At 58.0% G+C, this 115,343-nt stretch carries 106 protein-coding genes and 1 riboswitch (1 of these 107 running past the window's edge); of the genes, 59 read left to right on the forward strand and 47 right to left on the reverse strand.

The features are described 5' to 3' along the window. Nucleotides 1-235 precede the first annotated feature (235 nt). The gene (locus FJU08_RS00005; protein WP_210245167.1) at nt 236-1,996 is read left to right on the forward strand and encodes a sulfatase-like hydrolase/transferase; all 1,761 of its coding nucleotides are present in this window, start codon (nt 236-238) and stop codon (nt 1,994-1,996) included. 332 nt (nt 1,997-2,328) lie between these two features. On the opposite strand, the gene FJU08_RS00010 is transcribed toward FJU08_RS00005, so the two are convergent. Continuing rightward, the gene (locus tag FJU08_RS00010) at nt 2,329-2,490 is read right to left on the reverse strand and encodes a hypothetical protein (RefSeq protein ID WP_328592391.1); all 162 of its coding nucleotides are present in this window, start codon (nt 2,488-2,490) and stop codon (nt 2,329-2,331) included. Between the two features lie 367 nt (nt 2,491-2,857). On the opposite strand from FJU08_RS00010, the gene mscL reads away from it, so the two are divergent. The 5 genes from mscL to FJU08_RS00035 all read left to right on the forward strand — a co-directional run bounded on the left by mscL (nt 2,858) and on the right by FJU08_RS00035 (nt 9,516). Next, complete coding sequence (gene mscL, locus FJU08_RS00015) at nt 2,858-3,304, forward strand: large conductance mechanosensitive channel protein MscL (protein ID WP_141146925.1); 447 nt, start codon at nt 2,858-2,860, stop codon at nt 3,302-3,304. 174 nt (nt 3,305-3,478) lie between these two features. Beyond that, nucleotides 3,479-4,546 (forward strand): lysine-2,3-aminomutase-like protein, encoded by a 1,068-nt coding sequence (locus FJU08_RS00020; protein ID WP_141146926.1) that lies wholly within the window; start codon nt 3,479-3,481, stop codon nt 4,544-4,546. A 167-nt stretch (nt 4,547-4,713) separates the two neighbouring features. Beyond that, entirely contained in the window at nt 4,714-5,385 is a 672-nt protein-coding gene (locus FJU08_RS00025; protein WP_141146927.1) for a protein-L-isoaspartate O-methyltransferase family protein, read from the forward strand. Nucleotides 5,386-5,622: 237 nt separating this feature from the next. Then, nucleotides 5,623-6,378, forward strand: coding sequence for a PopZ family protein (locus FJU08_RS00030; RefSeq protein WP_141146928.1), 756 nt, complete (start codon nt 5,623-5,625; stop codon nt 6,376-6,378). A gap of 219 nt (nt 6,379-6,597) precedes the next feature. After that, nucleotides 6,598-9,516, forward strand: a complete 2,919-nt coding sequence (locus FJU08_RS00035) for a valine--tRNA ligase (RefSeq protein ID WP_141146929.1) — start codon at nt 6,598-6,600, stop codon at nt 9,514-9,516. Nucleotides 9,517-9,820: 304 nt separating this feature from the next. Here the strand turns inward: FJU08_RS00035 and FJU08_RS00040 are convergent, their stop codons facing one another. From FJU08_RS00040 to rplM, 5 genes are all read right to left on the reverse strand, one after another. Then, complete coding sequence (locus FJU08_RS00040) at nt 9,821-10,150, reverse strand: antibiotic biosynthesis monooxygenase family protein (protein ID WP_141146930.1); 330 nt, start codon at nt 10,148-10,150, stop codon at nt 9,821-9,823. Nucleotides 10,151-10,173: 23 nt separating this feature from the next. Continuing rightward, nucleotides 10,174-10,449: a hypothetical protein gene (locus FJU08_RS00045; RefSeq protein WP_141146931.1), complete on the reverse strand. Its 276-nt coding sequence runs from the start codon at nt 10,447-10,449 to the stop codon at nt 10,174-10,176. Between the two features lie 87 nt (nt 10,450-10,536). After that, nucleotides 10,537-11,307 carry an SDR family oxidoreductase gene (locus FJU08_RS00050; protein ID WP_141146932.1) on the reverse strand — a complete coding sequence of 257 codons (771 nt, stop codon included), beginning with the start codon at nt 11,305-11,307 and terminating at the stop codon, nt 10,537-10,539. Nucleotides 11,308-11,522: 215 nt separating this feature from the next. Continuing rightward, nucleotides 11,523-12,002 (reverse strand): 30S ribosomal protein S9, encoded by a 480-nt coding sequence (gene rpsI / locus FJU08_RS00055; protein WP_141146933.1) that lies wholly within the window; start codon nt 12,000-12,002, stop codon nt 11,523-11,525. After that, complete coding sequence (gene rplM / locus FJU08_RS00060) at nt 12,002-12,466, reverse strand: 50S ribosomal protein L13 (RefSeq protein ID WP_141146934.1); 465 nt, start codon at nt 12,464-12,466, stop codon at nt 12,002-12,004. Before rplM ends, rpsI begins: the two co-directional genes overlap by 1 nt. A 404-nt stretch (nt 12,467-12,870) precedes the next feature. Between rplM and FJU08_RS00065 the strand changes: the two genes are divergently transcribed. Beyond that, entirely contained in the window at nt 12,871-13,308 is a 438-nt protein-coding gene (locus FJU08_RS00065; RefSeq protein WP_141146935.1) for a VOC family protein, read from the forward strand. Between the two features lie 9 nt (nt 13,309-13,317). Here FJU08_RS00065 and FJU08_RS00070 read toward each other — a convergent pair whose 3' ends face one another. Beyond that, nucleotides 13,318-13,659, reverse strand: a complete 342-nt coding sequence (locus FJU08_RS00070; protein ID WP_141146936.1) for a hypothetical protein — start codon at nt 13,657-13,659, stop codon at nt 13,318-13,320. Nucleotides 13,660-13,721: 62 nt separating this feature from the next. On the opposite strand from FJU08_RS00070, the gene FJU08_RS00075 reads away from it, so the two are divergent. Further along, nucleotides 13,722-14,150, forward strand: a complete 429-nt coding sequence (locus FJU08_RS00075; RefSeq protein WP_141146937.1) for a CoA-binding protein — start codon at nt 13,722-13,724, stop codon at nt 14,148-14,150. Nucleotides 14,151-14,171: 21 nt separating this feature from the next. Here the strand turns inward: FJU08_RS00075 and FJU08_RS00080 are convergent, their stop codons facing one another. Further along, nucleotides 14,172-14,555: a hypothetical protein gene (locus tag FJU08_RS00080; protein ID WP_141146938.1), complete on the reverse strand. Its 384-nt coding sequence runs from the start codon at nt 14,553-14,555 to the stop codon at nt 14,172-14,174. 144 nt (nt 14,556-14,699) lie between these two features. On the opposite strand from FJU08_RS00080, the gene FJU08_RS00085 reads away from it, so the two are divergent. Then, entirely contained in the window at nt 14,700-15,983 is a 1,284-nt protein-coding gene (locus FJU08_RS00085; RefSeq protein WP_141146939.1) for an O-acetylhomoserine aminocarboxypropyltransferase, read from the forward strand. Nucleotides 15,984-16,183: 200 nt separating this feature from the next. Continuing rightward, nucleotides 16,184-16,453 (forward strand): hypothetical protein, encoded by a 270-nt coding sequence (locus FJU08_RS00090; RefSeq protein ID WP_141146940.1) that lies wholly within the window; start codon nt 16,184-16,186, stop codon nt 16,451-16,453. A gap of 50 nt (nt 16,454-16,503) precedes the next feature. Here the strand turns inward: FJU08_RS00090 and FJU08_RS00095 are convergent, their stop codons facing one another. Together FJU08_RS00095 and FJU08_RS00100 are read right to left on the reverse strand one after the other, a co-directional pair. After that, entirely contained in the window at nt 16,504-17,205 is a 702-nt protein-coding gene (locus FJU08_RS00095; protein ID WP_141146941.1) for an LrgB family protein, read from the reverse strand. Further along, nucleotides 17,192-17,587, reverse strand: coding sequence for a CidA/LrgA family protein (locus FJU08_RS00100; protein WP_141146942.1), 396 nt, complete (start codon nt 17,585-17,587; stop codon nt 17,192-17,194). The genes FJU08_RS00095 and FJU08_RS00100 overlap by 14 nt, the downstream gene beginning before the upstream one ends. A gap of 148 nt (nt 17,588-17,735) precedes the next feature. Here FJU08_RS00100 and FJU08_RS00105 point away from each other — a divergent pair, with 148 nt between their 5' ends. Next, nucleotides 17,736-18,647 (forward strand): LysR family transcriptional regulator, encoded by a 912-nt coding sequence (locus tag FJU08_RS00105; RefSeq protein WP_141146943.1) that lies wholly within the window; start codon nt 17,736-17,738, stop codon nt 18,645-18,647. A 117-nt stretch (nt 18,648-18,764) separates the two neighbouring features. Here the strand turns inward: FJU08_RS00105 and FJU08_RS00110 are convergent, their stop codons facing one another. After that, the gene (locus tag FJU08_RS00110; protein ID WP_141146944.1) at nt 18,765-19,949 is read right to left on the reverse strand and encodes a GGDEF domain-containing protein; all 1,185 of its coding nucleotides are present in this window, start codon (nt 19,947-19,949) and stop codon (nt 18,765-18,767) included. A gap of 337 nt (nt 19,950-20,286) precedes the next feature. Between FJU08_RS00110 and clpP the strand changes: the two genes are divergently transcribed. From clpP to FJU08_RS00135, 5 genes are all read left to right on the forward strand, one after another. Continuing rightward, the gene (gene clpP, locus FJU08_RS00115) at nt 20,287-20,916 is read left to right on the forward strand and encodes an ATP-dependent Clp endopeptidase proteolytic subunit ClpP (protein WP_141146945.1); all 630 of its coding nucleotides are present in this window, start codon (nt 20,287-20,289) and stop codon (nt 20,914-20,916) included. Between the two features lie 329 nt (nt 20,917-21,245). Then, nucleotides 21,246-22,523 carry an ATP-dependent Clp protease ATP-binding subunit ClpX gene (gene clpX, locus FJU08_RS00120; protein ID WP_141146946.1) on the forward strand — a complete coding sequence of 426 codons (1,278 nt, stop codon included), beginning with the start codon at nt 21,246-21,248 and terminating at the stop codon, nt 22,521-22,523. Between the two features lie 242 nt (nt 22,524-22,765). After that, nucleotides 22,766-25,183, forward strand: a complete 2,418-nt coding sequence (gene lon, locus FJU08_RS00125; protein ID WP_141146947.1) for an endopeptidase La — start codon at nt 22,766-22,768, stop codon at nt 25,181-25,183. Nucleotides 25,184-25,387: 204 nt separating this feature from the next. Continuing rightward, a complete protein-coding gene (locus FJU08_RS00130) occupies nt 25,388-25,663 on the forward strand; it encodes an HU family DNA-binding protein (protein WP_141146948.1) in 276 nt (91 codons plus the stop codon). Nucleotides 25,664-25,812: 149 nt separating this feature from the next. Continuing rightward, nucleotides 25,813-25,960, forward strand: a riboswitch (FMN riboswitch). Between the two features lie 93 nt (nt 25,961-26,053). Further along, the gene (locus FJU08_RS00135; protein ID WP_141146949.1) at nt 26,054-26,941 is read left to right on the forward strand and encodes a DMT family transporter; all 888 of its coding nucleotides are present in this window, start codon (nt 26,054-26,056) and stop codon (nt 26,939-26,941) included. A gap of 304 nt (nt 26,942-27,245) precedes the next feature. Here the strand turns inward: FJU08_RS00135 and FJU08_RS00140 are convergent, their stop codons facing one another. Further along, nucleotides 27,246-28,232, reverse strand: a complete 987-nt coding sequence (locus FJU08_RS00140; RefSeq protein WP_141146950.1) for an aldo/keto reductase — start codon at nt 28,230-28,232, stop codon at nt 27,246-27,248. A gap of 137 nt (nt 28,233-28,369) precedes the next feature. On the opposite strand from FJU08_RS00140, the gene FJU08_RS00145 reads away from it, so the two are divergent. Together FJU08_RS00145 and FJU08_RS00150 are read left to right on the forward strand one after the other, a co-directional pair. Next, complete coding sequence (locus FJU08_RS00145; RefSeq protein ID WP_141146951.1) at nt 28,370-29,620, forward strand: metallophosphoesterase family protein; 1,251 nt, start codon at nt 28,370-28,372, stop codon at nt 29,618-29,620. Further along, entirely contained in the window at nt 29,620-33,060 is a 3,441-nt protein-coding gene (locus tag FJU08_RS00150) for an ATP-binding protein (RefSeq protein WP_141146952.1), read from the forward strand. Before FJU08_RS00145 ends, FJU08_RS00150 begins: the two co-directional genes overlap by 1 nt. Before the next feature lie 61 nt (nt 33,061-33,121). Here the strand turns inward: FJU08_RS00150 and FJU08_RS00155 are convergent, their stop codons facing one another. The 4 genes from FJU08_RS00155 to FJU08_RS00170 all read right to left on the reverse strand — a co-directional run bounded on the left by FJU08_RS00155 (nt 33,122) and on the right by FJU08_RS00170 (nt 36,005). Next, nucleotides 33,122-33,547, reverse strand: coding sequence for an HIT family protein (locus FJU08_RS00155; RefSeq protein ID WP_141146953.1), 426 nt, complete (start codon nt 33,545-33,547; stop codon nt 33,122-33,124). A 20-nt stretch (nt 33,548-33,567) separates the two neighbouring features. Next, nucleotides 33,568-34,746: a GNAT family N-acetyltransferase gene (locus FJU08_RS00160; RefSeq protein ID WP_141146954.1), complete on the reverse strand. Its 1,179-nt coding sequence runs from the start codon at nt 34,744-34,746 to the stop codon at nt 33,568-33,570. Nucleotides 34,747-34,821: 75 nt separating this feature from the next. Next, nucleotides 34,822-35,535: a glycerophosphodiester phosphodiesterase family protein gene (locus FJU08_RS00165; protein WP_141146955.1), complete on the reverse strand. Its 714-nt coding sequence runs from the start codon at nt 35,533-35,535 to the stop codon at nt 34,822-34,824. Continuing rightward, a complete protein-coding gene (locus FJU08_RS00170) occupies nt 35,532-36,005 on the reverse strand; it encodes a RidA family protein (protein WP_141146956.1) in 474 nt (157 codons plus the stop codon). Before FJU08_RS00170 ends, FJU08_RS00165 begins: the two co-directional genes overlap by 4 nt. A 96-nt stretch (nt 36,006-36,101) precedes the next feature. Here FJU08_RS00170 and FJU08_RS00175 point away from each other — a divergent pair, with 96 nt between their 5' ends. The 14 genes from FJU08_RS00175 to lpxB all read left to right on the forward strand — a co-directional run bounded on the left by FJU08_RS00175 (nt 36,102) and on the right by lpxB (nt 50,507). Next, entirely contained in the window at nt 36,102-36,926 is an 825-nt protein-coding gene (locus FJU08_RS00175) for an EipB family protein (protein ID WP_181409692.1), read from the forward strand. Between the two features lie 216 nt (nt 36,927-37,142). Continuing rightward, on the forward strand, nt 37,143-37,931 hold the full coding sequence (rpsB, locus tag FJU08_RS00180) for a 30S ribosomal protein S2 (protein ID WP_141146958.1): 789 nt from the start codon (nt 37,143-37,145) through the stop codon (nt 37,929-37,931). Between the two features lie 280 nt (nt 37,932-38,211). After that, complete coding sequence (tsf, locus tag FJU08_RS00185) at nt 38,212-39,138, forward strand: translation elongation factor Ts (RefSeq protein ID WP_141146959.1); 927 nt, start codon at nt 38,212-38,214, stop codon at nt 39,136-39,138. Between the two features lie 41 nt (nt 39,139-39,179). Beyond that, nucleotides 39,180-39,950, forward strand: a complete 771-nt coding sequence (gene pyrH, locus FJU08_RS00190) for a UMP kinase (RefSeq protein WP_141146960.1) — start codon at nt 39,180-39,182, stop codon at nt 39,948-39,950. 68 nt (nt 39,951-40,018) lie between these two features. After that, the gene (frr, locus tag FJU08_RS00195) at nt 40,019-40,579 is read left to right on the forward strand and encodes a ribosome recycling factor (protein ID WP_141146961.1); all 561 of its coding nucleotides are present in this window, start codon (nt 40,019-40,021) and stop codon (nt 40,577-40,579) included. Between the two features lie 32 nt (nt 40,580-40,611). Next, a complete protein-coding gene (locus tag FJU08_RS00200) occupies nt 40,612-41,355 on the forward strand; it encodes an isoprenyl transferase (RefSeq protein WP_141146962.1) in 744 nt (247 codons plus the stop codon). Continuing rightward, nucleotides 41,355-42,227 (forward strand): phosphatidate cytidylyltransferase, encoded by an 873-nt coding sequence (locus FJU08_RS00205; protein ID WP_141146963.1) that lies wholly within the window; start codon nt 41,355-41,357, stop codon nt 42,225-42,227. Before FJU08_RS00200 ends, FJU08_RS00205 begins: the two co-directional genes overlap by 1 nt. Continuing rightward, nucleotides 42,227-43,354 (forward strand): RIP metalloprotease RseP, encoded by a 1,128-nt coding sequence (rseP, locus tag FJU08_RS00210; protein WP_141146964.1) that lies wholly within the window; start codon nt 42,227-42,229, stop codon nt 43,352-43,354. Before FJU08_RS00205 ends, rseP begins: the two co-directional genes overlap by 1 nt. A 370-nt stretch (nt 43,355-43,724) precedes the next feature. Then, nucleotides 43,725-46,061 (forward strand): outer membrane protein assembly factor BamA, encoded by a 2,337-nt coding sequence (gene bamA / locus FJU08_RS00215; protein ID WP_141146965.1) that lies wholly within the window; start codon nt 43,725-43,727, stop codon nt 46,059-46,061. A gap of 45 nt (nt 46,062-46,106) precedes the next feature. Continuing rightward, complete coding sequence (gene lpxD, locus FJU08_RS00220; RefSeq protein WP_141146966.1) at nt 46,107-47,165, forward strand: UDP-3-O-(3-hydroxymyristoyl)glucosamine N-acyltransferase; 1,059 nt, start codon at nt 46,107-46,109, stop codon at nt 47,163-47,165. 34 nt (nt 47,166-47,199) lie between these two features. Beyond that, entirely contained in the window at nt 47,200-47,634 is a 435-nt protein-coding gene (fabZ, locus tag FJU08_RS00225; RefSeq protein ID WP_141147573.1) for a 3-hydroxyacyl-ACP dehydratase FabZ, read from the forward strand. After that, nucleotides 47,631-48,455, forward strand: coding sequence for an acyl-ACP--UDP-N-acetylglucosamine O-acyltransferase (lpxA, locus tag FJU08_RS00230; protein WP_141146967.1), 825 nt, complete (start codon nt 47,631-47,633; stop codon nt 48,453-48,455). The genes fabZ and lpxA overlap by 4 nt, the downstream gene beginning before the upstream one ends. An 11-nt stretch (nt 48,456-48,466) precedes the next feature. Next, nucleotides 48,467-49,321, forward strand: a complete 855-nt coding sequence (locus FJU08_RS00235) for an LpxI family protein (RefSeq protein WP_141147574.1) — start codon at nt 48,467-48,469, stop codon at nt 49,319-49,321. Nucleotides 49,322-49,355: 34 nt separating this feature from the next. Beyond that, nucleotides 49,356-50,507, forward strand: a complete 1,152-nt coding sequence (gene lpxB, locus FJU08_RS00240) for a lipid-A-disaccharide synthase (protein WP_141146968.1) — start codon at nt 49,356-49,358, stop codon at nt 50,505-50,507. A gap of 242 nt (nt 50,508-50,749) precedes the next feature. On the opposite strand, the gene hspQ is transcribed toward lpxB, so the two are convergent. The 3 genes from hspQ to FJU08_RS00255 form a co-directional block, all read right to left on the reverse strand. Continuing rightward, nucleotides 50,750-51,079, reverse strand: a complete 330-nt coding sequence (gene hspQ / locus FJU08_RS00245) for a heat shock protein HspQ (RefSeq protein ID WP_141146969.1) — start codon at nt 51,077-51,079, stop codon at nt 50,750-50,752. A 157-nt stretch (nt 51,080-51,236) separates the two neighbouring features. Then, nucleotides 51,237-52,646 (reverse strand): type I glutamate--ammonia ligase, encoded by a 1,410-nt coding sequence (glnA, locus tag FJU08_RS00250; protein ID WP_141146970.1) that lies wholly within the window; start codon nt 52,644-52,646, stop codon nt 51,237-51,239. 69 nt (nt 52,647-52,715) lie between these two features. Next, nucleotides 52,716-53,054, reverse strand: coding sequence for a P-II family nitrogen regulator (locus FJU08_RS00255; RefSeq protein ID WP_141146971.1), 339 nt, complete (start codon nt 53,052-53,054; stop codon nt 52,716-52,718). A gap of 345 nt (nt 53,055-53,399) precedes the next feature. Here FJU08_RS00255 and FJU08_RS00260 point away from each other — a divergent pair, with 345 nt between their 5' ends. Both FJU08_RS00260 and FJU08_RS00265 read left to right on the forward strand, forming a co-directional pair. Beyond that, nucleotides 53,400-54,863 (forward strand): NAD(P)H-hydrate dehydratase, encoded by a 1,464-nt coding sequence (locus tag FJU08_RS00260; RefSeq protein ID WP_141146972.1) that lies wholly within the window; start codon nt 53,400-53,402, stop codon nt 54,861-54,863. Nucleotides 54,864-55,018: 155 nt separating this feature from the next. Beyond that, entirely contained in the window at nt 55,019-55,465 is a 447-nt protein-coding gene (locus tag FJU08_RS00265) for a type II toxin-antitoxin system RatA family toxin (RefSeq protein ID WP_141146973.1), read from the forward strand. On the opposite strand, the gene FJU08_RS00270 is transcribed toward FJU08_RS00265, so the two are convergent. Then, nucleotides 55,456-55,956 carry a CinA family protein gene (locus FJU08_RS00270; protein ID WP_141146974.1) on the reverse strand — a complete coding sequence of 167 codons (501 nt, stop codon included), beginning with the start codon at nt 55,954-55,956 and terminating at the stop codon, nt 55,456-55,458. The two genes, FJU08_RS00265 and FJU08_RS00270, sit on opposite strands and share 10 nt — an antisense overlap. After that, nucleotides 55,953-57,164, reverse strand: a complete 1,212-nt coding sequence (locus FJU08_RS00275; RefSeq protein WP_141146975.1) for a bifunctional 2-C-methyl-D-erythritol 4-phosphate cytidylyltransferase/2-C-methyl-D-erythritol 2,4-cyclodiphosphate synthase — start codon at nt 57,162-57,164, stop codon at nt 55,953-55,955. Before FJU08_RS00275 ends, FJU08_RS00270 begins: the two co-directional genes overlap by 4 nt. A gap of 147 nt (nt 57,165-57,311) precedes the next feature. Between FJU08_RS00275 and dusB the strand changes: the two genes are divergently transcribed. The 8 genes from dusB to hflX all read left to right on the forward strand — a co-directional run bounded on the left by dusB (nt 57,312) and on the right by hflX (nt 68,041). Beyond that, nucleotides 57,312-58,334 carry a tRNA dihydrouridine synthase DusB gene (gene dusB, locus FJU08_RS00280; protein WP_141146976.1) on the forward strand — a complete coding sequence of 341 codons (1,023 nt, stop codon included), beginning with the start codon at nt 57,312-57,314 and terminating at the stop codon, nt 58,332-58,334. 2 nt (nt 58,335-58,336) lie between these two features. Further along, complete coding sequence (locus FJU08_RS00285) at nt 58,337-59,464, forward strand: two-component system sensor histidine kinase NtrB (protein WP_407943670.1); 1,128 nt, start codon at nt 58,337-58,339, stop codon at nt 59,462-59,464. Between the two features lie 21 nt (nt 59,465-59,485). Beyond that, nucleotides 59,486-60,943, forward strand: a complete 1,458-nt coding sequence (gene ntrC, locus FJU08_RS00290) for a nitrogen regulation protein NR(I) (protein ID WP_141146978.1) — start codon at nt 59,486-59,488, stop codon at nt 60,941-60,943. Nucleotides 60,944-61,241: 298 nt separating this feature from the next. Next, complete coding sequence (locus tag FJU08_RS00295; protein ID WP_328592396.1) at nt 61,242-63,437, forward strand: sensor histidine kinase NtrY-like; 2,196 nt, start codon at nt 61,242-61,244, stop codon at nt 63,435-63,437. Further along, on the forward strand, nt 63,427-64,791 hold the full coding sequence (ntrX, locus tag FJU08_RS00300) for a nitrogen assimilation response regulator NtrX (protein WP_141146980.1): 1,365 nt from the start codon (nt 63,427-63,429) through the stop codon (nt 64,789-64,791). Before FJU08_RS00295 ends, ntrX begins: the two co-directional genes overlap by 11 nt. Before the next feature lie 89 nt (nt 64,792-64,880). Further along, nucleotides 64,881-66,257, forward strand: a complete 1,377-nt coding sequence (trkA, locus tag FJU08_RS00305; protein WP_141146981.1) for a Trk system potassium transporter TrkA — start codon at nt 64,881-64,883, stop codon at nt 66,255-66,257. Between the two features lie 177 nt (nt 66,258-66,434). Beyond that, nucleotides 66,435-66,677: an RNA chaperone Hfq gene (gene hfq / locus FJU08_RS00310; protein WP_141146982.1), complete on the forward strand. Its 243-nt coding sequence runs from the start codon at nt 66,435-66,437 to the stop codon at nt 66,675-66,677. A gap of 14 nt (nt 66,678-66,691) precedes the next feature. After that, nucleotides 66,692-68,041, forward strand: a complete 1,350-nt coding sequence (gene hflX / locus FJU08_RS00315) for a GTPase HflX (protein WP_141146983.1) — start codon at nt 66,692-66,694, stop codon at nt 68,039-68,041. Nucleotides 68,042-68,080: 39 nt separating this feature from the next. On the opposite strand, the gene mazG is transcribed toward hflX, so the two are convergent. Both mazG and FJU08_RS00325 read right to left on the reverse strand, forming a co-directional pair. Continuing rightward, complete coding sequence (mazG, locus tag FJU08_RS00320; RefSeq protein ID WP_141146984.1) at nt 68,081-68,914, reverse strand: nucleoside triphosphate pyrophosphohydrolase; 834 nt, start codon at nt 68,912-68,914, stop codon at nt 68,081-68,083. A 29-nt stretch (nt 68,915-68,943) separates the two neighbouring features. Then, a complete protein-coding gene (locus FJU08_RS00325; RefSeq protein WP_141146985.1) occupies nt 68,944-69,531 on the reverse strand; it encodes a tRNA-specific adenosine deaminase in 588 nt (195 codons plus the stop codon). Between the two features lie 198 nt (nt 69,532-69,729). Here FJU08_RS00325 and cysG point away from each other — a divergent pair, with 198 nt between their 5' ends. From cysG to FJU08_RS00350, 5 genes are all read left to right on the forward strand, one after another. Then, a complete protein-coding gene (cysG, locus tag FJU08_RS00330; protein ID WP_141146986.1) occupies nt 69,730-71,181 on the forward strand; it encodes a siroheme synthase CysG in 1,452 nt (483 codons plus the stop codon). Then, on the forward strand, nt 71,171-71,488 hold the full coding sequence (locus FJU08_RS00335; protein WP_141146987.1) for a DUF2849 domain-containing protein: 318 nt from the start codon (nt 71,171-71,173) through the stop codon (nt 71,486-71,488). The genes cysG and FJU08_RS00335 overlap by 11 nt, the downstream gene beginning before the upstream one ends. 3 nt (nt 71,489-71,491) lie before the next feature. Then, nucleotides 71,492-73,147 (forward strand): nitrite/sulfite reductase, encoded by a 1,656-nt coding sequence (locus FJU08_RS00340; RefSeq protein WP_141146988.1) that lies wholly within the window; start codon nt 71,492-71,494, stop codon nt 73,145-73,147. Between the two features lie 10 nt (nt 73,148-73,157). Next, nucleotides 73,158-73,655 carry a DUF934 domain-containing protein gene (locus FJU08_RS00345; protein ID WP_141146989.1) on the forward strand — a complete coding sequence of 166 codons (498 nt, stop codon included), beginning with the start codon at nt 73,158-73,160 and terminating at the stop codon, nt 73,653-73,655. A 168-nt stretch (nt 73,656-73,823) separates the two neighbouring features. Further along, complete coding sequence (locus tag FJU08_RS00350; protein ID WP_141146990.1) at nt 73,824-74,636, forward strand: ferredoxin--NADP reductase; 813 nt, start codon at nt 73,824-73,826, stop codon at nt 74,634-74,636. An 80-nt stretch (nt 74,637-74,716) separates the two neighbouring features. Here FJU08_RS00350 and FJU08_RS00355 read toward each other — a convergent pair whose 3' ends face one another. Genes FJU08_RS00355 through FJU08_RS00365 form a run of 3 tightly spaced genes read right to left on the reverse strand, consistent with a single transcriptional unit; the run spans nt 74,717 to nt 78,006 of the window. Beyond that, entirely contained in the window at nt 74,717-75,922 is a 1,206-nt protein-coding gene (locus FJU08_RS00355) for an ABC transporter permease (RefSeq protein ID WP_141146991.1), read from the reverse strand. Next, entirely contained in the window at nt 75,912-76,631 is a 720-nt protein-coding gene (locus FJU08_RS00360) for an ABC transporter ATP-binding protein (protein ID WP_141146992.1), read from the reverse strand. The genes FJU08_RS00355 and FJU08_RS00360 overlap by 11 nt, the downstream gene beginning before the upstream one ends. A gap of 19 nt (nt 76,632-76,650) precedes the next feature. Continuing rightward, nucleotides 76,651-78,006 (reverse strand): efflux RND transporter periplasmic adaptor subunit, encoded by a 1,356-nt coding sequence (locus tag FJU08_RS00365; RefSeq protein WP_141146993.1) that lies wholly within the window; start codon nt 78,004-78,006, stop codon nt 76,651-76,653. On the opposite strand from FJU08_RS00365, the gene FJU08_RS22640 reads away from it, so the two are divergent. From FJU08_RS22640 to FJU08_RS00375, 3 genes are all read left to right on the forward strand, one after another. Then, the gene (locus FJU08_RS22640; RefSeq protein WP_181409693.1) at nt 78,005-78,166 is read left to right on the forward strand and encodes a hypothetical protein; all 162 of its coding nucleotides are present in this window, start codon (nt 78,005-78,007) and stop codon (nt 78,164-78,166) included. The genes FJU08_RS00365 and FJU08_RS22640 overlap by 2 nt on opposite strands. Before the next feature lie 109 nt (nt 78,167-78,275). Then, on the forward strand, nt 78,276-78,809 hold the full coding sequence (locus tag FJU08_RS00370; RefSeq protein ID WP_181409694.1) for an invasion associated locus B family protein: 534 nt from the start codon (nt 78,276-78,278) through the stop codon (nt 78,807-78,809). A 391-nt stretch (nt 78,810-79,200) separates the two neighbouring features. Continuing rightward, on the forward strand, nt 79,201-79,752 hold the full coding sequence (locus tag FJU08_RS00375; RefSeq protein WP_141146995.1) for a P-loop NTPase family protein: 552 nt from the start codon (nt 79,201-79,203) through the stop codon (nt 79,750-79,752). Between the two features lie 15 nt (nt 79,753-79,767). Here the strand turns inward: FJU08_RS00375 and tgt are convergent, their stop codons facing one another. From tgt to coaD, 5 genes are all read right to left on the reverse strand, one after another. Next, nucleotides 79,768-80,901 carry a tRNA guanosine(34) transglycosylase Tgt gene (tgt, locus tag FJU08_RS00380; RefSeq protein ID WP_141146996.1) on the reverse strand — a complete coding sequence of 378 codons (1,134 nt, stop codon included), beginning with the start codon at nt 80,899-80,901 and terminating at the stop codon, nt 79,768-79,770. Then, complete coding sequence (gene queA, locus FJU08_RS00385; protein WP_141146997.1) at nt 80,898-81,968, reverse strand: tRNA preQ1(34) S-adenosylmethionine ribosyltransferase-isomerase QueA; 1,071 nt, start codon at nt 81,966-81,968, stop codon at nt 80,898-80,900. The genes tgt and queA overlap by 4 nt, the downstream gene beginning before the upstream one ends. An 81-nt stretch (nt 81,969-82,049) precedes the next feature. Next, nucleotides 82,050-82,559 (reverse strand): peptidylprolyl isomerase, encoded by a 510-nt coding sequence (locus tag FJU08_RS00390; protein WP_141146998.1) that lies wholly within the window; start codon nt 82,557-82,559, stop codon nt 82,050-82,052. Between the two features lie 40 nt (nt 82,560-82,599). Further along, nucleotides 82,600-83,172: a peptidylprolyl isomerase gene (locus FJU08_RS00395; RefSeq protein WP_141146999.1), complete on the reverse strand. Its 573-nt coding sequence runs from the start codon at nt 83,170-83,172 to the stop codon at nt 82,600-82,602. Nucleotides 83,173-83,215: 43 nt separating this feature from the next. After that, nucleotides 83,216-83,710, reverse strand: a complete 495-nt coding sequence (coaD, locus tag FJU08_RS00400) for a pantetheine-phosphate adenylyltransferase (RefSeq protein ID WP_141147000.1) — start codon at nt 83,708-83,710, stop codon at nt 83,216-83,218. A gap of 312 nt (nt 83,711-84,022) precedes the next feature. On the opposite strand from coaD, the gene FJU08_RS00405 reads away from it, so the two are divergent. Next, on the forward strand, nt 84,023-84,847 hold the full coding sequence (locus FJU08_RS00405) for a sulfurtransferase (protein ID WP_181409695.1): 825 nt from the start codon (nt 84,023-84,025) through the stop codon (nt 84,845-84,847). A gap of 134 nt (nt 84,848-84,981) precedes the next feature. On the opposite strand, the gene gyrA is transcribed toward FJU08_RS00405, so the two are convergent. Further along, a complete protein-coding gene (gene gyrA, locus FJU08_RS00410; protein WP_141147002.1) occupies nt 84,982-87,771 on the reverse strand; it encodes a DNA gyrase subunit A in 2,790 nt (929 codons plus the stop codon). Between the two features lie 219 nt (nt 87,772-87,990). On the opposite strand from gyrA, the gene FJU08_RS00415 reads away from it, so the two are divergent. Further along, nucleotides 87,991-88,635, forward strand: a complete 645-nt coding sequence (locus FJU08_RS00415) for a MarC family protein (RefSeq protein WP_141147003.1) — start codon at nt 87,991-87,993, stop codon at nt 88,633-88,635. A gap of 274 nt (nt 88,636-88,909) precedes the next feature. Here the strand turns inward: FJU08_RS00415 and FJU08_RS00420 are convergent, their stop codons facing one another. Continuing rightward, entirely contained in the window at nt 88,910-89,443 is a 534-nt protein-coding gene (locus FJU08_RS00420) for a single-stranded DNA-binding protein (RefSeq protein WP_141147004.1), read from the reverse strand. A gap of 242 nt (nt 89,444-89,685) precedes the next feature. Between FJU08_RS00420 and uvrA the strand changes: the two genes are divergently transcribed. Beyond that, entirely contained in the window at nt 89,686-92,607 is a 2,922-nt protein-coding gene (gene uvrA, locus FJU08_RS00425) for an excinuclease ABC subunit UvrA (RefSeq protein ID WP_141147005.1), read from the forward strand. A gap of 10 nt (nt 92,608-92,617) precedes the next feature. After that, nucleotides 92,618-93,415: a DUF72 domain-containing protein gene (locus FJU08_RS00430; protein WP_141147006.1), complete on the forward strand. Its 798-nt coding sequence runs from the start codon at nt 92,618-92,620 to the stop codon at nt 93,413-93,415. A gap of 288 nt (nt 93,416-93,703) precedes the next feature. Here FJU08_RS00430 and lipA read toward each other — a convergent pair whose 3' ends face one another. The 13 genes from lipA to FJU08_RS00495 all read right to left on the reverse strand — a co-directional run bounded on the left by lipA (nt 93,704) and on the right by FJU08_RS00495 (nt 109,353). Continuing rightward, nucleotides 93,704-94,678, reverse strand: coding sequence for a lipoyl synthase (gene lipA / locus FJU08_RS00435; protein WP_141147007.1), 975 nt, complete (start codon nt 94,676-94,678; stop codon nt 93,704-93,706). Nucleotides 94,679-94,742: 64 nt separating this feature from the next. Then, nucleotides 94,743-94,988 (reverse strand): GlsB/YeaQ/YmgE family stress response membrane protein, encoded by a 246-nt coding sequence (locus tag FJU08_RS00440; protein WP_141147008.1) that lies wholly within the window; start codon nt 94,986-94,988, stop codon nt 94,743-94,745. Between the two features lie 61 nt (nt 94,989-95,049). After that, nucleotides 95,050-96,492, reverse strand: a complete 1,443-nt coding sequence (gene lpdA, locus FJU08_RS00445; protein ID WP_141147009.1) for a dihydrolipoyl dehydrogenase — start codon at nt 96,490-96,492, stop codon at nt 95,050-95,052. Nucleotides 96,493-96,569: 77 nt separating this feature from the next. Then, on the reverse strand, nt 96,570-96,806 hold the full coding sequence (locus FJU08_RS00450) for an HP1242/YdcH family protein (protein ID WP_141147010.1): 237 nt from the start codon (nt 96,804-96,806) through the stop codon (nt 96,570-96,572). An 89-nt stretch (nt 96,807-96,895) separates the two neighbouring features. Then, complete coding sequence (locus FJU08_RS00455) at nt 96,896-97,534, reverse strand: SGNH/GDSL hydrolase family protein (RefSeq protein ID WP_141147011.1); 639 nt, start codon at nt 97,532-97,534, stop codon at nt 96,896-96,898. An 18-nt stretch (nt 97,535-97,552) separates the two neighbouring features. Then, entirely contained in the window at nt 97,553-98,881 is a 1,329-nt protein-coding gene (locus FJU08_RS00460; protein WP_141147012.1) for a pyruvate dehydrogenase complex dihydrolipoamide acetyltransferase, read from the reverse strand. A 12-nt stretch (nt 98,882-98,893) separates the two neighbouring features. Further along, entirely contained in the window at nt 98,894-100,270 is a 1,377-nt protein-coding gene (locus tag FJU08_RS00465; protein WP_141147013.1) for a pyruvate dehydrogenase complex E1 component subunit beta, read from the reverse strand. A 20-nt stretch (nt 100,271-100,290) separates the two neighbouring features. Then, a complete protein-coding gene (gene pdhA, locus FJU08_RS00470; RefSeq protein WP_141147014.1) occupies nt 100,291-101,322 on the reverse strand; it encodes a pyruvate dehydrogenase (acetyl-transferring) E1 component subunit alpha in 1,032 nt (343 codons plus the stop codon). Between the two features lie 152 nt (nt 101,323-101,474). After that, complete coding sequence (locus tag FJU08_RS00475; protein ID WP_141147015.1) at nt 101,475-101,792, reverse strand: FtsB family cell division protein; 318 nt, start codon at nt 101,790-101,792, stop codon at nt 101,475-101,477. Nucleotides 101,793-101,947: 155 nt separating this feature from the next. Beyond that, entirely contained in the window at nt 101,948-103,222 is a 1,275-nt protein-coding gene (gene eno / locus FJU08_RS00480; protein ID WP_141147016.1) for a phosphopyruvate hydratase, read from the reverse strand. A gap of 207 nt (nt 103,223-103,429) precedes the next feature. After that, nucleotides 103,430-104,269: a 3-deoxy-8-phosphooctulonate synthase gene (kdsA, locus tag FJU08_RS00485; protein WP_141147017.1), complete on the reverse strand. Its 840-nt coding sequence runs from the start codon at nt 104,267-104,269 to the stop codon at nt 103,430-103,432. 1 nt (nt 104,270) lies between these two features. Continuing rightward, nucleotides 104,271-105,152: a VOC family protein gene (locus FJU08_RS00490; RefSeq protein WP_141147018.1), complete on the reverse strand. Its 882-nt coding sequence runs from the start codon at nt 105,150-105,152 to the stop codon at nt 104,271-104,273. A gap of 355 nt (nt 105,153-105,507) precedes the next feature. Then, a complete protein-coding gene (locus FJU08_RS00495; protein ID WP_141147019.1) occupies nt 105,508-109,353 on the reverse strand; it encodes a beta strand repeat-containing protein in 3,846 nt (1,281 codons plus the stop codon). 317 nt (nt 109,354-109,670) lie between these two features. Between FJU08_RS00495 and FJU08_RS00500 the strand changes: the two genes are divergently transcribed. Genes FJU08_RS00500 through FJU08_RS00520 form a run of 5 tightly spaced genes read left to right on the forward strand, consistent with a single transcriptional unit; the run spans nt 109,671 to nt 115,137 of the window. Continuing rightward, on the forward strand, nt 109,671-111,563 hold the full coding sequence (locus FJU08_RS00500; protein ID WP_141147020.1) for a SurA N-terminal domain-containing protein: 1,893 nt from the start codon (nt 109,671-109,673) through the stop codon (nt 111,561-111,563). Nucleotides 111,564-111,578: 15 nt separating this feature from the next. Next, complete coding sequence (trpD, locus tag FJU08_RS00505) at nt 111,579-112,604, forward strand: anthranilate phosphoribosyltransferase (protein ID WP_141147021.1); 1,026 nt, start codon at nt 111,579-111,581, stop codon at nt 112,602-112,604. A gap of 2 nt (nt 112,605-112,606) precedes the next feature. Beyond that, a complete protein-coding gene (trpC, locus tag FJU08_RS00510) occupies nt 112,607-113,422 on the forward strand; it encodes an indole-3-glycerol phosphate synthase TrpC (protein WP_141147022.1) in 816 nt (271 codons plus the stop codon). Further along, nucleotides 113,419-113,913 carry a cyclic pyranopterin monophosphate synthase MoaC gene (moaC, locus tag FJU08_RS00515; protein ID WP_141147023.1) on the forward strand — a complete coding sequence of 165 codons (495 nt, stop codon included), beginning with the start codon at nt 113,419-113,421 and terminating at the stop codon, nt 113,911-113,913. Before trpC ends, moaC begins: the two co-directional genes overlap by 4 nt. A 3-nt stretch (nt 113,914-113,916) precedes the next feature. Continuing rightward, entirely contained in the window at nt 113,917-115,137 is a 1,221-nt protein-coding gene (locus FJU08_RS00520; protein WP_141147024.1) for a molybdopterin molybdotransferase MoeA, read from the forward strand. A gap of 56 nt (nt 115,138-115,193) precedes the next feature. Here FJU08_RS00520 and FJU08_RS00525 read toward each other — a convergent pair whose 3' ends face one another. After that, a protein-coding gene (locus FJU08_RS00525; protein WP_141147025.1) for a DUF1476 domain-containing protein crosses the window boundary here: on the reverse strand, nt 115,194-115,343 show its final stretch. It continues 168 nt past the right edge of the window; the window shows 150 of its 318 coding nt (coding positions 169-318); its start codon lies beyond the right edge, outside the window; it ends in the stop codon at nt 115,194-115,196.

A 115,343-nucleotide genomic window follows, 5' to 3' on the forward strand; every position in this document is an offset into this window, starting at 1 on the left:
ACAATAAAAATTAATTTTTATTATTTATATATAATTATAAATTTGTAACAATTTAATACATTAAATTTCTGGCTATGAAAATTTTGTCATAATTTAATTTATGACAAATGATATTATGTTACGAGAATTTTGGATTATCTTTGATTGTACTGTATGTATTCGGAGAATTTAGATGGATGTGCTGAATATTCGAGCGGATCGAAAGAGGGGGTTACTCTCATCGGTCGGGAGAAGCGTGAATCTGGGTGGGGCGCTTGTCGGGCTTTCGCTGGTGCTCGTTGCTGCTGGTGGCGCTTTTGCGCAGGATGCCGGCAATGCCCGTGGCTCGACCACGGGGCCAACCACTGCGAAGGGCTATGACTATCCCGGATTTTCCCTGCATATGTCGGATGTCAAACCTGCGCCGAACATGTATCCGGCGCTGGTGCGTCCGCAACAGGATAAAGAGGCGCTGGAAAAACTCGCGGCACTGAAGCAGAAGACCGGAAAAAAGCCCAATATTCTGATTTTCCTGATGGATGATGTCGGCTGGTCCGATCCCGGATTCAATGGTGGCGGTGTTGCTGTCGGCAATGCGACCCCCAATATGGATGCATTTGCCGAAAATGGTCTGCTGCTCACCTCTGCCTATTCGACGCCATCCTCATCACCAAGCCGGGCGACGCTTCTCACGGGTCAGAACCCGCTTCATCACGGCATTCTGCGGCCGCCCATGTATGGTGAAGCCGGTGGTCTTGATGGTGCCCTGACGCTGGCGAAGCTCTTGAAGGATCAGGGTTACGTCACCCAGGGCGTTGGCAAGTGGCATGTCGGGGAGAATAAAGGGTCTTTGCCGCAGAATGTCGGTTTTGATGACTATGTCGGTTTTCTCGGTGTTTCTGACATGTATACCGAGTGGCGCGACATCTATATGAATCCCGAGATTGCGCTGTCGCCATCGCGTTACAAGATGATGATGGATGATGATTTCGATCATACGGAAGTACACTGCACGAGCGCCGACACGAGCAAATGCGAGTCCGGCCGCGAGATTGATCTGGATTATATTAAGGATCTTGATCAGCACTGGAAGGATGTGACGCTGAACTTTCTGGACAGTCAGAAGGGCAGTGACAAACCATTTTTCCTTTATCACGCCACGCGCGGCTGCCATTTCGACAACTATCCCAACGATAACTATGCCGGCAAATCGGCAGCGCATACCGTCTTCAGTGACTGTATGGTCGAGTTGGACGATATTTTCGGCGAGATCACTGAAAAGCTCAAGGAAACTGGTGAACTTGACAATTCGCTGATCATTTTTTCGTCCGACAACGGTCCTGAATGCGAGGTCCCGCCCCATGGCCGCACTCTGTTTCGCGGCTGTAAGGGTTCTGACTGGGAAGGTGGTGTCCGGGTGCCGACATTCGCATACTGGAACGGGATGATTGAGCCAAGACGTTCCGACGGGTTGTTTGATTTTGCTGACATTCTGCCAACCGCCATGTCCCTTGCCGGAGTTCACGGCGGCGATATCGGCAAGCTGTTCGATGAGAAGACTTATATTGACGGCGTGGATCAGGCGTCCTTCCTGCTCGCTGACAATGGCGTTTCCAACCGGCGCAGCCGTCCTTATACGATCAACCAGTATTTTGGCGGCATGCGGATTGATGAGTACAAATATCTGTTCACCGGCGAGGTGGAGAATTCGATCGTCCAGAAGGGTGATTGGGGTGGTTTCTCCGGCAGCCTGTTCCATGACACCGGTGGCGCCCTGATGTTCAATCTTTATGAAAGCCCCAAGGAAGACGTCAATGTCGGCATCCGCCATATTCCGGCAACCGTTCCCCTGATGGGCGCGACAAGCTTTTACATGAAGGAGCTGATGAAGTTTCCGCCTCAGTTCAAGATTGGTTTTGTCAGCAACAATCCGGCAGTCTACAACCTCGCTCCGGAAGTGCGTGATGGCATCGGCAAGATGGTCGAGGAATATGGCCTCGGACGGCCATCCCCGTAATTCCGGCGGCGCTAGCGGGGTGGGGCGGTTTCATGATCTGTCCATGTTCGCTATCTGGCCATTGGTTTACAGCGTGACCGCCTCTCCCGATGAGGTCATGGAAACGATGATCGCCGCCTTGCGGGCGGCGATCTCTCCGGCATGGTAACGGTGATTCGGTGCTGGGAAGACAGCCAGTCCCGGAAAGCGGCCATGCCGAAGCACAGGGTGCGCAACGCCAAAGCGATGGCGGCGGGCGCGAAGCTTGGTCCAAATGAGTCAGGCAGCCGTTCTATCGCTTTTTGTTTGAATCATAATTCTGTCGGTCCCGTTACATCCGGCCGGGTTAGGCTTCAATCCCAGGCACCTTCATGGGCTTTGACGGCCTCGTCCTTCAGCATCGGGCCGATACCGTCCACCTTGCGCTGGTCAGCCTCGAATACCCTGCGACAGGGCAGGTCAAGGGTCGGGTTTTCCGGGTGGTTGGTGGTGATCGTCTTCAGGCGGCGTTTCACAACAGCATTTCGGTGAAATCACGCGTCTGGAATTTTCCAGGCCAGGACTGGTTCTGTCGATCAGATTGGATGCTGAACATGTTATTTAACAACGTGTGCCAATAAAAACTATTATAATATTACATTTCCGGTTCCGACAGGTGCTGACATGACAACAGATCGATTGGTCTGTGCTGCCTGCTTCGGCATTGCGTGCTGCGCGGGTCTGTCTTTCTAGATTTAGCCGTTAGTGTATGCTTTCATTTTTTAGTGGTTTGCATGACGAAACAGTTGATCTATCCGTGATGTCGTCCATCCTGATCCGCGTCTGAGGAAGGAATCGTGAAGGGGGTCAACTTCACGACCTGCATGAAGGGACGAAAACAGGATGTTGAAAGAATTCAGAGATTTTATTTCACGTGGCAACGTTGTCGATCTTGCGGTTGGTATCATTGTCGGTGCGGCCTTTACCGCGATCGTGCGTTCGCTGGTGTCCGATATTATCGATCCGATTATCGGCCTCATCATCGGCGGCGTCGATTTTTCGGACATGTATGTGGTGATGTCAGGCGAGGTTCCGCCTGATACGGGCCTTTCGGCCGCACGTGAAAGCGGCGCTGCAATTTTCGCCTATGGCGCGTTTATCACCTCGGTGATCAACTTTGTCATCATCGCTTTCGTCGTCTTCCTGCTGGTCAAGGCGGTTAATCGGATTCGGGACGCGGCGGATCGGAAAAAGAAGATCGAAGAGGCGGCACCTGCGGCGCCAGCGGGGCCAACGGAGCTTGAAGTCCTGCTGGATATCCGCGAGGAACTGCGCCGTCGCGACGCCTGATTGTCAAAGCTCATCGTCACCGTTGCGGGCAAGGATGATGCACGGGGCGATCAAAACTTGGATTGGGAACTGTCAAATCGCGGGCGGATCGGCTAGAGCGTCACCACTTGTTTCCCGACGGTTGATTGTCGCTTTCGCGTCGGGTTTGGATGATGACGCGGATTGGGTGGCATAATGCATGGAGATGACTGGCCGGCTTTCAAGAAGGCCGTCACGACAACGCAGGGCCTGGAGGCGACCGGCCTGGTCGGGGCTGACGAGGCCGAGGGGCTGCGTGCTGTGGGCGAACAGTTTTCCATCAGGCTGACGCCGGCCGTCCTGGACAGTATCGCCACTGCTGAGCGCGATGATCCGGTCTATGCGCAATATGTGCCGGACCGTCTGGAGCTTGTTGCCCATGCGCAAGAACTCAGCGATCCGATCGGCGACGATGTCTTCGAGAAAGTGAAGGGCATCACGCATCGCTACCCTGACCGGCTGTTGCTGAAGCCGACCCACACCTGCCAGGTCTATTGCCGTTTTTGCTTCCGGCGTGAAAAGGTCGGTAAAGCGGAAGAAACGCTTTCCGGTGATGAGCTTGATGCAGCGCTCGGCTATATTCGCGATCACAAAGAGATTTTTGAGGTCATCCTGTCGGGTGGGGATCCGCTGATTCTGTCTGACCGGCGGATCGCGGTGTTGATGAGGGGGCTCGGTGCGATTGCCCATGTCGGCAGCATACGGATCCATACCCGTGTACCGCTCGTCGATCCTGCCCGCATCGGTGATGACCTGATCGCGGCGCTGCGGTCATCGGGCAAGGCGGTCAGTCTTGTCATTCATGTCAACCATGAACGGGAACTGCAGGCGCCGGTTCTGGCCGCCATTTCACGGCTTGTCGATGCCGGGGTGCCGCTGTTCTCGCAATCCGTTCTGCTCAGAGGCATCAATGATGATGCCGCAGTGCTGGCCGATCTGTTTCGCGCTCTGGTGCGCAATCGGGTCAAGCCCTATTACCTGCACCATCTCGACAAGGCGCGCGGCGTCAATCATTTCCGCGTGTCGCTGGAGCGTGGCCAGGCCTTGATGCGGGCGTTGCGCGGGCATGTTTCCGGCCTTTGTCTGCCGACCTATGTTCTGGATATTCCCGGCGGCTACGGCAAGGTGCCGATCGGTCCGTCCTATGTCGCGCGCCGTCAAGACGGGTCTTATGTGGTCACCGACTATCTCGGTAATATGCATGACTATGCGGAGCTTGGTTGACCGCCGGGCTGGGTCTTTCCGACCTTTTGAGCAAGGCAAATGCCGGTTGGCGAATGACAAAATTAAGCGCGCGCCATTCTCACGCCTTGCCACATCAGATCAGCGCATTTAATAAAAATGCAGCGGAACGGACAGTTCCGCACGGTCGAGCGAGGCGAGGTGCAGCAATGGTGAATTTCGAAACGGCGCGGGTCAAAATGGTCGAAAGCCAGATCCGGGCGACGGACGTAACGTCTCATCCGGTGATTTCGGCTTTTCTGTCTGTCCCGCGGGAGGCCTTTGTGGCGGCGGAAAACGCGGCATTGGCCTATATCGACGAGGATATTCAGATCACTGCCGCTGCTGCCGATGCACCGGCGCGCTATCTGATGGAACCGTCGCCGCTTGCCAAATTGCTTCAGCTTCTCGAAGTGACGAAAAGCGACGTCGTCATGGTGGTTGGCAGCTGCGAAGGCTATGCGACCGCTATTTTGTCGCTGCTGGCCAATTCTGTCGTTGCGGTTGAAAGCGATGAGGCATTGGCAGCCTCGTCGTCTGAAAAGCTCACTGAACTCGGCTATGACAATGCGGCTGTTGTCTGTGCACCGCTGGAAGATGGCTACGCGCCGGAAGCACCCTATGATGCGATTTTCGTCAACGGTGCGGTGGAGTTCGTTCCAGATGCCATTCTATCGCAGCTGCGCGACGGCGGTCGCCTTGTCTCGGTGGTTGGCTACGGTCATGCCGCCCGCGCCAGGCTCTACCGGCGCGATGGCGAGAATTTTTCGGAACTTGCTTCTTTCAATGCGGCGGTAAAGCCGCTGCCTGGCTTTCGCAAGGCGCGCGCCTTCGAATTTTGAGTGTGGCCGCGCCGAATTCAACGCCGGCGCGACATGTCATTGAAAAAACTGTGAATACGTTATTACAGCGAACTTTGGCATACTCTCGTCTCGGCGCTGTCTGTCATATGATGCGATTCGTTTCAGAAGTTTCGTCGGCTGGGCGCGCCGGGCAATCCGTTTGATTGCGAGTGTCGTCGACGAGGGACATGACATTCTGCGTATGTTTCCATGTCGCAGAGCACGGAAAGGTGAGTAATGGCGCAGCCAAAGATGCAGCAAGAACCGTCCATGGAAGAGATCCTCGCATCAATCCGCAGGATTATCGACAGCGGTGATGAGGCCGGGCGCGAGCTTGAGCGCCAGCGCCACCTTCCCCAGGATGATGAACCCCAGGCCTATTCGCCTGAACCGCAACACAGCGCTGAAAACGGGCAGTCTCGGGTTCAGGATGAGCAGGAAGACAGATTGACCGCCGTGCCGCGCGCCGCTGAACCCGCGGCGGAGGGTTACGGGGATGCCGGGCCGCGGGATTGGGCACGTCCGGCGCCGGTTGTCGTCAATCGTGGTGATGACATGGCCTGGCGTGGAACGCGCTCCGAACCGGCAATTCACCCGGCATCGATTGGTGAAGTTGCAGCGGAAGTACGGGCCGCGACCGAGCGGGAAATGTCTGAGGAAACCAATAATCCTGAACCGGTTATTGTTGCCAATGAGACTGTTGCAGAGCCTGCTGCAGCACCCGAACCGGTTGAAATGGCCATCGAGAGGCCTGCGGAAACGCCCTCCGTCTCTGAACATCTGGTTTCGCTTGATGCCGAAAAGCGCGTTGGCGATGCTCTCAGGGAGTTGAGCCGGGCGTTGAAGCGGGAAGGTTCGCGAACCGTGGACGAGATTGTCACGGCAGAGTTGCGTCCGCTGCTCAGCGATTGGCTGGATCGCAACATGCCGCCGCTTGTCGAGCGCCTGGTTGCTGAGGAGATCCGGCGCATGCGTGAAGGCCTTGAAGACTGAAAAGACCCGGTTTTACGCCTGTTCTTCACTGAAGCCGCCCCATTCCGGGCGGCTTTGTTATTGACAGTGTTTGTAGCAACCGCTTAACAACGGCTATTCTGAAAGCGGGTCGGATTTCGCCTTGGGCGGACCGCTCGTGACCTATTATTCTGAGCGGAACCTGGCGCGAGGATAAGCGTCGTCGCCTGAGGTTCCGGCAAACGCAGGAACTGGCTCGAAATGCTTGAAAAGACTTATGATGCCGCGCGCGTTGAACCCGATATCGCCAAGCGCTGGGAAGAGGCCGAAGCCTTCCGTGCGGGCGCCAATGCCAAGCCGGGTGCGGAGTCCTTCAGCATTGTGATACCGCCGCCGAACGTGACGGGCTCACTGCATATGGGCCACGCGCTCAATAATACGCTGCAGGATATTCTGATCCGTTTTGAGCGCATGCGCGGCAAGGATGTTCTCTGGCAGCCTGGTATGGACCATGCCGGCATCGCCACGCAGATGGTTGTCGAGCGCAAGCTGATGGAAAATCAGCTGCCCGGACGCCGAGAGATGGGCCGTGAAGCTTTCGTCGATAAGGTCTGGGAATGGAAAGAGGAATCCGGCGGGCAGATCTTCAATCAGTTGCGCCGGCTCGGCGCTTCCTGTGATTGGTCGCGTGAGCGCTTCACCATGGATGAAGGCCTTTCGAAGGCTGTTTTGGAAGTGTTCGTAACACTTTACAAAGAAGGTCTGATCTATCGCGGCAAGCGCCTGGTCAACTGGGACCCGAAATTTGAAACTGCCATTTCGGATATGGAAGTCGAGAACAAGGAAGTCGACGGCCATATGTGGCATTTCAAATATCCGCTGGCCGGGGGAGAAACCTACACCTATGTCGAGAAGGATGAAGACGGGAATATCCTCCTCCAGGAAGAGCGCGACTATATCTCCATCGCCACCACCCGTCCGGAAACCATGCTGGGTGATGGTGCCGTCGCTGTCCATCCCTCCGATGAGCGCTACAAGGCGATTGTCGGCAAGCTCTGCGAGATCCCCGTCGGGCCGAAGGAGCATCGCCGCCTGATTCCGATCATCACTGACGAATATCCTGACCCGACCTTTGGTTCCGGTGCAGTCAAGATCACCGGTGCGCATGATTTCAACGACTATCAGGTTGCCACACGCAATAAGATTCCGCTTTACCGGCTGATGAACGAGAAAGCCGAGATGCGAGATGATGGCGAACCCTATGCCGTATGCGCGGCGCAGGCCATGGCGATCGGCAAGGGCGCAGCGCTGCCGGGCGAGGCGGAGGTCGACGACATCAACCTCGTTCCCGACGATTACCGGGGCCTTGATCGCTATGTGGCACGCAAGCGGATTGTCGCGGCAATCAATGAGGAGGGCCTTGCTGTTACGGTGAAGAACGCCGAGGGCGAAGAGGTTCCGCTGGTCGAGAACAAGAAGATCATGCAGCCATTCGGTGACCGTTCCAACGTCGTTATCGAACCGATGCTGACGGACCAGTGGTTTGTTGACAACAAGGCGCTTGCCGGCCCGCCGCTTGATTCCGTGCGCGAAGGACGGACCAACTTCATTCCGAAGAACTGGGAAAAGACCTATTTCAACTGGCTGGAAAATATCGAGCCATGGTGCATTTCGCGCCAGCTGTGGTGGGGGCACCAGATCCCGGCCTGGTATGGCCCGGATGGTCAGGTTTTCGTTGAGAAGTCTGAGGAAGAAGCGCTTGATGCAGCGGTTCAGCACTATATTTCGCATGAAGGCCCGTGGAAGGCCTGGGTCGAAGAGCGGCTGGAAAATTTTGAGCCGGACCAGATCCTGACGCGTGATGAGGACGTTCTCGACACCTGGTTCTCTTCCGCACTCTGGCCGTTCTCGACGCTCGGCTGGCCGGATGAGACCGCAGAACTGGCCCGCTACTACCCGACCAGCGTTCTGGTGACCGGTTTTGATATTATCCCGTTCTGGGTCGTTCGCATGATGCAGATGGGGCTGCATTTCATGAAGAATGATGATGGAGACGGTATCGAGCCGTTCCACACCATCTATATTCACGCTCTGGTGCGCGATAAGCACGGGCAGAAGATGTCGAAGTCGAAGGGCAACGTCATCGATCCGCTTGAGTTGATCGACGAATATGGTGCCGATGCGCTACGCTTTACGCTGGCGATCATGGCGGCGCAGGGGCGCGACGTGAAGCTGGATGAAAGCCGCATCGCCGGCTACCGCAACTTTGGCACCAAGCTGTGGAATGCCACGCGCTTTGCCGAGATGAACGGCATGAAGCTGGACCCGGATTTCGAACCGGAAAAGGCGACCCAGACGATCAACCGCTGGATCCTGACCGAATTGTCCAAGGCTGCGGAAGAAACAACGCAGGCAATCGAGGCCTATCGCTTCAACGATGCCGCAGGCGCGCTTTATCGCTTTGTCTGGAATCAGCTTTGCGACTGGTATCTGGAGCTTCTGAAGCCGGTCTTCAGCGGCGAGGATGAAAAGGCCAAGGCCGAAGCCCAGTCCTGCATCGCCTACGTGCTTTCGCAAACCTACAAACTCCTGCATCCCTTCATGCCTTTCATGACCGAAGAGCTGTGGGCCTATATTACGGACGGCAAGCAGGGCCTGGCATGCCATGCAGACTGGCGCGTTCCGATCTTCCGCGATGACAAGGCGGCCGCTGAACTCAACTGGCTGGTCGATCTTATCACTGGCATTCGTTCCGTTCGGGCTGAAATGAACGTGCCGGCCGGTGCCATGGCGCCGCTCGTCATGATCGGGGCCAATTCCGAAACCCGCGAACGTCTCGGCCGTCACTTCCCGGCTGTCGAACGTCTGGCGCGCGTGTCGTCACTTGATTTCGAGAAGGTCGCCCCAAAGGGCTCGGCCCAGGTGATCATTGCCGAGGCGACGGCCTGCATTCCGCTTGGTGATTTGATCGACATTGCTGCCGAAACTGCACGTCTGACCAAGGCGATCGGCAAGGTCGAGGCCGATATTCAGCGTTCGGAGAAGAAGCTTGGCAACGAGAAGTTCGTCGCAAATGCTGATCCGGCGGTGGTCGAGACCGAGCGTGAACGGCTGGAAGAGCACCGGCAGCAGCGAGAAATCCTCGCCGTAGCACTGGCTCGGGTCAACGAGGCTGGCTGACAAGGGCCGGGCGAACCTGAAATGAATGGAGAAGGCGGCCTGATCGGGCCGCCTTCAGGGGGGCTGACAAAACTCACCCCCTTCTGCTGATGTCATGCCTGTGCTTGTCACAGGCATCCAGCCGACGCGCGTCCGCGCGGCGAAAGGACTTGTCTATTCAAAGTCTTATGAAACTGGATCCCCGTGACAAGCACGGGGATGACGACGGAGGGGGCGGCCATTCCACCCAGAACAGGCAATCTGAACGACTTTGTCAGCAGCCTGAAGGCGACCCGATCAGACTGCCTTTTTCGTTCGTGCCAGCCTATTTCCGGCCAAAACCATAGGCGCGATCGATCCTGCCGATTCGGACATCGTATGCCTCATACCAGTTTTCGCGCCCCAGGTGCTGGGCGGCGAGGTGATCGACATTGCGCTTCCAGGCGCGGATTGCTTCTTCGTTTTCCCAGTAGGAATTGGTGATGCCGAAGCCGTCATTGCCGCGGGCGCTGTCAAATCCGATAAAGCCTGGCTGCTCCTGCGCCAATTCAACCATTTTATCCGACATCGCGTCATAGGCCAGATGATCGGCCTCGCGACGCTGTGATGAAAAAGCGACGATATAATAGGGTGGTGCAGGAAATGCATTGGGCATAGCTGTTGAATCCGTTGTTTCTTTCAGATCCGGCGGGCCGCATCCAGTATCTTCAGGCCAAAAAGCAGCATGAAGCCAGGGGCGAGCCGGCTTTCAAAATCGCTCCGGTCATATGGGTCATAATCACTGACTCTTGGTATAAGCCAGATGAAGGAGGCCGCGGCAACGCCAGCTGCGGCGCGAAAACCTGCCGAACGTGACCGCGCTGCCGTGAAATAGCTGACGGCAACCGTGTTCGGCCCCGGCCGCATCGCCATCAGAAGATGAATGAGTGCGAAATGCAGGAATGCACTAGGCATGGCCGTCGATCCGTTTGTCAAAGGCTTGGCATGGGCATTTCGGCGGCTCGGGTCGGTTCTGTCAAGCCGTGGTGCTTGCCACCACGCCTACATCTTCACCGAATGACCGCCGTCAACGGTGATCGTGGCACCATTGATGAAAGACCCCGCATCGCTGGCGAGCAGCAGCGCCGCACCGGCAATTTCCTCAGGCCGGCCCCAGCGCTGTACCGGAACGCGGGATTGGGCGAAGGCCAGCATATCTGGATCATCGGCCAGGTGGGCATTGGTTTGCGTTGCGAACATGCCGGGCGCGATGATGTTGCTGGTAATACCGACCGGGCCATATTCTACTGCCAGTGCACGGGCAAGGCCTTCCAGCCCGGCCTTGGCCGCCGGATAGAGATTGTCGCCGGGCAGCGCATTATGGGCGGTGATCGAGCTGATGAAGATCAGCCGACCATGCCCCTTCGCTTTCATCACTGTGGCAGCGTCGCGGGAAAGGGCGATGGCTCCAATCAGATCGGTGGCCATGAAAGCGGTAATCTCGTCGTCGCTGAAGGCGCCAATGCTGCGGCGATCGCGTGCGCCGACATTGTTGACAAGGATATCGATCTGGCCATGCGTTTCGAGGATATCGGCCAGGGCCGCCCGCCGGGCTTCACCATCGGCGAGATCGAAGGCGCTGTAGGAGATCTTGCCGCCCGTCGAGCGGATATCATCACAAGCGGCGGCGAGACCTGCCTCATTGCGTCCGGTGATAATCACATGGGCGCCAGCTTCGGCAAATGAACGGGAGATTTCAAAGCCAAGGCCCTGCCGCGCGCCCGTGACAAGTGCGATCCGTCCACTGAGAGAGAAGCGATCGAGAATGGTCATGGCGAAGCAATCCTTTACTGGAGGTCAAGTGGGGTCGGGTGATGGCAGGATATCCTGTTTTCAGGCATCTTTCAGGCGGGGCAACCCGAAATGCTGTTTCCCGATCACATGAGGCCGGCTGATCGTGAAGGCGACCTTGTGGGGCGCGTGGGCTGCAAAACAAGAAAAGGGCCGCACGAGGCGGCCCTTTTCCAAAACTGCAATGTCCCGAGCGATTAGCGCTTGGAGAACTGGAACGAACGGCGGGCCTTGGCCTTACCGTACTTCTTACGTTCAACAACACGGCTGTCGCGGGTCAGGAAGCCACCCTTCTTCAGGATCGAGCGCAGAGCCGGTTCATAGTAGGTCAGCGCCTTGGAGATGCCGTGACGAACGGCACCGGCCTGACCGGACAGGCCGCCGCCTGCAACGGTGGCGACGATGTCGAACTGGCCATCACGTGCCGCGGCAACGATCGGCTGCTGCAGGATCATCTGCAGAACCGGGCGGCCAAAATAGGCGGTGAAGTCCTTGCCATTGACGGTGATCTTGCCGGAACCAGCCTTGACCCATACGCGGGCGACGGCGTCCTTACGCTTGCCGGTGGCATAGGAACGACCGAGGTCGTCTACCTTGCGTTCGTGAACCGGAGCGGCAGGGGTGGCATCGGCAGTGGCGATATCGCCCAGGGCCTTCAGATCGGAAAGCTCGGCCATTATGCGCTCCTTACATTCTTGCTGTTGAGCTTCGCAATATCAACTGCGACGGGATTCTGTGCTTCATGCGGATGGTTCGGACCTGCATAGACGCGCAGGTTCTTCATCTGGCGACGGCCAAGCGGGCCGCGCGGGATCATGCGCTCGACAGCCTTCTCGATGACGCGTTCCGGGAAACGGCCTTCGATGATCTGGCGCGCAGTGCGTTCCTTGATGCCGCCGATATAGCCGGTGTGCCAGTAGTACATCTTGTCGGTGTACTTCTTGCCGGTCATAGCGACCTTTTCGGCATTGATCACGATGACATTGTCACCGTCGTCAACATGCGGCGTGTAGGTGGCTTTGTGCTTGCCACGCAGACGAAGTGCGATGAGCGAGGCGAGGCGACCGAGGACGAGGCCTTCAGCGTCGATCACGACCCACTTCTTTTCCACCTCGAGAGGCTTCTGGGAAAAGGTAACCATTTTTTCTACTCTTGTTTTGGACCCGGTCCGTTGCCGGTCGGGCATTTCTTGTTGCTTCTATTGATGCGCGAAAGACGCCTCAAACGACAACGCCGACCGTAGCCGACGTCTGCGGTTGTATAATCGGGCGACGCCTGGAGGTCAAGCTCTGTATCTTCTAGCTATGTAAAAAATACCATTGTAAAACAATCACTTAATAATGCGGTAAAATAATACCGTACATCGAGGGGCGGTGGTGGCCTCGTTTTCGGCGTTTCACTGCTCTAACGAGAATTTATATGCCGCGCCATGCGTCCGGGTGAAATGAATTGAGAACAGGTGTTCTGTGATGGGCGGGCAATCCCTATTGACTTGACTTATGCGATGGCTAGACTGAACAAAAGAGGAACAAATGGGGTTTGTCCATGAAAGAATTTGATCGACGCATCACGATGCTTACACTTGGCGTGGCTGATCTTCAGCGTTCCACCGCATTTTATGGACGCCTTGGCTGGGCGCGTTCTGTTGCCTCGCAGGATGGCGTCACTTTCATTGCGCTTGACGGGATCGTGCTGTCGTTGTTCGGCCGCAAGGCGCTGGCGGAGGATGCGGGCCTGGAGGAGGGCATTGCCGGTGGGTTTCCCGGTTTCTCAATGGCCTATAATGTCGGCAGCGAGGCGGCGGTCGATGAAACAGTGCAATTTGCCTGCGAATGCGGTGCGACATTGGTAAAACCGCCCCGCAAGGTCTTTTGGGGCGGCTATTCGGGTTATGTCGCCGATCCCGACGGCTTCCTTTGGGAGGTTGCATTCAACCCCTTCATGCCGCTGGATGACACTGGGTGCATGGTGCTGGACAGATAGGCTGCTGCGTTACCTGTCGCAGAACAACGCCAGCGGATCGTCGGAGCAATCCGGCGGGCCGGATTCGCAGCTGAGCACGAGGCAGGATTTTGTGTCCTTGGTCGGGATATAATTTTTCACTGCATGGCCTGCCTGCACGAAGCAGACGCCCGGGCTTTTGACATAGCGGTCGTAAAGAATGCGGCCGCTGCCATCCGGGGCTGGATAACGTAAAATTGCAGCGCCTTCCTGGGCAACAACGGCCTGTGCCTGGGCGCAGGTCATGGTATTGACATCATATCTGTTGATGGCGCTGGCCGGTGCTGTTGTGGCCACCAGAAGTGCGGCAGCGAGAGCGAGTTTCAATTTCATTGGATCCTCCAGACGATCAACCGATGATTGTTTGACAGTAACATGCAGAAGGGTTGTTTTCCATGAACGAAATTGGCGAAGATCAGATTATCCGTCACGTTCTTGAGAGTGCCGAAACCATAGCGCTGGTCGGCGCTTCGCCAAAACCCGAGCGGCCGAGCTATGGTGTGATGGGCTTTCTTTTGTCGCATGGATATGATGTCATACCAGTCAATCCCGGCCTTGCCGGCAAGACCATCCATGGCCAAATGGTCTATGCCAGCCTTGCCGATATTGGCCGCCCGCTGGACATGATTGATGTCTTTCGCGCATCGGATTTCGTCGGCGGTGTCGTTGACGAGGCACTGGCCCTGAACCCTTTGCCGAAGGTGATCTGGATGCAGCTTGGGATTGTCAATGAGGTGGCGGCGGCAAAAGCGCGGACCCTGGGGCTGACCGTGATCATGGATCGGTGCCCGGCCATTGAAATACCGCGCTTGCTGGGACACTAGACATCGTGTCTCAAAGGATTGTCAGCCTCTCAGCATATGCGGATTGGCCCGCATTTCATTGAGGATTTCCTGATTTTCGCAATAGTCGGTGAAATTGCGTTCCGCCGTTTCGCAGGAAAGATCGTTTCGGCAGCGCGCCTTGGCGTGGCAAGCGGCGCAATTGGCCTGCATGCCATAATAGAGCCTTCGATACTGAAACTCGGCTTCGACCGGATCAATATTGAGGGCCTTCATCATTTCCGTCATTTCATTGGCGTCACGTGGCTCGGCATTGGCAATGTCTTTTGCCACAAGCCGCTGAAGAAAGGCCAGAAGTCCGGCCTCTTCGCCTTCAAAATGCTCTGTGCTGCGCCATTCGGCAAAACGATCGCATGCGCGATCTTCATGGTCTGGTATAGTGCCCATCGCAAGCTCCCTTAATGTAGGGCAGTCTTGACGTTTGCACAGAATGCAGCATTGATCTTGATCAAAAGAGGCCGTTCCTGGTCGCGAGGAAGACGTTTTATATCCGGGGGCGGGGGACGACATAACGCAAGGGAAGGAGATATGATGAGCGAGAAAGAGCCGGGATTTGCGACGCTTTCGATCCATGCGGGCGCAGCACCAGACCCGACAACCAATGCCCGGGCAACGCCGATCTACCAGACGACATCCTATGTTTTCAATGATTCCGATCATGCTGCGGCATTGTTCGGTCTGAAAGCTTTCGGCAATATCTATACCCGTATCATGAACCCGACCACAGCAGTGCTTGAGGAGCGCCTTGCCACGCTTGAGGGCGGTACGGCCGCCCTTGCTGTTGCTTCCGGTCATGCGGCGCAGTTCCTCACTTTTCATATGCTGATGCGGCCGGGCGATAATTTCGTTGCCGCCCGGAGGCTTTATGGCGGTTCTATCAACCAGTTCGGCCATTCCTTCGAGAATTTCGGCTGGCAGGTGCGCTGGGCCGATCCCTTTGCGCCGGAAAGCTTTGCTGCCGAGATCGATGAGCGCACCCAGGCGATCTATATCGAAAGCCTTGCAAATCCTGCGGGCACCTTTGTCGATATCGAGGCGATAGCCAAGATCGCGCATGACCATGGGCTGCCGTTGATTGTCGACAACACCATGGCAACGCCTTACCTCACACGTCCGATTGCGCATGGCGCTGACATCGTTGTGCATTCCCTCACCAAATTTCTTGGCGGCCATGGCAATTCCATGGGCGGTGTTCTCGTTGATGGTGGTACCTTCGACTGGTCCAAATCGGGCCGCTACCCGATGCTCAGCACGCCGCGCCCGGAATATGACGGACTGGTGCTGCATGAGGCCTTCGGAAACCTCGCTTTTGCGCTCGGCGCCCGGGTCTTGAGCCTGCGCGATCTCGGCCCGGCCATTTCCCCCTTCAATGCCTTCATGATTGCGACAGGCATCGAAACGCTGCCGCTTCGCATGCAGAAGCATTGCGACAATGCGCTTGCCGTTGCCAAATGGCTGAAAACCCAGGAAAAGGTCGCCTGGGTCAGCTATCCGGGCCTTGAAGATGATGCCAATCACGCGCTGCAGCAGCGCTATGCGCCAAAGGGGGCAGGGGCGGTCTTCACCTTTGGTCTTGCCGGCGGCTTTGAAGCGGGCAAGACCTTTGTCGAAGGGGTCAAGCTGTTTTCGCATCTGGCCAATATCGGTGATACGCGCTCACTGGTCATTCATCCTGCGTCAACCACCCATGCTCAGCTGACCGTCGAGCAGCAGATTGCTGCCGGCGCTGGCCCGGATGTGGTTCGCCTGTCAGTCGGCATCGAAGATGTCGAAGACATCATCGCAGATATTGAGCAGTCGCTATCCCGGTTGTAATTCCGCGGGGCGCCATGTCTGCCCGGTCTGACAGTGGCAATCCTGCCGAGAGGGGCAGGATTGCCGTGAAATGGCGATTTTCGGCGAGGTGTTGCGCCCCGCTGATCACATTTGCCATCATGCCTTAATTTCGTGCTCTTTATCCTGCATTCGCCAAAAGGTTGCGACAATAAAGATACACGAAAAAGGATCAGAGCAGCGTGGTACTGTTATTCCTGTTTTTTGTTGTGCTGGCTTTGGCAACGCCCTGCGTGGCGGCAGAAAAGCGCGAAGTCAGCAATGATCGGTCGATGCGGGCAAATGGTGCGGCGACTGTGCCTGGCGTGATCCCTGCAGCGCACAAGGCCGGTCAGCCGGTTTTGTGTGAACCTGGTACCGATCCGTCGGCGGACGGCCTGTTCTATCTGCCCGGAACGCAGCAGCGCTGTATTCCTGGTCCGATCGCACAGAAGGCGTTGCAGATGTACTGAAACTGCCGGCCGGCCGAAACGGCCGTCCGGTACGCAAGTGGAACTGTCGCTCAGCTGTTGAGGAGGATGTGCAGGAGCGGGGCGGTCAGGACATTGACAACGCCGACCAGCACCATAACCAGACCAGCCACAGAGCTTTCCTCAAGGCCTATTTCCGTAGCCTTCGCGACACCTGCGCCATGGGCGCCCATGCCGAAAAGCGCACCCCGTGCCATGGCAGATCGCAGCGGCAGAAAACGGATCAGGAAATCACCGATAATCGCCCCCGAAACCCCGGTAATGACCACGAAAACGGCGGTCAGGTCCGGAACGCCGCCGATATTCTGCGACACATTCATGGCGAAGGGGGTGCTGAGCGAACGGGGCAGAAGGCTCAGGCGCAGACTGCCATTGAGGCCGAGAAGGGTTGCAAGGCCCCAGGCAGAAAGAATGGCCATCGAACTGCCAACGATGACACCGAACAGCAGGACCGGCCAGTAACGCCGGATTGTCTTCCACTGCTCAAAGATTGGCAGGGCGAAGGCAACCGTTGCCGGGCCCAGCAGCAGCACCAGCCAGTGTGTTGCGTGGATATAGCCGGCATAATTCTGCTTCAGTGCCAGCGCTAAAAGTATGAGCAGAACCGGTGCCAGCAGCAGCGGCGAGGTGAGCGGTGTCGGAAAGCGCCGGTAGATTCGTTTGGACAGCAGGTAGAACAGGATTGTTACGACCGACCAGAAGATGGTCACGATCATGGCTTCAAGAACGGGCATGTCTTGCCTCGATGCGATGCATGACATTCAGGCCGAATTCGACGGCCAACGCCGTGCTGCCCATGACGACAACGATACCGCCAAAGATGACAGCCAAAATCTTCAGGCCCAGAAGGCCAAGAAATTCCGGATGATCAAGGATAGCCAGAACGGCCGGCACAAAGAATAGCAGCAGTTCGGCCAGAAACCAGCGTGCGCCGCGACTGATGCTCTGCGGCCTGAGATAGCCGCTCAGCAATGCCGCCAGTAGCGCAAACATGCCGATCACGCCGCCGGGAATGGCCAGACCGAAAAGGTTGGCAAGAGACTGCCCGGCAAACCAGATCGCACCGATCAGCACCAGTTGCCCGGCACGGCTGCCGCGAAGTTTGCGGCGCAGCATGACGGATGCTGCGTGAAATAATGTGGGGCTAGCGGGGGCAGTCAGGGCGACCATGTTGTGTTCCTTTCGTCGCCGCAAGATATAAGAAGTTTCATTGTATTCTCAAAGTGAATTGATTTCATTTAGGATATTCCATATTGGAATGTAGATGGAACTCAGAACCCTTCGCATCTTCGTCGCAGTTGTCCGCCATGGTGGCTTTTCGCAGGCCGCCAAGCATGTTTTCGTCACCCAGTCAGCCGTCTCGAAGGCGGTTCGTCAGCTGGAAGATGAGCTTGGTCTGGCGCTGATCGACCGGCAGGCACCAGGCGTTCAGCTAACCGATGCGGGCCGCGTTGTCTTTGCGCGAGCGCAACAGCTTCTGGCCCAGCGCGACGATCTGGTAACCGAACTCGATGAGCTGAAGGGCGTGCGGCGCGGACAGCTTACCCTCGGCCTGCCGCCGATTGGCAGCGACGCACTCTTCGCGCCGATCTTTGCCGCTTATCGTTCGCGCTATCCTGACATTGAGGTCAGCCTGTTCGAGCATGGCTCGCGCAGGCTGGAGGAACTGGTGACAACCGGTGAGCTTGAACTCGGCGCTTCGCTTCTGCCGTTTTCCGGCGCCTTTGACTGGCAGGATGTGATTGCTGAGCCGCTTGACGTGATCCTGCGCGAGGATCATCCTCTGGCCAATCAGAAAAATATCAGTTTATCAGAGATTTCTAGTGAAGCTTTTATCCTGTTTGACAGCGGATTTGCCCTCAATCCAATCATTCTTGAAGGGTGCCGTGCGGCCGGTTTCCGGCCCAACGTGGCCGCACGCTCAAGTCAGATCAACTTCATTGTCGAACTGGTCGGCGCCGGGCTGGGGATCGGCTTTCTGCCGCGCCTGATCGCCAGTCAGCGCGTGCGACCCGGTGTGCGGCATGTTACGCTTGAGGATCCGGGCATGGAATGGCACATGGCCTTCATCTGGCGGCGTGGAGGCTATCTGTCTTTTGCGGCCAAGGCCTGGCTTGATCTTGCGGCCGAACTGCGTGGAAAAGCCGCAGGACGGCGAGCGGACAGAGCGCCTTGAAATATCGGCCTGACATTGGAGCGCTTTTCGATCTGAATGAATCAGATCGGCGCTCAATTCTGTGGTCTTTGCAGCGTGATCCTGTCAATCCTTGCTTCGTTCCGCCGGGATCAAGCTCTAGCTGGCGGCTTCCACCACGGAAAAGGCAGGGGCCGTATAATCCGGCAACTGAACCGAGCGATTCCGGCCGGTGGTCTTGGCTGTGTAGAGTGCCTTGTCGGCCCTGGTGACCATTTTGTCGAGCACTGTTTTGCTGCTGTCACCGACCGCAAGACCGATGCTTACGCTCATTGTGACCTTGCGCTCATCAAGTTCCAGCGGGCTGGTGTTGACGGCGGTGCGGATTCGCTCGGCGATTTCGAAAGCATCACTGTCATGCTTGACCCGGGCGAGAATCGTGAATTCCTCACCGCCGGTTCGCCCGAGAATATCTTCACTGCGCAGGCAATCTCGGACAATATCGGTAAAATGCTGCAATGCCAGATCGCCGGTGTGGTGCCCGAGCGCATCGTTGATCTGCTTGAAGTGGTCGAGATCAAGGGCGAAATAGGCGATTCTGGCTGGCCGGGCATCCTTGCCGAAAAGCCGGTCCGTGGCGTCATCAATGCCGCGCCGGTTCAGTGTGCCGGTCAGGGGATCGGTACTGGCGAGACGTTGCAGTTCGGTCTGGAACTTGCTCATCGCCAGGGCGACGGAAAGGAAGGCCTTGGCCGTGAAGACGAGGAAGGAGCTGACGATGAATATAGTGATCGTCATGCTCGAGATGGTGGCCTGGAACGGGGCGGCACTGATTCTCTGTATGGCAATCATCTGACAGATGCCCTCAACGGCAAAAATGGCAGCGAGGGCGAGCTGAAGGCGCCGGTTGCCGACAGCGGGCACCCGCCGGAGGAGGGCAATGGCAACAAAAGCGCAAAGGATGACATCCGCGCTAGCGAAAGCGAGCAGATTGGCCGCAGGAAGCCTCCCTGCTAGCAGGGCCATCATCAGCGCCCAGACGAACATTGAAGCCGCCGCCGCGATACGGGCGCGCAAGCCGCAGAGCGAAACTATCGCCATTGCGATCAGGATATTGGCAAGGGACAGAAGGCCAAAGGACAGGGCGCCTGTGCCTGTGACATTGATCGCGTTTGTCATCACGATGCCGGCAAGTCCGATGCCCTTGATCAGAAGTCCAGTCGTCCACCAGGCGATATAGGGGCGTTCCCGCCTGCCGAGCGCAATTGGCAGAAGCAGGGCCGCCATTAAAAAGCAGTCAGCCGCCCAGGCGATGAGCGCGGTTGAATTGTCAAATAGATGCACGCCTGGCTCCTCGGTTGCAGCGAGCGTTTCACAAATCTAATAGCTTGGCAGTGAGGGTTGCTCAAAGGTGAATACAACCGTCTTTGCTGATAAACCGATTTTAAATTCAATTTTATATATTATTGTTGCGAAATTACAACCATAGAGGGTCTCGGTTTCGGGGGTATTGGGAAGGCAAGCGAATCGCTGGACCATTTTTTGCCGGTAGAGCCTGCCAAATGAAGGGTCGCGTGCCAATCCGTCAGGCTATGTCTTGAAGTGACAGGCACCGGCGCTCTATGTAAAAGGGGAATTGAGTGAATCGGACGGTTCCGGCGTCGCCGGAAAAAGGATGGACATGAAAAATCCCGTAGATACCGCTATGGCCCTGGTTCCCATGGTTGTCGAGCAGACCAATCGTGGCGAACGTTCCTACGACATTTATTCGCGCCTGCTGAAAGAGAGAATTATCTTTCTCACCGGTCCGGTCGAAGACCAGATTGCTTCTCTGGTCTGCGCGCAGCTCCTGTTTCTCGAGGCCGAGAATCCGAAAAAGGAGATCGCCCTTTACATCAACTCACCGGGTGGCGTCGTGACGGCCGGAATGGCGATTTACGATACGATGCAGTTCATTCGTCCGGCCGTATCGACCCTTTGCATCGGTCAGGCTGCCTCCATGGGGTCACTGCTTCTGGCGGCTGGCGACAAGGGCATGCGTTTTGCAACGCCGAACGCGCGGATCATGGTTCATCAGCCTTCCGGCGGATTCCAGGGCCAGGCGTCAGACATCGAGCGTCATGCGCGTGACATTCTGAAAATGAAGCGCCGCCTGAACGAGGTCTATGTAAAGCATTGTGGCCAGAGCTATGAGGAAGTTGAAAAGACCCTCGACAGGGACCATTTCATGGATCCCGACGAGGCGCGCGACTGGGGAATCATCGACAAGGTGATGACTTCGCGCTCCGAAGTTGAAAATACGGCGTCCTGATTTTGGCGGGCACCTGGATGTGGATGCTTTGCCATTCACCCGGGTGCACCTGCCGGACGACGAAAATGACCGCTGCACATAATTGTGTACGGTTTTGGGTTTAATCGCGTCATGAACTGATTATTAGTATTGACAGTTCAGGCTCGATATCGAGTCCTAGAGACGGAAGCGGTTGATCGGCGCAGCTGATTATTCGTAACGTTTGTGTCTTTGGACGAATTGTCTGTTGCGCAGGGTCGTGCACTTTCCGGTAAACGGAAAAAGGCGGGGCAGGCGGTTAAGAAGAATTCCGTTCCGGTTAAGGAGCGACGTGCTGGAAGGAAGTGATTATGAGCAAAGTCAGCGGTAGCGGCGGCGGTGACTCCAAGAATACGCTCTATTGTTCGTTCTGCGGCAAGAGTCAGCATGAAGTCCGCAAACTGATCGCTGGGCCGACGGTTTTCATCTGCGATGAATGTGTCGAGCTGTGTATGGATATCATCCGCGAGGAAAACAAGACCTCGATGGTGAAGTCCCGCGATGGTGTGCCGACGCCGCAGGAGATCATGGGCGTTCTGGATGAATATGTCATCGGTCAGGGACAGGCCAAGCGCATTCTCTCCGTGGCCGTACACAACCATTACAAGCGCCTGGCGCATGCCTCCAAGGGCAATGATATCGAACTGGCGAAATCCAATATTCTGCTGGTCGGTCCGACAGGCTGTGGCAAGACCTATCTTGCCCAGACGCTGGCGCGGATCATCGATGTTCCCTTCACCATGGCGGATGCCACGACGCTGACCGAAGCCGGTTATGTCGGTGAGGATGTCGAAAACATCATTCTGAAGCTGCTTCAGGCTGCTGATTACAATGTTGAACGCGCCCAGCGCGGCATTGTCTATATCGATGAGGTCGACAAGATCTCGCGCAAATCCGACAATCCGTCGATCACGCGCGATGTGTCGGGCGAGGGCGTGCAGCAGGCGCTTTTGAAGATCATGGAAGGCACGGTGGCCTCTGTCCCGCCGCAGGGCGGTCGCAAACATCCGCAGCAGGAATTCCTGCAGGTGGATACGACCAATATCCTGTTTCTGTGCGGCGGTGCTTTCGCCGGGCTGGACAAGATCATCTCCGCGCGCGGCGAAAAGACTTCGATCGGCTTCGGCGCTTCGGTATCGGCCCCCGATGACCGGCGTGTCGGCGATGTGCTGCGTGATCTCGAGCCCGAGGATCTGGTGAAATTCGGTCTTATTCCGGAATTCATCGGCCGTCTGCCGGTGATCGCGACGCTTGAGGATCTCGATGAGGATGCCCTGATCCAGATCCTGACAGAGCCGAAGAACGCCCTGATCAAGCAGTATCAGCGCCTGTTCGAGATGGAAGATGTCGAACTGACATTCCATGAGGATGCGCTGCGTGCGATTGCAGCACGGGCGATTGAACGCAAGACCGGTGCACGTGGTCTGCGCTCGATCATGGAGAAGATCCTGCTCGACACCATGTTCGAGCTGCCGACGCTGAAGGGTGTGCGTGAGGTGGTGATCTCGGACGAGGTCGTGGCGGGCACATCCCGCCCGCTCTACATCTATGCGAACCGGCCCGATGACAAGGCCAATGCTTCGGCCTGAGGCTGGAGCTTAAGAGCTGTCGGGCCGGGCGCAGTGGCAACACGGGCGTCCGGCCCTTTTCGTTTTGGGCATTACGCTTTCGATCGATGATGATTGAGTTCGGATAGCAGGAAAACGCAGCGTAATATTGAAATGCGCCTTCCTAAGCTCCACTTGTTTCGTCACAGGCATATAAAATATTGATCGGCATCCTCCCGCTGGTCCCCCGGTTTTCCGCCGGGTGAGTGAAAAGGAACAAATATATGACGCAGAACACGCCCGCAGCGACGCGCGCTGCTTTCCCGGTGTTGCCCTTGCGTGACATTGTGGTTTTCCCGCACATGATCGTGCCGCTTTTTGTCGGCCGCGAGAAGTCCATCCGGGCGCTTGAGGAGGTCATGGCTTCCGACAAGCAGATCATGCTGATCACGCAGGTCAATGCCAGTGATGATGATCCCTCGCCGGAAAACCTCTTTCGCGTCGGCACGATCGCCAATGTCCTGCAGCTGCTGAAGCTTCCCGACGGCACCGTCAAGGTTCTGGTCGAAGGCAAGGCCCGCGCTGCGGTCGAGGAGATCACCGCGCATAAGGACTATTACGAGGCCCAGGCCGAGGTTCTGGCCGAGCCGGAAGAGGATGCGGTCGAGATCGAGGCGTTGTCGCGCTCCGTGGTTTCCGAGTTCGAAAACTACGTCAAGCTCAACAAGAAGGTCTCGCCCGAAGTTGTCGGTGCTGCCGGTCAGATCGAGGATTATTCCAAGCTCGCTGATACGGTTGCCTCGCATCTCTCGATCAAGCTGACTGAAAAGCAGGAAATGCTGGAAACCACCAGCGTCAAGGAGCGGCTTGAAAAGGCGCTCGGCTTCATGGAAGGCGAAATTTCGGTTCTGCAGGTTGAAAAGCGCATCCGCACCCGCGTCAAGCGGCAGATGGAGAAGACCCAGCGCGAATATTACCTCAATGAGCAGATGAAGGCGATCCAGAAGGAACTCGGCGAGGGCGAGGACGGCCGCGACGAGATGGCCGAACTGGAAGATCGCATCAAGAAGACCAAGCTGACCAAGGAGGCCCGCGAAAAGGCCGATGCCGAGGTCAAGAAGCTGCGCAATATGAGCCCGATGTCCGCCGAGGCGACGGTTGTGCGCAATTACCTCGACTGGCTGGTCGGCCTGCCGTGGAGCCGCAAGTCCAAGATCAAGACCGATCTGAAAATGGCCGAGAAGATCCTCGACGAGGATCATTTCGGGCTGGACAAGGTCAAGGAACGGGTCGTCGAATATCTGGCGGTCCAGGCGCGCGCCAAGAAGATCAAGGGACCTATCCTCTGCCTCGTCGGCCCGCCCGGCGTCGGCAAGACCTCGCTTGCCCGCTCGATCGCCAAGGCGACCGGCCGCGAATATGTGCGCATGGCCCTTGGCGGTGTGCGTGACGAGGCGGAGATCCGTGGTCATCGCCGCACCTATATCGGCTCCATGCCTGGTAAGATCGTTCAGTCGATGAAGAAGGTCGGCAAGAATAATCCGCTGTTCCTGCTCGACGAGATCGACAAGATGGGCGCCGATTTCCGCGGTGATCCGTCTTCGGCCCTGCTTGAGGTGCTGGATCCGGAACAGAACTCGACCTTCATGGATCACTATCTTGAGGTCGAATATGATCTGTCCAATGTGATGTTCATCACCACGGCCAACACGCTGAACATTCCGGCGCCGCTGATGGACCGCATGGAAATCATCCGTATTGCCGGCTACACCGAAGAGGAAAAGCTGGAGATCGCCAAGCGGCACCTTCTGCCCAAGGCGATCGAGGAACATGCGTTGAAGCCGGAGGAATTCTCTGTCTCCGACGCTGCCCTGATGCGGATCATTCAGCAATATACCCGCGAGGCCGGTGTCCGTTCCTTCGAGCGTGAGCTGATGAAGCTGGCGCGCAAAGCCGTGACTGAAATCGTCAAGGGCGATCGCACCTCCGTCGGTGTGACGGCGGACAACCTTGAGGATTATCTCGGCGTTCAGCGCTTCCGCCATGGCGAGGCCGAAGGCGAAGATCAGATCGGTGTCGTAACCGGTCTGGCCTGGACCGAGGTTGGTGGCGAATTGCTGACCATTGAAGGCGTGATGATGCCGGGTAAGGGTCGCATGACCGTAACTGGTAACTTACGAGATGTGATGAAGGAATCGATTTCGGCAGCGGCTTCCTATGTCCGTTCGCGCGCGGTTGATTTCGGCATCAAGCCGCCGGTCTTCGACAAGACGGATATCCATGTGCACGTGCCGGAAGGGGCAACCCCGAAGGACGGACCGTCGGCCGGTGTCGCCATGACCACGGCGATTGTCTCGATCATGACCGGCATTCCGGTCAACAAGGACGTGGCGATGACGGGTGAGATCACCCTGCGCGGCCGCGTCCTGCCGATTGGCGGGCTGAAGGAGAAGCTTCTGGCAGCGTTGCGCGGCGGCATCAAGAAGGTGCTCATTCCGGAGGAGAACGCCAAGGATCTGGCAGACATTCCGGATAATGTGAAGAACGGCATGGAGATCATTCCTGTCAGCCGGATTGGCGAGGTTCTTCAGCATGCATTGACCCGGATGCCGGAGCCGATCGAGTGGGATGCAGCAGCCGAAGCGGCAGCGATTTCCGCCAAGGATGCGGAGGATGATTCCTCCAAGACCATGCCGCACTGATGCCGTAATTGGCCTGTTTTTCAGCAGTGTTGTGGAAAATGATGGAAAAGGCCGGTCATTCGCCGGCCTTTTCCATAGAAATCGGGTGAAGACTCTTGCATTTCGCCTAAAGCCAAGGCTTTTGATTTGCAGCGGGCAGCGGCATGAATAGTCTGCACCCCAAGAACATTGAGTCGTTTCGAACCATTTAGAAAGGGTGGAAACATGAACAAGAGTGAACTCGTAACCTCTGTTGCCGAAAAGACCGGCCTCTCCAAGACCGATGCAGCTTCTGCAGTTGATGCGGTTTTCGACGCTGTTCAGGGCGAATTGAAGAATGGCGGAGAAGTCCGTCTCGCTGGTTTCGGCGCGTTCACTGTCTCCCACAGCGCAGCTCGCAAGGGTCGTAACCCCTCGACTGGCGCTGAAGTCGACATTCCGGCACGCAATGTTCCGAAGTTTGCGGCTGGCAAGGGTCTGAAGGACGCTTGCAACAGCTAAGGCGTTTTCGGCGAAATTGCCGTGAACAGGCCCGGGGCTTTGCGCCCCGGGCTTTTTTGTTGCCGCGCGCGTGAACGCTGCGTCACCCATAGCCATCTTGCCGCCCGCGCCCAATTCGCCTATGTGTCAGTGGTGGCTGGCAAGACTGGCCATGTTCTCGGGGCGGGGTGAAACTCCCCACCGGCGGTAAGTGTTTAATTACACAAAGCCCGCGAGCGCCCGGCAGTTCTGCCGGGGTCAGCAGATCCGGTGTCATTCCGGAGCCGACGGTTAAAGTCCGGATGTGAGAGAACAGCAGGTAACGGCCTGGCCGCTCCTTTTCTGAAAGGAGGCCTGGGCGTTCCTGACGTTTGTCCCGGTTCCGTTGTTTGAAAAAAGGATCGCGGGGACATGAACTCGGTTTTATATCGCTCTCCGGCGCTTGTGGGCGCCTTTTGGATGGTGCTGGCAGGTGTCACCTATGCCGCTGGCAATATTCTGGTGCAGGACCTGACCATGAGCATGGGTTTTCCCTCCTCGTCGGTCGCCTTCTGGCAGTATGGCATCGCCTTCCTGTTTTCACTGCCCTACCTGTTTCGTATCGGCCTTGGCGTTATGCGCACCAGTCATCCCGGCCGGCATATCCTGCGGGTGGTGCTGTCGGCGCTCGGCGTACAGGCATGGACCTTCGGCCTCGCCACCGTGCCGATCAGCCAGGCCATAGCGCTGGTCATGACCTCGCCTTTCTTCATCATCCTCGGCGCGCGCATTTTTCTCGGTGAAAAGGTTGGTCCCTCGCGCTGGGTGGCAACGGCTGTCGGCTTTGTCGGTGCGACGCTGATCCTGGAGCCATGGTCAGGCGCCTTCTCCTGGGCGGCGCTGCTGCCGATCCTGTCGGCGCTCCTGTGGGGTGGGGCGTCGCTGATTACCAAGAACCTGACGGCGGATGAACGGCCCGAATCGATCACGGTCTGGCTGTTGATGCTGCTGACGCCGATCAATCTCGCCGTTGCGCTTGGCGGTGGATTTGCCATGCCGACCGGCAGTATGATCTGGATTGTCGTCGCGCTCGGTGTCGTCACCTTCATGGCGCAGTACTTCCTCACCCTGGCCTATGCCAGTGCCGATGCCGCTTATGTCCAGCCCTTTGACGATCTCAAACTGCCACTCAATGTGCTTGGCGGCTGGCTGGTATTCGGTTTTGCGCCCAATCTTCTGTTCTGGTTCGGCGCTGTGCTGATCCTCGGCGCGTCACTGTCGATCATGATGATCGAGCGGCGGCGTGAGGCCGCTGCCTGAGTGGGAAGGCCGAGAGCAGGATACAGAAAGGCCGGGCGATCACCCGGCCTCAGATTACTGACAAACCCTAGCTCCTTCCCTAACGTCATGCCTGTGCTTGGTCCACAGGCATCCAGCAGACGCGCGTCTGCGCGTCGAAAGACTCTGCTTATTCAGATCCTCAAGAATCTGGATCCCCGTGACAAGCACGGGGATGACGACGGAGGGGCGGCCATTCCACCCCGAACTGGCAATCTGAACGACTTTGTCAGCAGCCTGAGGCCGGGCGATCACCCGGCCTTTTGCGTTTCAATCCGAATGACGCCTACCAGCGCTGATGCACATGGGGGGCGATGCGGTTGCGATAGATCTCCGCCATGGCTTCCATCACTTCCGCACCGATCACCGGCAGGTCGGAGGCGGCCGCGTTCGCCTTGGCCTGTTCTGCATTGCGCGCGCCAGGGATGGCGACCGTGACGGCCTCATTCATGACGATCCAGCGCAGTGCAAAGGCCGCCATGCTTTCGCCGGCCGGTACATGTTTGCGGACTTCCTCGACGGCTTCGAGCGCGATATCGAAGGGAACGCCGGCAAAGGTCTCTCCAACATCGAAGGCGTCACCGGCGCGGTTGAAATTGCGGTGATCATCGGCGGCAAAGGCTGTGTCGCGGGTGATCTTGCCGGACAGCAGCCCGCTTGCAAGCGGCACGCGGGCGATGACGGCGATATTCTTCCGCTTCGCCTCCGGCAGAAACAGTGACGCCGGGCGTTGACGGAAGATATTGTAGATGATCTGCACGCTTTCAACGCCGGGAAATTCGATCGCCTTCAGTGCTTCTTCGACCTTTTCGACGCTGACACCATAATGGGCGATCTTGCCCTTGGCCTTGATCCGGTCGAGCGCAGCGAAGGTTTCCGGCTGATAGAAGGCCTCGGTCGGCGGGCAGTGAAGCTGCACGAGATCCAGGCATTCAAGTCGCAGGTTTTTCAGGCTGCGATCGATGAAGGCTTCGAGATTTTCGAAATTATAGCCTTCTGCCACATGCGGATCGAGCCGGCGCCCGGCCTTGGTCGCAACGAAGGGGCGTGCGCCGCCGCGTTCCGCCAGCACATCGGCAATGATCTTTTCCGAACGGCCGTCGCCATAGACATCGGCGGTGTCAACGAAATTGATGCCCGAATCAAGGGCGGCATTCAGCGCCTTTCGGCCATCTTCCTCGCTGACCGAGCCCCAGGAGCCGCCAATCTGCCAGGCGCCGAAGCCGATATTGGAAACCGGACGGCCGATGCGGCCGAAACTGTGATAATGCATCCTCTCCTCCATGGTGGGACCGGGGCCGGGACGGCCGCCTTCTAAAAAGCGCGTGGAACCTGCGCTTTTGGCTTGAAGTTGTCTCGGATGATCTTTTACCCCTCCATAGGCGAGGAGAAAAGCGAGGGACGCAAAACTTGGCCCGATTTCGTTTCATTCATGCAGCTGATCTGCATCTTGGTAGCCCGCTGTCGGGACTGGCCCTGAAGGACGAAGCGCTGGCCAGGCGCTTTGCCGAGGCCTCGCGTGATGCCTTTACCGGCCTGATCGACGCAGCGCTTGCCGAAAAGGTCGATTTTCTGCTGATCGCTGGCGATATCTATGATGGTGCCTGGAAGGACAATCGCATTGGCCTGTTCTTCAATCGTGAAATCGCCAGGCTTGATCGTGCCGATATTCCGGTTTTCATTTTGCGCGGCAATCATGATGCTGAAAGCGTCGTGACGCGAACAATCACCATGCCCGAAAATGTCCGCGAATTTTCCGTCAAGGCGCCGGAAACGATGCGGATCGATACGCTGAAGGTCGCGATCCACGGGCAGGGGTTTGCAACGCGCTCGGTCAACGACAATCTCGCTGCCAGCTATCCGCCCGCCATGCCCGGCTGGTTCAATATCGGCATGCTGCATACGTCACTTTCCGGCCGTCCGCCGCATGCCCCTTACGCGCCCTGCACGGTGGATGACCTTCTGGCGCGCGGTTATGATTACTGGGCGCTCGGTCATGTCCATGCCTATGAGCAGGTGGTGGACATGCCACCAGTGATCTATCCGGGCAATATTCAGGGGCGCAGTATACGCGAGACTGGCGAAAAAGGCGTGGTTCTGGTGACGGTGGACGAAGGCGAGGTCCGCCATCGGCGGCTGATCCTCGACCGGGCCCGATTTGAACGGGCAACCGTCAATGTGACCCCGCAAATGGGCGAGGACGACATTTTCGCTGCGATTGAAGCGCGTGCGGCGAACTATGCCGAAACAGCCGGAGAACGTCCCGTCGCTCTGCGTCTGGTGTTGAGCGGCACATATCAGCAGGCCGGCCGCATGATCGCCGAACGGCAGCAGTGGCATGATGAGGCGGAAGCGGCCCTGCAGCGCAGCCATGGTGATCTGTGGCTGGAAAAACTGGAATTCGATCTTGAAACACCCGAAGTGGCGCGTCCGGTCATCGCCGATGCCGAGGCGGCGGTGGATTTTCGCGCACTGATCGAGGCTGTTGCCGGTTCACCTGAATTTGCAGCACAAGCCGGGGCGCTGGCAGATGAGATCCGCGCGCGGCTTCCTGCTTCCGTGTCGGATGAAACTGTGTTTCCGGGCGGAGATCTGGCCCGCTTGCTGGCCGAGGCCGAGCGCCTGCTCTTTGCCCGGCTCGATATGGCGGAGGAAAGCTGATGCGGTTCCTTTCGCTCGATCTCCTGCGCTATGGCTCCTTTACGGCGCGTAGCATCGCCTTCAGGCCGGACGCCGCGCTTCATATCGTCTACGGGCCCAACGAGGCCGGGAAGTCGTCCACGCTGTCGGCGCTTTCGGATCTTCTGTTTGGTTTTCCCGAGCGCGACGTGCGTTACGATTTCCTGCATGATGCACGCGACTTGCGGCTTGGGGCGGCGCTTGAGGCTCGCAATGGCGACACGCTCGGCTTCCGCCGGCGCAAGGGGCGCAAAAACACGCTTTTGATGGCGAATGAGAAGGAAACGCCGCTCAATGACGATGCGCTTTCGCCCTATCTCGGCAATCTGACACGGGATGTTTTCGAACGCGCTTTTGGTCTCGATTCGCAGCGTCTGAGGGCTGGTGGCGATGCCATGCTGGCCGATGGCGGCGAGATTGGCAGCCTGCTGTTTTCGGCGGCTTCCGGTCTGAAGGGGCTGCGCAGCGTCGGTCGCGGACTGAGCGATGCTGCGGGACAGATTTTCGAGCCCAACGGGCGGACCCGCCGGATCAACCAGATCCGCAAGGCCTATGACGAGGCGGGAAAACGCGAACGTGAGATCGGCCTAAAGGCATCGGACTGGGAGAAGATCAATCGTGAGGTCCGGGATAATGCCGAGGCCCTCGATCGGCTGGATGATGCGCAGAAAGAGGCTGACAGGGCGTTGCAGGCCCTTCGGCAGATGGAGCGCCTGCGCGCCGTTGTTGAAGATATTGACCGGCTTGAGCGCGATCTTGCCGGGTTTGATGATCTGGCGCCCGTCTCTGTCGACATGGCCCGGCGCATCATGGTGCTTGCCGGTGAGATTGATGAGAATGCCGGCATGCTGGCGGAACGCCGTCAGGAGGTTGAAGCCTGTCGCGAACGGCTGCAATTGCTGCAAGTCGACAAGGCGTTGCTTGCCCATGGTGGCGAGATTGATGCGCTGGCACTCGACGAAGCGGTCTATCGTCAGGCGGTCGAGGATCTTGGCGAGATCGAACAGCATCTGCTGCAGTCAGAGGCGCGGCTTGCCGAAAGTGCGCGGCGGATCGGCGAGGCCAATGCATCGACATTGCCGCGTCGCGTGGCTGACGATATGGCACTGGCACGGCTGGCGCAGACCTTGCGCGAAGGCAAGGAGCTTACCGGTAACAGCAGGCGCAATGGTGAGGACCTTTTGCGGACGCGCGAGCGTCTCAGCCAGTTGGAGGCGGATGCGCCCGGCGAGCGGATAATCGATCCGGCGCCGCTGCGGCAGCGCTTTGACAGCCTGCGCGATGATTTGCGGCAGGCGCTGGAAGTTGATCAGCTGGCCCAGACGCTGGCAAAGGACGAGCGTGATCTGGCTGACGAGGCCGCTGCGCTGCGCCCGGCGCTTGGCGCGGTCATGACCGTGTCACCTGCCGAACTGCCCGCCACCGAGGCGCTGGTGCAGGCCGAGCGTCGCTATCGCGAAGCCGATCAGGCGCTGCGTGAAGCCGAATCCGCCTTAAACAGGCTGCGCGCAGACAAGTCCGTGCTCGAAAGGCAGCTCACCGATATCGCCGGAGCGGATAATGTTCCAAGCCGCGCGATGCTGAGCGAGGCGCGCCAAACGCGCGACAGGATATGGCGGGATTTCACCGCGCAGCCTGATGATCAAAACCTCAGATATGACTTTGCCGATCACCTGTCTAAAACCGACAGGCTGGCCGATCAGTTGCTTGATGAGGCTGAGCGCGTTGCCATTCGAGAGGAAAAACTGCGCCAGATTGGCCGATTGGATATCGAGATCGAGAAATCGATCGCGCTCGTCCAGCGCTGCAAGGAGGAATTTGACGCTGTCGGCACGGCCATTGCCGGGCTGTTTTCCGGAATTGGCGCGGCACCCGAGCCGGGCGAAATCCTGGCTTGGCGTCAGGCGGTTGATCGTCTGTTGAAATGGCGGGCACAGTTGCGCACGGATCGCGACCGGCTTTGCGGGCTTTCGCGCGCGGCGGAGGGGCTGCGCAAGGCGCTGGCAGCGCTTTGTGAGACCATGCTGCTTTCTGGCGGTGACAGCCTGCCGCTTGGCGCCCTTGCGCGGCTTGTCGCCGAGCGGATCAAGGAAGTGGGAGATGATTTCGAGCGCCAGCGTGATCGCGAAAGCGCACTGAAGGCACTGCGTGGCGAGATTGACCGCTACGAGGCGGCAGGCGAGCGGCTGGGCACCTTGGAAGCCGCTTGGCGCGATGACTTTGCCGCTGCGCTTGCAGCTTGCCACCTTCCCGCCGACACCGTGATAGAAGGCGGTGAGGCGGCCCTTGATGTGCTGAAACATCTGCCGGCGCAGATTGAGGATCACGAACGCCTGACAGCGCGCAAGACCCGAAGCCTTGCAACGATCCAGCATTTTGACGGCCGCGCAGATGAGCTTGCAAAAGCCTGTGACCCGGCGCTTCTGGCTGGCCATCCGCTCACCATCGCAGCTGCGCTTGCCAAACGGCTTGCTGAGAACCGCGCAGCCGAGGAACGTCTCAGATCCGGCCATGAGCAGGAACGCAGCCTGGCGGCCAAGGTTGAGACGCTGCGAGCGCAAGAGGCTGTGTTGAAGGCGGAATTTTCGACCCTGATCGCAGCCCTTGAGGAGGGCGTTGCCGAAAATGATCTCGTCGCCAGGCTGGAACACCGGGCCGCCCTTGTCGACAAGCTTTCCGGCGAGCGACGCCACTTTACCGCGATTGCCGGCGATGCGGATGAAGTCACAATCCGTGCCGCCATCGCCGAGAAGGACGCTGATACCACGGCGCGCGAGATTGCCGGAGGTGAGGCCGATCTCGCCGATCTCAGGCGGCGTTGGGACGGGCTGATCGAGGAGCGCTCACTGCTGCGCCAGCGCCGTGACGCACTGACAGATGGCGAAAGCGCGGAAATGGCGGCATTCATTCGGGTGTCGGCAGAGACGGAGGCGCTGGAGGCAGCACGTGAATGGCTGGTGACAAAGATGGCCGCAGAGTTGCTGGAGCGTGCCTCTGAACGTTATCGCCAAAGCCGCGCCGATCCGGTGATAAGTGCGGCAGGGCGTCATTTTGCGACGCTGACCTGTGATGCGTTTTCCGGTCTCGGGCAAAGCTTTGACGATCAGGACAACACGATCGTGACGGCGATCCGCGTCGATGGTTCTGAGGTCGGGATTGCGGGGCTGAGCGATGGTACGCGCGATCAGCTTTATCTGGCGTTGCGGCTGGCCTTTGTCGAGGATTATGCCCTGCGCAACGAGCCGTCGCCGCTGATCGTCGACGATATTTTCCAGACCTTTGACGATCAGCGCAGTCTGGCGGGGTTGAGAACCCTTGCCGGGCTTGGCGGCGTGCAGACGGTTCTCTTTACCCATGAACGTGCCCTGGTCGACATGGCCGAGGCGGCGTTGGGCGGAACCGTTGATACGATCCTGTTGTAACGGTGGTCTACCGCCGCGGGTTGGCGGGGCCACGAAAGCCCCGCATGATAGACGGACAGGCTCAGAGCGACGCGCGGATTTTCTCGGCATGGGCCGCAAGCACGGCACTGTCTTCCATCTTGTCGTGATGGCGCTTCAGTTCGACGCCTTCATGGCGCGGAATGACATGGAAATGCAGGTGAAACACCGTCTGTCCGGCTGCTGGCTCATTGAACTGGCAGACGAATACGCCGTCTGCTTCAAAGGCCTTCTTCACCGCGACCGCGATTTTCTGGACGGTCGGGATGATGGCTGACAGCACTGCCGGATCGGCATCGAGAATGTTGCGGGATGGCGCGCGCGGGATCACCAGGACATGGCCGGGCGCCTGCGGCATCACATCCATCACCGCGATGGCATGCTCATCCTCATAGACGCGGACGGAAGGGATATCGCCCTTCAGGATCAGGGCAAAGATATTGCTGTCGTCATAGGCTTGTGTCGTCACGGTGTCCTCCAAATCTGCGGTCAGTCCGCATCGGTTTTTCTGAATGGCGAATGTTCGGAAAGATAGGCATTTGTCTCCGCCACGCCTTCGCGTTCATGTTCAAGATATTCGGCGATGGCACGGCGCAGCCCCTCATGGGCGATATAGTGGGCCGAATGGGTGGTGACGGGCAGATAGCCACGCGCCAACTTGTGTTCGCCCTGGGCGCCGGCTTCGACCCGCTTGAGACCGCGGGCAATGGCGAAATCGATCGCCTGATGATAGCAGACCTCGAAATGCAGAAAGGGATGATCCTCGATACAGCCCCAGTGGCGGCCGAACAGCGCATCGGAGCCGATGAAATTGATCGCGCCGGCGATATAGCGGCCATCCCGCTTTGCCATCACCAGAAGAATATCGTCGGCCATGCGCTCGCCGATCAGTGAGTAAAAAGCGCGGGTGAGATAGGGGCGGCCCCATTTGCGGCTGCCGGTATCCATGTAGAAGGCGAAGAACTGATCCCATATATCTTCGGTCAGATCTGATCCTGTCAGCCATTCAATGGTGATGCCGTTTTCAAGCGCGGCGCGACGCTCCTTGCGCAGCGTTTTGCGTTTGCGCGAGGCAAGTGTTTCGAGAAATTCTTCGTGACTGGCATAACCTTCGTTGTGAAAATGGAACTGCTGATCGGTGCGGTGAAGATATTCAGCGTCCTCGTAAATGCCGATTTCCTCTTCCGGCACAAAGGTGACATGCGCCGATGAAACGCCTAGCCTGCGGGTGACCTCCTTCAGAGAATCAGCCAGAAGCGCCTGACCCGCGCTGCGGTTGATGCCATCGGCAATCAGAAGATGGGGCGCGGTGGCGGGCGTGAAGGGCAGGGAGGCCTGCAATTTCGGGTAATAGCGTCCGCCCGCGCGTTCAAAGGCATCGGCCCAGCCATGGTCGAAGACATATTCGCCCTGGCTGTGGTTCTTCAGATAGCAGGGAAGCGCGCCAACCAGCGTCCCACCTTCCGTCTCCAGCAGCAGATGATGACCAAGCCATCCGGTATCGGCGGTCGCCGAACCTGATTCTTCAAGGGCCGATAGAAACGCGTGCGACAGAAAGGGATTGTAAGGCGCCGCACCGCCGCGTGTGACATGCGGCAGCGCCGCCCACTGTTCCGGTGCTATGTTGGCAAACGCGTTTTCGATACGGATTTGCAGGTTTTCGCTCAAAATCGTCTCGTGACTGAAGCCGATCCGGGTGATGCGCGGGGCGCAACCGGCCCGGATCTGCGTGATGAAGGGACGTCAGACGCGCGGATCAAAGCCCTCAAAGGTCATCTGATCGGCGTTGGCAAAAGTGATGTCTCGTGCGCGCTCGTCGCGGACGGTCCAGGTGATGATGGTCTTGCCATCCGCCTTGAGGCCGGAGATGAACGCATTGGGGAGATGATCATAATAATAGGAGACAAAATCAAGACCGATCGACACGGCCTTGCGATGCGCGTCGAAGGCTTCTTCGGTGTCACCCATCGCGGTCAGCCCCAGCGGCCTGGGCGCACCGGCGCTTTTGAGGTCACGCAGGAGCTGGGCGTCAAAACTCATCAGGGCGACCGGCCCCTTGTAGCCAGCCAGGCAATCAAGCACGGCCGTGGCGAAGAGCGGGTTATGGCTGGGCGCCGTTTTCAGCTCTACGACCAGCGGAACACGGCCATCTGTCAGCGCCAGCAGATCGGTGAAACTTGGAATGGTCGCGTCCGTGGTGCCGATCTTGATGGTGGCAAGGCGTTCCGCCGTCTCATTCTCGGGAACGAGATCAAGACCGCAGAGGCGTTTCAGATCATCGTCATGAAACACCATGGGAATGCCGTCTGCGGAAAGATGCAGATCGCATTCAATGGCGAAACCGGCATCGATCGCACGCTTGAAGGCGGGGAGAGAATTCTCCCACACCGCCTTGTTCATGTCGTGATAACCGCGATGCGCAATCGGCTGGGCGGTCAGGAAGGGAAATTCGCTCACAGCGAAATCTCCAGCACGGCATCGATTTCGACGGCGGCATTGAGCGGCAGCGAAGCCATGCCAACGGCGGCACGCGCATGCTTGCCGGCATCGCCGAAGACATCACCGAACAGGTTCGACGCGGCGTTGATGACGAGGTGCTGATCGGTGAAATCCGGGGTCGATGCAACGAAGCCGTTGAGCTTGAGGACACGGACGACGCGCGACAGATCGCCGCCGAGCGCCGCATTGGCCTGGGCCATGAGATTGATGGCTGAGGCCCGCGCGGCCCGCTGGCCGTCCTCAAGCGATACGGTATCACCGAGCCGGCCGGAGGCGACCATGACGCCGTTTTCGGTCGGCAGCTGGCCTGAAATGATGAGTTGGTTGCCCGAAATGACAAAAGGTACATAGTTCGCAGCAGGTGCTGCGGGTGAGGGAAGCGTGATTGAAAGGGCTTTCAGACGTTCGTCAATGGAACTTGCAGTCATGTCACACCTGATGGTCTTGTATGAAAAATGAAAGAGAATTGGCAGAGCCTAGGCTTTTCTATACGATCATTTCTCAAAGCCAAGGGGAGTTTGCCAATGCGGGCCGTTGCCGCCGTTAAAACCATAACCCTTTCTGTTGGCCTGGGTGTGACAGCCCTGCCGTCAGCCGGAATGGCTGCAGCGCTCGCACCTCACCGCGCAATCTACGATCTTTCGCTGGAATGGGCTTCCAAACAGTCGGGCATCGAAGGGATTGACGGGCGATTCGTCTATGAATTTACTGGCGGTCTCTGTTCCGGCTACATCACCAATATGCGCATGGTGACCGATATTCTGAAGGAATTCGAGACGGTCAATTCCGACCAGAGCTCGTCCAGCTTTGAAGATCTGGGCGCGGGCACGTTTTCATTTTCGTCCAAAGTGTTCTCCAACGCCGATCTGCAGTCGGAGCGCAAGGGTGAGGCCGTTCGCCAGAGCGACAAGGCGATTGATGTGACGGTGCAGGACGGCGACGGCGCGACGCTGCCGGAAGCGGAGTTTCCGACCGAATATATGGAAGGCATCATCAGGGCGGCTGCAAACGGAAAATCGGTCTATCAGGCCCGCACGTTCGATGGGTCGGGCAATGAGATCATGCTGGCGGTGACGATGATCGGCCATGCCGTGGACGTGCCGAAAGCCGCTGACCTGAAAACCGTGAGCGCGCCGCGTGAACGCGCCTGGCCGGTGACCACCGCCTATTATCCGACCGGCGCTGCGACAAGTGATGAGATGCCAAGCTACACGATGTCGATGCTGCTTGGCGAAGATGGCATCAGCCACGATCTGCTGATGGATTTCGGCGATTTCCGCATCTCGGCCGAGATGACGGCGCTTGATCTTTTGCAGCCGGTTGCCTGCACGGCAAAGAAAGACGGCTGAGAGAAACAGCCCTTGAAATGCATTTTCGCAGGTAACGTTGCGAAAATGCACGCTTTCGCCTTGCATTTCACGATGAAAACAGGTATCGGCCAGCCATTCCACACGCAGGCTTTGGGATCTTCCGGGAGAAATCCGGCTGGTTCCGCCGGTGATGACCGTTCTTAAGGGCGTTCATTCATGGGCTTGCGGAGGTTAAACCGGAAAAGGAGAAAAGGCATGGCATTGCCTGATTTTACCATGCGCCAGCTGCTTGAGGCAGGTGTGCATTTTGGTCACCAGACCCACCGCTGGAACCCGAAGATGAAGCCGTTCATCTTTGGCGAACGCAACAACATTCACATCATGGACCTGGCCCAGACCGTTCCGATGCTGAGCCGTGCGCTGCAGGTCGTATCCGACACTGTTGCCCGCAATGGCCGCGTTCTGATGGTTGGCACCAAGCGCCAGGCTTCCGAAATCATCGCCGACAGCGCCCAGCGTTCGGCCCAGTATTACGTCAACTCCCGCTGGCTCGGCGGCATGCTGACCAACTGGCGCACGATTTCGAACTCGATCCAGCGCCTGCGCAAGCTCGACGAGATCCTGTCCAACGAAGCCCAGGGCTTCACCAAGAAGGAACGCCTCAACCTGGAGCGCGAGCGTGAAAAGCTCGACCGTGCTCTTGGTGGTATCCGCGATATGGGCGGCGTTCCCGACCTGATCTTCATCATCGACACCAACAAGGAAAAGATCGCGATCGAAGAAGCCAAGCGTCTTGGCATTCCGGTCGTGGCCGTTGTTGACTCGAACTGCGACCCGGACGAAGTCGATTACCCGATCCCCGGCAATGATGACGCCTCGCGCGCCATCTCGCTTTATTGCGACCTGATCTCGCGCGCTGCCATTGACGGTATCGCCCGCCAGCAGGGTGCAGCAGGCATCGATCTCGGCGCTGCCATTGAAACGCCGGTTGAGCCGGCTCTCGATGACGCTGCCGGCGACGAAGCCGAAGGCAAGGCCGAGTAAGGCTGAAATGATGATGCGACCGTGCTTTTGTGCGGTCGCCTTTCCTCCCGATTGTGGAGATGTGGTGGCTCGGAGCCGATGCGCGAAGAGCCATGGTGATGCAAAGGCCGCAAGCGGACTTTCATCGGTTTTCGACTGCCTGAGCGCGCGCATGGCGCAGGTTGCAGGTGGTGACGGTGGTGTTTCATCACCCTGTCACAGTTAAGGGTACATTTCGTTGCCCAAATGCGGCGCTGGCCTGACGGTGCTGCGCTTTAAGCGAATGGACAAGAGGCAAGATATGAGCACGATTACGGCTGCTATGGTGAAAGAGCTGCGCGAAAAGACCGGCGCAGGCATGATGGATTGCAAAAAGGCTCTGGCCGAAACCGACGGCGATATGGAAGTCGCGATCGACTGGCTTCGCGCCAAGGGCATCGCCAAGGCCGACAAGAAGTCCGGCCGTACCGCTGCCGAGGGTCTTGTCGGTATCGCCAGCAACGGCAAGGACGCCATTGTTGTCGAGGTTAACTCCGAGACAGACTTCGTTGCCCGCAATGACGCTTTCCAGGAACTGGTTTCCGGTATCGCTAATGTTGCCCTCGAAACGGATGGTTCCGCTGAAGGTATTGCCGCTGCGACCTATGCCAAGACCGGCAAGTCCGTCGATGAGAGCATCAAGGACGCTGTTGCCACCATCGGTGAGAACATGCATCTGCGTCGCGCTATCAAGCTTTCTGTCGGTGATGGTGTTGTTGCGACCTATGTTCATAACTCCGTTTCGGAAGGTCTTGGCAAACTCGGTGTTCTCGTTGCGCTCGAATCGACCGGCGACAAGGATGCCCTGCTTGCTATCGGCCGTCAGATTGCCATGCATGTTGCAGCCACCAACCCGCTGGCGGTTACGCCGGATGACGTTGACGCCGAAATCGCAGGCCGCGAGCGTGCCGTGTTCCTGGAACAGGCCAAGGAATCGGGCAAGCCGGCCGAGATCGCTGAAAAGATGGTAGAAGGCCGCATGCGCAAGTTCTTCCAGGAAGTCGCACTTCTGTCGCAGGCTTTCGTCATCAATCCCGACCTGACGGTTGCAGCAGCGGTCAAGGAAGCGGAGAAGGAAGTCGGTGCACCGATCAAGGTTGCCGCGATTGCCCGCCTTGCTCTTGGCGAGGGCGTCGAGAAGGAAGAAAGCGACTTCGCAGCAGAGGTTGCGGCGACAGCCAAGGGCTGATCGCGCTTTGGATCTGCAAAACCGAAGGGCACCGCGTGACAATGCGGTGCCCTTCGTGTATCCGGGTTTTATTGCTGTTCGGGAGTGGATTTTTGGCCAAACCTATTTTTAGTCGTGTTCTTCTGAAAGTTTCCGGCGAAGCTTTGATGGGCAATCAGGGGTTCGGCATCGATGTTGCGATTGCGGACAGGATTGCTGCCGATATTGCCGAAGTGCGGGCGATGGGCGTCGAGATCGGTCTGGTGGTCGGTGGTGGGAATATTTTCCGCGGCGTTGCCGTAGCATTGAAGGGTGGCGACCGGGTAACCGGCGATCATATGGGCATGCTTGCGACTGTCATCAACGCACTGGCGCTGGCCACTTCGCTGCGCAAAATCGGTATTGATACGGTTGTCCTTTCGGCGATTGCCATGCCGGAGATCTGCGAATCCTTTTCGCAGCGTGCGGGGCTTGCGCATCTTGCCTCGGGGCGGGTGGTGATTTTTGCCGGCGGTACCGGCAATCCCTTCTTTACGACCGACTCGGCCGCCGCTCTCAGGGCTGCAGAGATGGGCGCCGAGGCGATCTTCAAGGGAACGCAGGTTGATGGTATCTATTCAGCCGATCCGAAGAAGGATCCCGATGCAGTGCGCTTCGACGCGATCAGCCATGCCGAGGTTCTCGAACGCGGACTGCAGGTCATGGATGTTGCTGCGGTTGCGATTGCGCGTGAAAACAATATACCGATCGTCGTCTTCTCGATTCACGAAAAGGGCGGTTTTGGACAGATCATGACGGGCAACGGCTTGAAGACGATCGTCGCCGACGTCTGAAATGGAACGGAGGTACGTGCCGGGCACCTTGAGAGGAAAGCCCCGCGTGCTGGAACGGGAGAAAATATATGAGTGACGCAAACGATCTCAGTGAACTGAGCCGTCGGATGGATGGCGCTGTCAGTTCTTTCATCAGCGATATCAATTCGCTTCGCACCGGTCGCGCTTCGGCGAATATTCTCGATCCTGTCATGGTCGAGGCCTATGGATCGCGCGTGCCGCTGAACCAGGTCGGCAACATCACCGTGCCGGAGCCGCGCATGCTCTCGGTCAATATCTGGGACAAGTCGATGGTGAACGCCGCAGATCGCGCGATTCGCGAATCGCATCTCGGCCTGAACCCGATCATGGACGGCCAGACATTGCGCATTCCGCTGCCCGAGCTTAACGAAGAGCGTCGCCGGTCTCTGGTCAAAGTTGCCCACGAATATGCTGAAAAGGCACGTGTTTCCGTGCGGCATGTTCGGCGTGATGGCATGGATGACCTCAAAAAAGCTGAAAAAAACGGTGATCTCGGTCAGGATGAGAGCCGCGCGCTCTCTGACAGGGTTCAGCAGCTCACCGATGCGGCTATTTCGCGGGTGGATGAATTGCTTGCTGACAAAGAAAAGGAAATCATGCAGGTTTAGCCCTCCTTTGGTCTGTAGTGTCGAGTGTTCGAATGACAAAGTATCCCAATGATACGGTGCCTGAACACGTAGCCATCATCATGGATGGCAACGGACGGTGGGCCAATGGGCGTGGTTTCAAGCGCATCATAGGGCACCGGAAAGGCGTCGATGCGGTGAAGGTGGCTGTCGAATCCGCTCGGGATGCAGGCGTTGGCTACTTGTCCCTGTTTGCGTTTTCATCGGAAAACTGGAAACGGCCGAAAGATGAGGTTGATAGCCTCATGGGGCTGATCACGGTTTTTATTCGGCGTGAGCTTGCCAATTATCACCGTCAGAACATCCGTTTTCGCATGATCGGCGATAAGTCCGGCCTTTCGGACGTGGTCGTGTCAGCGCTGGACGACGCTGAGGAGATGACACGGAATAATACCGGGCTGACGGTGATCGTTGCTGTCAATTACGGCGGGCGCGCAGAGATTGCCCGCGCTGTTAAGGCGATTGCCGAAGACGTGGCTGCAGGGCGCCTGAAGGCGGAGGACGTCGGCGAGGACGCGATTGCGGCCAGGCTTGATACGTTCGGTATCCCTGATCCCGATCTGATCATCCGTACCAGCGGTGAGCAGCGTCTTTCCAATTTCATGCTCTGGCAGGCGGCTTATTCCGAATTCCTGTTTCTGCCGTGCCTCTGGCCGGATTTTTCGAGAGAGACCTTCTTGTCAGCGCTGGAAACCTATGCCCGGCGTGACCGGCGTTTTGGTAGTGTTGTCGAGCAGGCGGCATTGACGGGTATCTGATGCAGCGTGAACTGAAACTTCGGATCCTTTCCGGGATCGTTATGGCCGTGGTCGTGCTGGCTGCCGCGTGGCTTGGTGGGCTGTCCTTCAGGCTGCTTTCGGTCCTGATCGGCTTGCTTGCCTATTATGAGTGGTCAACCATGGCTGGCGGCAGCAATGGGCGGCTCCGCCCCGAATTTCTGATCGGCTGGGCAGGCTTGCTGATGGTCAGTGCGCTCGTTTTATCGAATGTCTACGTTCCCGCATTGCTGGCGCTGTGTGTCGCTGGCGTCGTTTTGGCGACAGGTGTCGTCGGCCGCACGCAACACCGTTGGGCTGCGGGCGGACTGATCTATTCCGGTCTCATCGCCATTGCATTGGCCTCATTGCGTGGCGAAGGGCAGGGTGGCCTGTTTGCGCTGCTGTTTCTGTTTGCCGTGGTATGGACGACGGATATCGCGGCTTATTTCGTCGGCCGTGCGATTGGCGGGCCAAAGCTGGCGCCTGCAATTTCACCGGGCAAAACCTGGTCTGGCGCGATTGGCGGGACATTGGGCGGTGTCGTGGCAGGACTTGCTGTCGTGCTGATCTCGCCTGGGGCTATCGGACCTGCATTCATCGGGCTCAGTCTTCTTCTTTCGGTCGTCAGCCAGATCGGTGATCTTGGTGAATCGGCCATGAAGCGTCATTTCGGCGTCAAGGATTCGAGCCACCTTATTCCCGGTCACGGCGGCGTTATGGACCGCGTGGATGGTCTCGCTGTTGCCGCTTTCGTGCTTTTTGCTGTGGCAGCGGTTCTGGCCGGGCTTCATGGCGGGACATCATTGCAGTCGGCGGGACATATGCTGTTCGGTGCTGATGCCGGGCTCCAGCAACCTGTGGGAACTGATTGATGGATCTGATTTTTACCAGTGTTATCGGGCGTATTGTCGCATTTATCGTGGCCGTCTCGTTCCTGGTCTTTTTTCACGAACTGGGGCACTATCTCGTCGCGCGCTGGTCTGGAATTCGCATTCTTGCCTTTTCGATCGGGTTCGGCCCCGAGATTTTCGGCCGGACTGACAAGCATGGAACGCGCTGGAAGGTGTCGGCAATTCCGCTTGGCGGCTATGTGCGCTTCTATGGTGATGAAGACGCTGCCAGCCAGCCTGATTTTCAGTCGCTTGCCGCGCTTTCGCCGGAAGAGCGGGAAAAGACCTTCAATGGCGCCAGATTGTGGAAACGTGCAGTGACGGCCGCGGCGGGACCGGTTGCCAACTTCCTGCTGGCGATCGCGATTTTTGCCATATTATTCTCGGTCTATGGCCGGCAGGTTGCTGACCCCGTGGTTGCGGAAGTGCAGCCCGACAGCCCGGCCGCGACGGCAGGCATTGTTGCTGGCGATGTGATGAAGGCGCTCGACGGGCATCCGGTGTCGACGTTTGATGATGTCAGCCGTTATGTCAGCGTCCGGCCCGAAACCCCCATTACTGTGACGGTTGATCGGGATGGCAAGCTGGTTGATATCAAGCTCGTACCTGAGCGCGTCGATATCAAGGATCAGTTCGGCAACAGCGTCGAGCTCGGCCGAATCGGTGTGGTCACCAATAGCCAGGCAGGCAACTTCCGGGTCCAGACCTATGGCCCGGTGGGGGCTGTCTGGCAGGGTGTGATACAATGCTGGCACATTGTTTCCGGTACCTATGATTACCTGGTCAGCGTATTTGCCGGCAGGATGGCGGCCGATCAGATCGGCGGGCCTGTGCGGGTGGCCGAGATGGCGGGGCAGATGGCATCGCTCGGCTTTGCAACATTCCTGAATTTTGCGGCTGTGCTCTCTGTATCCGTCGGTTTATTCAACCTTTTGCCGGTACCCATGCTGGACGGCGGCCATCTGCTGTTTTATGCGATTGAAGCCGTACGCGGCCGGCCGCTCTCGGAACGTTCGCAGGCCATCGCCTTCAGGATTGGGCTTGCGCTGGTCGTTTCACTGATGATTTTTGCCACCTGGAACGACACAATCGGCAGGATGACGGGATAATTATATTCAATTCATGGTTGCCATGATTTGTTTTTGCGATTAACGCTTGAGGCTCCTGTGTTTCAATGCGTGTCCTGCATCTGATTGCGACGTTGAAGCGCTTGCTCCGGAGACAAAGCTGTGCAAATCTGCGCTTGCGTTTGTCAGGGGACATGTTACGAACGGGTTAATGATGCGTAAACAGCCACTTGCGGGTTCTGGTTACGGTTCATTTACGATAAATCAAAGAGATAGTGGCGATTTGGCCACTCTTGCGGTGTATTAGGTATTTCTGGCACAAGGCATCTTGCGATCCGGGGCAGGTTCATTGCAAAAATGCTGATGAAAGTCTGGGCAGAGATTCTGAGCGAGTACAAAGGTAGATTTTAGCATGGCCGGTTCAAAGTTCTTGAACACAGTTTCTGGTGCGGCACTTTCCATAGCGTTGGCTGTTACCGGTGGAGTTGTCTCTGCCGTAGCCTTGCCGGGAGACGCACTGGCTGCCGTGGTCAGCAAGATCGTTGTCAACGGGACCGGTAACGCCGGTACTGATGCTGTCAAGTCGAAGCTCACCATCGTTCCCGGAAAGAGCTTCACTGATGCCGATATCAATCAGTCGATTCGCAATCTCTACAGCTCGGGATATTTTTCGGATGTGAGCATGTCGGTTTCCGGTTCGACGCTCGTGGTGAATGTTTCCGAGAATCAGATGATCAATCAGGTTGTCTTCAACGGCAACAAGAAGGTCAATGACGAGAAGCTGAAAGGTGTTGTCTCGCTGAAGTCGATGGGCCCCTATAATAAGGCCCAGGCAGAGCTTGACGCGCAGCACATCAAGGACGCCTATGCGCAGATCGGCCGGTCTGACGTTGAGGTGACGATTGATACTGCAACGGTTCAGGATAACCGCGTCAATGTTGCCTTCGTGATCAATGAGGGCGGACGTACCAAGACCAAGAAAATCATCTTCAATGGCAATTCTGCTTTTGCAGACGCCCGCCTTGCCGGTGTGATCGCGACGCGGAAGTCGACTCCTCTGTCCTTCCTGACGCGCGCTGACATCTACAATCCTGACAAAGTTCGTCACGATGAAGATCTGCTGAAGACCTTCTATAATAATCACGGCTATCCCGATTTCCTCGTTAAGTCGACGGATGTGGATTACGATGAGGATAGCAATAGCTACACGATCACCTTTAATCTCAGCGAGGGTGACAAATACACGTTTGGCGATGTGGCTATCGACAATACGGTTACCGGTGTCGACGTCGACAAACTGAAAAAGCAGATCAAAACCAAAGACGGCAAGGTTTATGATGCCGATTATATTCAGCAGTCTGCTGAATCGGTCACGGCCTCGGTGTCTTCTCAGGGGTATCCCTTCGCGCAGATCACGCCGCGGGGGACGCGTAATTTCACGGATAATACGGTTTCGCTGAAATATTCGATCGATCCCGGCCCGCATGCCTATATCGAGCGCATCGACATTGTCGGCAATACGCGTACGCGAGATTATGTCATTCGCCGCGAGTTCGACCTTGCCGAAGGCGATGCCTACAATATCGAGATGATCAATCGCGCCAAGCGTCGCCTTGAGGCTCTGGGCTATTTCAGCAATGTCGATGTGACGACCCGTCAGGGCTCGTCGCCTGACCGTGTCATCGTTACGGTAAACGTCACGGATGAGCCGACCGGTTCGTTCGCGATCGGCGCGGGCTATGATGCCGAGGGCGATTCGCTGGTCCTCGAACTCTCGGTTCAGGAAAAGAACTTCCTAGGCCGGGGTCAGTTTATTCGCGCATCGGTCGGTGCAGGTGCCGATAATTCGCAGATTTACAATTTCAATTTCACCGAGCCATATTTCCTTGGCTATCATATCGCGGCGGGTTTCGATCTGTATCGCGCCGTGTCGTCTTCCAACGACTATTATGATTACGCCGAGACGGCTGGTGATATTCGCTTTACAGCGCCGCTGACGAACAATCTGTCTTCGACCTTCCAGTATAATCTCCAGCACTTCGACTATACCGGTTCAGGCGACTGGGAGAACGACAGCAATCTTTCACCGATTTATCAGAATCTGATCACGAATGGACCGTGGACGGTTTCGTCGATTTCGCAGAGCTTCAATTATTCGGATATCGACAATCCACAGCTGCCGCGTGAAGGCACGCTGGCTGCCCTGACCAACGAATTCGCCGGCCTTGGCGGTGATTCGCACTACTACAAGATTTCGGGCAAGGCACGTGTTTATCAGATGCTGTCTGATGAGGCCGATATCATCGGCTCTCTGACGGTGCGGGGTGGCTATGTGGTGCCGACCGATGGAAACCTGAATGTGTTTGACCAATTTGTCATTGGTGGGAATGAAATTCGCGGTTTCAAGTCCAATGGTATCGGTCCGCGGACGACACAGGGTGACGCTCTGGGCGGCACCACTTATGCGACGGTTTCGGCTGAGGCTAACTTCCCGGTTCCGCTTATTCCTCAGGATATCAGCCTGCGTGGCGCGGCCTATGTCGATGCGGGTACGCTGTTCGGCAACAAGGTTGATACACAGGGGTATGATATCAATGGTACGACGGCTGCGATTCGTGCATCGGTTGGTATTGGCCTGATCTGGAACTCGCCCTTCGGTGATCTTCGCTTCGACTATGCTGTTCCTTTCATGAAACAAAGCTACGACGACGTCGAGAATTTCCGTTTCGGTATTGCAAACACGTTCTGATTTCGTCATCCAGAACCTGGATACTTTGTTCTGGAGCTTTGGCTGATGGAAAACACTAAATTCTTCGGCACGCGTAAGGCGGTTCGTCTCGGCGAACTGGCAGAGCGTGTCGGGGCTGAACTTGCCGACCAGTCTGCTGCTGAGCGGCTGGTCGAATCGGTTGCGCCTATCTATCGCGCTGGCGCTTATGATGTGTGCTATATACAATCACGCGGGGCGCTTGCGGAATTGGCAAGCTGTCACGCCGGTGGAATTTTCTGTCCGCCGGAATTGCAAGCTGCGATCCCTTCGGCGATCCCGGCACTGGTGTCGAAAAATCCGCAATTTGCTTTTGCGCGCGCTGCGGCATTGCTGTATCCGTCGGCCCTGCGCCCGCAGATGGCTGTGGAAAGTGATGAGCGCATTTCTCCTTTTGCATCAATTGATCCTACGGCCGTTCTTGAAGAAAGTGTCGAGGTCGGTCCGTATGCGGTGATCGGTGCACGCGCACAGATCGGGCGTGGGTCGTCGATCCAGAGCGGGGCGGTTATCGGTGCGGATGTGAAGATAGGCCGCAACACGACGGTTAGCGCCAATGCGACGGTTTTTTACGCTTTGATTGGCAATGACGTCATCTTGCATCCCGGCGTGCGCATTGGGCAGGATGGGTTCGGCTATTCTGGCTCGCCAACCGGGCTTTTCAAGATCGTTCAGACGGGCCGTGTCATCATCCAGGACAGAGTCGAGATCGGTGCCAACACGACGATTGATCGCGGCGCGATGGACGACACGGTGATTGGTGAGGGCTCCAAGATCGATAATCTGGTGCAGATTGGTCACAATGTTCGCATTGGCCGGCATTGCGGTGTGGTCAGCCAGGTCGGCATTGCCGGCAGCACGGAAATTGGTGACGGTGTCATGATCGGCGGTCAGGTCGGTATTAACGGGCATATCCGTATCGGAAATGGCGTTCAGATTGCAGCCAAGAGCGGCGTATTTACAGATGTGGAAGCGGGAAGGCGCATTGGCGGCATACCTGCAATCTCGATCCGGGAACACTTGCGGCATATAGCTGAGACCATGGCGCGTTCTGCGCGCCGGGAGAGTAAGCGGGGAGAAAAGTAGCTTGACAGACGCAACGACTGAGACGCTGGGCGCCATGGAACTTCTTGAGATTATGAAGTTTCTTCCGCATCGCTATCCTTTTTTGCTGGTTGATCGCATTGTCGAAATTGACGGTGATCATAGTGCGGTTGGTATCAAGAATGTAACCGCCAATGAGCCGCATTTTACCGGGCACTTTCCTGAAATGCCGATTATGCCGGGTGTCCTGCTGGTCGAAGGAATGGCTCAGACTGCGGGCGCGATCTGCGCGCGCAGGGCTGGGGAGACCGGAAATCTCGTCTATTTCATGACCATCGACAATGCGCGGTTTCGCAAGCCGGTTGTGCCCGGGGATCAGGTGCGCTTCCATGTCGAAAAGCAGAAACAGCGCCGGAACGTCTGGAAGTTCCATTGCGAAGCCAAGGTTGATGGCCAGCTTGTTGCCGAAGCCGATATTGGCGCGATGATGGTGCATAAGGAAGAAGAATGAGTGCGATAGCCAGCTCGGCGCGGATTGACCCCCGGGCATGTGTGGAAGACGGCGCAGTGGTCGGGGAAAATGTCTCGATTGGTCCGTTTGCCTATGTCGGGCCGAAGGTTAGGCTCGGAGATGGTGTGACGCTGATGCATCACGCGGTGGTTTCGGGTGCGACGACGATCGGGCCGAACTCCAGCGTCTTTCCAATGGCGGTTATCGGCGGGGATCCGCAAAGCGTTCGCCATGATGGCAGTGAAACAACCCTTGATGTGGGGGCGAACTGCATCATGCGCGAGGGCGTGACCATGAACACGGGCTCTTCGCATGGCGGCTGCAAGACTGTTGTCGGCGACAACAATCTGTTCCTGGCCAATTCCCATGTCGGGCATGATTGCATTCTTGGCAGCCATATTATTCTGTCCAACAATGTCATGGTTGGCGGTCATGTCGAAATCGCTGATCGTGTGATTCTCAGCGGTGGTGCGGCTATCCATCAATTTGTCCGTATCGGGCGTCAGGCTTTTGTCGGCGGTCTTGCTGGTGTGGTGAATGATGTCGTCCCCTATGCAATGATCGTTGATAACCCGGCCTTCATGGGCGGGCTGAATGTTGTCGGCATGACGCGGTCGGGCATGGCGCGAGCTGATGTCCATGCTGTGCGTCGCGCCTACAAGGCGATTTTTGCCGATGGCCGGGTCAACGAGAATGCCAGCGCCATTCGTGCCGACTTTGAAGATTGTGCGCCGGCGCTTGAGTTGATTGATTTTGTTCTTGCGCGCGGTGAACGCGGTCTGACGACACCGGGCTCGCGGCGCAAGGGAAACGACGATTGATGGCGGGGCCGATGGCGCCGGCAGGGGAAACGGTTGCCATCATTGCCGGAAATGGCCGCTTGCCGCATCTGGTTGCCGAGGCGACGCGCGATCGTGGCTATTCTCTTTTGATCGTGCAGCTGGCAGGAGAGGATAGTCTGCCCTGGGGGGATTTTCGCGTCATTGAGGCTGATCTTGGTGCGTTTGCGCCAGTAGTCAGCGCGCTTAAACGTCAGGGCGTCCGCAAAATCGTTCTGTCCGGCGGCGTGCGCCAGCGTCCGGAATTGCGCGCGCTCAGGCCAACGCTTCGCGTCATCTTTTCACTGCCGTCGATCATCTCCAATCTTCGTGGCGGCGGTGATGATCGGGTGCTCAGGATGGTGATCAGCCTGTTTGAGCGGCATGGTTTTGAGGTTATAGGTGCGCAGGAACTGGTCGGCGATCTTCTGGTAACAGAGGGTGTGCTTGGCAGCTGCGCACCGGATGCGGTGGCGCTTTCGGATATCGATATCGCGGCAGATGCGGCGCATGCGCTCGGTGCGCTGGACATTGGCCAGGGGGCTGTTGCCGTTGGCGGACGAGTGGTGGCCGTCGAGGGCCCCGAGGGAACGGATGAAATGTTGGCGCGTGTCGTGCGCATGCGCACGATGCGGCGGATTTCTGCGACGCGGCCCGGCGTGCTGGTGAAAATGTGCAAGCCAAATCAGGATTTGCGGGCTGATCTGCCGTCAATCGGCGTTGAGACGATCATGCGTCTCAAGGAGGCTGGCCTGACCGGGGTGGCCGTGGAAGCGGGCAAGGCCTTTATTCTTGATCGCGCCGAGACGATTGACGCGGCAGATCGATCGGGGCTTTTCATTTATGGTCTAGTGCCGAAATCTGACTGAAACGGAATCAAATTCGTCCATGAGGTGACCAGCCATGTCCGCGCCGTTGAAAATAGCTGTCATCGCCGGAGAGGCATCGGGGGACCTTCTGGCGGCCGATGCAATTGCCGAGATGAAAAGGCTGAGCGCACGACCTTTGACGCTGATGGGCGTGGGCGGTGACGCGCTGGCTGCTGAGGGGCTAGAATCACTCTACGATTATTCTGAACTGTCGATCATGGGCTTTACCCAGGTGATCGCCAATTTGCCACGGCTGTTGCGGCGGATCTTGGAGACGGCCAAAGCCGTGATCGAGGCAAAGCCGGACCTGCTGTTTATCGTCGACAGTCCTGACTTCACCCATCGCGTTGCCAGGCGTGTGCGCAAGGCGCTGCCTGATCTGCCGATCGTTCAGTATGTCTGCCCCAGTGTCTGGGCGTGGAAGGCGTATCGTGCGCGGGAGATGACGGATTATGTCGATCATGTCCTTGCCGTCTTGCCCTTTGAGCCCGAGGCGATGGCCCGTCTTGGCGGTCCACCAACGACCTTTGTCGGTCATCGGCTGACGGCTAATCCCAATGTGGTCGCGGCGCGAAATGCGCTGCGCGGTGGAAGGGCCGATGGTCGCAAGACCATCCTGCTTCTGCCAGGTTCGCGTGGCGGCGAAATCCGCAGCCTGTCGCCGGTCTTCGCCGAGGTGGCGTCGATCTTGTCGGAGCGTGGCGGCGACTTTCGCTTTGTCACGCCGACAGTCGGCCATCGGGAAGCACAGGTACGGGCGGCCGTCGAAAGCTGGCCGGAAAAGCCAGAGATTGTCGTCGGCGAAGCAGCCAAATGGCAGGCTTTTGCTGAAGCCGATGCGGCGGTGGCAGCCTCCGGTACTGTAGTGCTGGAGCTTGCGCTGGCCGGGGTTCCTGTCGTCTCTGCCTATAAGGCGGACGTCATCGGCCGGTTTTTGCTCAAGAAAATCGTTATCTGGTCCGCTTCTCTCCCAAACATCATTGCGGACCGCCCACTGGTACCGGAATATTTCAATGACACGATGCGCGCGGGCGCACTGGCGCGCTGGATGGAGTTGCTGAGCGCGGATACGCTACAGCGCAAGCTGATGTTGGATGGTTTCGATACCGTCTGGCACACAATGTCGAGCGATGTGGCGCCTGGCCGGAAAGCTGCACAGATCTTGCTGGATTATGCAAAAACCTAGAGCATCAGGCAGCGGTTCGGTATCGGCGAACGCTGTGGCAGCCGGGCAGCCTCGAACTGGATCCGGCCGATGCGTGTCCGCGCGGTCAAAGCTTCTTTTGTTCAATGTCTTTTTGGGAGGGGGCTGGATCCCCGCGACAAGCGCGGGGATGACGGCGGAGAGGAATGCACTTCACCGCACACAGGCAATCTGAACGACGTTGTCAGCTCTCTGAAGCCGACATGGGCCAGCCCTGGGGCTGCTCAGTGTGCGACTGCATGGCGAGGCATGAAGTGGCCTGTATCATTCAGCTGAAATATCTCTTCGAGCTTGGGATTGCTTAAAGGTTCGCCGCTGGTATCGCGATCGATATTGCTTTCGGCGATATAGGCGAGGTAGCTGCCTTCCTCATTTTCTGCGACCAGCGTGTAGAAGGGCTGATTCTTGTCTGGCCGGAGTTCCAAAGGCAGCGAGCGGTACCATTCCTCGGTGCGGGAAAAGACCGGATCGACATCCAGAACAACGCCGCGCAACGGTAGTGAGCGGTGCGATACGACTTCACCAATGCAGAATTTCGCGTTCCGTATTTCCATGGGGTTTTTCCTTTCATCAATTGATATGGCGATGAAAAGCCTGAAAACAAGAGGTGATAGCGGTGTCAGGAGACACCCCCGTCAAACGGACGCGCCAAAACGAAAAAACCGGCCGCTTTTGGCGACCGGTTTCGGAATATTTGAACTGACCGAAAGATCAGACCGAATAGTACATGTCGTATTCGACCGGATGCGGGGTCATTTCGAAGCGCTGAACTTCTTCCATCTTCAGGTCGATATAGGCGTCGATCTGGTCATCGTCGAATACGCCACCGGCGGTGAGGAATTCGCGATCCTTGTCGAGGCACTCAAGAGCTTCACGCAGCGAACCCGAAACGGTCGGGATTGCCTTGAGCTCTTCCTTCGGCAGATCGTACAGGTCCTTGTCCATGGCATCGCCAGGATGGAGCTTGTTCTTGATGCCGTCGAGGCCAGCCATCATCAGGGCTGCGAAAGCGAGGTAGGGGTTTGCGCCCGGATCGGGGAAGCGAACCTCAACGCGCTTTGCCTTCGGCGAGGAGCCGAACGGAATGCGGCAGGAAGCAGAACGGTTGCGGGCGGAATAGGCCAGCAGAACCGGAGCTTCAAAGCCGGGTACCAGACGCTTGTAGGAGTTGGTCAGCGGGTTGGTGAAGGCGTTGATTGCCTTGGCATGCTTGATAACGCCGCCGATGTAATACAGGCAGGTTTCCGACAGGCCGGCATATTCATCACCAGCAAAGGTCGGCTTGCCATCTTTCCAGATCGACTGATGAACGTGCATACCCGAGCCATTGTCGCCATAAACCGGCTTCGGCATGAAGGTTGCGGTCTTGCCATAGGCATTGGCAACCTGATGGACGCCGTACTTGTAGATCTGGGTCTTGTCGGCCATGCGGGTCAGCGTGTCGAAGACCATGCAGAGTTCGTGCTGGGCAGCAGCAACTTCGTGGTGATGCTTTTCAACGACGATGCCCATTTCAGCCAGAACCGTGAGCATTTCCGAGCGCATGTCCTGAACGCTGTCGACCGGCGGGACCGGGAAGTAACCGCCCTTGGTGCGCGGACGATGGCCGAGGTTGCCGGTCTCATAGTCAGCATCGTTGTTGCTGGGCAGTTCGGTGCTGTCGACCTTGAAGCCCGTATTGTAGGGGTCGGAGGCAAACTTGACGTCGTCGAAGACGAAGAATTCCGGCTCGGGGCCGAAGAATGCGGTGTCGCCGATGCCGGTCGACTTCAGATAGGCTTCAGCCTTCTTGGCCGTGCCGCGCGGGTCGCGGTTATAGGCTTCGCCGGAGAGCGGCTCGAGAACGTCGCAGAAAACAACGAGCGTGGACTGCGCGAAGAAGGGGTCCATGTGGGCGGTCGCCGTGTCGGGCATCAGCACCATGTCGGACTCGTTAATGGCCTTCCAGCCGGCGATCGACGAGCCGTCGAACATAACGCCATCTGCGAACATGTCTTCGTCGACAGCCGATACGTCCATCGTCACGTGCTGCAGCTTGCCCTTGGGATCGGTAAAGCGCAGGTCGACGAACTTGACGTCGTTGTCCTTGATTTGTTTCATAATATCTGCTGCGGTCGTCATTAACGTTTTCCTTGCATGTGATGACGATATGATTTCCCCGCCTTGAATAAGGGGGAGGGAAGGCTCGGATTAGATGGCGTCTATCCCGGTTTCACCGGTACGGATGCGAACTACACCCTCGATGTTGGAAACGAAGATCTTTCCGTCGCCGATGCGTCCGGTCTGTGCGGCATTGCGGATGGCCTCGATAACGGCGTCCACATTTTCGTCCACCAGTACAACCTCGACTTTTACTTTCGGCAGAAAGTCGACGACATATTCTGCCCCGCGATAGAGCTCGGTATGTCCTTTCTGGCGCCCGAAGCCCTTGGCTTCGGTAACTGTGATGCCTTGCAAACCGACTTCCTGAAGGGCTTCCTTCACTTCGTCCAGCTTGAAGGGCTTAATGATCGCTTCGATCTTTTTCATGAGAAAATTTCTCTCCGCTTCTCCCGTTGAAGCAGGTATGGACCCGCTCGGACAGACAGATGCAGTTTGTGTGCCAGTTTGAGACTAGCCCACGCAGCCGCCGCAGAAATTGCGGTATCATCCCCCAAGCCCGGTGCCTCGTTGATTCAAGACGCTTAAACAATCATCAAATAGCGGGTAAGCGTCAAGTGGTCATTCAGTTGATTGACATGGCTTTGATATGGCAGGCTTTTTATGTCTGAATTCGTGACTAAATAATAAGCATCTGATTATAGCTTGTTCACAGTCAATGTGCAGCCTGCCCGTTTCTCGGGCGGGGCCTGGAAAGGGAAAGCGGAGGACTTCATGCAGATTCTCACGCCGGCGGAAATGGGAATGGCAGATCGGCTTGCCGCGGAGGGGGGCATCGACAGTTTCGGGCTGATGGTGAAAGCTGGCCACGCCGTGGCGGCTGCAGCATTGCGGCATTTCCCGGATCTCACACGGGCCGTGATCTTTTGTGGTCCCGGCAATAATGGCGGCGACGGCTATGTTGCGGCCAATGTGCTGGCCGATGCAGGCGTACCCGTAGCGCTCTTTCATTTCGGAGATCCCGCGCGGCTAAAGGGCGATGCGGCGATTGCGCGCAATAGCTGTAATGTTGAAAGTCGCGACATTGTTGAATTTACCCCGGAACCGGGAGATCTGGTGATCGATGCGCTGTTTGGTGCGGGCCTGGCGCGGCCGCTGGATGGCGCGGTTGCGGCCCTGATTGAAACGGTTGGGGCAAGCAGCACGCCGGTTCTTGCGGTCGACCTGCCGTCCGGTCTTTGCGGGCGGCGCGGACTTGTTCTCGGCGCAGCATTTCAGGCGCGGCGAACGGTCAGCTTCATGGCGCCGAAACCCGGTCACTATCTTTTGCCGGGGCGGACCCTGTGTGGCGTGGTCGAAATTGCCGATATCGGCATCCCGCAACGGATCATCAATCGGGCAGCCGGGCGCTTTGTGCTCAATGGGCCGGAGGAGTGGCGAAGCCTTTTGCCGCGACCAGAGGCCACGAGCCATAAATATAGCAGGGGGCATTTGGTGGTTTTTTCCGGCCCGCATCATGCAACGGGTGCCGCCCGGCTCGCCGCCCATGCGGGGCTAAAGGCAGGCGCTGGCCTGGTAACCCTAGCCGTGCCGAGCGCGGCCGCGGATGTCGTTGCCGCACATGAGACGGCGATCATGCTGCGAAGTATCGATGAAGCGGAAGAGCTGGCAGAGTGGCTGAAAGACGGGAGACTTTCGGCATTCGTTCTTGGTCCAGGTTTTGGTGATGCAGCCAGGGCGCGGGCCTTCGTCCGTCTTCTGGCCGGCAAGCCACTGGTACTGGATGCGGACGGCATTTCAGCTTTCGCCGCAGAGCGCGATCATCTGTTTAAACGCCTGAAGGCCGAGGCGGTGAATACGGTGCTGACACCACATGAAGGGGAGTTCCGGCGCATGTTTCCTGAAATTGCCTCTGAAACAGCCTCAGGCAAGATGGAAAAGGCGCTGGCGGCGGCAAATCTTTCCGGCGCGGTTATTCTTTATAAAGGCGCTGATACCGTCATCGCTTCGCCCGATGGGCGTGCGGCGATCAATGCCAATGCGCCGCCTTTCCTGGCAACGGCGGGGTCCGGCGATGTGCTGGCCGGGTTGATCGGCGGGCTGATGGCTGAAGGGATGCCGGCCTTTGAGGCGGCCTGTGCCGGTGCCTTTCTGCACGGCGAGGCCGGGAACCGGGCAGGGCCGGGGCTTTCGGCTGAAGATCTCTGTGCGCATCTGCCGCCGCCTGAAACGCTGTAAAATGATCCTATCCGTCGCATTTGGCGTGCAGGAAGGATGCGTGTTGATCTTGAAATTTCGCGCTATATCTGTGATGCGGTCAGGTGTCGCAATTTTGCAAATCCCGATGGCGCCAAAGCCTTGCGCCTGGAATGACAGATCAGTAGCTGGAAGACATGCCGGAATATAAAACCACCCGCCACGTTAAACACTCAGCCGAACGGATGTTCGATCTCGTTGCCGACATCGAAAGCTATCCGGAATTCGTGCCGCTTTGTGAAGCGCTGATCGTGCGTTCCCGTCGTGAGCGCGACGGCAAGCAACTTATCATTGCCGACATGACGGTCGGCTACAAAGCCATACGCGAAACCTTCACCACCCAGGTGGCGCTGGACCGGCAGATCAGGCGCATCGACGTGAAATATGTCGACGGGCCGTTCCGCTTTCTCGATAACCAGTGGCTTTTCGAGGATAATGGCGAGAATGCATGTGATGTAAAATTCTACATCAATTACGAATTCAAGAACCGCCTGCTTGGCGGGCTGATGGGCTCGATGTTCGACCGGGCCTTCCGCAAATTCTCTGAAGCATTTGAGGCCCGGGCCGACAGGATTTATGCCTGAGCGAGCGCCTCAAGCATGCCGAGCGCCGATCTGACTGTTGCCCGGCGGATCGCCGCGCGGCCGATGTCGCCATAACGGCTCTCGATGTGCTGGATATGTCCGGCGCGGTCGCGGGCGGCGAGGTGAACGAGGCCGACAGGCTTTTCTTCCGTGCCGCCGGTCGGGCCGGCAATGCCGGTGACCGCAATCGCCATATCGGCATTGGAGCGCCATAAAGCGCCGGCGGCCATCTGCAGTGCGGTTTCGCGCGAGACGGCGCCATATTGATCGAGAATGGCTTTCTGCACGCCGAGCATCTCCATCTTCGCCTCGTTTGAATAGGTGACGAAGCCGCGGTCGACAACGGCGGACGAGCCCGAGATTTCAGTGAGTGCTGCGGCAATCAGGCCGCCCGTACATGATTCTGCCGTCGCAATCATGGCGCGGGTGCGGGTGCAATATTCGATCAACACGCGGGCGCGTTCTTCCAGATCAGGGTCGAGAATACTCATTTTGGCTCTCCATAATGCACCGACGCTGTCGCGATGGCGGCAATGCCTTCGCGCCGGCCGACAAAGCCGATGGTCTCGTTGGTGGTCGCCTTGACCGAGGCGCGGTCAAGCGAGATGCCGAGACATTGCGCAATGTTCTGGCGCATGGCGAGGCGATGCGGGCCGACCTTGGGGGCTTCGGCAATCAGCGAGACATCGGCGTTCAGGATGGTGCCGCCCTTGCCCCGGACGATTTTCGCTGCATGTTCGAGGAAGATTTTCGATGCCGCACCGCGCCATTGCGGGTCGGTTGGCGGGAAGTGATCGCCGATATCTCCTTCGCCGCAGGTGGCCAGAAGGGCATCTGTCAGAGCGTGAAAAGCGACATCGGCATCGGAATGACCGGACAGTGTCATGTCATGAGGAATGAAGACACCACAAAGGGTTACACCATCCCCGTCAACCAGTTTATGAACATCATATCCATTCCCGGTGCGAATATCGGGAATGATTGCGGAAGAGAGTTTTTCATCGGCCATGGCGATATCCCGCTTCAAGGTCAGTTTGACATTGTCGGCTAGGCCTTCGACCAGCGTCACTGGCAGGCCGGCCCATTCCGCGATGCCGGCGTCATCGGTAAAATCCAGTTTCCCGGCCGCGCTGGCGCGTTCATGGGCTTGCCTTATCGCCGGATAGGCAAAGGATTGCGGCGTCTGCGCGGCATAGAGACCGGCGCGGGACACGGTTTCGGCGACTGTGCCGTCATCGGCGCGGCGCTTCAGCGTATCGGCAACGGGGATCGCTGGCAGCACCGCAGACGCGCCGCTTTTGAGCGCATCGGCTATGCGTTCCAAAAGCGCGATATCGAAAAAGGGCCGGACGGCATCATGTATCATCACGTGAGTAGCGCCACGCCCTTCCAGCGCCCTGAGACCGGCCAGCACCGACATCTGCCGCGTTGCGCCGCCGTGAACAAATTCGATCTTTTCCGCCCCTGCGACGATATTACGCGCCGCAACAAACAGGGCTTCATCATCCGGGTGGATGACAACGACAATGCGTCCTTCGGCCTGTCGCCACGTCGAAAAAACCGAAAGCGTGTGGGAAATGACGGGTTTTCCGCCGATCGGGCGGTATTGTTTCGGCCCTTCCTCGGGGGCACCGGCCCTTTCACCGCGACCAGCGGCGACGATGATAATGGCGGGCTGAAAGCGTGATCCGGGTTGCATGGCCGATGAAAGTCCGCAAAAATGATTCCTGTTGGCGCAGACGTTACAGTGATGGCGTCATATTTCCAGCGTTTGCCTAAAATTTGTGTATCGCAACCGATTTCACTTGGCAGATCGGATCATTTTGTCTAAAAATAGGGCAAAATAATTGACTGCGTGAAAGATAGTCATTTGCACAAATTCAACCCTTCCGACACATTTGAAATCGGTGGCGTGACAATTCGTAACCGGATTGTGCTGGCGCCGATGTCCGGTGTGACGGATCTTCCCTTCAGGCAGATTGCCTGGCGTCACGGAGCCGGTCTTGTTGTGACCGAGATGATTGCCAGCCGGGAACTGACCTTCAATACCGCCGAAAGTTGGGCAAGGCTTAAAGGTGCCGGGCTGAAGCCGCATATGGTGCAGCTTGCAGGCCGCGATCCTGCCTTCATGGCAGAGGCTGCACGGATCGCCGAGGGTGAGGGCGCCGACATTATTGATATCAATATGGGCTGTCCCGCGAAAAAAGTCGTAGGCGGTTATACCGGTTCGGCGCTGATGCGCGAACCTGAGCGCGCCCTTGCCATCATTGAAGCGACCGTTCAGGCCGTCAGCGTTCCGGTGACGGTCAAGATGCGCCTTGGCTGGGATGAAAACAGCCTGAATGCACCGGAACTCGCCTATGCTGCCGAACAGGCAGGCGTTCGGGCCGTCACGGTTCATGGGCGAACGCGCATGCAGTTTTACAAGGGCCAGGCCGACTGGGATGCGATTGCAGCTGTTTCCGACCGATTGACAGTTCCGCTGATTGCTAATGGTGATGTTGAAACAGCGGGCGATATTGCTGAAATCGCTCGCCGTTCCGGGGCCACGGCGGTGATGCTCGGGCGCGGTTGTCAGGGGCGGCCCTGGCATGCCGGCGCATTGGCTGGGCATGTAAAGCCCGATGCCTCCGAGGCGACGGCAATTGTACTGGAACATTACGAGGCGATGATGGGCTTTTACGGTTCTCACGTCGGCGTGCGGCATGCCCGAAAACATGTGGCGTGGTATCTGGAGCGCTTGGCTCCTTCGCTTGATGATGGTCGAAAGGCCGAAATCATGACAGCACGGGACCCCGGTTTCGTGCTCAGACAGCTTGAAGAGATTCTTGGCGATCAGGGCGCCACGGAAGGCAGAAAGGCCGCATGAACATGAAGAAGAACGGTCTCGGCGATGCAGTGCGGCCGGAGGATTCGCTCGCCGCCGACGTACTGAATGCAATCCAGAATCCGGTGGTTCTTGTGGATGAACAAGGGCATATCACTTACGCGAACTGGGAGGCCGAGGTGTTTTTTGGCGCGAGCGCCGCACATCTCGCCCGTCAGCCGCTGTCAAAATATATTCCCTTCGACAGCCCGCTGCTGTCGTTGATCTCGCAGGTGCGAGATCGCAGGGCGCCGGTGAACGAATATCGCGTTGATCTGTCATCGCCACGGCTGGGGCAGGACAAGCTGGTCGATATCTATGTCGCGCCCGTTGGAGATCAGGGATCGGTGGCGCTGGTCTTTCAGGTCCGCTCCATGGCTGACAAGATTGATCGCCAGCTGGTGCATCGCGCGGCTGCCCGCTCGGTCACCGGACTTGCAGCGATGCTGGCCCATGAGATCAAGAACCCGCTTTCCGGTATTCGTGGCGCCGCCCAGCTGCTTGAAACCAATGCCAGCGATGACGACAGGGCGCTGACACGGCTGATCTGCGACGAGACTGACAGGATTGTTTCGCTGGTTGACCGGATGGAAATCTTTTCCGATGAGCGGCCGATCGATCGTGTTCCGCTCAACATTCACTCGGTGCTGGATCATGTGAAGGCGCTGGCACAGGCCGGTTTTGCCCGTGATATCAAGATCATCGAAAATTATGATCCTTCCTTGCCGCAGATCTACGCCAATCGTGACCAGATGGTACAGGTGTTTTTGAACCTGGTGAAGAATGCGGCGGAGGCGGTGGCCGGAAAACCGGATGCTGAGATCGTGTTGACCACGGCCTACCGGCCGGGCATTCGCCTTTCTGTCGCTGGCTCACGCGAGAAGATTTCGCTGCCGCTGGAATTCTGTGTTCATGACAATGGGCCGGGGGTTCCGGCGGATCTGATGGCCCATCTTTTCGATCCCTTTATCACGACGAAGCCGAACGGAACGGGCCTTGGCCTTGCCCTGGTTGCCAAGATCATTGGTGGCCATGGCGGCATTATCGAGTGCGAAAACCAGAGTAATCGTACGACATTCCGTATTCTGATGCCGGTTTCGAAAGACGTCTCGACAGGCGCGATCACACAATAAAGACAGACAGGACATTTTCCGATGACCGCTACCATTCTTGTCGCAGATGACGATGCAGCCATTCGCACCGTTCTCAATCAGGCACTGAGCCGCGCCGGATATGATGTTCGCATCACATCGAATGCCGCGACGCTGTGGCGCTGGGTTTCCTCCGGTGAAGGCGATCTCGTTCTCACCGATGTGGTGATGCCGGATGAAAATGCCTTCGATCTCTTGCCACGCATCAAGAAGTCACGCCCGGATCTGCCGGTGATTGTCATGAGTGCGCAAAATACCTTCATGACGGCTGTCAGGGCCTCGGAGAAGGGCGCTTATGATTACCTGCCCAAGCCCTTCGATCTGACCGAGCTGATCGCGATTGTCGGTCGCGCCCTGTCCGAGCCGAAGCGCAAGCCGGCACCGATGGATGATGACATGCAGGACGGCATGCCGCTGGTCGGTCGTTCGGCGGCCATGCAGGAAATCTACCGGGTTCTGGCACGGCTGATGCAGACCGATCTGACGCTGATGATTACCGGTGAATCGGGAACAGGCAAGGAACTTGTCGCGCGGGCGCTGCATGATTACGGCAAGCGCCGCAACGGTCCTTTCGTCGCCATCAACATGGCGGCGATCCCGCGTGATCTGATCGAATCAGAGCTTTTCGGTCACGAAAAGGGCGCCTTCACCGGGGCCCAGACCCGGTCTTCCGGCCGTTTCGAGCAGGCCGAAGGCGGTACGCTGTTTCTCGATGAAATCGGCGATATGCCGATGGATGCCCAGACCCGCCTGCTGCGCGTTCTCCAGCAGGGGGAATATACGACGGTTGGCGGCCGCACGCCGATCCGCACCGATGTGCGAATCGTCGCCGCCACCAACAAGGATCTGAAGCAGTCCATTCATCAGGGCCTGTTCCGCGAGGACCTTTATTACCGCCTGAATGTCGTACCGCTTCGTCTGCCACCTCTGCGCGAGCGGACCGAGGATATTGGTGATCTGGTTCGTCACTTTGTGCAAGGCGGCGAGGCTGAAGGGCTTGGCGGCAAACGTTTCGAGCAGGAAGCCATTGATGCCATGAAGGGCTATGGCTGGCCGGGCAATGTGCGCGAACTGGAAAATCTTGTCCGCCGGCTGATGGCGCTTTATCCGCAGGATGTAATCACCCGCGAGATTGTTGAACAGGAACTGCGTTCCGATCAGCCGGAGGCGCCGGTTGACAAGGCCAGTAGCCGCAATGGCATGCCGACGATCGCCCAGGCAGTTGAGGAAAACATGCGCAGCTACTTTGCCAGTTTCGGCGAAAGTCTGCCACCTTCCGGCCTCTATGAGCGGGTATTGAGCGAAGTGGAATATCCGTTGATCCTTGCTGCTTTGACGGCAACACGAGGCAATCAGATACGCGCGGCCGATCTTCTGGGCCTGAACAGAAATACCCTGCGCAAGAAGATCCGTGAGCTTGGTGTTTCGGTTTACCGTAGCTCGCGCGGTGCGTCATCTTAGGCCGTTGCGTGGTTCAGCAGAAACCATTGTGGAATATCGCTCAACGCCGGGGCTCACCGTTCCGGCGTTGATCGGTCTGTGGCGCGGCCGTTGCATTTGTGCCACATTCTGTTGCATATAATCCACATATATCGTTCACGCGGCAGGGCTTGATTCCGGTTCACCGCAAAAGACTGGCAGACGGTGGGGCATGGCCGCTTCGGCAAGTGATAGTGATAATGTCCAGCACTTGGATGCTGATGAGGACGACGTTCAGTACGGGCAGGGGACCGCGCGGGCTATCTTGCGTTCTCCCGGCATGGCGCTTGTTGGCGGCGCCCTGCTGATTGCGATAGCATCACTTCTGATTTTGCTGGGTCTCACCCCGGTCAAGCCGACAGGCCATGTGGTCATCGCGCTGGTGGCTGCGAATTCTCTGTTCGTGCTGGCGCTCATCTACCTCATATCAAGTGAAGTGGTCCGGCTTCTGCGGGCCCGCCGCCGTGGCCGTGCCGCAGCCCAGTTGCATATCCGCATTGTCCTATTATTCTCGATCGTTGCCGTGACGCCGGCAATTCTGGTCGCGATCTTTGCAACGCTGACGCTGAATGCCGGGCTTGATCGATGGTTTTCGATGCGCACGCAGGCGATCGTCGAATCATCGCTCAATGTGGCCGAAGCCTATATGCAGGAGAATAACAGCATCCTTCAGGGCCAGACATTGTCCATGGGCAATGATCTTGAACGCAATCGTTCGCTTTATGTGCTTGATCGCAAGGGCTTTACCGATCTTGTGACCCGGCAGGCGCGCGGACGCGGCATGCTGGGAGCCTTTCTGGTGCGCTCTGATGGTAGCGTGATCCTTCAGGCGGATATGGGCGCAGATGAGCCGAAACTGCCGGATGTTCCGAAGGATGCGCTTGAAAAGGCAGCCGCCGGGCAACCGACGCTCATTCCCTCTGGCTCGACCAATCTGGTCGGGGCCATTGTTGCCCTTGAGGCCATTCCGGGCAGCTATCTCTATACCATCCGTGCAGTCGATCCCAATGTGATGGGCGCGATGCGGATGATCAATGACAATTTCAGTGAATATCACTCCATGGAAAAGGGGCGTCTGTCGTTGCAGATCGCCTTTGCCGTTCTTTATCTGGGCTTTGCGCTGATCGTGCTGCTGGCTGCGATCTGGACCGGCATTGCCGTCGCTGATCGTATCGTATTGCCGATCCGGCTGCTGATCGGGGCTGCTGACCAGGTGGCTTCCGGTGATCTGCGGGTGGTGGTGCCGGCACGCACGATTGACGGCGATGTCGGCCGGCTTTCGCGGACGTTCAACAAGATGGTTGCCGAAATTCGCGGGCAGCAGCGCGAGGTGCTTCTGGCCAAGGACGAGATCGATGACCGGCGCCGTTTCATTGAAGCCGTGCTTTCTGGTGTGACTGCAGGGGTTATCGGCGTTGACGAAAACCGCGTTGTCACGATTGTGAACCGGTCTGCCGAAGATATGCTGGCTTTCAGCGAAGGCGAGTTGTCAGGGAGGAAGCTCAAGGACGTTGCGCCCGAGATTGATATCGTCATGACCGCAGCGATGCGCAGAAGGCGCAAGAATTTCCTGCGGCAGGTCAATCTCATGCGGCACGGCAATGAACGGACGCTGTCGGTTCAGGTGACGCGGGAGGAGGCCAATGATGTCGAGAGTTCCTATGTCATCACGCTTGACGACATTACCGATCTCATTATCGCTCAGCGTTCTTCCGCCTGGGCGGATGTCGCGCGGCGTATCGCCCATGAGATAAAAAATCCGCTGACCCCGATCCAGCTTTCGGCCGAACGGCTGAAGCGGCGCTTTGGCCGGCAGGTTGAAAGCGATGATGACCGTAAGGTTTTCGATCAGTGTACCGATACGATCGTCCGGCAGGTGGAGGATATCGGCCGCATGGTCGATGAGTTCTCGGCCTTTGCCCGCATGCCCAAGCCGTCGAAATCACAGATTGACCTGCGGGAGATCCTTGTGGATGCCGTTTTCCTCCGGGAAATGGCGCAAAGCGACGTAAGCTTTGTCCGCGAACTCGGCGACAAGCCGCTGCGTGGCTATTTCGACGGCCGCATGCTGGGGCAGGCTTTCGCCAATATTATCAAAAATGCTGTCGAGGCAATCGAGGCGGTTCCCGCTGAAGATATTGACGGTGAAAAGAAAGTGCTGGTGCGCGCCGGTTATGACGAGGCAAGGGATCGTTTCGTTGTCGACATCATCGATAACGGAAAGGGCCTGCCCGTCGAAAACCGGCATCTCATACTCGAGCCATATATAACCATGCGCGAGAAGGGGACGGGGCTGGGGCTGGCCATCGTCCGCAAGATTATCGAAGAGCATGGTGGCACGCTTGGCCTGCATGATGCGCCAGACGATTTTGCCAATGGCCGGGGAGCCATGATCCGCGTGGAACTGCCACACATCCAGGATGTGGAAGGCGGACGCGAAGAAAAAGACAAGGAAGTAAAACAAGATGGCGTCTGATATTCTTGTCGTTGACGACGAAGCAGATATACGAGACATCGTGTCAGGCATTTTGTCTGATGAAGGCCACGAAACCCGTGTCGCCCACGACAGCGACAGCGCATTGGCAGCGATTGCAGATCGCGTTCCACGCCTCATATTTCTCGATATATGGATGCAGGGAAGCCGGCTCGATGGGCTTGGCCTTCTGGATGAGATCAAGGTCCGCCACCCGGATCTGCCGGTCGTGATGATTTCCGGCCACGGTAATATTGAGACGGCTGTATCGGCGATCAAGCGCGGTGCTTTTGATTTCATCGAAAAGCCATTCAAGGCCGACCGGCTGGTGCTGATCGCTGAACGGGCGCTGGAAAATTCACGGCTGAAGCGCGAAGTCTCGGAGCTGAAACGAAAGAGTGGCGACCCGGAAGAGCTGGTCGGATCGTCGCTCTTGATTTCACAACTGCGCCAGACGATTGAAAAGCTCGGTCCGACCAATAGCCGGGTGATGATTTTTGGTGGTTCGGGCAGCGGCAAGGAAGTCGCTGCACGCCTTCTGCACAGCCGCTCACTGCGCGCCGAAGGGCCGTTTGTCGCTGTGAATGCAGCCGCCATCACGCCGGAGAACATGGAGATCGAACTGTTCGGCGTCGAAGGTGGCGGCGGCAATACGCGCAGGACCGGCGCTCTTGAACAGGCCCATCGCGGCACGCTTTATCTTGATGAAGTCGGGGAGATGCCGCGCGAGACCCAGAAGAAAATTCTCAGGGTGCTTGTTGACCAGCAATTCGAGCGTGTCGGCGGCAGCCGGCGGGTGAAGGTGGATGTCCGCATCATTTCCTCCACCGCACTCAATCTGCAGCAGCGCATAGATGACGGTCTGTTCCGCCAGGATCTCTATCACCGGTTGGCCGTGGTTCCGGTGCGCATACCAAGCCTTGCCGAGCGCCGCGAGGATATTCCCTTTCTTGTCGATCTGATCCTGCGCCAGCTTTGTGATCAGGCGGGTATTCGCCAGCGGCGGATCGGCGATGATGCTATGGCGATCCTGCAGGCCCATGACTGGCCGGGCAATATCCGGCAATTGCGCAACAATCTGGAGCGGCTGATGATTCTGGCGCGTGACGAGGACGCGCAGACCCCGATCTCGGCTGATCTTCTGCCTGCGGATTTGTCCGACGTGCTGCCGCAGATCCAGGGCTCTGGCGATGCGCATATCATGACGCTGCCGTTGCGCGAGGCGCGCGAGCGCTTCGAGCGCGATTATCTGATGGCGCAGATCAACCGCTTTGGCGGGAATATTTCCCGTACGGCAGAATTTGTCGGCATGGAACGCTCTGCTTTGCATCGCAAATTGAAATCGCTTGGCATATAGATATGCTCGCAAAACAGGGGGCCGGGAATGGCCCCTTGCGAGAAGCAAGCGATTGAACGCGAACATGGCCACGCGCCGGAACGGATGACATGAAGATCATAATCTGCGGGGCAGGGCAGGTCGGTTTCGGTATCGCCGAACGGCTTTCCCAAGAATATAACGATGTGTCGGTCATTGATACATCCGCTACGCTGATCAGTGCGATCACGGAACTGCTGGATGTTCGTGGTTATGTTGGCCATGGTGCGCATCCTGATGTTCTGGCCAGGGCTGGCGCCGATCAGGCCGACATGATCATCGCCGTGACGCTGCATGACGAGATCAACATGGTGGCCTGCCAGGTGGCACATTCGCTGTTCAACGTGCCGACCAAGATCGCCCGGATTCGCTCGCAGAGCTACCTTCAGGCACATTATTCGGACCTGTTCTCGCGCGACCATATGCCGATTGATGTGACGATTTCGCCGGAAGTTGAGGTCGGTCGCATGGTTCTGCGGCGTATTTCATTCCCTGGTGCAACCGATATCGTGCGCTTCGGCGATGGCAATATCGCCATGCTGGCGGTGGAGTGCCACGAGGACTGCCCGGTGGTGAACACGCCGCTGCAGCAGCTGAGCCAGCTCTTCCCTGATCTCAGCGCAACGGTGACGGGCATCTACCGTCACGACAAGATCATCATTCCGCATTCCTCCGATCAGATTCTCGTCGGCGACATGGTTTATGTCGTCTGCGAACAGGATCAGATCCGGCGCACGCTGGCGCTGTTCGGTCATGAAGAGCAGGAAGCGAGGCGGATCGTCATTGCCGGTGGCGGCAATATTGGCTTCTTCGTTGCAAAATCGCTGGAAGAGCTGCAGCCCAAAACCAAGGTCAAGATTATCGAAAATGATCGTGAGCGGGCGATTGCCGTTTCCGATCAGCTGCACAATGTCATCGTGCTACAGGGCTCGGCGCTCGACCAGAATCTGATGATCCAGGCCGACGTGCCGGACGCGCATCTTATGGTATCGCTGACCAATAATGACCAGACCAATATTCTTGCCTCTGTGATTGCCAAGCAGCTTGGATGTGATTCCAATCTGGCGCTTCTGAATAACCCGTCTTTCCACGACGTGACCAAGTCGCTCGGCATCGACGCCTATATCAATCCGCGCGCAGTGACGATCTCACGCGTGCTTCAGCATGTTCGCAAAGGGCGTATCCGCTCGGTCTATGCCGTGCAGAAGGGGGCAGCGGAAGTGGTGGAGGCCGAGGCGCTGGCAACATCGCCTCTGGTCGGAACGCCATTCCGCGATCTGGAACTGCCCGAAGGCATTAGAATTGGGGCGGTCTATCGCGGCGATTCGTTCCTGCGCCCGACGGGTGACATGAAGATCAAGACCGGTGACCGGGTGATTCTCTTCGCTGCTGCATCAGCGGTTCGCCATGTGGAACAGCTGTTTCGGGTGTCGATTCAGTATTTCTAATGGAGGCTGCAACCGTTTGTGCGCTGCGACGTTGGCGGGTATCGATTTCACCGTTGCGGAAAGCATGACGATTTGATACGACCTCTCAAAGAGATTTCACTTGGTCAGTAGGACATGGCGAAATCAATGAGGTGGATACCGGCGAAATTCCGGCAAAAGTAAGAAAGAAGCGGCGCTATGGCGGAACGTTCTCAAAATCTTCAAGATCTTTTTCTTAATACAGTTCGTAAGCAGAAAATTTCATTGACGATTTTCCTCATAAATGGGGTTAAACTTACGGGTGTTGTGACATCCTTCGACAACTTCTGTGTTCTGTTGCGTCGCGATGGCCACTCGCAATTGGTCTATAAGCATGCAATCTCGACCATTATGCCCGGTCAACCGGTTCAGATGTTCGAGGGCGAAGACAGTTCGTCTTAATCGGGTGAACCCACATTTCTGAGCAGGACAAATCGAAATTTCCGGAAAGCGAATACGAGAACAGGGATTCCTCCCGTGCGATCGTTTTGGTTCCGGTTCTCAAAGCAGCGCGCGGCGGAGACGCCGCAGCGCCTTTAAGCACGCGGTCGGCAGAGAGCCGGCAGCAGGAAGCAGAAGGGCTGGCCCGCGCGATCGGGCTTGAGGTGGTCAAATCGATCATCGTGCAGGTCAACGACCCACGGCCGGCGACGCTGATCGGGCAGGGCAAGATCGAGGAGATCGATCAAACCCTTGATGACAATGATATCGGTCTTGTCATTGTAGATCATCCTCTGACCCCGGTGCAGCAGCGCAATCTGGAAAAAGCCTGGGTCGCGAAGGTCATTGACCGGACTGGTCTCATTCTCGAGATTTTCGGCGAACGGGCTTCCACCAAGGAAGGCCGGCTTCAGGTCGAGTTGGCGCATCTGAACTATCAGCGCGGCCGTCTGGTGCGCAGCTGGACCCATCTTGAGCGTCAGCGCGGTGGCGGTGGCTTCATGGGCGGTCCGGGTGAAACGCAGATCGAGGCGGACCGTCGTCTGCTGCGTGAACGTATCGTCAAGCTGGAGCGCGAATTGGAACAGGTGGTGCGCACACGCCAGCTGCATCGCTCAAAGCGCAAGAAGGTTCCGCATCCGATTGTTGCCCTGGTCGGCTATACCAATGCCGGAAAGTCAACGCTGTTCAACCGTATCACCGGCGCAGGCGTTCTGGCAGAGGATATGCTGTTTGCCACGCTGGATCCGACGCTCAGGCGGATGAAGCTGCCACATGGGCGTACCGTCATCCTCTCCGATACGGTCGGTTTTATTTCCGATCTGCCGACACATCTTGTGGCCGCCTTCCGTGCGACGCTGGAAGAGGTGCTGGAAGCGGATATCATCCTGCATGTACGGGATATGTCGGACCCGGATCGTGATGCGCAGGCGGAAGACGTACTGCGTATTCTCGGTGAGCTCGGGATTGACGAGGATGACCGTGCGGCGCGGATCCTGGAGATCTGGAACAAGCTCGATCTCTTGGAGCCGGAGGCGCATGATGCGCTGATGGAACGCGCCAGCGGTGACGAGGCGGTGATGGGCGTTTCAGCGATTACGGGCGAGGGCGTTGAGGCGCTGATCGACCGGATTGCCAAGCGGCTGGCCGGTGTGCTGACGGAAACGACGATTACGCTGGCGGTGACGCAGCTACAGATCCTGCCGTGGCTCTATGAGCATGCGATCGTCGATGAACGCCGTGACCTTGAAGACGGTTCGGTCAGTCTTGATATCCGCCTACCGGCGAGCGAGGCCCAGCGATTGGAAAGCATGCTGGAAAGCTGAACGTCTGACAGTTTTGCTGAGAACAGGACGGGCGCGAACTCAGGCGAGTTTGCGCTCGATCTTTTTGGCATCCTGCCAGAGCGCTTCCATACGTTCCAGCGTTGCGTCATCAAGGGTTTCACCTGAATTCTCAAGAGATTTTTCTATACAATTGAAACGACGTCTAAATTTAGTATTCGTTCCACGCAGGGCCTGCTCGGGATCCGTGCCTGTATGGCGGCCGAGATTGACCGCAGCAAAGATCAGATCGCCAAGCTCGTCGGCGATTGCCGCCTTTTTGCCAGCGGCGAGAGCCTCGCGCAATTCGCCGATCTCTTCTTCGAACTTGTCGAGGATCGGTTCTGGCTCTGACCAGTCAAAGCCGACGCGGGCGGCATGTTCCTGCAGCTTCACAGCTTCGGTCAGCGCCGGGAAGGAGCGTTGCACACCACCGAGATGGCCGGCCTTGAAATCCTCCGTCAGTCCACGGGCGGCGCGGCGTTCGGCGCGGGTCTGCTTTTCCTTCCGTTTGACGTCATCCCAGATTGCCTTGACGGCTTCGGGCGTGTCGGCGTCGGAGCGGGCGAAGACATGCGGATGGCGGCGGATCATTTTCGACGTTACGGCATGGACCACATCGCCGAAGGAAAATTCACCCGCTTCTTCCGCCATTCGGGCGTGAAAGACGACCTGAAGCAGCAGGTCGCCCAGTTCGTCACAGAGGTCGTCGAGGTCGTTGCGCTCGATTGCATCAGCAACCTCGTAGGCCTCTTCGATCGTATAGGGCTTGATGGTCTCGAAATTCTGCTTGATGTCCCAGGGGCAGCCGGTTTCTGGATCGCGCAGGGCGGCCATGATTTCGAGCAGGCGCGAAATATCGCGTGACGGTTCCATCACATCTCTCCGGGAATGAGGTCGAGCGTTCAGCTCAGGGGGATTTTCGTATCGCCCTTATGCGACTGATAGGTGGATGAGGCAAGCTGATAGGTCGCCTTGATCGTGGCAATGCGCTCCAGAAACGCACTGCGCTCCGGCTCGTCGGCGGCCTCAGCCATGTCGACGATGGAACGGGCAGTGAAGAAGGCATTGCTGCGCCGGTAGCCACCGGGTTCAAGCCCGTAGAGCTCCTTCATGATCTTCAGATCATGAGGAATGCCGAAGCTGTCACGCGAATCTTCATGGCTGAAGAAATAGAAATAATTGTCAAAACCCGCCCATGTTATCGCTGACATGCACATGGTGCAGGGTTCGTGGGTCGACAGGAACAGGAGGTCTTTGGTGGAGGGCGCATCGGCCAGCGCGTAGAACTGCTTCAGCGTATTCACTTCGCCGTGCCAGAGTGGATTTTCTGTCTCGTCATTGGTGCCGGCAATGACAAGCGAAAGGTCGGATTTGCGCAGGATTGCCGCACCGAAAACCTTATTGCCCGTTTCAACGCCCTTCATGGTGAGGGGCAGGATGTCCTGTTCGATCACCGCGAGCAGGCGGTCGGTGAGGGCGCTGTCGTTCATATATTTCTCCGGAAATGGTGTGGAATTTAAAATATCGTTTCGCAGGAACCAAGTAAATCGGGATGCGGGGTAAATTTGCCCTGTATTCAGCAAATTTGAGGAACGAAATGTCGCCGGCTCTTTAGCCGCGCATTTTCGTTTCTTCAATTTCAGCAACGAAACAACGATCATCCGGACAAACAAAAAAGGTTTGTAGCGATGACCGCAAAAGAAGAATTGCTGACGACATTTCCGGCATTTTTCCGTGTTGACGGCCGCAAGGTTGCAATTTTCGGAAATGGTGACGAGGCCTATGCCAAGGCCCGGCTGATGGCCAAGACGTCAGCCGCTATTGTTGCCTATAGCGATGATCCAGAGCTTGATTATGCTGCCTTTCTGGCCGAGCACGGCTATCGGCGCATCGATGCACCCTTTGTTGCCGGGCAGTTGGAGAATGCGGCCATGGCTTTCGCTGCGACCGGCGATCAGGCGATGGACGCTCATATTGCCGCAACGGCACGGGCGCATTCGATCCCTGTCAATGCGGTTGATCAGCCTGAAGCCTGCGATTTCCTGACGCCGGCGCTGGTTGCCCGGCCGCCGGTGGCAATTGCGATCGGAACGGAAGGCGCCGGGCCTGTTCTGGGGCAGCTGATTCGCGCCCGCATCGACACCATGCTTCCGCCTTCGCTTGGGGCTCTGGCGCGCCTCGCGCAGTCGTTCCGTGGCAAGGTTGAGGCGCATGTGCCGCGCGGGACGGCGCGACGGGCCTACTGGTCGCGTTTCTTCAACGGTTCGGTTGCCCGTGCATTGGAAAAGGGCCGCGCGATCGAGGCGGAGTGCCTGGCGGACGAAATGCTCTCCGATGCCCATCGCCAGAACGGTCATGTGGCACTGGTGGGCGCCGGTCCGGGGGCCGAGGATCTCTTGACCCTGCGTGCCCATCGCCTGCTGATGGAGGCCGATGTCATTGCCTATGATGCGCTTGTGCCGCAGGCGATCATTGATATGGGCCGGCGCGATGCCAAGCGGATCGCGGTTGGCAAGCGCAAGGGTTGCCACTCCAAGTCACAAAACGAAATCAATGATCTATTGGTTGATCTTGCAAAAGTAGGTCAGCGTATCGTCCGGCTGAAATCCGGTGACCCGCTGATTTTTGGCCGGGCAGGCGAGGAAATGGCGGCGCTGAGAGCTGCCGGTATTTCCTACGAGATCGTGCCAGGCATCACCTCGGCCGTTGCGGCGGCCGCCGATTTTGATCTGCCGCTGACATTGCGCGGTGTGGCGTCATCGCTGGTTTTTACGACCGGCCACGACCTCAATGGTGAAACCCTGCCGGACTGGGCGCAGCTTGCTGCCCGAGGGGCGACCATTGCCGTCTATATGGGCCGTTCCGTTGCTGCCAAAACCGGTGCCAGACTTCAGGAGGCGGGTGTTCCTGCCGATACCACGATCGCCGTCGTTGAAAATGCAAGCCGCAAGAACAGACGTCTGTTTCATGGCGTGCTCGCCGAGCTTTCCCTGCTTGAGGATCGTGAAGATCTGACCGGTCCGGTCATGGTCATCATCGGTGATGCTGTTGCCGGCGCTGATTTCAGCCAGTCGAGCGCGCTTGCGCTCAACAATAATTCGACCGTTCTGCCGAAGAAGGAGATTTCCCATGTCCGCTAAGGTTTTGACTGCCAATCGCCTGAGTGATGGCATTTCGGTCTGGCTCGACGTCAATGGCCGCTGGGTCACGGACCTTCAGGACGCGCTGATTGCCCGTCACGAGGTGGGGATTGCGACGCTGGAGGAGATCGGCAAGCGTGATTTCTCTGAAAATCGCGTTGTCGACGTCAATCTGATCGATGTCGAGGAAAAGCCGGACGGTTCGATCTGGCCGCTGAGGCTGCGCGAGCGCATTCGCGCCGAAGGCCCGACAATTTCCTATGCGCCGGGCTTTCCCGTGGCGCGAGCCGAGCGCGTGGAGGCCTAGAACATGTATCGCTACGATGAATTTGATCGCAGCTTTGTCGAACAGCGGGTTGCGCAATTTGCCGATCAGGTTGCGCGCCGGCTTTCGGGTGAGATCACCGAGGACGCCTTCAAGCCGCTGCGGCTGATGAATGGTGTCTATCTGCAGCTTCACGCTTATATGCTGCGTATCGCCGTTCCCTATGGCACGATGAACGGCCGGCAGATGCGTATGCTCGCCCATATCGCGCGCAAATATGACCGGGGCTACGGCCATTTCACCACGCGTCAGAACATCCAGTTCAACTGGCCGCGGCTGGAAGATATTCCGGCGATCCTGCGCGAACTGGCATCGGTTGAGATGCATGCGATCCAGACGTCTGGCAATTGCATCCGAAATGTCACGGCGGATCATTTTGCCGGGGCTGCCTATGACGAGGCTGATGATCCGCGGCCCTATGCCGAGATCCTGCGCCAGTGGTCATCGCTGCATCCGGAGTTTTCTTTCCTGCCGCGCAAGTTCAAGATCGCCGTGACAGGGGCGGAGCATGACCGGGCGGCGATCCAGGTTCATGATATCGGCCTGCAACTGAAGCGCAATGAGAGCGGCGAACTCGGCTTTGCCGTCTATGTCGGCGGCGGGCAGGGGCGCACGCCGATGATCGCCAAGAAGGTGCGCGATTTCCTGCCGGAGCAGGATCTGCTGGCCTATGCGACGGCCATTTTGCGCGTCTACAATCTCAGTGGGCGACGCGATAACAAGTATAAGGCGCGCATCAAGATCCTCGTTCATGAGACGGGAACGGAAGAACTGACGCGGCAGATCGAGCAGGAATTTGATGCCCTGCGCAATGGTGAACTGCAATTGCCTGCGGCCGATATTGCCGCAATCCGCGCCTATTTCGCTGCTCCCGATCTGCCTGAGCGCGAGCGCGACCGGTACGACACGGCGGATGCCGACTATATCAACTGGCTCACGCGCAACACTGCCCGTCACAAGCGCGACGATTACGCCATGGTGACGATTTCGCTGAAGCCGATCGGCGGCATTCCGGGCGACGCGACTGACCAGCAGATGGATGCTGTGGCGGAGATCGCGGAAAGATACGGCTTCGACGAGATCCGTGTCAGCCATGAGCAGAACCTGATCCTGCCGCATGTGGCGCGGGCAGATCTGCCGGCGGTCTATGCGGCGCTGAAGGCGGCAGGTCTGGCGACCGGCAATGCGGGGCTGGTGACCGACATGATTGCCTGTCCGGGGCTTGATTACTGCGCGCTTGCCAATGCGCGCTCCATTCCGCTGGCGCAGGAGATTTCGGCGCGTTTCGGCAATGCCCGGCGGCAGGAGGAGATCGGCGATCTGAAGATCAAGATTTCTGGCTGCATCAATGCCTGCGGTCACCACCATGTCGGTCATATCGGCCTTCTGGGCGTCGAGAAGAAGGGCGCTGAGCTCTACCAGATCACGCTTGGCGGCTCCGCCGACGAGAAGACTTCGATCGGTGAGATCGTTGGACGTGGCTTTGAACCGGAAAAGGTAACCGACGCAATCGAGACGATTGTCGATACCTATCTGGGACTGCGGCTCAGCCGCGATGAAGCCTTTATCGATGCCTATCGCAGGGTCGGCGCGCAGCCCTTCAAGGACGCGCTCTACGGCGACAATGCCAAGGCCGCCTGAGGAGAATGAGATGACACGTATCTGGCGTCAAAGCGGATTTATCGAGAATGATCCATGGGTGGTGGAGACGGATGACCTGAAGGCGGGCGAGGGGCAGCGCCGGCTTGTGCCCTTCGACGAGGTGGTTGAAGGCCCCCTTGGTGGAAATGGTTCATTCGGCGTAATCGTTAGTCCCTTCGACGATATCCGCCTGCTCGCACCGGTGCTGGACCGGATCGAAATCATTGCACTGACCTTTCCGGGATTTGGCGACGGACGGGCTTTCAGCCAGGCAAGCCTGCTGCGTGACCGGCTTGGCTATCGTGGTGAATTGCGCGCCGTCGGCGACATCCTGATCGATCCGCTGGTGCATATGCTGCGCTGCGGCTTTGACAGCTTTGCTGTGTCAAATCCGACGGCAATCCGGCGGCTGGAGGAGGGGCTGTTGCCCGAGGTTACGCTCTATTATCAGCCAGCAAGCCGTGACGCGAAAAGGGAAGGCGGCTATAATTGGCGACGGAGCCTCTAGGCCGGTCGGTGTTTCTGCCAATATAAAATATGATGCTGAAACGCATGTTTTTCAGAGAATTCAGCAGACAGTTTTGCAATCGCCGGGCTTCGGTAGTATGGAGAGGTTAAAGACCTGCTGAGTTGAAGCGTGGCCGGACCGGAACCAGAAAAATCTGACAGGATCCACATGAATGTTGAAGTGAAGACAGAAGACACGACAGCCGCCCTGCCGGCTGGTGTCTTTGCCGAAACCGTGCTGAGCGTCACCCATTATACGGATCGGCTGTTCCGTTTCTCGATGACCAGACCGGCGAGTTTCCGTTTCCGGTCGGGCGAGTTTGCCATGATTGGCCTGATGGTTGATGGCAAGCCGCTTTATCGTGCCTATTCCGTTGCAAGCCCGGCCTGGGCGGAAGAGCTGGAATTCTTCTCCATCAAGGTGCCGGACGGACCGCTGACACAGCACCTGCAGAAAATTCAGCCGGGTGATACCGTTTTGATGCGCAAGAAGCCGACCGGTACCCTGGTGCTTGACGCGCTGACGCCCGGTAAGCGGCTTTACATGTTCTCGACGGGTACTGGCATTGCGCCGTTCGCCAGTCTGATCCGGGAACCGGAAACCTATGAGAAATTCGAGCAGGTCATTCTGACCCATACCTGCCGCGAAGTTGCAGAGTTGCAATATGGCTTCGATCTCGTCAACGAGATCCGCAATGACGAGATTCTGAGCGAGATTGTCGGCGACAAGCTGATCCATTATGCCAGCGTCACGCGCGAGCCATTTGATCGGCAGGGACGGATTACCGATCTGATGTCGAGCGGCCGGCTGTTTGAAGATCTTGGCGTACCGGCACTCAATCCGGAATGTGATCGCGCGATGATCTGCGGTTCCACGGAGATGCTGAAGGATACCAAGCTGTTGCTGGAAGCCGCAGGCCTCACCGAGGGCGCCAACAACAAACCTTCGGAATTCGTGATCGAACGCGCTTTCGTCGGCTGAACAGCCGCGACACAGAGCTGACAAGAAGAAAGCCGCCGGCGCCTTGTGGTGCCGGCGGCTTTTTCTGTTCTGTCTGGTTCCTATTCGTGGCGCAGGGCGTCAATCGGGCTGAGCCGGGCTGCACGGCGAGCTGGATAATAGCCGAATACGACGCCAATCAGAGCCGAGACGGCAAAGGCAATGGCGATGACCGGAAGGCTGATGACGAACGGTACCGCCAGATAATGCACCACGACGAAAGCGACGGCGAGGCCGATGACGATGCCGCCGATACCGCCAAAGATCGAAAGGGCGATCGCCTCAACGAGAAACTGGGTGAGCACCTGACGCTCAAGTGCGCCGATGGCAAGACGAACACCGATTTCACGGGTTCGTTCAGTGACGGAAACGAGCATGATATTCATGATGCCGATGCCGCCGACCAGCAGGGACACAGCCGCAACTGCGCCAAGTAGCCCGGTGAGTGTGCGGGTGGTACCGGTCATGGTTTCAGCCATCTGAACCATGTCGTTGACTTCGAAATCATTTGGCCGTCCGAAAGGCACATTCCGGCTTTCGCGCAGCAGAGAGGTCACATCGGCCTGAATCGTTGCAGTGGAGACACCATCGCGGGCGGAAAGAATGATGTTGTCGATATAGGCAGCGCCGCCAATTCGCCGCTGAAACACGCCGATTGGCATCAACACGACATCATCGCGATCATTGCCCATGCCGCTGTCGCCCTTGGCGGCCAGAACACCGACGATGTTGCAGGCGACATTGCCGACACGCAGGCTGTCCCCAACCGGATCAGCGGCGCCGAACAGGGCGCTGCGTACCGTTTCGCCAATAATGCAGGCGGTCGCAGCGCCGCTGTTTTCCGCCGCGTTGAAATCACGCCCGCTGGTGATGGTCCAGTCCTGGGTGGAGAGGTAGTCGTTGGTGGTACCGATGATCGCAGTGCGACGGTTGGCGCCGCCAGCAACGACTGTATCCGTGGTGACGTTATAGGGAGCGACAGCCCTGAGGCCCCGGATCTGATCACGGATGGCCGCCACATCGCGTTCGGTGAAGCCCTTGGCGCTTGCCGCCGGGCCGCCCGGTTCCTGCTGTCCTGGCCGGACATAAAGCACGTTGGTGCCGAGCTTGGTGAGTTCGGCCCTCACCTGCGCCGTGGTGCCGTTGCCGATGGTGACCATGGCGATAACAGCGGCAACGCCGATCACCACGCCGAGTACGGTCAGAAACGAGCGCAGAAGATTGCGGCGGATTGCCCTGAGCGCGAGTCGAAGCGTTTCAAGAAACATGTTCGCCCTCCTCGGCGCGCGAACCTGGCCCCGATACCAGATGACCGTCGAGAAAACGGATCCGGCGGGTCGCATGGCTCGCAATGGCATGGTCATGCGTCACCATGATTACCGTGATGCCACGCGTGCGATTGAGATCGGAAATCAGATCCATGATTTCGGAACTGGTTTTCGTGTCAAGGTTTCCCGTCGGCTCATCGGCCAGAAGCACTGCCGGATCGGTGACGATCGCGCGGGCAATGGCAACACGCTGCTGCTGACCGCCGGAAAGCTGCTGGGTAAAATGATGCATGCGGTCGCCCAGACCGACATTTTCCAGGGCTGCCTCTGCCATCAGACGCCGCTCCCGCCGGCCGATACCGCGATAGACCAGCGGCAGCTCCACATTTTCAAGCGCAGATGTGCGCGGGAGTAGATTGAAGCCCTGAAACACAAAGCCGAGCAAATAGCGGCGCAGCAGGGTGAGCTTGGAGGAGGGGAGGTCGGCAGTCGACACCCCCTGAAACAGATATTGGCCGCTTGTGGGGGCATCAAGCCAGCCGAGAATGTTCATCGCGGTTGATTTGCCCGAGCCGGATGGCCCCATGATGGCAACGAACTCGCCTGCTTCAATCGAGAAACTGACACCGTTCAGAGCGGAAACCGTCGCCTCGTCCATGCCATATGACTTGTAGACGTTCCGGAATTCGATGAGCGCAGCTGTGCTCATGATTGTCCCCTCTCCAGCATCATGGTTGTGAACCTGTGATAACCAGGTCACCGGTTCTCAGATCGCCGTCAAGCACCTGCGTCTGTGTGCCATCGGATGAGCCAATGGTGATATTGATCGGCATTGGCTCTCCGTTTCGAAGGATCCAGACGATACGGTGATTGCCACTTTGGGCAGGGCTGTCCGTCTGCGATGCCTGCGTGGCCGATTGTCCGGCCGGCAGGGGCGTTGATGGACGTAACAGGGCAAGGCCAACGCGCGGCTCAGAACCGGCGGCCCCATTCTGGCTTTGCGGGACATAACGCAGCGCTGCATTGGGGACCAGCAGGACATCGTTCAGCTGATTTACCAGAATATTCGCTGTGGCTGTCATGCCCTGGCGCAGCAGCAGGTCAGAATTGTCGACACTGAGCACAGCTTGATAGGTCACAACATCATTCTGGATCGACGACGCATAATGGATCGAACGGATTTCGGCCGGAAAGCTCTTGCCAGGATAGGCGGCGACGGTGAAATCCGCCTTCTGTCCAACGCTAACCATGCCGACATCGGCTTCATCAATATCGACCTGCAATTCCATATTCTGCAGATCTCCGGCGATGACGAAAAGGGTCGGAGCTTCCAGTGAAGACGCGACCGTCTGGCCGACATCAACATCACGGTCGAGCACGATGCCGTCGATGGGGCTGACAATATCAGCTTTGGACAGGCGCAGTTCTGCCAGTTCAACATCCGCCTGAGCAACAGCGACCTGCGCCTCGGCGCTCTGAAGCGCTGCGTCCGCTGCGTTGACTGCAAATTGTGCGTCTTCCAGATCCTGCCGCGGTGCGACATTGCGCTCGGCGAGCCTTTGTGTCCGCTCCAGAGTCGTTTTCTTGGCCTCAAGGTCTGACTGGTCACCGGCCACATCGGCATTGGCTGCGGCAAGCCGCGCCTTGGCCGCCAGAACGTCGGCATTCAGCTCGTCCGTATCGAGCCGCAGCAACACGTCGCCTTTCTTGATCGTATCGTTGTAATCGGCAAGCACTGCGCGCACCGTGCCGGATAGCTCACTGGAGATGTCGACCTGCTCCGTCGGTTCGACCGAGCCGGTGGCCGTCACTGTCACGGTGAGATCGCCATGTTTGACGTCGCTCGTCACATAATGGATCGCCGGGGCAGGGATGATCGAACCACCACGGGTAAGCGCCATATAGCCGCCGGCGCCAAGCGCCAGCACGATGACGATGGCAGTCGCGGATTTCCACGGGAAATGCCGTTTGCGGGAGGCTTTATTGTTGCCGAGAATGGCATTGATATCGGGCATTGCCGGCGTCGGACGGGAAACAGGCTGTTCGTCGGCAGGCTTGTTTTCGTCACCCGAAACTTCGGACATGAATAGGCTCCACATTAACGCCGGGCAGGCGGGCCGCATGCTGGAAGAGCGCCCGATCCGCCCTGAGATCACTGCCCATGGTGGTCGCATAATTGCGGCCAAGATGGAAGCGCCGAGTTTTATCTTTTCGGTGATCACTTTTGTGCCGGGCCATTCCTGAACCTGGGTGCTCTGCGCTTGACACCGGACGTTGAGCCATGCACAAAAAGCCACCTGTAAATGCTGCCTTTGTTCGTTTTTCATTTTATTTCGGATATTTAGGGAAGACTATGAAGAAACTCCGTATCACGTCCGGGCTGATAGGCCTTTCGCTTGCTTTCGCTTCGGCCGCACCTGCATTTGCCGAACTTCCCGGTGGAGCAAATTCCTTGAACGAGACCTATCAGGACTGGCAGGTCAACTGTGTCAGCGGCGACAATGGCGTGCAATGTGCGATGACGCAGAAGCAGCTCGACAAGGATTCCGGCCGTACGGTTCTGTCTCTGGAATTGATGTCGACGCAGGATGGTATTTTGCGCGGTGTTATCGTGATGCCGTTCGGGCTCGCCGTGACCCAGGGTGCAACGGTTTCGATCGATGACCAGACTACCGGCAAGAAATATGATTTTTCGACCTGCCTGCCGCAGGGTTGCCTCGTGCCGGTTTCACTCGACAAGGACATGATCGCGCAGATGAAGAGCGGCACCAAGCTCAATGTCAGCGGCACGGTGGTGAACAACGGCAAGACCGTTACGATCGCGGCATCGCTGAGTGGCTTCACGGCTGCCATGAACCGGCTGGTCGCGTTGAAGGCGGCGAAATAGTCGCTGCCTGTTTCCGACCTTGGTGCATTGGGCGGGACACGAGCACATGGACGGCGCGAAATGGTTTCGACGCGCCGTCGACGATTTGATCGCATTTTGGAATTTGAATATCTGGTAAAGTTCCATAATCCGTCTTATGTGATTTCTCATATGACCTAGGGTACATTCCACTCCTACGAGCAAGAAACTGTCGTCGGAGATGGCAAACTGTCCCCCATAGATCGACCTCTCGCAGAGATCGGACACACCCATATGGCTAGACCAAGCTGCAAAGTGGGATTCGGCATGAACTCGTACAGTCAGATGGGATCATTGACGCCTGTGACCGCATTGACATCTTTGCCAGACAGTCGCATTGCTTTCGCCCATCTCATTGGAGCGGTGTCGGATCATGACCAGCCTCAAGTCTCTTGGCGAGCGCATTGTCATTCTCGGGCCTTCAAATGCTGGAAAGTCGACGCTGGCTGTCGCCCTGTCGCGAAAGCTCGACCTGCGTGTCATTCATCTCGATCAGCTCAGACATTTGCCGCATACGGACTGGCAGCAGCGATCCGATGATGAATTCGCGGCTCTCCATGATGCTGCCATTCTTGGAGATCGATGGATCATCGAGGGGAATTATACCCGCCTGATGCCGCAGCGGCTGGATCGCGCGACCGGCGCTATCCTTCTGACGTCAAGCCGCTGGCTGCGGCTCTGGCGCTATTTCAAGCGGACGCTGATCAATCGCGCCGATCGTGCCGGTCATCTCGATGGCGCGAAAGACAGCGTCAAATGGGCAATGATTGATTGGGTCATGGTGAAAAGCCGCAACAGCGACAAGCGCTATGCGGCCATTCTGCATGACAGCGGCATGCCGCTGGTGGAGTGCCGCTCGGCGCGGGCGCTGGCGGCACTTTACCGGGACTGGGATCTTTCCGGACCCCGCCTGCCCAAGCGGTGAGGCGGTTGGGTACAATCAGACAGGGTCGATATCGCCCCTCGCCCACATTTCCTGGGTTTCAGCCATGAAGTCCTCAAACCGGCCTTCAGCGATGGATTCGCGGATACCCTTCATAAGGTATTGATAATACGCCAGATTTGTCCATGTGAGCAGCATGCCGCCGAGCGATTCATTGGCGCGGATCAGGTGATGCAGATAGGCGCGGGAATAATCGCGCGTAGCCGGGCAATCGCTCTCCTCGTCCAGCGGGCGTAAATCCTCGGCATGACGGGCATTGCGAAGATTGACCTTGCCACGCCGCGTATAGGCAAGACCATGCCGCCCTGCCCGCGTCGGCATGACGCAATCGAACATGTCGATACCACGGGCTACCGACTTGATGATGTCGTCCGGCGTGCCGACGCCCATCAGATAACGCGGCTTGCTGGTCGGCAGAACCGGCAGGGTGATGTCGAGCATCTCGAGCATGACGTGCTGGGGTTCGCCGACGGCCAGTCCACCGACGGCATAGCCCTTCAGATCGAGATCGGCGAGGCCCTGTGCCGAGCGGATGCGCAGCGCGCCGATATCACCGCCCTGAACGATGCCGAACATGGCCTTGCCTGGCTGCGTGCCGAAGGCAACGCGGCAGCGCTCGGCCCAGCGCAACGACATTTCCATCGAATTCTCGATTTCCTTCGGGCCCGCCGGAAGGCGCACGCATTCATCAAGCTGCATCTGGATATCGGACCCGAGCAGCCCCTGAATCTCGATCGAGCGCTCCGGGCTCATCTGGTGAATGCTGCCATCGACATGGGAGCGGAAGGTGACGCCCTTTTTCTCGTCGATCTTGCGCAGATCAGACAGCGACATGACCTGAAAACCGCCGGAATCGGTGAGGATTGGATGCGGCCAGCGGATCAGCGAATGCAGGCCGCCAAGCCTGGCCACCCGTTCGGCACCCGGCCTGAGCATCAGGTGATAGGTGTTGCCGAGAATGATATCCGCGCCAAGATCGCGCACCTGATCGAGATACATCGCCTTGACTGTACCGGCTGTGCCGACGGGCATGAAAGCGGGGGTGCGGATCTCGCCGCGCGGCATGGTGATCTTGCCAAGACGCGCCTCGCCGTCTGTTGCCTTCAGGTGAAACTGGAATTCTTCGCTCATCGGTCTTTCCGCATCAGGAGGCTGGAATCGCCATAGGAATAAAAACGATAGCCCGATGCGATGGCATGGGCATAGGCGGCCTGCATGGTTTCAAGGCCTGAAAAAGCCGAAACCAGCATGAAAAGCGTCGATTTCGGCAGATGGAAATTGGTCATCAGCGCATCCACCGCCTTGAAGCGGTAGCCGGGCTGAATGAAGATGCCGGTTTCGCCATGCCATGACGGGATTGTGCCATCGTCGCGTGCGGCGCTTTCCAGCAGGCGCAGCGATGTCGTGCCAACGGAGACAATCCGTCCGCCGCGTGCCTTCACCGCGTTGAGTGCTGACGCCGTTTCGTCGGTGATATACCCACGTTCGAAGTGCATCTTGTGATCGTCCGTGTCATCGGCCTTGACCGGCAGGAACGTCCCCGCTCCGACATGCAGCGTGACGAAATGGCGCTCAATCCCGGCCTTATCCAGCGCTTCAAACAGCGACGGCGTGAAATGCAGCCCCGCCGTTGGTGCAGCAACGGCGCCGCGCTCACGGGCATAGATCGTCTGGTAATCGTCGCGGTCGCGGCCGTCTTCTGCACGCTTTGAAGCAATATAGGGCGGCAGCGGAATATGGCCGACGGCCATCAGCGCCTCGTCCAGCGCGCCACCGCGTTCTGAAAAGGTCAGGACAACTTCGCCGGCCTCGCGCTTTTCCGTCACCTCGGCTTCAAGCTGTGCGCCGTCCTTTTGGAACACGAGCCGGTCACCTTGCTTGATCCGCTTGCCCGGTTTGGCAAAGGCATGCCAGACATTGTCGGCGCTTCTGAGGTGAAGGGTCGCAGAGACGGGCGTTTCCTGAGCCCCTGCCCTGATCCGAAAGCCTTCCAGCTGAGCCGGGATGACCTTGGTGTCGTTGAACACCAGCGCATCGCCAGCCCGCAAGAACTTCGGCAGATCGAAGACCTGATGGTCGGAGAGCATCGGTTCACCGCCGGGTTCAACCAGCAGCAGCCGGGCGCTGTCTCGGGGATTGGCAGGGCGAAGTGCAATCCGCTCATCCGGAAGGTCGAAATCGAACAGATCGACGCGCATGGGTATGTCCTTCAAATTCAAAAACCCGCCGGCGCCGTTTCAAGCGCCGGTCGGGCCGTATTCAGGCGGTCAATACGCCACTCAAAGGTCGGCTTCAACCTTGACCGAGATGATGTGGTCAGGGTTGCGGACGGGTTCGCCGCGCTCGAACTTGTCGACGACATCCATGCCTTCGACAACCTTGCCCCAGACGGTATACTGCTTGTCGAGCCAGGGAGCATCGGTGAAGCAGATGAAGAACTGGGAGTTGGCCGAGTTCGGGTTCTGTGAGCGGGCCATCGAACATGTGCCACGCACATGGCGTTCGGCGGAGAATTCTGCAGCGAGATCCGGCTTGTCCGAACCGCCCATGCCGGCGCGGCCGGGATGGTAGCTTGAGGATTCCTTGTTGCCGAACTGTACATCGCCGCCCTGGGCCATGAAATCGGAAATCACGCGGTGAAACACGACACCGTCATAGGCGCCTTCGCGGGTCAGTTCCTTGACGCGGGCGACGTGCAGCGGCGCGACGCCGGGCAGGGTCTCGATGATGATCTTGCCCTTTGAGGTTTCCATGATCAGGGTGTTTTCGGGGTCTCTGGTCTCAGCCATTGTCCTCTCCTTGTGGCGTTTCCTGTTTTTCAGGATTCTATCAGTTGCTCTCAACCGTCGCAGTGACGATACGATCGGGGTCCTCGACCTTGCCGTTATCGGCCTGGCTGCCCTTCTTGATCTTGTCGACATTGTCCATGCCGTCGATGACCTTGCCGATCACCGTATACTGGTTGTCCAGGAAGGGCGCATCCGCAAACATGATGAAGAACTGCGAATTTGCCGAATCCGGGTCCTGTGCGCGGGCCATACCGACGATACCCCGTTCATAATGAATGTCGGAGAATTCAGCAGGAAGGTCCGGCTGTTTGGAGCCGCCCATGCCAACGCGGGTATCATCGAAACCCTTGTCCATATTGCCGTATTCAACGTCGCCGGTCTGGGCCATGAAGCCATCGATCACGCGGTGAAAGGCAACGCCATTGTAGGCACCCTCTTCCGCCAGTTCCTTGACGCGTGCGACATTCTTCGGTGCAACATTATCGTAGAGCTCGATCGTGACCGGGCCCTGGCTGGTCTGGAGCTTCAACAGGTCCTTGGCGTCCTGAGCGAAGGCGGAACCGGCCATGGCCAACATCAGGCCGGCAGCGGCAAGGCTTGCAAATTTCTTCATTGCATTCTTCTCCATTTGAGGGTGACTGTCGCGCTCAAGCAATCTAGCGGCTGAACCGCTCGGTCAGCGCTTCGGCGACATAATGCGGGACGAAACGGGAGACATCGCCGCCCATGGCTGCGACCTGCCTTACCAATGTGGCCGATATCGGACGAGACAGGGCCATTGCCGGCAGAAATACGGTCTGAATATCAGGCGCCATCGTCTGGTTCATGCCGGCAAGCTGCATTTCATAGGCGAAATCAGTAGAATCGCGCAAACCGCGCAGCATCATGCTGGCAGTATTTTCGCGCGCCGCATCAATGGCCAGTCCGCTGAAGGCAACGACCTGCACGTCCGCGCTGCGGGCGGGCAGATGTTCGGCAACGGCCCGGGTGATGAAGGCCGCTCGCGCTTCAAACGAGAATAGCGGCGATTTGCCGGCATTGATGCCGATGCCGACGATCAGCCTGTCCGCAATGTTGAGCGCCTGCAGGACGACATCCAGATGGCCGTTGGTCATCGGGTCGAAGGAGCCGGGGTAAAACGCTGTCGCCATGAAAAGAGCCCGTTTCTATTTATGCGCCTTTTGTCACGGAACCAGGCAATCTGCAAGATCAACACCCGGCTTTGATGGCCATGTCTGCCCGCCAGTCGCTTTTCCGGGCGGTCATCAAGGCTGATGCTTTGGCAATATTGTCCAATGTCGCACTATTCTTTGCGCTTTTCGCATCCTGTTCCGACGGGGTGGTTGAAAGATGGGTGGTGGTCTGTCAGCCTGAGTGTACTGACATATCCGCCGTCGGGGCTGAAGCCCTGGCAATATGAGTTGCGGCCTCACAAGGCGCAGCCCGGTAAGGAGAATATTGTCATGAGCGCGCTCGTTGAAACAGAATGGCTGGCAGAGCGGATTTTTGACCCGCAGATCCGTATTGTCGAGATCAATTGGGATGGTCTTAACGACTATGCAGAGGGGCATTTACCCGGTGCTGTCGGATGGAACTGGAAATCTGTGCTGTGGGATCCCTATCAGCGGGAATTTCCGGCTGATGCGGACTTTGCGGCCCGGCTTGGCGAAAACGGTATAACGCGGAACACGACTGTTGTGATCTATGGCGCGCCCGTGCAGTTTGGCACTTATGCATGGTGGGTGCTGAAATTTTTTGGACATGACGATGTCCGCATCCTGAACGGCGGTAAGGAAAAGTGGCGCCGCGAAGGGCGGGAGATCGCACTGGATGCTCCTGTCTTCGATCAGCAGGACTATGGCAGGCCAGCGCGGATGCCGGATATGCGCGCCAGTCGCGAGGATGTTCTTGGCGCGATAGATAACCCGGAAACGGTGATCCTCGATCACCGGTCGCATGAAGAATATTCCGGTCAGCGGGTTGGTCTGCCGGGCAAGGCAGACGTGGGAGCAGAGCGCTATGGGCGCATCCCCCGGGCAGGTCATCTGCCCTTTGATGCGCTTCTCAATGAAGACACGACCTTCAAAACACCCGCGGAAATCGCCGATCTGGTGAAACCGCATGTCGGTGATCGTGAAACTCCGGTCATTTCCTATTGCCGGTTGGCCCACCGGGCGACACTTGCCAGCTTCGCCATGACCGAATTGCTCGGCTTCAAAAATGTACGCGTCTATGATGGATCTTGGACCGAATGGGGAAGCATGGTCGGCATGCCGATTGAAAGATAGGCACTTTCTCCTGTCCACCGCGCGCGCGGAAATTTCGATCGCCCGGGCGACCGTGTCCAAACGATCAATTGGTAAAAGACAAAGGCCCGGCGAAAAGCACCGGGCCTTTTATTTCAATGCATTGAAGATTTTTCTTAATCTTCTGTATCAGCGATATCGTCACCGGCTTCTGGTGGAGCCTCGCCCTCGGGAAGGTCTTCACCCTCCCCCTCGACTTCATCGGGTTCACTAATGCCCTCGACCGAGACGACCTTTTCGTCTGCACCGGTCTTGAACACTGTCACACCCTTGGTGGCGCGGCTGGCGATGCGGATCTGGTCAACCGGTACGCGGATCAGCTGGCCACCATCGGTAACGAGCATGATCTGATCGGTATCGAGAACCGGGAAGGCGGCAACCAGTTCGCCGATTTCGGCAACCTTGGCCGTGTCGGTGGCACGGATACCCTTGCCGCCGCGGCCCGATATACGAAAATCATAGGAAGACGAACGTTTGCCAAAGCCCTTTTCGGAGACGGTCAGCACGAATTGCTCACGCGCCTTCAGCTCTTCATAGCGCTCGTCGACAAGCGTGCCTTCTTCTACTACCTCTTCGCCGACCAGTGCGATTTCTTCCGCCTCGCCCGTTTCCGAGCGGCGCTCAAGTGCGGATCGCTTGAGATAGGCGGCGCGTTCCCAGGGCTGGGCATCGACATGGCTGACGATCGACATGGAGATCACGCGATCGTCTTCGGCCAGCGCGATACCGCGCACACCGATCGAATTCCGGCCAGCAAAAACACGCACGCTCGGAACGGGGAAACGGATTGCCTGGCCAAGCGCCGTCGTCATCAGCACGTCGTCATCCGGCGTACAGGTCCAGACCGAGAGAATGCGGTCATTCTCATCGTCCAGCTTCATGGCGATCTTGCCGTTGCGGTTGACCTGGACAAAATCCGACAGCTTGTTGCGGCGGACCGTGCCACGGGTCGTTGCGAACATCACGTCGAGTTCGCCCCAGCTTTCCTCATCCTCCGGCAGCGACAGGATGGAGGTGATGGTTTCACCCTGTTCCAGCGGCAGCATGTTGATCAGGGCCTTGCCACGCGATTGCGGCGTTCCGAGCGGCAGACGCCAGACCTTCTCCTTGTAGACAATGCCACGCGAGGAGAAGAACAGAACCGGCGTATGGGTGCTGGCAACGAAGAGGCGGGTGACGAAATCATCGTCGCGCATCGACATGCCTGCCCTGCCCTTGCCGCCGCGGCGCTGGGCCCGGTAGGTGGTCAGCGGCACACGCTTGATATAGCCGAAGCGCGATACGGTGACGACCATTTCCTCACGGGCGATCAGGTCTTCATCGTCCATATCCGGGCCACCATCGAGGATCTCGGTGCGGCGCGGCGTGCCGAATTCGTCGCGCACGGCGGCGAATTCTTCCTTGATGATTTCCTGAATGCGCAGGCGCGAGGAGAGGATTTCCAGATAGTTGCGGATCTCCTCGCCGATCTTGTTCAGTTCATCGCCAATTTCGTCGCGGCCAAGCGCCGTCAGACGGGCAAGACGCAGTTCGAGGATGGCGCGCGCCTGTTCTTCCGACAGCTGATAGGTGCCGTCTTCGCCGATCTTGTGGCGCGGATCGTCGATCAGCAGGATCAGCGATTCCACGTCCTGGGCCGGCCAATGGCGCTCCATCAGCTGTTCGCGGGCGGTACCCGGATCAGGCGCACGACGGATCAGGCTGATGATCTCATCGATATTGGCAACGGCAATGGCGAGGCCGACCAGGACATGAGCGCGATCACGGGCCTTGCGCAGCAGATATTTGGTGCGGCGGCTGACGACATTTTCGCGGAAGGCGACAAAGGCCTTCAAAATGTCAAGCAGCGTCATCTGTTCCGGCTTGCCGCCATTCAGTGCCACCATGTTGCAGCCAAACGAGGTCTGCAGCGGCGTGTAACGGTAGAGCTGGTTCAGCACGACTTCGGCATTGGCGTCGCGCTTCAGTTCGACGACGACGCGATAGCCCTCGCGGTCGGACTCGTCGCGCAGATCCGAAATGCCTTCGATCCGCTTGTCGCGGACCAGCTCGGCCATCTTCTCGATCATCGTCGCCTTGTTCACCTGATAGGGAATTTCGGTGATGATGATCTGTTCGCGGTCACCGCGCATCGGCTGGATCGAGGCCTTGCCGCGCATGACGACGGAGCCGCGTCCGGTCTCATAGGCCGACTTGATGCCGGCCCGGCCGAGGATCTGTGCACCGGTCGGGAAATCGGGGCCCGGAATGATCTGCATCAGTTCCGGCAGTTCAATACCCGGATTGTCCATGATGGCGATACAGCCGTCGATGACCTCACCCAAATTGTGGGTCGGGATATTGGTGGCCATGCCGACCGCGATGCCGCCGGCGCCATTGACCAGAAGATTCGGGAATTTCGCCGGGAGCACAACGGGCTCGGAGAGCGTGCCGTCATAGTTCTCACGGAAATCGACCGTATCCTTGTCGAGGTCGTCGAGCAGCGTATGCGCGGCCTTTTCAAGCCGGCATTCGGTATAACGTTCAGCTGCCGGCGGGTCGCCGTCAACCGAGCCGAAATTGCCCTGACCGTCGATCAAGGGCAGCCTGAGCGACCAGTCCTGTGCCATACGGGCAAGCGCGTCATAGATGGCGGCATTGCCGTGCGGATGGAACTTACCCATGACGTCACCCGTGACACGGGCGCATTTCATGTATTTCTTGTTCCAGTCGACGCCGAGCTCGGACATGCCGTAGAGGATACGGCGGTGAACCGGTTTCAGACCGTCGCGGACGTCAGGCAGCGCGCGCGCCACGATCACGCTCATGGCGTAATCGAGATAGGAGCGCTGCATTTCCTCCGTAATGGATATGGGCTCGATGCCCGGCGGGAGCCCCCCGCCCGAAGATGTCGTTTGTTCAGTCAAATCGAATCACGATCTCAAGCTAGAATCACTGGCGTTTTTATAGCCGAAACGGGCGTCAGACGCCAATTTGGCGACGGGATTGACCGTGGATATCGGCAAAAGAGTCTCGCCGAAAAAACGCTGCATTCATCGGTTGTGCTGTGCCATAATGGCGTAACCACTGTATGTGATTTAAATCGTTCGAAATCAAGCGCGTTTTTCGCTGAAACGAGGGGCTTTATGGCAACGCTTTCGACCCTGGCAAATGGCTTCACCACATTGATGGTGACGATTGATCCGCCCGGTCTGATCCCGCTCTTTATCGGCCTGACGACTGGCATGAACCGGCTTCAGCGCCGCCAGGTGGCGTTTCGCGCCTCGGTGATCTCGTTCCTGCTTCTGGTGGTCTTTGCCGTCTTTGGTGAAAGCGTGCTGAATGCGCTCGGCATTTCCATGAGCGCTTTTCGCATCGCAGGCGGCATCTTGCTGTTCTGGATCGGTGTCGAAATGATTTTCGAGAAGCGGCAGGAGCGCAAGGAAAAGGTCAGCGAAGTCGCGATCACCAAGGATCATATCGCCAATATCGCCGTCTTTCCGCTGGCCATGCCGCTGATCGCCGGCCCCGGTTCGATCTCTGCTACCATCCTGCTTGGATCGCGCATGCATGGCTTCGTTGCCAACCTGCAGCTGATCGCGGTCCTGTTCCTTGCCGCCGCGATCACCTTCGCTTCGCTTCTGCTGGCCGGTCTGATTGATCGCGCCCTTGGCCAGACGGGCCGCAACATCCTGACGCGGATCCTCGGCATGGTGCTGACGGCGCTCGCCGTTCAGTTTGTGATTGACGGTATCGTCACTGCCTTCGGCCTCCATCTCGTCCGGGGCTAAGGGTGAAACAGAAGAGCCGCCTCAGCGCGGCGGCTCAGATTGCTGACGAACCCTATCCCCTTCTCTTACGTCATGCCTGTGCTGGTCACAGGCATCCAGCCGACGCGCGGAGGCGGAGAAAGAGAAAACTTATTCAATATCTTATGAAACTGGATCCCCGTGACAAGCACGGGGATGACGACGGAGGGGGGGATTGTCCCTCAAAACAGAAAAGCTGAATGACTTTGTCAGCAATCTGACGACCCTTGGCGGCCGGTTCTTCTGTGCCGATGGCTCAAAACGGAATGTCGTCGTCAAGATCCGGCGAGAAACCACCGCCGCCACCGCCGCCGCTGCGCCCGCCGCCGGAGGGCTGAGAGCCATAATCATCATAGCCACCGCCGGAAGAACCGCCGCCGAAATTGCCACCGGAAGAGCCGCCGCCATAAGACGAACCGCCGCCGCCGCCGCCTTCGCCGCGGCCGTCGAGCATGGTCAATGTTGCGTTGAAGCCCTGCAGAACAACTTCGGTCGAATAGCGTTCCTGCCCGCTCTGATCGGTCCATTTGCGGGTCTGCAGCTGGCCTTCCAGATAGACCTTGGAGCCCTTGCGCAGATATTGTTCCGCAAGCTTGCACAGTCCCTCACTGAAGATCACGACGCGGTGCCACTCGGTGCGTTCCTTGCGTTCACCGCTATTGCGGTCGCGCCAGCTCTCCGACGTGGCAATGCGCAGATTGGCAATCGGCCGGCCGTCCTGCGTTCTGCGGATTTCCGGGTCAGCTCCGAGATTGCCGATCAGAATGACCTTGTTTACACTACCTGCCATATTCACCACCTGCTATACCGCTTGCGCGGCGCTTCAAATCAATCTCAGCAACTGTAGATGATCCCGCGCCAGAGGGTGAAGCCGTGTGCGAAGACTGGCAGCGAAATCCACAAATAAAATGTTCTTTATTTGTTCTAGGATGCTGTTAGGATGGAGTCAAGAGTCGTGCAGACGCCCCTCGACTCCTTACATTGACGAACTACATAGAGACCCGAGTTTCCGAACGTCTTTTTCGAGATATCATGAGCGAACTGAAAACCATTTCCATCCGTGGTGCGCGCCAGCACAACCTCAAGGGTGTCGACGTCGACCTGCCACGCAATTCTCTGATCGTGATGACGGGTCTGTCCGGCTCCGGCAAATCGTCGCTTGCCTTCGACACGATCTATGCCGAGGGGCAGCGGCGCTATGTCGAAAGCCTGTCGGCCTATGCACGGCAGTTTCTCGAAATGATGGAGAAGCCTGATGTCGACCGCATAGAAGGTCTGTCGCCAGCCATTTCCATAGAGCAGAAAACCACCTCGAAGAACCCGCGTTCCACCGTTGGTACGGTGACCGAGATCTACGACTATATGCGCCTGCTCTTCGCTCGCACCGGCGTTCCCTATTCGCCGGCGACCGGTCTGCCGATCGAGAGCCAGACGGTGACACAGATGGTCGACCGTATTCTGGCGCTTGAAGAACGAACCCGGCTTTATCTGCTGGCACCGATCGTGCGCGGTCGCAAGGGCGAGTTTCGCAAGGAGCTGGCGGAGCTTCAGAAGAAGGGTTTTCAGCGGGTCAAGATCGATGGCACCTTTTATGAAATTGCCGATGCGCCCAAGCTGGACAAGAAATACAAGCATGACATTGACGTCGTGGTGGACCGCATCGCCGTGCGCGCAGATCTGGCAACACGTCTGGCCGACAGTCTTGAGACCTGCCTGCAGCTTGCAGAGGGGTTGGCCGTCGCTGAATTTGCCGACAAGCCGCTGCCCGAATCCGAAACCGCGGCGGGCGGCGCGGCAAACAAATCTCTGAACGAAACGCATGAACATATTCTTTTCTCAGAGAAATTTGCCTGTCCTGTGTCCGGCTTCACCATTCCCGAAATCGAGCCGCGGCTGTTCTCCTTCAACAATCCGGTCGGCGCCTGCCCCACCTGTGACGGTCTCGGATTCCAGCAGAAAATCGATGAAGGGCTGGTCGTGCCGGACAGCACGGCCAAGCTCTCCGATGGGGCGATTGCGCCCTGGGCCAAGTCGAGTTCACCCTATTACAAGCAGACGCTGGAAGCGCTTGGTGGCCATTTTGGTTTCAAGCTGACGGCACGCTGGAATGCGCTTGCGCAGGAGGCGCGTGAGGCGATCCTCTACGGCACCAGGGAAAAGATTGAATTCAACTATTCTGACGGTGCCCGCAGCTACAAGACAACCAAGACCTTTGAGGGCATTGTCCCCAATCTCGAGCGGCGCTGGAAAGAGACCGACAGCGCCTGGGCGCGCGAGGAGATCGAGCGCTACATGTCGGCGGCCCCCTGCCCGGCCTGCAACGGCTTCCGCCTGAAGCCCGAGGCGCTGGCGGTCAAGATCAACGGTCAGCATATCGGTCAGGTGACGCAGATGTCGATCCGTCACGCGGCCAGCTGGTTCGAGACCCTGCCGTCGCATTTTTCGCAGAAGCAGAATGATATTGCCGTGCGTATCCTCAAGGAGATCCGCGAGCGTTTGCGGTTCCTCAACGATGTCGGGCTGGAATATCTGACGCTGTCTCGCAATTCCGGAACGCTTTCGGGCGGCGAGAGCCAGCGTATCCGCCTTGCATCGCAGATCGGTTCCGGCCTGACGGGCGTCCTCTATGTGCTCGATGAGCCCTCGATCGGCCTGCATCAGCGCGATAACACGCGTCTGCTCGATACGCTGAAACATTTGCGCGATATCGGCAATACCGTGATTGTCGTCGAACATGATGAAGACGCCATTCTGGCCGCTGATTACGTGCTGGATATCGGCCCGGCCGCGGGCATCCATGGCGGCGAGATTGTTGCTGAGGGCACGCCGCCGGAGATTATGGCCAATCCGAAATCGCTGACCGGGCAATATCTGTCCGGCACCCGTTTTGTTGCCATTCCCGGTGAACGGCGCAAGGCGAAGAAGGGCAAGGAAATCAAGATTGTCGGCGCGACCGGCAATAATCTTAAAAATGTCACGGCATCGATCCCGCTTGGCGTTTTCACCGCCGTGACCGGGGTTTCCGGTGGTGGCAAGTCGACCTTCCTGATCGAGACGCTCTACAAGGCTGCCGCGCGCCGGGTCATGGGTGCGCGCGAGAACCCTGCCCCGCATGAGCGGATTGACGGGCTCGAATTCGTCGACAAGGTGATTGATATCGACCAGTCGCCGATCGGCCGTACGCCGCGCTCCAACCCGGCGACCTATATCGGCGCGTTCACGCCGATCCGCGAATGGTTCGCCGGCCTGCCGGAGGCAAAGGCGCGCGGCTATCAGCCGGGCCGTTTCTCCTTCAATATCAAGGGCGGGCGCTGCGAGGCCTGTCAGGGCGACGGTCTGATCAAGATCGAGATGCACTTTCTGCCGGATGTCTATGTCACCTGCGATGTCTGCCATGGCAAACGCTATAACCGCGAGACGCTGGAGGTGAAGTTCAAGGAAAAGTCGATTTCCGACATTCTCGACATGACCGTCGAGGAAGGCGTGGGATTCTTTTCCGCCGTGCCGGCAGTGCGCGACAAGCTGCAGACGCTTTCCGATGTCGGCCTTGGCTATATCAAGATCGGCCAGCAGGCCAATACGCTGTCAGGCGGTGAGGCACAACGCGTCAAGCTGGCCAAGGAACTGTCACGCCGTTCGACCGGACGAACGCTCTACATCCTTGATGAACCGACCACGGGGCTTCACTTTCATGACGTTGCCAAATTGCTAGACGTGCTGCAGAAGCTCGTCGATCAGGGCAATTCGGTCGTTGTCATCGAGCACAATCTCGAAGTCATCAAAACGGCTGATCACATCATCGATATCGGGCCGGAGGGCGGTGACGGCGGTGGCGAGGTCGTTGCCACGGGCACGCCGGAGCAGATTGTCGCTGTCGAGCGTTCCTATACCGGTCACTATCTGAAGGAACTTCTGGAGCGTCGGCCGACCAAACGGTTAAGCGCGGCCGAATAGGAGACGGATAATGGCTGGTATTGTACGGGTCGGGATTGGCGGCTGGAATTTCGAAGCCTGGGAAGCCTCTTTTTACCCGGAAAAACTGGCAAAGGCGCGGCAGCTGGAATTTGCCAGCCGCCAGCTTTCCGTCATTGAGGTCAATTCCACCTATTATTCATCACAAAAGCCGGCCACATTCGCCAAATGGTCGAGTGCCGTACCGGATGGTTTTGTCTTTTCGCTGAAGGCGAGCCGCTTTTGCACCAATCGCAAGAAGCTTGCGGAATCGGCGGAATCTGTTGGGAAATTTCTCAATCAGGGGATTGTCGAGCTTGGCGACCGGCTGGGACCAATCCTCTGGCAATTCATGCCGACGAAGAAATTCGAAGCCGAGGATTTTGAAGCCTTCCTTCAGCTTCTGCCGGAAAAGCAGGATGGCCTGCCGCTCAGACATGCTGTTGAAGTGCGACACATATCCTTTCTGACGCCGACCTTTGTTGCGCTGGCCCGCCAATATGGTGTTGCCATTGTCCTTGCCGACCACGCGGATTATCCGCTGATTGCCGATGTCACAGGTGATTTCGTCTATCTGCGCCTGCAAAAGGGTGAGGATAGCAATCCGAAATGCTACCCTGAAACCGAATTGCCGGTCTGGGGGAAGCGGATCTCAGCGCTTGCTTCGGGTGGCACTGCCCCCGGCCTGCCGCGTCTTGACGATGAGATCGCGCCAGATGTGCCGCGCGATGCCTATGTCTTTTTCATTACCGGCGGAAAGGTCAACGCACCGTCGGGTGCCATGGCGCTGCAGGCGATGCTGTTACCCTGACCTTTTAGCTGACATGAAAAAAGCGGCCCGAAGGCGGCTCAATTTGCTGACAAACCGCGCCTCTTTTTCTGTCGTCATGCCTGTGCTTGGTCCACAGGCATCTAGCCGCTATGCGTCTGTAGGGCGAAAAACTATTATAATCCAATGCCTTGAAGAGCCTGGATTCCCGTGACGAGCACGGGGATGACGACGGACGGGGCGGTTCCCCCCCCACGCAGGCAATCTGAATGACTTTGGCAGCGATCTGAAGCCGCCCGAAGGCGGCTTTTTCAGGTCGACAAGCGCGGCTTATTCGGCGGCCTGTGCCAGTTTTCGGGCGCGGTTTTCGCGAAGGCGGGCAAAATCCTCACCGGCATGATGCGATGAACGGGTCAGCGGGCTGGCCGATACCATCAGAAAGCCCTTGGTATAGGCAACCGTCTCATAGGATTTGAACTCGTCAGGCGTGACGAAGCTGACGACGCGGTGATGCTTGCGGGTTGGCTGGAGATACTGGCCGATGGTCAGGAAATCCACGTCAGCCGTTCTCAGATCATCCATCAGCTGCAGCACTTCGTTGCGCTCTTCGCCGAGGCCGACCATGATGCCGGACTTGGTGAACATGTTGGGATCAAGTTCCTTGACCCGCTGCAACAGGCGCACCGAATGGAAATAGCGGGCGCCGGGACGAACCGTCAGATAGTTTGACGGAACGGTTTCCATATTATGATTGAAAACATCCGGCCGCGCGGCAACGACGGTCTCGAGCGCACCGGGCTTGCGCAGAAAATCAGGCGTCAGCACCTCGATCGTCGTCGATGGCGAAGCGGCACGGATGGCGCGGATCACTTTGGCAAAATGCTCGGCGCCGCCATCGTCCAGGTCATCGCGGTCAACTGAGGTGATCACGACATGTGACAGGCCCATCTGGCTGACGGCATTGCCGATATTTTCAGGCTCGTCTTCATCAAGTGCGCCGGGCTTGCCGGTCGCGACATTGCAGAAGGCACAGGCACGGGTACAGATCTCGCCCATGATCATGAAGGAGGCGTGCTTCTTGTCCCAGCACTCGCCGACATTGGGACAGCCGGCCTCTTCGCAGACGGTGACGAGCTTATTGGTGCGCACAATACCGCGGGTTTCGTGGTAACCCTTCGATGTCGGCGCCTTGACGCGGATCCAGTCCGGCTTCTTCATCACCTCGGTATCGGGTTTATGCGCCTTTTCCGGATGACGGATGCGCTTCTGCTCGCCGGTCTTGGTGGTGTCGAGAAGTGTGACCATGATATCTAGAACCTGCTATGGACCGGAGGCAGGCTCCGGTCCCGTTGCGATCTGAAAAGCGAATTCAGCGACGGATAATCCGTCCGAGGAAAATCAGAATGACGGCGCCGATAAAGCCCGTGATCAGATAGGCAAACCAGCCGCCTTCAACAGCAACGCCGAAGACATTCAAAATTGCATTGGCGACGATCGAGCCGACGATGCCAAGAATGATGTTCATGATGATGCCCATGTCGGACTTCATCACTTTTTCCGCCAGCCAGCCGGCAATGCCGCCGATGATAATTGCTGTAATCCAGCCTACACCCATAAAACTGTCTCCCTCAGGTCAATCGCGGGCAATCCACCCGCGATTGCCACCTTAGCAGATATCAGGCGTTGAGCGCACGCCCGTAAGCATCAAGCACGCTTTCCTTCATCATTTCCGACAGTGTCGGATGTGGGAAGATGGTGTGCATCAGTTCTTCTTCGGTGGTCTCGAGGTTCATGGCGACGACGAAGCCCTCAATCAGTTCGGTGACTTCCGCACCAACCATATGGGCACCGAGCAGCTCACCGGTCTTCTTGTCGAAGACGGTCTTGACCATGCCCTGGTCTTCGCCGAGTGCGACGGCCTTGCCATTGGCGACGAAGGAGAAACGGCCGACGCGCACGTCGTAGCCCGCATCCTTGGCCTTGGCTTCGGTAAGGCCGACAGAGGCAACCTGCGGGTGGCAATAGGTGCAGCCCGGGATCTTGCGCTTGTCGAGCGGATGGACGTGAAGACCGGCGATCTTCTCAACGCAGATGACGGCTTCGTGCTCTGCCTTGTGGGCGAGCATCGGCGGACCGGCAACATCGCCGATCGCATAAATACCGGCAACATTGGTGCGGCAATAATCGTCGATGACGATGCAGCCGCGATCCGTCTTGATGCCAAGGGCTTCAAGGCCGATATTCTCGATATTGCCCTGGACGCCGACCGCTGAAATCATCCGGTCAGCCGTGATCTGCTGCACCTTGCCATCCTTGGTCTCGACCGAGGCGGTCACCGAATTGGCGCCTTTTTCGACCTTGGCAACCTTGGCTTCGAGCAGGATCTTGATGCCGCGCTTTTCCAGACGCTTGCGGGCGAATTCCGAAATTTCAACGTCCTCGACCGGCATGATCTGCTTCATCACCTCGACTACCGTCACGTCGACGCCGAGCGAGCGGTAGAAAGACGCAAACTCAATGCCGATCGCGCCAGAGCCCATCACCAGAAGCGATTTCGGCAGGGTTTCCGGCTTCAGCGCTTCAAAATAGGTCCAGATCAGCTTGCCGTCGGGTTCGATCCCCGGCAGCGAACGCGGACGTGCACCGGTGGCAACGATGATATGCTTTGCGGTATAGGTGCCAGCGCCGAGCGTGTTCTTCGGCTTCGGTGCCTGCGGCTCCACGACCTTCTTCTTGGTATCGGTGACGATCAGTTCGCCGGGCTTGGAAAGCGTCGCCTCACCCCAGATGATATCGACCTTGTTCTTTTTCATCAGGAAGCCGACACCGGCATTCATCCGGCCGGCAATGCCGCGCGAACGGGCAACAACGGCTTTCAGGTCAGCCTTGACATGGCCCTCGACGACAAGGCCGTAATCCTTGGCGTTTTCAGCGAAATCGAGGATTTCGGCCGAACGCAGCAATGCCTTGGTCGGAATGCAGCCCCAGTTGGAGCAGATGCCGGCCATGTGTTCACGCTCGACAATGGCGGTCTTCAGGCCAAGCTGCGCTGCGCGGATTGCTGCGATATAGCCGCCAGGACCGGCACCTACGACGATGACATCATAATTCTGAGACATGGGCTTTCCATCTCCTTCGATCGGACCGGTCCTCACCTTCCGGCGGCTCAATCCAGTGTCAGGGATGTCGCAACCGGTCAGGCCTCAAGCATCCCGTAAATTTCATCCTTGAGAGCCATCCGTCGCCTGCGCATGAAGATCATGTGCATGTCATCGGCCGGCTCGATTTTTGTCTCCGCGCGAAAAATTGCGCGGTTCATGCTGTGATAGGCCTGAAAAAGCCTGTCAAAACGGCTATCCTGCTGTCTCAGTTCGCGCATGCGCTGTCTGAAACCTGGCAGTTCTTCCGTCAGGTCATGGGGCACTTTCGGCATCGGGAACCTCCTCTTAAAAGGGTGTTTTTCCCGCGCCTAAACTTAAAGTGTGTCCACTCCTTGACCGTCATCTAATTCGAACACTCGCCCTAAAGGCCGAGCATCATACGTGTAATCGGTTCCAGACCGCGTCCGAGTGCCCTTGTATTCTCGACGTCCATATGCACACCGTCGAGCGGGCTTGCCTTGGCGACCGAGGCTGCATCGAAGAAGCCGCAACCGCTGTTGTCAGCGAGATCGCGATAGAGTGTCGACAGCATTTGCGACTGGGCAATCAGCCCAGGCATGATCGCCATGCTGGTATCATTGGCCGTTTCGACGATATGAGGCGGCGAAACGATCAACATCTCCGGCACCTCGCCATTCATCGGAATGACGCGCTGGCGGACCAGTTCGATCAGTCGGCTCATGCCGCGTGCAGCGCCAAGTGCACCCACCCCAGTCCATGGCTTCAGATCATTGGTGCCGAGCATGATGATCACGAGATCAAGCGGAGCGTGACTTGCCAGAAGCGTTGGCAGAACGCGCGCACCGTTGCGATCCGCATCGGTGCAGTGGTCGTCAAACATCGTCGTTCTGCCGCTAAGGCCTTCGGGAATGACATAGACGTCATTCCCGAGCCTTTCCTGCAGAACCAGTGGCCAGCGATCCTTGTGGGCATGGGCGCCGTTGCCGGCGGGATCATGCCCGAAAGTCAGAGAATCGCCGAAGCACAGCACCGTCTTCATGATCGGCTCCGTTCAGCCTCAGACCAGCATCGACATCGGGCTTTCGATATAGCCCTTGAAGGCACCCAGAACCTGGGCGGCAAGAGCGCCATCGACGCAACGATGATCGGTGGACAGCGTGACGGTCATGACCGTGGCGATGGTGAGCTCATCATTCTTGACGACAGCCCGCTTCTCGCCCGCGCCAACCGCAAGGATCGATGCATGCGGCGGGTTCACCACGGCGGCAAAGTCCTTCACACCCATCATGCCCATGTTGGAAACAGCTGTCGTACCGCCCTGATATTCGGCGGGCTTCAGCTTCTTTTCCTTGGCACGGCGGCCCATGTCCTTCATCTCGTTGGAGATGACCGACAGCGGCTTTTCCTCGGCCTTGCGAATGATCGGGGTGATCAGGCCACCGGGGATCGAGACGGCGACGCCAACATCGACATGTTTGTGCACGACCATGTTATTGTCGGTCCAGGACACGTTGGCATCCGGCACATCGCGCAGCGCCAGCGCCATGGCCTTGATGACCATGTCATTGACGGAAAGCTTGTAGGCAGGCTTTTCGCCCTTCATTGGCGCGGCCTTGTTCAGCTGGCTGCGCAGCGCCAGAAGCGCGTCGAGCTCGCAATCGACCGAGACGTAGAAGTGTGGGATATTCTGCTTCGATTCCTGCAGCCGCTTGGCAATCGTCTTGCGCATATTGTCATGCGGGACGAGCTCGTAGGAGCCTTCCTCGAACAGCTTGAGAACAGCGTCGTCGGATGCGGGCTTGGCAGCAGCAGGTGCCGGTGCGGCAGCTTCGGCGACCGTTGCTGCGGCGGGCTTGGCAGCGCCACCGGCCTGGGCTTTCTCGATGTCCGACTTGACGATCCGGCCATGCGGGCCGGAACCGGCAACCGCTGCGAGATCGAGACCGGCTTCTTTGGCCAGACGACGCGCCAGCGGCGAGGCAAAGACACGCTCGCCCGAAGCCATTGCCGGAGCGGCCGGAGCGGCCGCCTGCGGAACCGGAGCATCAGCAACCGGCGTTGCGGCCTTGGGGGCCTCAGCAGCCGGAGCGGCTGCAGCTGCCGGTGCATCTCCACCGGAAGCCGCTGCGGCCGCGACGTCTTCACCTTCACCGGCAAGGATGGCGATCAGGGCATTCACCTTGACACCTTCGGTTCCGGCAGGAACGACGATCTTGGCAACCGTGCCCTCATCGACGGCTTCGACTTCCATCGTTGCCTTGTCGGTTTCGATCTCGGCAATCACATCGCCGGAAGCGACAGTGTCGCCTTCCTTGACAAGCCACTTGGCCAGATTGCCCTCTTCCATGGTCGGCGAAAGCGCCGGCATCGTGATCTTGATCGGCATGGAACGCCTCCATTACTTGTAGCAAACAGCCTTGACCGCATCGATGACTTCACCGACGTTGGGCAGGGCCAGCTTTTCGAGGTTCGCGGCGTAGGGCATGGGTACGTCCTTGCCGGCAATCGTCAGGATCGGCGCATCGAGATAATCGAAGGCCTGCTGCATGACGCGCGTGGCGATTTCGGTTCCGACGGAAGACTGCGGGAAGCCTTCTTCGACGGTGACCAGGCGACCGGTCTTCTTGACCGATTCGATGATCGCCGGCAGATCCATCGGGCGGATTGTGCGCAGATCGATCAACTCGACGTCGATACCCATTTCCGCAAGCTTTTCAGTTGCTTCAATGGCGTATGTCATGCCTATGCCGAAGGACACCACAGTGACATCCTTACCCGGCTTGTGAATGCGGGCCTTGCCGATCGGCAGCACGAAATCATCAAGCTTCGGCACATCGAATTTGTGGCCGTAGAGAATTTCGTTTTCCAGGAAGATGATCGGGTTCGGATCGCGGATCGCGGCCTTCAGCAGGCCCTTGGCGTCAGCAGCCGTATAGGGCATGACGACCTTGAGGCCCGGAATGTGGCTGTACCATGCGGCATAGCACTGCGAGTGCTGGGCTGCAACGCGGGCAGCAGCACCATTCGGACCGCGGAACACGATCGGCGATTCCATCTGGCCGCCGGACATGTAGTGAGTCTTGGCCGCCGAATTGACGATCTGGTCAATCGCCTGCATGGCGAAGTTGAAGGTCATGAACTCGACGATCGGGCGCAGGCCGCCAAGAGCTGCACCAACGGCGATACCGGCAAAGCCATGTTCTGTGATCGGCGTGTCGACGACACGCTTGGCGCCGAATTCCTGCAGCAGGCCCTGGGTTACCTTGTAGGCGCCCTGATATTCAGCGACTTCCTCACCCATGACGAAAACGTCCGGGTTGGCGCGCATTTCTTCGGCCATGGCGTCGCGCAGCGCTTCACGAACGGTCATGTTGACCATTTCGGTGCCAGCCGGAATATCGGGGTCGGAGGCAACCTCAACGGCGATCGGCTGGGCCGGAACCGGTGCGGGCGCTTCTGCCGGGGCGGCAGCAGGTGCTGCGGCTTCAGGCGCCGGTGCGGCGGCTGCGGCCGAAATATCGTCAGCGCTTTCGCCCTCTTCGAGCAGAATGGCGATCGGTGTGTTGACCTTTACGCCTTCAGTGCCTTCGGCGATCAGGATCTTGCCGATAACGCCTTCGTCAACGGCTTCGACTTCCATCGTGGCCTTGTCGGTTTCGATTTCAGCAATCACGTCACCGGAAGAAACGCTGTCGCCTTCCTTCTTGAGCCATTTGGAAAGGTTGCCCTCTTCCATCGTCGGAGAGAGCGCAGGCATAAGGATATTGGTGGGCATTGTTCTTGTCCCTCCCCGTCTTAACGCAGAATATCGGTGTAGAGCTCGGATACATCGGGCTCGGGATCGGTCTGGGCGAAATCGGCAGCGTCGGCGACGATACCGCGAACGTCCTTGTCAATATTCTTCAGCTCTTCTTCGCTTGCCCAGTCCTTGTCGAGAAGACGGGCCTTGACCTGTTCGATCGGGTCATGCTCCGAGCGCATCTTCTGCACTTCGTCCTTGCTGCGATATTTCGCCGGGTCGGACATGGAGTGGCCACGGTAACGATAGGTATTCATTTCAAGGATGATCGGACCCTTGCCAGCGCGGCAATGGGCTTCGGCCTCATCAGCGGCAGCCTTGACGGCGCGGACATCCATGCCATCCACGGCAAGGCCGGGAATGTTGAAGGACGAGCCCCGCTTGGAGAAATCACCCAGCGCTGACGAACGCGCAACCGAGGTGCCCATGGCATAGCGGTTGTTTTCGATCACATAGATGACCGGCAGATCCCAGATCTTGGCCATGTTGTAGCTTTCGTAGACCTGGCCCTGGTTCGATGCGCCATCGCCGAAATAGACAACCGATACATTGTCATTGTCGCGGTAATGATTTGCGAATGCGAGACCGGTCCCGATCGGAACCTGGGCGCCGACGATGCCGTGTCCACCGTAGAAATTCTTTTCCTTGGAGAACATGTGCATCGAGCCGCCCTTGCCCTTGGAATAACCCGAGCGGCGGCCGGTCAGTTCGGCCATGACACCGCGGGCATTCATGCCGGTAGCAAGCATGTGGCCGTGGTCACGATAGCTGGTAATGATCTGGTCGCCGTCCTTCAGGGACATCTGCATGCCGACGACAACGGCCTCCTGGCCGATATAGAGATGGCAGAAACCACCGATGAAACCCATGCCGTAAAGCTGGCCGGCCTTCTCCTCGAAACGGCGGATCAGCAGCATTTCGCGATAGGCATGCATTTCCTGATCGCGGTCGAAATCCACGATCGGTGCGCCATTGTCTTTTTTGGATGATTTACGAGATGTGCCGGACGCTGAATTCTGGGGCGCCATGCGAACCTCCCTTTTTGAAGGATACACTTATAATGTGACGCTCAACATAGGGAGTTTTATGTGCGACGGCAATGCTAGATTTATGGCAATAAATATTGCTTTATCTATATGTTAAATAACAATAAAATCTATATTAACTCAATTTCAGTTAATTAGAGATCCCTGTCAAAAATCACGATTTCATCCGGTCTCGACATATTGAGTGCGTAGCGGGCGCGTTCGTCAAGCGCATCTTTCATAAGAGAGCCGTCAGACAGGGTTTTTACCTGTTGCTGAAGGGATTCACGCTCGGCCACCAGCTTGTCGAGTCGGCGCTGGTTCAGCTCCTTGTGTTCCTCGAACTGTTTGGCGGCAATCATGCCGAAATCGCCATGGATGCTATGATAGATGAAGTAGCCCATGAAGCAGGCGGCGATTGCCGGGACGACAAGGCGTCCATAGATACGGGCTTTATGATGACGGGTCCACATGAGGCCTACCGGTAACCAACGCAATACAATATGCAGACACGTTATTCGGATAAGCTTAACAAGGCTTGAATGACAAAGCCCGCGACGTCAGAAAGTCGCGGGCTTTGCTTTGAATTTTATACAACCATAACAGGTTGTTGTGCCTCGTGTTTCGCTCAGGCTTTCAGGATCGAGCGACCAGCATAGACAGCTGTCGGTCCGAGGTCTTCCTCGATGCGGATCAGCTGGTTGTACTTGGCCAGACGGTCGGAGCGCGACAGCGAACCGGTCTTGATCTGTCCGCAATTGGTGGCGACGGCGAGATCGGCAATGGTCGAATCTTCGGTTTCACCGGAACGGTGCGACATGACGGCGGTGTAGGCAGCCTTGTGGGCGGTCTCGACAGCGTCAAGCGTTTCCGTCAGTGAGCCGATCTGGTTGACCTTGACGAGCAGCGAATTGCCAACGCCCATCTTGATGCCATCGCGCAGACGCTTCGAATTGGTGACGAACAGGTCGTCGCCGACGAGCTGGCATTTGTTGCCGATCAGGGCGGTCAGCGCTTTCCAGCCTTCCCAGTCATCTTCGGCCAGACCATCTTCGATCGAGAAGATCGGATATTTGCCGATCAGGTCAGCGAGATAGGCAGCCATTTCGCCGGAGTCGAAGGTCTTGCCTTCGCCTTCCATGACATATTTGCCGTCCTTGTAGAATTCGGTGGAGGCAGCATCCATGGCGAGGAAGACATCTTCACCGGGCTTGTAGCCGGCCTTTTCGATCGACTTCATAACAAAGTCGAGTGCGGAATGGGTGCTCTCAAGTGCCGGTGCGAAACCGCCCTCATCACCGATTGCGGTGTTGTAACCGGCGGAAGACAGCTGCTTCTTCAGCGTGTGGAAGATTTCGGAACCCATGCGGATCGCGTCGGCCATGGTGTCGGCGCCGACCGGCATGATCATGAATTCCTGGAAATCGATCGGGTTGTCGGCATGTTCGCCGCCATTGATGATGTTCATCATCGGGACCGGCAGCAGATGGGCATTGGCGCCACCGACATAGCGGTAGAGCGGCAGGCCAGCAGCGTTGGCAGCAGCCTTTGCCGTTGCCAGCGAAACGCCGAGAATGGCGTTGGCGCCGAGGCGGCCCTTGTTGGGCGTGCCGTCCAGCTTGATCATCGTGTCGTCGATTTCCATCTGGTCTTCGGCTTCAAGACCAACAACGGCTTCGAAGATTTCGGTGCGCACGGCGTTGACAGCCTTCTGCACGCCTTTGCCCAGGTAACGGCTGCCGCCGTCGCGCAGTTCGACGGCTTCGTGGGCGCCGGTGGAAGCGCCCGAGGGAACAGCAGCGCGGCCCATGCTTCCGTCTTCCAGGTACACGTCCACCTCAACCGTCGGGTTGCCACGGCTGTCCAGGATTTCGCGGGCGAGAATATCAGTGATTGTCGTCATGTTTTTTTACCTGTCGACTTTGCTTTTAAACCAATGTGAGCCGCTTGGGAGGCGGCGGGAGCATTCCCCGCAGATGCGGGCCGTCGGCCCGGCTCACTGCGACAAAACGCATAATGCAGTTTCTCCGCCAGTACTATGACGATTGAAAAATTTCGATCGATTGAATGCGAAAAATCGCTGGTGGAACCTTTGCATGCATGCGTGACATTACCCTGCCTTTGCCAGCGCGTCAAAAGCCATGAGCTTGTCGATCAGACGTGGCATTTCGGCGAGGGGAACCATGTTTGGACCATCGGATGGCGCGTTGTCCGGGTCCTCGTGTGTCTCGATGAAAACACCCGCGACGCCGACGGCAACAGCTGCGCGCGCAAGGGTTTCCACGAATTCGCGCTGCCCGCCGGTGGAGCCGCCCTGCCCGCCCGGCTGTTGCACGGAATGGGTGGCGTCAAAGATCACCGGCGCGCCGGTTGCCGCCATGATCGGCAGCGAGCGCATATCGGAGACGAGCGTATTGTAGCCGAAGGATGCGCCGCGCTCACAGAGCAGGACATTGGGATTGCCACTATCGACGATCTTGGCAAGCACGTTCTTCATGTCCCAGGGCGCGAGAAACTGCCCCTTCTTGACGTTGATGACACGGCCGGTCTTTGCGGCGGCAATCAGAAGATCGGTCTGGCGGGACAGAAAGGCCGGGATCTGAAGCACATCAACGACGGGAGCGACTTCGGCGCATTGCTCTTCAGTGTGAATATCCGTCAGAACCGGAAAGCCGAATTCCTTTTTCAGATCGGCAAAGATCTCCAGCGCCTTGTCGAGGCCGATGCCACGTGCCGCGCTGAGCGAAGTGCGGTTGGCCTTGTCGAAGGAGGATTTGTAGACTAGGCCGATTCCCGCCTTGGCGCAGATCTCGGAAAGCCTCCCAGCCATCATGAAGGCATGCTCGCGGCTTTCCATCTGGCACGGCCCGGCGATCAGCGAAAGCGGAGTGCTGCTGGAAAAGGCCACAGCCTTGTCGCCGCTGCCTGCAATTACGGTAGAATTCGTCATGTCATGCTTCCCTGAACGCGAAGGTGACGCCCTGACCGGGCGCCGGCGGAACGATGATCAGTCCGTCCCCTGCATGGTGATTTACGCCATTGGCGTCAAGCAAATTGTCGCAGGCCGCCAGATCGGTGATGTCGAAAACGATACCGCGTGCAACAAGGCCGCGCTCGCCGGAGGCCGGGGCAAGGCCCAGCATCGTCTCGGCGTAGCCGTGTTCGCAAACCGAAATAGTGGCTGTGCCTGTCGAAAAACAGACACCATGCGGGTGAAGCGTCACATCGTGACTAAAGGATGCCGAATGCACGAAAGGTTCGAAATCCATCGGCCGGACTTCCGCCAATATGATTTCAGCCATGCCGGTGACCCCATTGGGGTGCGATAGCAATTCACCGGGAACGGCAAGCGGCGCAGTGCGCTGGCAGGTGAAGAAAAACAGATCAGGCGCGCGCAGATCGGCCGCGAAGGCGAGCGAAAAGCTGGCCATACCCTCAAGCCCGTCAGCATCGCGATAGGGCCGCGAGAAGCGCAAGGAACCCGCCGCGATGGCCTTATCCTGAAACAGGGCTTCATCCGCTTCACTATCTTCACTGGTTAAAACAACTGCCGACAGACCGTCTTCACCCTGGCGAAAGCGATAGGCTGCATCGCGTTGGACAAAGGGATTTCCGTTGAGTGCGGATTGCCGGTAGAGCTTCAGGTCAGCAATGGCCAGCGGTTCGAGATAGGTCGAATCGGTGAAATAGACGCAGGCATTTTCTGTGCCGAAGGGATGTCGCGCCTCTGGTGCCACGGCGAAACCGAGTGCGGAAAGACGCAATCTCGCGGTTGCCAGGTCGACAACTGGCAAAACCAGATGATCGACCGATCGATGGCTTGTAGATGCCATGATTTCCTCCCTTTACGAAAAGCCGATGCGGGAGCATGGGCGCGCTTGACGGGATTTGCAAGTATCGAAAGGGTAAGCGGCGAAAACATGGCTGCGCAGACTGCTGACGAAGCCGTTCATATTGCAGGCTTGAGATGGATTAACCGCCCCTCCCTCATCATCCCCGTGCTTGGTCCACGGGGATCCAGATTCATAAGGCCTTGAATTGAGATGTTCTTTCGCCGCGCCGACGCGCGTCAACCTCATGCCTGTGGGCCAGGCACAGGCCTGACGTCAGAATATGGGGCGAGGTTTGTCCGCAGTCTGAACGCCCAGAACACGGCCGCCATCGCTCCTCGGCCTGATATTACCCGCCTTACCAGATATAGCGCAGCTTGGCCGAGGCGATCAGCGTCGAATAGTCGGGAGACCATTCACCATAGGCGGTGAAGGAAATATCGGTCTGCGTGGAGATGCGGATTGTCGCGCCCAGATTGGCAGCCACGGCGCTGCCTGTCGGGGCGTTGCTGGCAATCGTAAAGCCATAGCCCGGCAGCGCGATGAAGCTTGCCGTCGCGCCACTGGCATTACCATAGCGATAGACATAGGCTGCCCGGCCATTGATAGAGAAGCTGCGCGGAACGCGTCCGGCGGCGGTATCAAAGCCGATCCCCGCCTCGACCGTGCCGCGCAGAATGTCACTGCTGCCATAGGCGAGTGCTGATGTGCCTGTGCCGGAAGTGACCTTTTCATGATAGCCGGGGGCGCTGGTATAGGCGATGCTGGCCGCGGCAAAGGGGATGACTGCAAAATCGTTGGCTGCGATGCGGAATCCGCCCTCCGCGCGTCCGCCGACACTGGTGGCATTATAGCTGCCGCGCAGCTTGTCCGTCACGCCGTTGAGCGAGACGGTGCGATTGGTGTCAACACCGTCGACGCCGACGGCAAGCGCAGCTGTACCATAGGCGCCCTCTTCCGTCTGGCCCATCGCCACGAGCGCTGCGTGGAAGTTGGTGTCGTTGGCATAGCCATCCTGGTCATTCTGGTCGTAGCGGCTGTTGCCGCCGCCAATCACCACGCCAATCTGGCTGCCGGGAGTGAGTGAGGCCATAAAGCCGCCCTCAAAGATATTGCCGTTGATATCAGCAGCGGAATTGCCCGCCTGCCTGTCGCCGCCGACGCTGCTTGCCTGATGGCTGTATTCGAACCAGCCTGAATGGCTCGGCGCAAAGTCCCGATAAATCGATCCACGGCCGGTATAGGCCCAGTCCCATTGCGGCTGCGCCCGTGTCTCAGTCGTCCAGTAGCCGGCAGCAACGGTCGGCAGCGTATCGTTGTCAGACGTATCGCTTTCATCTGTCATAGGCCGCCAGGCATTCGTCATGCGCGAGGGATTGGTGGTCCGGGCAAGGAGGCTCTGCATGCCGAAACTGGCGGCTGTCGTCGCATTGACACCAAGCTCGCCGCCCAGTGTCGTCATGGCATTTTCATAGTCGCTGCCGTCCAGAAGCATGGCGGCGGACAGTGCTCCCGACAGCGCCTTGCCGTCATTGAAGGCGCTGACGAGAACGTTGTTCACGCCCTGGCCAAGTGTGGAGAAACTATAGTCGCCGCCAACATAGACCAGTGACAAATCAAGCTCGCTGCCGTCATCGGTCACAGTCCCCTTGAAATGGCTCGGCAGATCGCTGACCGTTGCGCCGTAGTCACCGGAAATGCTGCCGGCCTGAAGCAGGGTATAGCTCTGTTTAAGAGTTCCGCCGGGCGCGAAAGTAACAGCAACTTCGGTGCTGTCAAAGCTGACGTCACCGCTGACGGTCGCCATGTAAGAGCCGTCAGCGATATAGGCGACATAGGTCGCGTCGGTCGAAAAGGTCAGGTCGCCATCGACGCTGATCGCGCCATTTTCATCACCGGACTGAAAAGTGCCGCCCGTCGCAACCGCCACATCGCCGACCGTGCCGGAACCGCCAAGCGTCGCGCCTGAGGCAACGTTGAACAGTGATGAAGACAGCGTGCCATCCACCAGAAGCGTGCCGCTGGTGACGCTGGTTGTGCCGGAAAAATCACTGTCGGCCGTCAGTGTCAGCGTGCCCGCACCATCTTTCACCAGCGTTCCGTCGCCGGAGATAGTTCCCGCAAAGCTGATCGCGTCGGAGCGGTCAAAGGTCAGCGTTCCGCCATCGGCAATGCTAACATTGCCGCCAAGTGAACCGGTTGTTCCGCCATTGCCGATCTGAAGGGTCGCCCCGTCATAAATTGCCGTGGTGCCTTCATTGGTGTTTTCGGCGGTGAGAATGGTTGTGCCGCTCTCCACCAGAATGGAGCCCGTGCCGGACACAACCGTGTCAAAGACATAGTCGCTGTCGGTGTGGTTGAATACAAGCGTTCCCGTCCCGCTGCCGAAACTGACCGTGTCAACGTCCAGCGAGCCAGCTGCCGCGGCCGTTTCGCCATCAGCTGCGCCGATATTGAGCGAACCGGTAGAACCGCTTTCGGAAGCGATGGTCAGGCTGTCGGTGGTCACCGTGGCGCCATCGGCAACAGTCAGGCTGCCGGTGCCCGAGGCGCCGACGGTGATGCCGCCTGTCACCGTCCATGTGCTGGACGCGCCGCTGACGCTGACGCTGCCGGTTGAGCCGCTGGCAGAACCGATCACGGTCTGGGTGCTGGTGACCGTTCCGCCATCTTCGACAGATAGCGAGCCTGTGCCGCTATCCGCCACGGTGAGGTCGCCATTGACCGTCCAGGTCGAGCCCGTGCCGGTCACGGTCACGCTGCCCTCACCTGTGGCATCTGCGCCGATCGTCGTTGTCGTGTTGGTCGCTGTTGCACCATTTTCGACAGTCAGCGATCCCGTGCCGGACTGGCCAACGACAAGGGTCGAACTATTTGTCCAGCTGGCGCCGTCGCCGGATAGGGTGACCGAACCATCGGCGCCGGAATTTTCGCCTATGACTGCGCCATTGGTCGAAAGCGTTGCACCGTCGCTGACCGTCACAGTGCCCGTGCCGGAGCTTGCGACGGTTATTGCATTGGTGGTTGTCAGGCTGCTGTCACTGTCAGAAAGGGTAATGGATCCGGTTCCGGTTGCCGCGTTGCCGACGACGGCTGAATCGGCTGTCACTTCGGCACCATTGCTGATATTGACTTCGCCCGTACCGGCGTCGCCGACCGAAAGCGTGCCGCGCAGCGCCCATTGCGAGCCGCTGCCATCGACATTCACGGTTCCGCTGGAGCTTGTGGCCGATCCGACTGTGGCGTTGGTGGCAGACATGACGGCGCCGTCCATGACGGAAAGCGTTCCGGTGCCCGCCGTGCCGGTGCCATCGACATTGCCGCCAAGGACAATGTCATTGTAGACGGTCCAGGTCGTATCGCTGCCGGTAACGGTCGCCGTTCCGACGCCACCTGTAAAAAGGCCGATGCTGACATTGTCGCTGATGGTGGCAGCGCCATCGGAAATGGTCAGCGTGCCGGTACCGCCGCGGCCGATTTCGAGATCTCCATAGCCTTCCCAGACCGTATCGCTGCCGGTCACCGTCATGGTACCGTTTCCGGTGGAGTATAGGCCGATGGTCGTGTCGTTGGTCTGGAGATAGGCACCGTCCGAAACTGTCAGTGTGCCCGTTCCCGAATTGCCGACACGGAGGCCAACCTCACTCAGCGAGCCGTAAATATTGAGGGACGAACCGCTCCCGCTGAGCGTTACTGTTCCCGAACCTGTCGAAGCGTTGCCGATAACGAGGCCCTGACTATTGCCGTCAGCATCATCGGTGATGCTGAGCGTGCCCGTGCCGCCATCGCCGACATAGATTGCGCCCGTATTGGAGAAATAACCGCCAGATGTTGATATCGAGAGTGTGCCGGTGCTGCCCGCGTCCTGGCCGATTGTGATCGACTGGGTCTGGAGAGCGGCGACCGACGTCATCGAGCCTGTGCCGGTGGTGCCTATCACCAGTGTTCCGACATTGACGCCGCCATCAGTTGCAAGAGACGGATAGACGCTCGTATCATTGATGTTAGCGGTATCGTCATAGCCCGGATAGGTGTTTGTGGTCGTGTCCGACGTCGTCCAGTTATCAGCGTCATACCAGGATGTATTGGTGCCAAGCCAATCGAAAGTGGCGGCGAAACTCTGGGCAGGCAGAAGAAGCGACAATGCTGACGAACACAGAAAGAGCCCCTTCAGGGTCGTGCTCGCTGTCTTGCGTTTCGTCATGCTGATTCTCCCCGCTCGCCTGCAGTCAGTCGTCTTTTGTTGAGTGAAACCCCGTTCATGCGACTCAACATTGCTCGGAACAGTTTTCTTTTTGACAGCGAAGCCTTAAAAAGCTCTTGCATCAGGGGCTGCCATGGTGCTCCCCATGATTATGGTTAACAAAGACTTTCCCCTTGCCCGGGCGGCTGCGGGTCGAACTGACCGCATTTCGGCTACATTGGCCTTTCAATGATTGGCCCTGCGGCTTCAATTCCGTTCCGTCTTGGTCTAAGAAGCTTGCTCAATAACGAAAGACTGCGAACAGGAACCGCTTAAGAATGCTCGATGTCATGCGAAAAGGCGCCCAGACCTGGGTGGCGAAACTTCTGCTGATTGTCCTTGTTGTCTCGTTCGGCATCTGGGGTGTTTCAAGCTCGCTGCTGTCGGGCAGCTCGGATGTGGTGATCAAGGTCGGTGACCAGGAAGTTTCCACGAATGAATTCCGGCTTGCCTATCAGCGCCAGCTCAACAGCCTGTCGCAGCAATATGGCCGGCAGCTGACCAGTGAACAGGCGCGCATGCTTGGTGTCGACCAGCAGGTCTATGCCCAGCTGATCGCCGGTGCCGCGCTTGATCAGATCGCTTCAGAAATGAAACTGGGCCTGTCGGAAGACCGGCTTGCGCAGATCATTGCCGAAGACAAGGCCTTCCAGGGGGCAAATGGTCAGTTCAGCCGCCAGCAATTTACCGCGCTTCTGCGCAATGCCGGGTTGAACGAGGATGATTATGTTGCCGCGACCAGCAAGATCGCCGTGCGCAGCCAGATCGTCGATGCGCTTGCTGATGGCTTTGCCCCGCCGAAGACGCTGGTTGATGCAATCCGTGAGTTTCGCACCCAGTCGCGCGTCGTTGACTATCTGGTTCTGACGAATGCTTTCATTGACCCGATCAAGTCGCCGGGCGATGACGTCCTCAAGCCGTGGTTCGAAGCGCGCAAGCCGATCTACAAGGCACCGGAATATCGCGCCATTTCCTATGTCGAATTGCAGCCGGCCGATATTGCAGATCCGGGCGCTGTCTCCGACGCTGACGTGAAGGCTGACTACGAGTCGCGGATCGGCAATTATACGACGCCGGAAAAGCGTACGATCGAGCAGCTGACCTTCGCCAATCAGGCTGATGCAGAAGCTGCGGCTGAAGCGCTGAAGGACGGTTCGAAGACCTTCGATCAGCTGGTCAAGGATCAGGGCGCGACCATTGACGACGTGTCACTCGGGACCTTTGCAAAGGGTGAACTTCCCAATGCCGCCGTTGATGAGGCCGCCTTTTCCATCCAGAAGTCTGGCGGCACCAGCGGTGTGGTTCAGGGCGCTTTTGGTCCGGTCATCGTCCGTGTCAGCAATATCACGCCCGAATCTGTTGCGAGTTTCGATAGCGTCAAGGCTCAGATCCGCCAGGATCTGGCAATCCAGCAGGCCTCGGATGACATCCTGAATGTCGAAAATCAGTATGATGACCTGCGTGCCTCCGGCAAGACGCTGGCAGAAGCTGCCGAAGCACTCAACCTGAAGCCGAAGACGATCGACAATGTCGACAGCAGCGGTCTTGATCCGAGCGGCGATGAGGTTGCCGATGTGCCGCTCGGAACGCAGCTGATTTCTGCAGCCTTCGCGGCTGAACAGGGAACCGAAAACCTGCCGCTTCGCCTCAGTGACGGTGGTTATGTCTGGTATGAAGTCACCGGTGTAACCCCTTCTCGTGACAGAACTTTCGATGAAGTTCGCAGCAAGGTTGAAGCCGACTGGGCTGCCGCTGAACAGAAGAAGGAACTGGAAGCCAAGGCCAAGGAATTGCAGGCCGAAGTCGAAGCCGGCACCAGTCTTGAGGATATTGCCAGTGATCTGGCGATCTCGGTTCAGCAGAGCAAGCCGATCCGCCGCAACAGCCAGGATCCGGATCTTGGTCCCGATGCGATTACCGCTGCATTTTCCGGGCAGCTTTCAACGGTGGCCACAGCGCCGCGTGACAATGGCAATGAGCAGATCCTGCTGAAGGTGACGGCGATTGTCGACACCGGCGATGCCATTGCCTCCAATGCCGACGAGCAATCGATCAATCAGGTTGCGACGGCCGCCGGGGACGATATCCTTGACGAAATGGTCAACAAGCTGAGAAGCGAATATGGTGTCAACATCAACCAGACGCTGGCTCAGCAGATCACCAATATGTAGTCGACTGGAAAGAAAATGTCTGAACTCAAGCCCTTCATCGCCAAGGTCGCAGCGCGCCAGTCTCTGACTGGCGCAGAGGCCGAACGCGCCTTCGATATCATCATGTCTGGAGAGGCAACGCCGTCGCAGATCGGCGGCTTTCTCATGGCACTTAGGGTGAAGGGTGAAACGGTTGACGAGATTGTTGGCGCGGTGACCACCATGCGCGCCAAAATGCTCAAGGTTGCCGCGCCTGAGGGCGCGGTTGACATCGTCGGCACGGGCGGAGACGGAACCGGAACCTACAATATTTCAACCCTCGCCGCCATCATTGCGGCAGGAGCCGGGACCCCGGTCGCCAAGCATGGCAACCGTGCCCTGTCATCAAAATCGGGAGCGGCTGACAGCCTGTCGGAGCTTGGCGTCAAGCTAGACATCGGCCCCCAGCTTATCAGCCGCTGTATTGCCGAGGCGGGTATTGGCTTTATGTTTGCCCAGACCCATCATGCGGCAATGCGCCATGTCGGCCCGTCCCGCGTGGAACTTGGCACCCGCACGATCTTCAATCTTCTCGGGCCGCTGTCCAGCCCGGCCGGCGTCAAGCACCAGTTGCTCGGCGTCTATTCAGACGAATGGGTGGAGCCGCTGGCTGAAGTGCTGCGCGACCTCGGCTCTGAGCGCGTGTGGATCGTTTATGGTTCAGGCATGGACGAAATCACCACGACAGGCCGGACCAATGTCGCCGAACTGAGCGATGGCAAGATCAGGACCTATGAATTGACGCCTGCCGATTTTGGCGTTCCCACGGTTGGGCTGTCTGCCCTTCAGGGCGGGGATGGCAAGGTCAATGCCCGGGCTTTGCGTGATGTTCTGTCCGGCGCGCAAAATGCCTATCGCGATGTCGCGCTTTGCAATGCCGCTGCGGCCCTGCTGATTGCGGGCAAGGGCGAAACCATTGCCGATGCCATGGCCATTGCAGCCGATGCTCTCGACAGCGGAAATGCGGCGGCAGCGCTGGATCGACTTGTTGCCGTTTCCAATGAGGAAGAGGAGGCCGCCTAGCCATGACCGATATTCTGAAGAAGATCGAGGTCTATAAGCGCGCGGAAATTGCTGCTGCCAAGGCCGTCTGCCCGCTTGACGAGATCAAGGCGAAAGCCGCTGATCAGGATGCGCCCCGCGGTTTCTACAAGGCGTTGCGGGCCAAACAGGACGCCGGACTTTTTGGCCTGATTGCCGAAATCAAGAAGGCGAGCCCGTCCAAAGGCCTGATTCGGGCCGATTTCGATCCGCCGGCCTTCGCCAAAGCCTATGAAGACGGTGGGGCCGCCTGTCTTTCTGTCCTGACCGATGCGCCGAGCTTTCAGGGCGCGCCGGAATTTCTCGTCGCAGCGCGGGCTGCCTGCAGTCTGCCGGCCTTGCGCAAGGATTTTCTGTTTGAGCCCTATCAGGTTTATGAGGCGCGCGCTTGGGGTGCCGACTGTATCCTGATCATCATGGCGAGCCTTTCCGATGATGACGCCGAGCGTCTCCAGGACACCGCGTTTGAACTTGGCATGGACGCACTGATCGAGGTTCATAATGCCGAGGAATGCGAGCGGGCGCTGAAGCTTTCCTCGCCGATGATCGGCATCAACAACCGCAATCTGCGCAATTTCGAAGTATCGCTGGAGACCAGCGAGCGGCTGTCGCGGATGATTCCGGATGACCGCTTCATGGTCGGTGAAAGCGGGATCTTCACGCATGATGATTGCCTGAAGCTTGAAAAGTCCGGCATTTCAACCTTCCTCGTCGGCGAAAGTCTGATGCGCCAGAGCGATATCGCAGCGGCGACCCGCGGTCTGCTGTTCGGCCGTGCCGAGGATGTTGCAGCCCAATGAGTGAAGACGCTCCTCGCCTGACGCATCTTTCCGAAACCGGCAAGGCGGATATGGTCGATGTCGGCCAGAAAGCCGTGACAGAGCGCCGGGCGACGGCTGAAGGTTCAGTCCGCATGAAACCGGAGACGCTGGCGCTGATCCTCAGCGGCAATGCGAAAAAGGGTGATGTCATTGCCACGGCGCGGCTCGCCGGCATCATGGCGGCAAAGAAGACCGCCGATCTTATTCCGCTGTGCCACCCGCTGATGCTGACCAGGATCGCCGTCGATATTGAGCCAATGGAGGATCTGCCTGGCCTTCATGTGACTGCAACCGTCGGGCTGGCCGGTCAGACCGGGGTTGAAATGGAGGCACTGACCGCTGTTTCCGTCGCCTGTCTCACCATTTACGACATGGCCAAGGCTGTTGATCGTGCCATGGAAATCGGCGCGGTCCGCCTTGTTGCGAAAAGTGGTGGCAAAAGCGGTGATTTCCAGCGCAAGGCCGTGTGAGCCATGAAAGCACCCCTCCTCCCCGTGGAAGATGCCTTGCAGCGGCTCCTGGCAATGGCCTCACCGGTGAGCGTTCATGAGAGCGTGTCGCTTGGCGAGGCTGATGGGCGTGTGCTTGCGCATGGCCTGTCTGCCCGGCTGACCCATCCTCCCTTTGCCGCATCTGCCATGGATGGCTATGCCGTTGCCGCGCCACAGGGTGTTTCCGCTTCAAGCGTTTTCAGCGTGATTGGCGAGACGGCCGCCGGAGATCCGCCGGCATCAGACCTTCGTTCCGGTGAAGCCATGCGCATTTTTACCGGTGCGCCCATGCCCGCAAATGCCGATACGGTCGTTATTCAGGAGGATACTGAACGCCTTGAAGATGGCACGATCATCGTGACAGAGGGCGTCGCGGGCGGCGCGAATGTGCGTTCCGCCGGGCTCGATTTTTCCGTTGGCCAACCGATCCTTGGCGCTGGCCGCAAACTCGATTTTCGCGCGATCTCTCTTGCCGCCGCCGCCGGGCATGACCGGCTTGATGTTTATCGCAAGCCGAAACTCGCCATTCTTGCCACGGGCAACGAGCTGGTGCCACCGGGAACCACACCCGGAACCGGCCAGATCGTCGCCTCAAGCGGAACGGGCATTTCAGCCCTGATGCGAGCCAGCGGTGCTGAGGTCTTCGATTGTGGTATCGCCGGTGACAGTGAAACGGCGACGCGAGCGGCGATTGCTGCAGCATTGGAGAAGGCGCCAGATGTGCTGGTCACCATTGGCGGTGCGTCTGTCGGCGACCATGATCTGGTGCGACCCGTGCTGCAATCCATGGGCATGACGCTGGACTTCTGGCGCATCGCCATGCGCCCAGGAAAACCGTTGATGGTTGGAAAACTGGATGGCACCATCATCGTCGGCCTGCCCGGTAATCCGGTCTCCAGCTTTGTCTGTGCGCTGGTCTTCCTTGAACCGTTGATGCGCATGATGGCTGGCTTGCCGCCAGCGAAGCGCTTGCTGAGGGCGCGGCTTTCCGGAAAGCTGCCGCCGAACGGTCCCCGTCAAGCTTATCTCCGGGCGCGGATTGTCCAGAATGCAACGGGCGTGGTTGTGGCGGAGCCGCTGCTTCAGCAGGATTCTTCCCTGCTCAGCGTTCTGGCGCTGGCTGACGCTTTGCTGATCCGGGCAACGCATGCGCCAGAGGCAAAAGATGGCGACCCGGTAGACGTGCTTATGCTCGACTCGTGAATATATAAAAACAATGGTTTATTGAGGCTGGCTGATTAATCACCTTAATTTCCGGTTTAGACCCATTCGGCCTGCTGGCGCGCTGCGTTGGCAAAGGCGAGCATCTTGATCCGCAGCACTTCCTCTTCCATGGCAATGCCGGCCTCGGCAAAATCCCGCATGAGCTTGCGCAGTACATCCTCGTCACCAAGACGGGTGAAGTCGGC

This window comes from Martelella alba (assembly GCF_006516955.1).
Classification (GTDB): Bacteria; Pseudomonadota; Alphaproteobacteria; order Rhizobiales; family Rhizobiaceae; genus Martelella; species Martelella alba.

Excerpts from the sequence above, each read along its gene's own strand:
- mscL (WP_141146925.1), top strand. The coding sequence starts at position 2,858 with ATGTTGAAAGAATTCAGAGATTTTATTTCACGTGGCAACGTTGTCGAT.
- FJU08_RS00020 (WP_141146926.1), top strand. The coding sequence starts at position 3,479 with ATGCATGGAGATGACTGGCCGGCTTTCAAGAAGGCCGTCACGACAACG.
- FJU08_RS00025 (WP_141146927.1), top strand. The coding sequence starts at position 4,714 with ATGGTGAATTTCGAAACGGCGCGGGTCAAAATGGTCGAAAGCCAGATC.
- FJU08_RS00030 (WP_141146928.1), top strand. The coding sequence starts at position 5,623 with ATGGCGCAGCCAAAGATGCAGCAAGAACCGTCCATGGAAGAGATCCTC.
- FJU08_RS00035 (WP_141146929.1), top strand. The coding sequence starts at position 6,598 with ATGCTTGAAAAGACTTATGATGCCGCGCGCGTTGAACCCGATATCGCC.
- FJU08_RS00040 (WP_141146930.1), bottom strand. The coding sequence starts at position 10,150 with ATGCCCAATGCATTTCCTGCACCACCCTATTATATCGTCGCTTTTTCA.
- FJU08_RS00045 (WP_141146931.1), bottom strand. The coding sequence starts at position 10,449 with ATGCCTAGTGCATTCCTGCATTTCGCACTCATTCATCTTCTGATGGCG.
- FJU08_RS00050 (WP_141146932.1), bottom strand. The coding sequence starts at position 11,307 with ATGACCATTCTCGATCGCTTCTCTCTCAGTGGACGGATCGCACTTGTC.
- rpsI (WP_141146933.1), bottom strand. The coding sequence starts at position 12,002 with ATGGCCGAGCTTTCCGATCTGAAGGCCCTGGGCGATATCGCCACTGCC.
- rplM (WP_141146934.1), bottom strand. The coding sequence starts at position 12,466 with ATGGTTACCTTTTCCCAGAAGCCTCTCGAGGTGGAAAAGAAGTGGGTC.
- FJU08_RS00065 (WP_141146935.1), top strand. The coding sequence starts at position 12,871 with ATGAAAGAATTTGATCGACGCATCACGATGCTTACACTTGGCGTGGCT.
- FJU08_RS00070 (WP_141146936.1), bottom strand. The coding sequence starts at position 13,659 with ATGAAATTGAAACTCGCTCTCGCTGCCGCACTTCTGGTGGCCACAACA.
- FJU08_RS00075 (WP_141146937.1), top strand. The coding sequence starts at position 13,722 with ATGAACGAAATTGGCGAAGATCAGATTATCCGTCACGTTCTTGAGAGT.
- FJU08_RS00080 (WP_141146938.1), bottom strand. The coding sequence starts at position 14,555 with ATGGGCACTATACCAGACCATGAAGATCGCGCATGCGATCGTTTTGCC.
- FJU08_RS00085 (WP_141146939.1), top strand. The coding sequence starts at position 14,700 with ATGAGCGAGAAAGAGCCGGGATTTGCGACGCTTTCGATCCATGCGGGC.
- FJU08_RS00095 (WP_141146941.1), bottom strand. The coding sequence starts at position 17,205 with ATGCCCGTTCTTGAAGCCATGATCGTGACCATCTTCTGGTCGGTCGTA.
- FJU08_RS00100 (WP_141146942.1), bottom strand. The coding sequence starts at position 17,587 with ATGCTGCGCCGCAAACTTCGCGGCAGCCGTGCCGGGCAACTGGTGCTG.
- FJU08_RS00105 (WP_141146943.1), top strand. The coding sequence starts at position 17,736 with ATGGAACTCAGAACCCTTCGCATCTTCGTCGCAGTTGTCCGCCATGGT.
- clpP (WP_141146945.1), top strand. The coding sequence starts at position 20,287 with ATGAAAAATCCCGTAGATACCGCTATGGCCCTGGTTCCCATGGTTGTC.
- clpX (WP_141146946.1), top strand. The coding sequence starts at position 21,246 with ATGAGCAAAGTCAGCGGTAGCGGCGGCGGTGACTCCAAGAATACGCTC.
- lon (WP_141146947.1), top strand. The coding sequence starts at position 22,766 with ATGACGCAGAACACGCCCGCAGCGACGCGCGCTGCTTTCCCGGTGTTG.
- FJU08_RS00130 (WP_141146948.1), top strand. The coding sequence starts at position 25,388 with ATGAACAAGAGTGAACTCGTAACCTCTGTTGCCGAAAAGACCGGCCTC.
- FJU08_RS00135 (WP_141146949.1), top strand. The coding sequence starts at position 26,054 with ATGAACTCGGTTTTATATCGCTCTCCGGCGCTTGTGGGCGCCTTTTGG.
- FJU08_RS00140 (WP_141146950.1), bottom strand. The coding sequence starts at position 28,232 with ATGCATTATCACAGTTTCGGCCGCATCGGCCGTCCGGTTTCCAATATC.
- FJU08_RS00150 (WP_141146952.1), top strand. The coding sequence starts at position 29,620 with ATGCGGTTCCTTTCGCTCGATCTCCTGCGCTATGGCTCCTTTACGGCG.
- FJU08_RS00170 (WP_141146956.1), bottom strand. The coding sequence starts at position 36,005 with ATGACTGCAAGTTCCATTGACGAACGTCTGAAAGCCCTTTCAATCACG.
- FJU08_RS00175 (WP_181409692.1), top strand. The coding sequence starts at position 36,102 with ATGCGGGCCGTTGCCGCCGTTAAAACCATAACCCTTTCTGTTGGCCTG.
- rpsB (WP_141146958.1), top strand. The coding sequence starts at position 37,143 with ATGGCATTGCCTGATTTTACCATGCGCCAGCTGCTTGAGGCAGGTGTG.
- tsf (WP_141146959.1), top strand. The coding sequence starts at position 38,212 with ATGAGCACGATTACGGCTGCTATGGTGAAAGAGCTGCGCGAAAAGACC.
- pyrH (WP_141146960.1), top strand. The coding sequence starts at position 39,180 with ATGCGGTGCCCTTCGTGTATCCGGGTTTTATTGCTGTTCGGGAGTGGA.
- frr (WP_141146961.1), top strand. The coding sequence starts at position 40,019 with ATGAGTGACGCAAACGATCTCAGTGAACTGAGCCGTCGGATGGATGGC.
- FJU08_RS00200 (WP_141146962.1), top strand. The coding sequence starts at position 40,612 with ATGACAAAGTATCCCAATGATACGGTGCCTGAACACGTAGCCATCATC.
- FJU08_RS00205 (WP_141146963.1), top strand. The coding sequence starts at position 41,355 with ATGCAGCGTGAACTGAAACTTCGGATCCTTTCCGGGATCGTTATGGCC.
- rseP (WP_141146964.1), top strand. The coding sequence starts at position 42,227 with ATGGATCTGATTTTTACCAGTGTTATCGGGCGTATTGTCGCATTTATC.
- bamA (WP_141146965.1), top strand. The coding sequence starts at position 43,725 with ATGGCCGGTTCAAAGTTCTTGAACACAGTTTCTGGTGCGGCACTTTCC.
- lpxD (WP_141146966.1), top strand. The coding sequence starts at position 46,107 with ATGGAAAACACTAAATTCTTCGGCACGCGTAAGGCGGTTCGTCTCGGC.
- fabZ (WP_141147573.1), top strand. The coding sequence starts at position 47,200 with ATGGAACTTCTTGAGATTATGAAGTTTCTTCCGCATCGCTATCCTTTT.
- lpxA (WP_141146967.1), top strand. The coding sequence starts at position 47,631 with ATGAGTGCGATAGCCAGCTCGGCGCGGATTGACCCCCGGGCATGTGTG.
- FJU08_RS00235 (WP_141147574.1), top strand. The coding sequence starts at position 48,467 with ATGGCGCCGGCAGGGGAAACGGTTGCCATCATTGCCGGAAATGGCCGC.
- lpxB (WP_141146968.1), top strand. The coding sequence starts at position 49,356 with ATGTCCGCGCCGTTGAAAATAGCTGTCATCGCCGGAGAGGCATCGGGG.
- hspQ (WP_141146969.1), bottom strand. The coding sequence starts at position 51,079 with ATGGAAATACGGAACGCGAAATTCTGCATTGGTGAAGTCGTATCGCAC.
- glnA (WP_141146970.1), bottom strand. The coding sequence starts at position 52,646 with ATGACGACCGCAGCAGATATTATGAAACAAATCAAGGACAACGACGTC.
- FJU08_RS00255 (WP_141146971.1), bottom strand. The coding sequence starts at position 53,054 with ATGAAAAAGATCGAAGCGATCATTAAGCCCTTCAAGCTGGACGAAGTG.
- FJU08_RS00260 (WP_141146972.1), top strand. The coding sequence starts at position 53,400 with ATGCAGATTCTCACGCCGGCGGAAATGGGAATGGCAGATCGGCTTGCC.
- FJU08_RS00265 (WP_141146973.1), top strand. The coding sequence starts at position 55,019 with ATGCCGGAATATAAAACCACCCGCCACGTTAAACACTCAGCCGAACGG.
- FJU08_RS00270 (WP_141146974.1), bottom strand. The coding sequence starts at position 55,956 with ATGAGTATTCTCGACCCTGATCTGGAAGAACGCGCCCGCGTGTTGATC.
- FJU08_RS00275 (WP_141146975.1), bottom strand. The coding sequence starts at position 57,164 with ATGCAACCCGGATCACGCTTTCAGCCCGCCATTATCATCGTCGCCGCT.
- FJU08_RS00285 (WP_407943670.1), top strand. The coding sequence starts at position 58,337 with ATGAAGAAGAACGGTCTCGGCGATGCAGTGCGGCCGGAGGATTCGCTC.
- ntrC (WP_141146978.1), top strand. The coding sequence starts at position 59,486 with ATGACCGCTACCATTCTTGTCGCAGATGACGATGCAGCCATTCGCACC.
- FJU08_RS00295 (WP_328592396.1), top strand. The coding sequence starts at position 61,242 with ATGGCGCTTGTTGGCGGCGCCCTGCTGATTGCGATAGCATCACTTCTG.
- ntrX (WP_141146980.1), top strand. The coding sequence starts at position 63,427 with ATGGCGTCTGATATTCTTGTCGTTGACGACGAAGCAGATATACGAGAC.
- trkA (WP_141146981.1), top strand. The coding sequence starts at position 64,881 with ATGAAGATCATAATCTGCGGGGCAGGGCAGGTCGGTTTCGGTATCGCC.
- hfq (WP_141146982.1), top strand. The coding sequence starts at position 66,435 with ATGGCGGAACGTTCTCAAAATCTTCAAGATCTTTTTCTTAATACAGTT.
- mazG (WP_141146984.1), bottom strand. The coding sequence starts at position 68,914 with ATGGAACCGTCACGCGATATTTCGCGCCTGCTCGAAATCATGGCCGCC.
- FJU08_RS00325 (WP_141146985.1), bottom strand. The coding sequence starts at position 69,531 with ATGAACGACAGCGCCCTCACCGACCGCCTGCTCGCGGTGATCGAACAG.
- cysG (WP_141146986.1), top strand. The coding sequence starts at position 69,730 with ATGACCGCAAAAGAAGAATTGCTGACGACATTTCCGGCATTTTTCCGT.
- FJU08_RS00335 (WP_141146987.1), top strand. The coding sequence starts at position 71,171 with ATGTCCGCTAAGGTTTTGACTGCCAATCGCCTGAGTGATGGCATTTCG.
- FJU08_RS00340 (WP_141146988.1), top strand. The coding sequence starts at position 71,492 with ATGTATCGCTACGATGAATTTGATCGCAGCTTTGTCGAACAGCGGGTT.
- FJU08_RS00345 (WP_141146989.1), top strand. The coding sequence starts at position 73,158 with ATGACACGTATCTGGCGTCAAAGCGGATTTATCGAGAATGATCCATGG.
- FJU08_RS00350 (WP_141146990.1), top strand. The coding sequence starts at position 73,824 with ATGAATGTTGAAGTGAAGACAGAAGACACGACAGCCGCCCTGCCGGCT.
- FJU08_RS00355 (WP_141146991.1), bottom strand. The coding sequence starts at position 75,922 with ATGTTTCTTGAAACGCTTCGACTCGCGCTCAGGGCAATCCGCCGCAAT.
- FJU08_RS00360 (WP_141146992.1), bottom strand. The coding sequence starts at position 76,631 with ATGAGCACAGCTGCGCTCATCGAATTCCGGAACGTCTACAAGTCATAT.
- FJU08_RS22640 (WP_181409693.1), top strand. The coding sequence starts at position 78,005 with ATGAATAGGCTCCACATTAACGCCGGGCAGGCGGGCCGCATGCTGGAA.
- FJU08_RS00365 (WP_141146993.1), bottom strand. The coding sequence starts at position 78,006 with ATGTCCGAAGTTTCGGGTGACGAAAACAAGCCTGCCGACGAACAGCCT.
- FJU08_RS00370 (WP_181409694.1), top strand. The coding sequence starts at position 78,276 with ATGAAGAAACTCCGTATCACGTCCGGGCTGATAGGCCTTTCGCTTGCT.
- FJU08_RS00375 (WP_141146995.1), top strand. The coding sequence starts at position 79,201 with ATGACCAGCCTCAAGTCTCTTGGCGAGCGCATTGTCATTCTCGGGCCT.
- tgt (WP_141146996.1), bottom strand. The coding sequence starts at position 80,901 with ATGAGCGAAGAATTCCAGTTTCACCTGAAGGCAACAGACGGCGAGGCG.
- queA (WP_141146997.1), bottom strand. The coding sequence starts at position 81,968 with ATGCGCGTCGATCTGTTCGATTTCGACCTTCCGGATGAGCGGATTGCA.
- FJU08_RS00390 (WP_141146998.1), bottom strand. The coding sequence starts at position 82,559 with ATGGCTGAGACCAGAGACCCCGAAAACACCCTGATCATGGAAACCTCA.
- FJU08_RS00395 (WP_141146999.1), bottom strand. The coding sequence starts at position 83,172 with ATGAAGAAATTTGCAAGCCTTGCCGCTGCCGGCCTGATGTTGGCCATG.
- coaD (WP_141147000.1), bottom strand. The coding sequence starts at position 83,710 with ATGGCGACAGCGTTTTACCCCGGCTCCTTCGACCCGATGACCAACGGC.
- FJU08_RS00405 (WP_181409695.1), top strand. The coding sequence starts at position 84,023 with ATGAGCGCGCTCGTTGAAACAGAATGGCTGGCAGAGCGGATTTTTGAC.
- FJU08_RS00415 (WP_141147003.1), top strand. The coding sequence starts at position 87,991 with ATGGCAACGCTTTCGACCCTGGCAAATGGCTTCACCACATTGATGGTG.
- FJU08_RS00420 (WP_141147004.1), bottom strand. The coding sequence starts at position 89,443 with ATGGCAGGTAGTGTAAACAAGGTCATTCTGATCGGCAATCTCGGAGCT.
- uvrA (WP_141147005.1), top strand. The coding sequence starts at position 89,686 with ATGAGCGAACTGAAAACCATTTCCATCCGTGGTGCGCGCCAGCACAAC.
- FJU08_RS00430 (WP_141147006.1), top strand. The coding sequence starts at position 92,618 with ATGGCTGGTATTGTACGGGTCGGGATTGGCGGCTGGAATTTCGAAGCC.
- lipA (WP_141147007.1), bottom strand. The coding sequence starts at position 94,678 with ATGGTCACACTTCTCGACACCACCAAGACCGGCGAGCAGAAGCGCATC.
- FJU08_RS00440 (WP_141147008.1), bottom strand. The coding sequence starts at position 94,988 with ATGGGTGTAGGCTGGATTACAGCAATTATCATCGGCGGCATTGCCGGC.
- lpdA (WP_141147009.1), bottom strand. The coding sequence starts at position 96,492 with ATGTCTCAGAATTATGATGTCATCGTCGTAGGTGCCGGTCCTGGCGGC.
- FJU08_RS00450 (WP_141147010.1), bottom strand. The coding sequence starts at position 96,806 with ATGCCGAAAGTGCCCCATGACCTGACGGAAGAACTGCCAGGTTTCAGA.
- FJU08_RS00455 (WP_141147011.1), bottom strand. The coding sequence starts at position 97,534 with ATGAAGACGGTGCTGTGCTTCGGCGATTCTCTGACTTTCGGGCATGAT.
- FJU08_RS00460 (WP_141147012.1), bottom strand. The coding sequence starts at position 98,881 with ATGCCGATCAAGATCACGATGCCGGCGCTTTCGCCGACCATGGAAGAG.
- FJU08_RS00465 (WP_141147013.1), bottom strand. The coding sequence starts at position 100,270 with ATGCCCACCAATATCCTTATGCCTGCGCTCTCTCCGACGATGGAAGAG.
- pdhA (WP_141147014.1), bottom strand. The coding sequence starts at position 101,322 with ATGGCGCCCCAGAATTCAGCGTCCGGCACATCTCGTAAATCATCCAAA.
- FJU08_RS00475 (WP_141147015.1), bottom strand. The coding sequence starts at position 101,792 with ATGTGGACCCGTCATCATAAAGCCCGTATCTATGGACGCCTTGTCGTC.
- eno (WP_141147016.1), bottom strand. The coding sequence starts at position 103,222 with ATGACGACAATCACTGATATTCTCGCCCGCGAAATCCTGGACAGCCGT.
- kdsA (WP_141147017.1), bottom strand. The coding sequence starts at position 104,269 with ATGACGAATTCTACCGTAATTGCAGGCAGCGGCGACAAGGCTGTGGCC.
- FJU08_RS00490 (WP_141147018.1), bottom strand. The coding sequence starts at position 105,152 with ATGGCATCTACAAGCCATCGATCGGTCGATCATCTGGTTTTGCCAGTT.
- FJU08_RS00495 (WP_141147019.1), bottom strand. The coding sequence starts at position 109,353 with ATGACGAAACGCAAGACAGCGAGCACGACCCTGAAGGGGCTCTTTCTG.
- FJU08_RS00500 (WP_141147020.1), top strand. The coding sequence starts at position 109,671 with ATGCTCGATGTCATGCGAAAAGGCGCCCAGACCTGGGTGGCGAAACTT.
- trpD (WP_141147021.1), top strand. The coding sequence starts at position 111,579 with ATGTCTGAACTCAAGCCCTTCATCGCCAAGGTCGCAGCGCGCCAGTCT.
- trpC (WP_141147022.1), top strand. The coding sequence starts at position 112,607 with ATGACCGATATTCTGAAGAAGATCGAGGTCTATAAGCGCGCGGAAATT.
- moaC (WP_141147023.1), top strand. The coding sequence starts at position 113,419 with ATGAGTGAAGACGCTCCTCGCCTGACGCATCTTTCCGAAACCGGCAAG.
- FJU08_RS00520 (WP_141147024.1), top strand. The coding sequence starts at position 113,917 with ATGAAAGCACCCCTCCTCCCCGTGGAAGATGCCTTGCAGCGGCTCCTG.